Origin of the sequence: Rhabdaerophilum calidifontis (assembly GCF_008641065.1) — a bacterium.
Taxonomy (GTDB): Bacteria; Pseudomonadota; Alphaproteobacteria; order Rhizobiales; family Beijerinckiaceae; genus Rhabdaerophilum; species Rhabdaerophilum calidifontis.
Map to the genome: position 1 here is coordinate 56,304 of NZ_VTRS01000004.1, position 113,180 is coordinate 169,483.

Consider the following 113,180-nt stretch of genomic DNA (forward strand, 5'->3'; position numbering starts at 1 on the left):
TGCCGGAACAGCCATGACCTATTGCGTCGGAATTCTCACCGAGGCCGGGCTCGTGATGATCGCCGATACCCGTACCAATGCCGGGCTCGACAACATCGCGACCTTCCGCAAGCTCCACATCTTCCGCGAGCCGGGGCGCAAGCTGTTCGCGCTCGCCACCGCCGGCAATCTCGGCTTCACCCAATCGGTGATCTCGATCCTGCGCGAGGGGCTCGAGCGCGCGGACGGGCGCAAGGAGACGCTGCTTGACCAGGCATCGATGTTCGAAGCCGCGCAGTTCGTCGGCGAGGTGATCCGCCATGTCCACCGCGTCGATGGCGCGGCGATCGAACAATACGGGTCCTCCGTCGAGGTCTCGATGCTGCTCGGCGGCCAGATCGCCGGGCAGAGCCTGCGGCTCTTCATGCTCTATCGCGCCGGCAATTTCATCGAGGCGACGCCCGACACACCCTATCTCCAGATCGGCGAGCACAAATACGGCAAGCCGATCCTCGACCGGGCCGTGACGCATCGCAGCGAGCTTTATGACGTGCTCAAGCTCGGCCTGATCTCGATGGATTCGACCATGCGCTCCAATCTCGGCGTCGGGCTGCCGATCGATATCCTTGTCTTGCGCCGCGATGCGCTCGTCCCCGAAGTCGAGCACCGGATCGATGCCGGAGAGCCCTATTTCCACGATCTGCGCGAGCGCTGGTCGGCCGCCCTGCGCAAGGCCCACAACGATATCCCGCCTCCGCCCTACGGGCCGAACGCGAAGCCCTGAACCATGCCCTGCCTTCCCGATGCCCTCATGAGCGGAAGCCCGCGATGACCGAATTGTCCCGCGCCGCGCGCATGACGCGCGATCTCGTCGCCTGCCCCTCCGTCACGCCCGCGGAGGGCGGCGCGTTGGCGCTGATCGAAGGCTGGCTCGCCCCCTATGGCTTCGCGGTCCATCGTCCGGTCTTCTCCGGTTCGGACAGCTATCCGGTCGAGAACCTCTATGCCCGGATCGGCGCGGGCCCCTGCCTCGTCTTCGCCGGGCATACCGATGTCGTGCCGCCGGGCGATGCGGCGGGCTGGCTCCATCCGCCCTTCTCCGGCGCGGTGTTCGGCGGCGCGATCCATGGCCGCGGCGCGCAGGACATGAAGGCGGGCGTTGCCGCCGCGCTCGCCGCCGTTCTCGACCATCTCGACCGGCACGGGGCGCCGGAGCGGCATGCCATCGCCTTCCTGATCACCGGCGACGAGGAGGCCGATGCCGTCAACGGCACGGCGAAGCTGCTCGAATGGGCGAAGGCACGCGGTGAACGTTTCGATGCCTGCCTGCTCGGCGAGCCGACCAATCCCCGCGCCATGGGCGACATGATGAAGATCGGCCGGCGCGGCTCGCTGTCCGGCGATCTCACCGTGGAGGGGGTGCAGGGGCATGTCGCCTATCCGCAACTCGCCCGCAACCCGATCGACGGGCTGGTGCGGCTGATGACGGCGCTCAAGGCGATGCCGCTCGATGCCGGCACGCCGCATTTCCTGCCCTCCAACCTTGAATTCACCTCGGTCGACGTCGGCAACGCGGCGCGCAACGTGATCCCGGCCCGCGCGGTGGCGAAGTTCAACATCCGCTTCAACGATCGCTGGACCAGCGCGAGCCTCGCGGCCGAGCTGCGCCGCCGGCTCGATGCCGTGAACGACGCGCCCGATTTCACGCTCGTCTGTCACCCCACCAATGCCGAGGCCTTCCTCACCGCGCCCGGCCCCTTCGTCGAGCTGGTCGCGCGCGCGGTGGAAGCCGAGACCGGCCGCCGCCCGGAGCTTTCCACCACCGGCGGCACCTCCGATGCGCGCTTCATCCAGGCCCATTGCCCGGTGGTGGAATTCGGAACCGTCGGCGACACGATGCACAAGGTCAACGAGCGCGTGGCGATCGCCGATATCGACACGCTGACGGCCATCTATGGCCGGGTGATCCGCGCCTTCCTCAAGGGGAACTGAGCAGGCCGGACGGCCCTCAGCCTGCCGGACGGCGGAACGGCAGCGCCGTGGCCGCGCCGGCCTCCACGCCCTGCGGCGCAGCGATCGGGGCCGTTTCTTCCGCGCCGCCGAAATCGAGCTGCTCGATCCGGTCGCCGCGTCGCACGACCTTGTCGGCCGAAATCGTGATGCCCGCGACATCCTCCTGCGCCTGCCGGAAATGCTGTTCGAGCTTGCCCGCGCGCTCGGCAAGGCGACGGACATCCTCGACAAGCCGGCCGATCTCGCTCTGGATCAGCCGCGCCTGCTCGCGCACGGCGGCATCACGCACGATCGAGAGCGCGACCTGCACCGCCATCATCAGCAGCGAAGGCGAGACGATGATCACCCGCGCGCGATGCGCCTTCTGCACCACATCCTCGAAGCGCTCGCTGAGTTCGGCGTAGATGCCCTCGGAGGGCACGAACAGCAGCGCGATATCCTGCGTCTCGCCCGGCAGCAGGTATTTGTCGGCAATATCGCGGATATGAGCGCCGAGATCGGCGCGCACGCGCTTCTCCGCCGCCGCCCGCGCCTCATCCCCCGTCGCCGCGCGCAGGGCCGCGAAGCCCTCGAGCGGAAATTTGGCGTCGATCACCAGCGGCCGGTCATCCCCCGGCAGGTCGATCACGCAATCCGGCCGAGCCCGATTGGTGAGCGTCGCCTGGAAGCGATAGGCCTTGGCGGGCAGCGCGTCGCGGATGATCGCCTCCATCCGCCCCTGACCATAGGCGCCGCGCGCCTGCTTGTCGGCGAGCACGGCCTTGAAGCTCAGGACCTCGCTCGTCAGGCCTTTCAGGTCGGCCTGGGCGGCGTCGATGACCGCGAGGCGCTCGTTAAGCCTGCCGAGCGTTTCGGCATGGCGGTTCTGGAATTCGCCAAGCGATTGCGTCGTCGCCGCGCGCACGGAATCGAGCCTTTCGCTCAGCAGGCGCGCGAGATCCGCCTGCCGGGCGCCGAAGATCTCGGCCAGCGCCTGCATGCGTCCGGTCATCTCGGCCTGGATCTGGTTCATCGCAGCGACCTTGTCGTCCAGCTCGCGCTGGCGTTCGGCCGCGGCCGCGGCCTCCAGCGCCCGGCGGCGGGCGGCGCCGGCATTCTGCCAGAGGAGCGCGACGAGCAGGACGAGCGCCAGCGCCCCTGCGGCAACGAAGGCATGAAGCGCGGAAATAGGCGTGCCGCCGATGACAAGGAGAATTTGATCCATGCCGGAAACCCTATCCGATTCTCTTTAGAACATAATAAGAACATATTGACCCGCCCTCCGGCAATGCCTATGTCGGTCGGTCAGAAAGCGAAGCCATGGCCATCCGTCCCCTCGTCATCGTTCCCGATCCGCAATTGCGGCTGATCTCGAAACCCGTCGAGCGCATGGACGCGCCGATGCGCCGGCTCGTGGATGACATGTTCGAAACGATGTACGACGCGCCGGGAATCGGGCTCGCGGCGATCCAGATCGGCCAGCCGCTGCGGCTCGTGACGATGGATGTCTCCCGGCGCGACGATTCGAAAGAGCCGATGGTGCTCGTCAATCCCGAGATCGTCTGGGCCTCGGAGGAGATGCGGGAGATGGAGGAGGGCTGCCTCTCGATCCCCGAATATTACGAGACGGTCGCGCGGCCGGACCGGGTGCGGGTGGCCTTCCGCGACGTCGATTTCAACCCGCGCGAGATCGAGGCCGAGGGCGTGCTCGCCACCTGCATCCAGCACGAGATCGACCATCTCAACGGCGTGCTGTTCATCGATTACCTCTCGAAGCTGAAGCGCGAGCGGGTGATGCGCCGGTTCCAGAAGCTCGCGCGGCACAAGGACGACGTGGCGTGAGCCTGCGGATCGTCTTCATGGGGACGCCGGATTTCGCCGTCCCGACGCTGACGGCGATCCTCGGCCAGGGGCATGAGGTCGTCGCCTGCTATACCCGCGCCCCGGCACCGGGCGGGCGGCGGGGGCTCGAGACGGTCGAGAGTCCGGTTCATCGCATGGCTGCACGGTTCGGCATTCCGGTACGCACCCCCGTGAGCCTGCGCGGAGTTGCGGAACAGGCGGAATTCGCCGCCTTTGGCGCCGATGCCGCGGTGGTGGTCGCCTACGGGCTCATCCTGCCGAAGCCGGTGCTCGACGCGCCGGTGCTCGGCTGCCTCAATCTCCATGCCTCGCTGCTGCCGCGCTGGCGCGGCGCGGCGCCGATCCAGCGCGCGATCATGGCCGGCGATGCCGAGACCGGCGTGATGGTGATGCGGATGGAGGAAGGGCTCGATACCGGCCCGGTGGCGCTGGCGGAACGCGTGCCGATCGCACCGGATGCCGATTCCGGCCAGATCCACGACCGGCTGATGGTGATCGGCGCCGACCTCATGGTGCGGGCACTGGCCGCCCTCGAACGCGGATCGCTGACCTTCACGCCGCAGCCGGACGAGGGCGTGACCTATGCCGCCAAGATCGCCAAGGCGGAATGCCGCATCGATTTCACGCGACCGGCCCGCGCGGTGCACGACCAGATCCGCGGGCTCGCGCCGTTTCCCGGCGCCTTCCTTGAATATGAATGGCAGCATGCGCTCAAGCGGATCAAGGTTCTCGCGGCGAGGCCGGCCGAGGGGCGGGGCCCACCGGGCACCCTGCTCGGCCCTGACCTGACCATTGCCTGCGGCGAGGGCGCGATCCGGCTCCTGCGCGTGCAGCCGGCTGGCCGCGAGGCGATGTCCGCCGCGGACTTCCTCAACGGCCAGCCGCTGCCGCCGGGAGTGAGGTTCGGCTGAAATGGCCGAGACCTTCCGCTTCCGGCTCGATATCGAGTATTTCGGCGCGCCCTATCGCGGCTGGCAGAGCCAGGCCGGCGGCCGGACCGTGCAGGATGCGATCGAGGCGGCACTTGCCCGGCTCGGCGAGGGTGGGCGGCGGCTGCAATGCGCGGGCCGCACCGATGCCGGGGTGCATGCGCTCGGCCAGGTGGCGCATGTCGACCTCGCGAAGGCTTGGCCGGCCGACACGCTGCGCGACGCGCTCAACGCGCATCTCGCGCAGGCCGGCGAGAGCGTCACGATCCGCGATGCCGGGCGCGCGCCGCCGGGCTTCGATGCGCGGCTCTCCGCGATCCGGCGGCATTACCGCTACCGCATCCTCAACCGCCGCGCTCCCCCGGCACTGGACAGGGAGCGCGTCTGGCATGTCGCGCGGCCGCTCGACGCGGAGGCGATGGGCGCGGCAGCGCGGACGATTCTCGGCAGGCACGATTTCACCACCTTCCGCGCCGCCTCCTGCCAGGCGAAAAGCCCGATCCGCACGCTGGAGCGGCTCGAAGTGACGCGGAACGGCGCGGAGATCTGGGTGGAGGCGAGCGCCCGCTCGTTCCTGCACCACCAGGTGCGGTCGATGGTCGGCTCGCTCGCCAGGGTGGGGCACGGCGTCTGGCCGGTCGCGGCGATGCGCGCCGCGCTCGACGCGCGCGACCGCGCGCGCTGCGGCCCGGTCGCGCCGCCGGACGGGCTCTATTTCATGGCGGTGGACTATCCCGAAAGCCGCACCCTCACGCCGTGATCAGCGTGCCGGCGCCGTGCTCGGTCAGCAATTCGAGCAGCACCGCATGTGGCACCTTGCCGTCGAGGATCACCACGCCCTCGACGCCCTGCTCGATCGCGTAGATGCAGGTCTCGATCTTGGGGATCATGCCGCCGGTCACGGTACCGTCGGCGATCAGGCGCCGGCATTGCTCAACCGTGAGCTGCGGAATGAGCGTCTTGTCCTTGTCGAGCACGCCGGGCACGTCGGTCAGAAGGAGGAGCCGCTTGGCGCGCATTGCGCCGGCGATGGCGCCGGCGAAGGTATCGGCGTTGACATTGTAGGTCTGCCCATCCTCGCCGATGGCGACCGGCGCGAGGACCGGGATCAGCTCCGCCCTCAGCACCGCGTCGAGCACCGTGCGATCGACCTTGTGCGGATCGCCGACGAAGCCGAGATCGAGTTCGCGTTCGATGTTGGAATCGGGGTCGCGCACGGTGCGCAGCATCTTGCGTGCGGTGACCATGCCGCCATCCTTGCCGCAGAGCCCGATCGCCCGGCCGCCCTCGGCCGAGATCCAGCCGACGATCTGCTTGTTGATCGCGCCGGCGAGCACCATCTCGACGATTTCAACCGTCGCGGCATCGGTGACGCGCATGCCGCCCTGGAACTCGCTCTTGATGCCGAGCTTGTCGAGCATCCGCCCGATCTGCGGGCCGCCGCCATGCACGACGATCGGCTTCACGCCCTGCAATTCGAGCAGCACCACGTCCTCGGCGAAATCCTCGGCCGCGGCGCGATCGCCCATCGCGTGGCCGCCATATTTGATGACGACCACTTCCTGATCATAGCGCTGCATGAAGGGCAGCGCCTCGGCGATCACTTCTGCACGGATATGGACATCGGGGAGCTTCTTGTCGGACATGGCGGGATTCCTGCGGCGGGCGAGGTTTTCTAGCGGAGATCGCCCCGGATTCTCAATCGCCGGCGCGAGAATATTTGCCGCTCAGCCGCGATGCCGGATCGCCGAGACGATGATCCCGGCCCAGCCGAGCATCATCGTGCCGCCGCCGAGCGGCGCGGCGCCGGTGAACAGGCCATGGCCCAGCGTCGCGCGCAGCGCGAGATCGCCGCAGAACAGCGCAAGGCCCATGGCAAGCAGCGTCGTCACCGTCACCGATTGCGACAAGCAGCGCCCCTCCCGCCCCTGCAAGGCGGCCAGCGCGAGAAAGACGGGCGCGTGGAAGAGCAGGAAATTCGCGGCGGTCGCGAGTTGAGGCCCGGCCGGGCCATGCGAGGCATAGGCGGAGGCGGCAACGCCGAGGAGACCTGAAACGCCGCCGAGAAGGATGATCGGGTTCATGCGAGGCTCCAAGCCGGCAAATGGCCGCGATCATGCAGCAGGCGCGCGATCGCGGCCCGGAGTTCCGCGATGCCCTCGCCCTTGCGGCTCGACGTGAGCAGGATATCGGGATGAGCGGCGGCCCGCTTCCGGAGCGCCGCCGCGACCTCGGCCCGTCGCCGTTCTGCCTCGGCGGGCGAAAGCTCGTCCGCCTTGGTCAGCACCAGCTGGAACGAGACCGCCGCCTGCGAGAGCGTGTCGAGGATCGGCTCATCGGTCTTCTTGATGCCGTGCCGGGCATCGATCAGCAGAAAGACGCGCCCGAGTTCGACGCGGCCGCGCAGATAATCGTGGATCAGCCCGGTCCAGGCCGAGACCTTCTCCTTGCCGACCGCCGCATAGCCGTAGCCCGGCATGTCGACGATCGAGAGCACGCCGGCAACATCGAAGAAGTTCAGCTCCTGCGTCCGCCCCGGCGTGTGCGAGGTGCGGGCCAGGGCGTTGCGCCCGGTGAGCGCGTTGATGAGCGACGATTTCCCGACATTCGAGCGGCCCGCGAAGGCGACTTCCAGCCCGCGCGGCGGCGGCAGGTTGTCCTTGCGCGCCGCCGCCCAGTAGAATTCCGCCTCGCGCGCGAAAAGGCGCCGCCCGGCTTCGGTGAAATCGATTGTGGCGGCTTCGCTCATTCCGCGTTCTCCAGCGCGTCGATATCCGCCGCCCGCAGCAGCGCGGCATGGCGCATGATCTTCTCCACCGGCCAATCCCACCAGCGGATCGCGAGAAGCCGCGCGATCTCACCCGCCGAGAAGCGCAGACGCGTCACCCGCGCCGGATTGCCGACGACGATCGCATAGGGCGGAACAGCGCGGGAGACGACCGCATGCGCGCCGATGATGGCGCCGTCGCCGATCGTCACGCCGGGCAGGATCACCGCTTCGCGCCCGATCCAGACATCGTTGCCGATGACGGTATCCCCGCGCGGCGGATCTCCGTCGAGATCAGGGGCCTCGCCGGGCACGAATCCCATGGCGGCGAAGGGAAAGGTCGAGATCCCGCGCATCGGATGGTTGGCGCCGTTCATGAGGAACTGCGCCCCTTGCGCAATGGCGCAGAACTTGCCGATGATCAGCCGGTCCCCGACAAAGTCGAAATGATAGCGCACGCAGCGCGCGACGAAATGTTCCGGCCCGCGGCTGTCGTCGTAATAGCTGAAATCCCCGATCTCGATGCGTGGATCATCCACGATCGCCCTGAGATAGGCCGTGCCGCGCCAGCCGGGAATCGGCTGGCGGGAGAGGGGGTCGGGCAGCGGCATCGGGCGATCAGGCCCTCCTGAACATGGCCCGGATATTGTCCCAGAGTTCGACCTTGGTGCCCATGCGCTTCATGATCGCGTATTGCTGGAGCACCGAAAGCGTGTTGTTCCAGGCCCAATAGATCACGAGGCCGGCCGGGAAGGTCGCCAGCATGAAGGTGAAGACGAGCGGCATCCAGCCGAACACCGCCTTCTGCACCGCATCGGTCGGCTCCGGGTTCATCTTCATCTGCACCCACATCGTGATGCCCATGATGATCGGCCAGACGCCGAGATGCAGGAACGGCCCGAGGACGGGAACCTGCGTCGGATCGAAGGGCAGGAGACCGAACAGGTTGAAGATCGTCGTCGGATCAGGCGCGGCGAGATCGCGGATCCAGCCGAAGAACGGCGCGTGACGCATCTCGATCGTGACGAACAGAACCTTGTAGAGCGCGAAGAATACCGGGATCTGGATCAGGACCGGCAGGCAGCCGGCAAGCGGGTTGATCTTCTCCCGCTTGTAAAGCTCCATCATCGCCTGCTGCTGCTTCATCTTGTCGTCCGCATAGCGGTCCCGGATGGCGAGCATCTCCGGCTGCACGGCCTTCATCTTGGCCATGCTGGCATAGGACTTGTTGGCGAGCGGAAAGAAGGCGAGCTTGATCAGCACCGTTACGATCAGGATCACGATGCCGAAATTGCCGACGAGCTTGTAGACCCAGTCGATGAGGTAGAACATCGGCTTGGTGATGAAATAGAACCAGCCCCAATCGATCATCAGGTCGAAATTCTTGACGCCGAGGCTCTCGCCATACCCGTTGATGGCGCTCACCTCCTTGGCGCCGGCGAAGAGCCGCATCACGGCCTCGGCCGCGGCGCCGGGGGCCACGCTCACCGGCTCGGCGATCGCGGCAGCCTCGTAGACGGGCCGGTCGCCCGTCGCGGCGAAAGCGGCCGAGAACGGCTTCTGCTGCGGCGGCAGCAAGGCGGCCGCCCAGTATTTCTCGGTGATGCCAAGCCAGCCGCCGTCGCTTTTCGGGAAGGTCTGCGATTTCGCCTTGCGGAGCGAATCGAAGCTCGGCTCCTGGAGCTTGTCGGCGACATAGCCGACCGGCCCCTCGTGCAGGATGAAGAACCCGAGCGTGGTCGGCGTGCCGTGGCGCGACACCCGGCCGTAATTCGAGAGCGCAACCGGCATGGCGCCGGCATTGCGCACCGAATCGGTGATCGTGAACAGGAACCGGTCATCGACCTCGATCCTGCGGGTGAACATCAGCCCCTGGCCGTTGTCCCAGCTCAGCGTCACCGGATTGCCGGGCCTGAGCACCTCGCCGCTTGCCTGCCACGGGGTGTCCGGGCCCGGCACGACCAAATTCTGGCCGGCAGCCGGAACCCATCCGAAATCCGCAAAATAGGCATTGGGCGCCCCGATCGGGGCGAAAAGCACGATATTGGGGCTCGATGCCTCCACCGTCTCGCGATAGCGGACCAGCGCGAGATCGTCGATGCGGCCGCCGATCAGCGAGATCGAGCCGGTGACCGAGGGCGTCTCGATGCGGATGCGCGGGCTGCGCTGGAGCGCGACCTCGCGGCTGACGAAGGTGCCGCCGGGCAGCGCCCCGCCGATGCCGGGCTGCTGCGCGGGAGCACCGGGAATTCCGGGCGCGGCAGGCGCAACAGCACCGGGCACAACCGGCGCGCCGGGAACGGCTGGCGCGGCAGGTTGGGCGGGATTCGCCGCCGTCTGCTGCGTGGCCTGGCGCTGCTGCTGGAGCTGCGGGACGCCGTAGAAATAGTTCCAGCCCACCATGACGGCCACGGAGAGGGCAATCGCCAGCAGCAGGTTCCTGTTGTCCTCGGACTTCATGCCAAGCCTTTTCCAGTGGGAGGGGTGATGTCGCCGGACCGGCCCGCCACGCGCGGCAGGCGGCGCGCGCGCCCCGCGCATGCCCGTCTCGGCCGGAGCGGAACGGCGCGCGCCGAGCGGCCGTCGACCGGTCTTCCCTCGAAAACGGTCCGGCGCCTTCTATGCCGAGTTGGGGCGGCTTGCCAAGCTTTGCGTCAGCCTCGCGGCGATTTTCCGGGTTTTCCGGGGCGCAGCTGCGCGAGCGCCGCCGCCGCGCGGACCATATCCTCGACGAGGGCCGCGAAGGGACGGTCGATCGCCGGCCGCCGCGCGATCAGCACCAGTTGCATTGCCCCACCGCACAGGCGGGGCGCGGCGGCACGTACCGCCGCGCGCAGACGCCGACGGATGCGGTTGCGCTCCACCGCGTGGCCGATCTTCTTCGTAACCGTGAAGCCGAAGCGCAGCGGCGCGCCGTCCGGCGGCGGTTCCGGGCTGAGCAGCAGGGTGAAACCCGGCGTCGAGACGCGGCGGCCAGCCTGCGCCGCCCGGAAGGCGGCGCGCTTCTTGATGGTCTCGAGACGAAAAACGGGCAGGGAAGCTTCTGCCCTGCCCGCGCCTTCTCCGGTTGTGCCGCTGTCCGTGATGGCCCCCGTCATGGCCCGGCCCCGCCCGGCATGCCCGGCCGCAGCCGACGGCTCAGGCCGAGAGCTTCTTGCGCCCGCGGTTGCGCCGGGCCGCGATCACCTTCCGGCCACCCTTGGTGGCCATGCGGGCGCGAAAGCCATGGCGGCGCTTGCGGACGAGCTTGCTCGGCTGATAGGTGCGCTTCATCGGACTGCTCTTTCACGAGTGCCGGCGGCGGAACAAAAGAAATGCGCCCGAAGGCGCCCTTCATCCCGGCCGCACCGGCTCTTCAAAACCAGACGGCGCTTGAACATCAGCCGGGGACAAATGTCAATGCCGAAACGCGGAGACGCGGCGGAGATTGCCAAAGGTCCGCCATCGGCTAAGGTCCGCCGCCAGACGGGGGTTGCATGACGCGCTTGCTTCAGGCCGAAACCGAAATCCGTCCCGATCTCTGCGTGATCGGGCTCGACGCGGCCGGTTTCGAACTCGCCTTCGCCGCGCAGGCGCTCGGCGTGCCGGTGGCGCTGGCGACGGCGTGTGCCACCCCCTTCGCTCCGCCGCCCGGGCAGCCGGATCCGCTGCGCCGGCTCGCCGCGCTCGGCGCGCGAATCATCGAGGGCGCGGTCCGCTTCGCAGGGCCGGACCGGCTCGAAACACCGGACGGCTTGGTGCGGGCGCGGCGCTTCGTCATCGCCACCGGAGCGGAACCGGCCCTGCCGCCGGTGCCGGGACTCGAGGCGGTGCCCGCGCATGATCCGGCCGCGGCGGCCGGAACCCAGCTCGCGGTGTTCGGCGCCGGGGCGCATGGGGTCGCGACCGCGCAGGCGGCCCGGCGGGCGGGTGCGCGCGTGACGCTGCTCGCCACGGCCGGCTTCCTTCCCGGCTGGGATCCCGACGGCGCCGCCCTGGTGCGGACCCTGCTTGAACGCGAGGGCGTGGCGATCCGCGAGGGCGGCAGCCTGGAGGGCGCAAGCCTGGTCACCGGTGAGGACGGCGCGCGCCGCCTCGTCTTCCCGGACGGTGCCGGGCCGGTCACGCTGAGCCATGCCGCCTTCGATTGCGGCCTGGTTCCCCGCCTCGCCGCGCTCGCCCCCGACAGGGCGGGGATCGCGATGCGCGATGGCGCGCCGCTGCTCGATTCCCGGCTGCGGACCCGCAACCGCCGGATCCATGTCGCGGGCGCCGCGACCGGCCGTGCCGAGGCCGCCGAGCAGGCGCGGGCGGAAGCGGCGGCCCTGCTCGCATCGCTGGTGTTCCGCCGTCCGGGGCGTATCGATCCCGCCGCCCTGCCGCGCCGTGTCGCGACGCGGCCGGCACTGGTCGAATTCGGCGCCGGCGAAGCGGGGCTCGCGCCGGGCGCACGCGCCGGCCTGCGCTTCCTGCGCGTGCCGGTCGCAACCGCTTCGGGGCCGGGCTTCATCAAGGCGATCGCCACGCCGAAGGGCGCGATCCGCGGCGCAGCCATCCTCGCCGACGAGGCGGAGGCGCTCGCGGCGCCGCTCCTTCTCGCGGCACGGTCCGGCACGCCCCTGCCGGCCCTGGCCGAACTCGCCCTGCCCGCGCCCGGCGCCGCCGCGGCCTTGCAGGCGCTCGGCGCGCTGTTCATGCGGGAGCGATTGCAGCGCCCCGGCATGGCGCGCCTCATCCGGCTGCTGCGGTGGCTCGGATGACGGCGCAGCGGCTGGCGCCGGGGCTGTCGTCGAAGCTGCTCGCGCTCACGATCCTGTTCGTTCTGCTCGCGGCGGTGCTGATCTATGTTCCCTCGATCGCGAGCTATCGCAATGCCTGGCTGACGGAGCGGATCGCGCAGGCCCGGACCGCCGCGCTGATCCTCGAACGGACGCCGGCGGACACGCTGCCCCCGGCGCTCATGGAAGACATGCTCTCGGGCATGGGCACGAGCATGATCGCGCTGCGATCCGGCAATGCGCGACGCCTCCTCGCCATCTCGGCCATGCCGCCGATGGTCGATTTCGAGATCGATCTCCGTCTGCGCGACATGCCGCGCGCGATCGCCTCCACCTTCGACATCCTGTTCTTCGGCGCCGCGCGTGCCATCCGGGTGGTAGGGCCGGCGCCGGGGGGCGGTGAATTCGTCGAGATCGTCATTCCCGAACAGCCGCTGCGCAAGGCGCTGATCCGCTTCTCGCGCAACATCCTCGTCCTGGCACTGCTGCTGTCCGGAATGACGGCATTGCTGGTGTTCGCGGCGCTCGACGGGCTGATCGTCCGGCCGGTGAAGCGGCTCGCGCAGGCCGTCACCGCCTTCCGCGCCGACCCCGCGAATGCCCGGTCGCTGATCCGGCCAACGCCGCGCGGCGATGAGATCGGCACGCTCGAACGCGCGCTCTCGGAGATGCAGGCCGCGCTCCAGCAGGAATTGCGCCAACGCGAGCGGCTCGCCAATCTCGGGCTCGCGGTCGCGAAGATCAACCACGACCTGCGCAACATGCTGGCCACGGCGCAGCTTGTCGCCGACCGGATCGGCGCGGTGCGCGACCCCAATGTGCAGCGCTTCGTGCCGCGCCTGCTCGACGCCCTCGACCGCGCGATCGCCTTCTGCCAGTCGACACTCGGCTACGGCCGGGCCGAGGAACAGCCGCCCGAGATCCGGCCGGTCGATCTCGCGGGGCTGGTCGAGGAGACCGCCGCGCTGCTCATGCTCGCGGCGGAAGGCCGGCCCGCCTTACGCGCCGCGATTCCGCCAGGCGTCACGGTTGCGGCTGATCCCGGCCATCTCGGCCGGGTGCTGACCAATCTCCTGCGCAACGCCGTTACCGCGCTTCGGGACGGCGAGACAGCGCGCGAGGCCGTGATCACGATCACGGCGCGCGTGGCGGGAGACCTTGTCGTCCTCGAGATCCGCGATACCGGCCCCGGCATTCCCGAGCGCATCCGCGGGCGGCTGTTCCAGGCCTTCTCCGGCACCGCCCAGGCCGGCGGAACCGGCCTCGGCCTCGCGATCGCGGCGGAACTCGTGCGCGGCATGGGCGGGGACATCGCGCTCGCCGAGACCGGACCCGCCGGCACCGCCTTCCATGTGACGCTGCCGCGCGGCTGAGGCGCCTGGTCCAAACAGGCACGGCGCCGCGCTAGCCGCGCCGGGCCGGGCGCTGCGGCGGCAGCGGCGCCGCCACCGCGACGCCGAGCTGCGCGCCGACCCGCATCAGCCGCATCGGATCATTCGGAACATTGTTGAGCCGGGTCTCATAATGAAGGTGCGGCCCGGTCGAACGGCCAGTCGAGCCGGCCTTGCCGACCATCTGCCCCGCCGCAATCGGCTGGCCGGGCGAGACATGGATCTCCGAGAGATGCGCATAGCGCGTGACGAGGCCGTTGCCGTGGTCGATCTGCACGAGATTGCCGTAGCCGCCGGCCTCGCCGGCGCTCAGCACGACGCCCGCCCCGGTGGAAAAGATCGGCGTGCCGGTGGCGGCGGCGAAATCCTGGCCGGCATGGAAGCGGGTCGTGCCGAGGAACGGATCGCTGCGGGCGCCGAACCGGCTCGAGATCCGGTTCTCCGCCGTCACGGGCTGGCGGATGGGCAGCCCGTTGACCACCGGCGCGAGACGGCGGATCTCGGTGGCGCTGCGGCGCAGGTTCGAGAGCGCGATGCCGAACGGGCTCGCATCCTCCGCCGCCGGCCTGGCGACCTTCGACACCGCGCGCAGCGCCTGGATCCGCTTGGGATCGACGATGTCAGACAATTCGCGCCCCGCCGCCTCCGCCGCCTGGCGCAGCAACGCGAGGCGGAATTCTGCTGCCTCGCTCAGCGTCTTCATGCTCGTGATCTGGTTCGCTTCCAGCGTCTGGGCGCGGACGAGCAGCGACATCGCGATCTCGAGCGATTTCTCGGCCTCGAGGACCGGAACCCGCGCCGCGCGGCGCTCGCCGAGCGCATCGCTCCCGGCATCGCCGCGCCGTTCGGAGGCCGGGTCGCTGCGCAGTTCGGCATCCGGATCGAGTTCGAAATCCTCGGGATCGTCCGGCTCCATGCCGAGCGCCGAGCGGGTGCGTTCGAGCCCGGCGCCCTGGCGGCGCGGCGGCGCCGGCACCTTGGCCGCGACCCCCTGGAGCGCCGCGATCGGCGCGCCGCCGATCTGCTCGGCGACCCGCACCAGCGCCGATTGCCGGGATTCGATCTGCCCCTGGCGGCGGACCAGTTCGATGAGCCGCGCCTCGATCCCCGTCTGCTGGTTGGCGATCTTCTCCAGCCGGTCGAGATCGCGCTGGGCGCGCTCGTATTCGGCCTGGCTCGCGGCGAGCAGGCGGCGGAATTCCGCACCCTGCTGCTCGTAATAATCCTGCAGCTCGAACGCGCGGCCGATGGCCGAGGTCGCAAGGCGGTTGCCGGAGAGCAGGAGATAGGTCGCGCCGCCCGCCCAGATTCCGACCAGCACCAGCACGAAGCCGAGCACCAGGGTGAGGCCGCCGGGCGCCACGCGACGCGGCGCGGCAGCCGCGGCGGCGCGCGCGGCCGGTTTCAGGATCGTCCTGCGGGTCTCTGCGGCTTTCCGAACTGGCATGCTCGCCTCGTCGCCATTCCAAGGTCGTCCTGGTCTCGCTCCCATGGCGCCCGTCCCGAAGGATGAGCGTCACGGTGCTGACAAATATCGTGAAGCACGGCCGGGCTTTGTGCAGGGTCGCACAGAGCATCCCCCCGAAACACGGCAAAAGCAAATTGACACATCGACAGTCGAGCGTCACCCTGCGCCCGTCCTTCGACAAGGATACACGGCGCGCCGTGTGCCGCGCCACGCTTGCGTTGACGAGGACAGACATGCCCGAGCTTGCCCCCCTGATCGGCCGAATCCTGACGCGCGTGACGCGCCGCCTCCGGCTCGCCGTCCCGGCCCTCATGATCGTGGCGGCAATATCGCTGCCGGCCATGGCCGCCGAACCCCGTCAGAAGCGCGTCGCCCTGGTGATCGGCAATGCGCAATATGGCAGCCTGCCGAAGCTCAAGAACCCGGCCAACGACATGCGCGAGGTGGCGAACACCCTTCGGGCAGCACAATTCGAGGTGTTCGAGGGCCAGGATCTCACCCGGATCGATTTCGAGGAACTGCTGAAGAGCTTCCTGCGCTCGGTCGAGAACGCAGATGTCAGCCTCGTCTATTATTCGGGTCACGGGATCCAGATTGCGGGGAAGAACTATCTCGTTCCCGTCGATGCCCGGTTGGCGACGCCCTACGACGTCGAGATCGAATCCGTGAACGTCGACAACATCTACGGCTATCTGCGCGAGAATTCGAAGATGCAGCTCATCTTCCTCGACGCCTGCCGCGACAACCCGTTCCGGGCCGAGCAATACTGGATCGCCGACCGACTGGAGAAGGCGCCGAAGATCGCCGGGCTCGCCGCGCCGACCAATCTCGGAACCCCGTCGCGCCGGGGCATCGGCATGGGCAGCCTGTTCGCCTTCTCCACCGAGCCGGACAAGGTGGCCTATGACGGCACGGGCGAACTCAGCCATTACACCCAGGCCTTCGTGAAGCGCGCGCTGATCCCCAATACCGAAGTCCGCCAGATGCTGACCCAGGTCCGGCGCGACGTGATCACCTCGACCGACGGCCGGCAGGTGCCGTGGGAGAATTCCTCGCTGCTGACGGATTTCTTCATGGTCCGGCTGCCCTCGGCACCGGTCTCGCAGCCGATCCACCGCGCGACCGTCCTCGCCGGCACGCCCGGCCCGCTCGACGTGCCGGCTCCGGTGAGCCCCGCGGGCTCGCCGCTGACGATCACGTTCGACACCATGCCGCAGAAGGGGCGGCTGCTGCTCGCCGGGCAGCCGATCGGCCCGGCGCGGGCGCTGAAGGTCGCCGATCTGGCGCGGCTCGCCTATGATCCGGCCGAGGCTCCGCCGGGCCATGTCGAATTGCTGACCTACACGGTCACGGATGCCTGGAAGCAGGCCGCGCAGGGCGCGGTGGCGGTGGCGGTCGGCGATGGCGGGCTTGTCGCGCGCTCCTCGGGTGCTGCCGCGCCGGCGGCGCGGGCGCCGCGGCATCCGGAAGCGCATGCCTATCTCACCGGGCTCGCGCGGCTGACGCCGCGCCCGCCGGTCGGGGTCGGGGGCGCCTCGCTCGATCTGCCGGCAGCGCGGCTCGAACAGGCCGGCGCGCTCAGCGTCACCTTCACCGCCGTGCCGCCGACCGGCGCGCTCTATGCCCAGGGCAAGCGGATCGAGGCCGGCACCGCGCTGCCGCTCGCCGAACTGGCGGGCCTCAGCTACGAGCCGAAGATCGGCACCGAGGACAGCGCCTTCGTGGCGCGGCTGGCGCTCGACACCGGCGACCGCACGACCGAGGCGCGGCTCGCGATCAGCCCCGCGCTCCACCCATGCGACAGCGAGACGGCGGAACCGTTCGACCTCCAGGGCGTCGCGCGGAAGGGGCGGCTGCCGAACGAAATCAACGCGCCCGCCGCCCTGCGCGCCTGCACGCAGGCGGTGGAGCGGTTCCCGACCGTCGCCCGTTTCCGCTACCAGCTCGGCCGCGCCAAATTCGCCGCGCGCGATATCGAGGGCGGCTGGCGCGAGACCGAAACCGCGGCGGCGATGGGGCATACCCGCGCGCTCTACCAGCTCGGCTATCTCCACCGCCTCGGGATCGGCCGCCCCGCCGCGCCGGAGAAGGCGGTCGAGTATTTCCGCCAGGGTGCCGAGCGCGGCGATCCCTACGGCATCTACGATTACGGCAAGGCGCAGTTCTATGGCCGCGGCACCGCCAAGGACGTGTCGGGCGGGCTGCGGATGATGCTGCGCGCCGCCGATATGGGCCATACCTACGCGATGAACGAGCTCGGCTATATCTTCCTCGAGGGAATCGAGGTGCAGAAGGACACCGAACGCGGGCTGCGCTTCTACCGGGCCGGCGCCGCGCGGCAGGACATCTATTCGATGAACAATCTCGGGCTCGCCCATCTCGCCGGCAACGGCGTGCCGCGCGATCCCCGGATCGCGGCGGATTATTTCCGCAAGGCCGCCGAGGGCGGGCAGCCCTATGCGCCCACCAATCTCGGCCGCCTCTACCGCGACGGCGCCGGTGTCCCGCGCAATCTGGATCAGGCCGCGACGCTGTTCGCGCGCGGCGCCGAGCGCGGCGATTACTGGGGCGCGCTCGACCGGGCGCGGCTCGCGATGGACGGGCCGGGCAAGCTGCGCAGCCTCACCGATGCCGGCTATTTCCTCGCGCTCGCCGCGGCGATCAACCGGCCCGGCGCCGGCGATCCCGAGAACCGCGCCCGGCGGATGCTCGCGGACTTGCCGGCGGCCGAGAAGCAGAAGGTCGCCCAGCGCCTCGCGCGCGAACTCGGCCCGCAGGCGCTCGCCGGCGCCGATTCATCCGACGACAGGCTGATCGCGCTCGCGCGGGAGGCCTGGGAGAAGCGCAATCCGCGGATCGACCTCTTCTGAGGGGAGATCCTCACCCAGCCATGAACCTGAAACGGGGGCCAAGATGACACCGACCACCGGATGCCTGCTCAAATCTCTCGCGCTGGCCGCTCTGGCCGGAACCATGCTGGCCGGCTGCCAGGACCCCAATGCGAGCTATGTCTACAACCCCCGCACCGGCGCCTATCAGCGCATCGCGACCCCGTCGCGGGCGGCAGCGAACCCCAATTCCGATGCGGCAATCCGCTCCCGCGCGCCCTATCGCCTGGAGGAGTTCCAGCCCCAGCCCCGGCGCGCCGCGCCGCGGGCGGCGGGAACCGGCCAGGCGGCCGCGCCTCCCGCGCGGGCGACCGGAACCGCCGCCAATGATGGCGGCGGCGGGGATAGCGGCGGCGGTGGCGGCGGCTCCGGTGGTGGTGGCGGCTCCGGTGGTGGTGGCGGCTCCGGTGGTGGTGGTGGTGGTGGCGGCGGCTGGTCGGACATCCGCCTGAAGCACAACATCGAGCGCGTCGGCACGACGGCGCAGGGGCTCGGCCTCTATGCCTTCGATTATGTCTGGGGCGGGCCGCGTCAGGTCGGTGTGATGGCGCAGGAGGTGCTCGAGCACGATCCGGAGGCGGTGATCCTCACCGGAAGCGGCTATTACAAGGTCGATTACGCGCGGCTCGGGCTCGAGATGAAGAGCTTCGCCGACTGGAGCGCCTCGCGGGCCGCCGGGCACGCGGCCCATTGAGCGAACCATCCGGGCGGGTATGCGCACCCGTCCGGAGGCTATCCGCCCTCAGGAACCATCCCGATCAGCCCGCCGAGGCCCCGTCATGAGCCGTCCCGCCGCCCGCCTGACCGACATGCATACCTGCCCGATCATCGCGCCGGGCATGCTGCCGATCGCCATGATCGGCGCGCTCAACGTGCTGATGGGCGGGCTGCCGGCGGCACGCGTGACCGATGTCTGCGCCTGCGTACCGCCGCCCGTGCCGGACCCGATCGTGACCGGCGCCTGGAATGTGCTCGTCGCCGGGCTTCCGGCGGCGCGGATCGGCGATCTCACCGGCAAGGGCGGCGCCATCGTCACGGGATTGCCAACGGTGCTGATCGCGCCTTAAGCCGGCTCAGCTCATCGTGAACAGTGCGAAGCGGAGCGCCTCGGCCGGCTCCTTGGCCGGATCATAGCCGAAGCCGAGATAGCCGAGCCCGTGCAGCACGAGATCCTTGCGGCGCAATGCAATGGCGCTCTCGCCGGCGAAGACCACGAAGGTGCCGTTGGTCGAATGATCCGTCAGCACCCATTGGTCTCCGGAAAGCTGGATCGATGCATGGGCGCGCGATGCGCGCGGATCGGCGATCACGAAATCCGACCCGTCCTCGCGGCCGATCGTCGCCCGGGTCCGCGAATCGCCGGAGCTCCAGCGCATGGCGCCCTGGGCCAGTTCGAGCCGGCTGCGGCGCGGTGCCACCGTCTCCTTGGCGATGTCGTGCGGCAGCACCGTCATCGCGCCCTCGCGCAGCCAGAGCAGCTCGAGAACCGGGAAGTCACCACCGACCCCCTTGAGCACGATGGTGCCGAGCCGGCGAAGCATCGCCGAAAGCTCGCGCGGCAGCGTCTTGCCCATCGCCTCGCTGACGATGATCTCTCCACCATTGGCGGCGGAGGCGAGGCGCGAGGCGATGTTCACGGTATCGCCGAAGCAATCGTCATCGGTCTCGATCACGGGGCCGGCATGGATGCCGACGCGCAGCCGCAGCGCCGATTCGGAATCGGGATGCGGCAGCTTCGCCATCGCGAGCTGCGCCGCGATCGCGGCATGGCAGGCCGAACCCGGCTCGGGAAAGGTCGCCATGAGCCCGTCGCCGATCGATTTCACCACCGCGCCGCCGCGGCCGGTGATCACGGCCCGGATCGCGGCATGGCATTCCTCGATCATCCGGAGCGCGCGCTGATCGCCGACGCGGCGGAAGAGCTGCACGCTGCCCTCGATATCGGCGAAGAGAATGGCGCGCCGGGTTTCCATGCCGCGAACTCAGCGCTCCGCAGCCGCGATGCCGCCTGCGGCACGGAGAGCCCGGCGGGGCATGGCTGGCGGCATCCGGCTGATCCTGTTTATAGCCATAGCCGCGAGTTTACCCGGAACCGCCGCGCTTGCCACCCCGATCACAGGGTTCAAAGCGTGACGGCGCGCCGCCGGAACGTCGCCGGGACGAGCAGCGCCCGGAGCGCGATGGCGATCCTGTCGCACGGATGGGGGCATGGCATGAGGGGTCCGGCATCCTGTCGAAAACCATGGCGGCGGCGGCGGAATGCTGGTTTATTCTCGCCGACGCGGCAGCGGATGTGCGCCGGCATACATTGGCGGGTGGTTTGGGCATGTTCCATGGGCAGACGCGGCGGCCCGGCGGCCGGCGCGGCAGGTCTGGGCAGAATGGCGGGCGTGAACGATGTCGTGGTTCGGAAAAGTTGCCTGGTCGGAAGGTCTGTTCCTCCGGCCGCACCATCTCCAGCAGTCGGATCGGTACCATGAGCGGCTCGTCGAGACCCGGACGAGCCATGTCACGCCCTATCCCTGGGGTTTCGTGACGCTCGAGATCGACCGCGATCTCGCACAGCAATCCAAATTCGCGCTGCGCACCGCGCGCGGCATCATGCCGGACGGCACGCCCTTCGATCTGCCGGCCGACGGCCCGCTGCCGGCGCCGATCGACATTCCCGCCAACGCGGCGAAACACATGGTCTGGCTCACCCTGCCGGCGATTGCGCCCAATACCCGCGAGATCGACGATGCCCGCGCCGAGAGCGGCTCGCGCTTCGTCGCTGCCAGCGAGACGATCATCGATTCGAATTCGAATGTCCGCGTCGAGGAGGAAATCGATATCGCCTTCCCCCGGCTGGCCTTCGACCTGCGCAAGACGCCGCGGCCCGGCCATGTCAATCTGGGCATCGCCCGCATCCTCGAACTCAAGGACAAGGCGATCGTCTTCGACGACCGCTACGTGCCGCCGGTGCTCACCTGCCAGTCGCATCCCAATGTCGACGGCTGGATCGACCGCGTGACCGGGTGGATGACGAACAAGCTCGAAGAGCTTGCGCGCTACGCCGCCGACCCTTCTGCTGGCGGCGGGCTCCAGACGGTCGATTACCTGGTGCTGCAGGTGCTGAACCGGCATATCAACGGCCTCAAGCATATGCGCGCCTCGCGCTATACTCACCCGGAGCGGCTCTATGTCGAGCTGTTGCGGCTCGCGGGGGAACTCGCGACCTTCGCGACCGCCGGACGACTCGCCAAGGATTATCCCGCCTATGACCATGACGATCTCGAAGGCACCTTCCGGCCGCTGATCGACGATATCCAGGAATTCCTGTCGATCCGCTACGGGCGCCGCGCCATCCGGCTGGACATGATCGAGCGGGCGGAAAACGCCTTCATCTCGACGATCAAGGATCGCTCGCTGTTCCGCAACGCCAATTTCGTGCTCGAAGTCTCCGCCCGTCGGCCCCTGACCGAGATCCAGGCGCAGTTCCCGCAGCTCTTCAAGGTCGGCCCGAACACCAAGATGAACGACATCGTGCACGCGCATCTGCCGGGCGTGCCGCTGATCCACATGCCGACACCGCCGCCGCAGCTGCGGGTGATGGCCGACCATGTCTATTTCCTGCTCGACCGCACCTCGCCGCTTTGGCCGGAATTCTCCACCGCGAGCGCGGTCGGCTTCCATTTCTCCGGGCTCTGGCCCGATCTCGAACTCGAATTCTGGGCGATCCTCGGAGACCGGCCATGACGGACCGCAAGCCCCCGCCCGGCCCGCCCGAGCGCACGATCATCCAGCCCAATCCCGGCGGGCGTCGGGCGGCGCTCCCGCCGCAGCCGGGCGCATCGTCCCCCCAGCCGGCCGCCGGCCCGCCGGCCGGACGCGAGAGCGGCGCGGTGGATTGGGCGGGCTCCTTCGATTCCGCGCCGCGGCCGGCGCCCGCATCGCCGCCGCCGCTCCATCCCGCCCCCCGCCAGCCGGGGCAGGCGATGATCCTCAAACGCGACGTGCCGGTCGCGCCCAACGAGAACCTTCTCGTCGAGGCCGCGGGGCCGATCCTGCTGCTGCTCGGCCGGCTGCGTGCCTCGCTGATGCATGCCCGCTTCGCCGACCTGATGGACCAGGTCGCGAGCGCGATCGAGGCGTTCGAGAAGAGCGTGCGCGCCGAGGGCGTCGGCGCCGAGACCGCGCGAGATGCGACCTATGCGCTGGCGGCGACCGCCGATGACATCGTCCAGAACATCCCCTCCGAGGACCGGCAGATCTGGACGCAATATTCGATGCTCTCGCGCTTCTTCGGCGAACGCGTGGGCGGCGTGCGCTTCTTCGAACTGCTCGACCGCGCGAAGGCCGATCCGCATGCGAATGTTGACCTGCTCGAACTGATGTATGTCTGCCTCTCGATCGGGTTCCAGGGCATCCACCGCACGGCCGGCGGCGGCGCGGCGGCGCTGCAATCCATCCAGCGCAACCTCTACGAGACGCTGCGCCGCGTCCGGCCGCGCACGACGCTCGATCTTTCGCCGCATTGGCAGGGGCAGGACATTCCGCCGCCGGCCGCGCGGCTGCGCGTGCCGTTCTGGTCCGTCGCGGCGGTGGCGGGCGTCGTCCTCGCCGGCATCTACATCACCTTCCGGCTGCTGCTCGGCGGCGCCTCGGACAGCGTGGCCGGCGAGGTGCGCCGGCTGATCCCCACCGACCGCGTGGCCCTGGCGCGGCGCGAACCGGTGCCCCCGCCCCCGCCGCCGCCGCCCTCCTCGCAGATCAACTGCATCAAGACCGCGCTCGCGGCCGAGATCGAGGCCGGGCGCATCACCGCCGTCGAGACCCCCAGCTCGGTGATCCTGCGCGTCGGCGCCTTCGCCTCCTTCGCCTCCGGCCGGGCGGATGTGCTGGAGAGCTTCAGGCCGGTGGCGACGCGGATGGGGACGATCCTCGACAAGCACAAGGGGCCGCTGCGCATCATCGGCCATTCCGACAACACCCCGATCGCCTCGGCGCGCTTCCCCTCGAACTGGCACCTCTCGGTCGCCCGTGCGCAGGCCGTGGCGGCGCTGATCCGGCCCGCGCTTTCCGATCCCGCCCGGGTCTCGGTCGAGGGCAAGGGCGCCGACCAGCCGCTCGACGATGCCAACACCGCCGAGGCGCGGGCCCGCAACCGGCGCGTCGAGCTGATCATTCCGCGCGACGACGCGTTCCAGACCTGTCCGTGAGGCGGCGATGACCCCGAACCCCGCCCCCGCGATCTCAAAGCCGGGAGAAGCCCCGTGACCGCCCGCCTGCTGCTCATCGCGATTTCCTCGCTGATCGGTGCGCTCGCCCTCGCGCTCGTCATCTGGTTCGTCGGGCCGCTGGTCGCGATCGGCGAAAGCCATCCGTTCGACGCGGTCTGGCTACGGCTGCTGCTGATCGGGATCCTGTTCGCCGTGGTGCTGGCGGGGCTCGCTCTCGCCTGGCTCAGCCGCCGCAAGGCGCAGGTGCGGCTCGCCCGCAGCCTCGAAGGCGAGGCAGGCGGCGAGGAGGCCAATCCCGGCGATGCCGCGGTGCTCGCCGACAAGATGAAGGATGCGCTCGCCACCTTGCGCAAGTCGAGCGGCACGAAGGGCGATTACCTCTACGACCTGCCCTGGTATGTCATCATCGGGCCGCCCGGGGCCGGCAAGACCACCGCGCTCGTCAATGCCGGGCTGAAATTCCCGCTCGCGCGCGGGCTCTCGCCGGCGGCGATCGCCGGCGTCGGCGGCACGCGCTATTGCGATTGGTGGTTCACGGACGAGGCGGTGCTTCTCGATACCGCCGGCCGCTACACGACGCAGGATTCCGACGCGAAGGCCGACCAGAAAAGCTGGCGTGCCTTCCTCGAATTGCTGCGCGAGAACCGGCCGCGCCAGCCGATCAACGGCGTGCTGCTCTGCATCAGCCTCGAGGATCTGATCGCCGGCGGGCCGGAACTGGCCAATCTCCATGCCGAGGCCTGCCGCGCGCGGCTCATCGAGCTGCACGACGAGCTCAAGATCGATTTCCCGGTCTATGTCCTCTTCACCAAGGCCGACCTCGTCGCCGGGTTCAACGAATTCTTCGGTCACCTGAACGAGCAGGGCCGCCGGGCAGTGTGGGGGGCGACCTTCCAGACCGACGACAAGACCGAGAACCATGTCGACCGGGCCGGAACGGAATTCGACCTCCTGATCGAACGGCTCAATCTCGACCTGATCGATCACCTGCAGGACGAGCCGAACCCCGCCTCCAAGGTGCAGATCCTCGGCTTTCCGAGCCAGATGGCGGCGAGCAGGGCGGCGATCGTCGATTTCCTCGGCCGCGTCTTCGAGCCGACGCGCTACCATGCCAACGCGACCTTGCGCGGCTTCTACTTCACCTCCGGCACCCAGAAGGGCTCGCCGATCGACCGGCTGATCGGCGCGCTCTCGCGCTCCTTCGGCGCCGAGGAAGCGGCGGCGGCGAGCTATTCCGGCATCGGCAAGAGCTATTTCCTCACCGACCTGATCACGCGCGTCATCGTCGGCGAGGCCGGCTGGGTCTCGACCAACCGCGCCGCCGTGCGCCGCAACGCCGTCATGCGCCTCGCCGCCTATGGCGTGCTCGGAACCCTCACCCTCGGTGCGCTGGCCGCGTGGTGGATCAGCTACCGCAACAATTCCGGGCTGATCGAGCAGGCCTTCCAGGCCGCGACGCGCTACAAGCAGATCGGCGAGGATGTTTCGACCGAATCGATCATCGCCGACGGCGACCTCAGCCGGCCGCTGCGCCATCTCCACCATATCCGCACCCTGCCGGCCGGCCATGCCGAGCGCGAGATGCCGGTGCCGCTCGGCGAGACCTTCGGGCTCAGCCAGCGCGCGCGGCTCAATTCCGCCGCCGAGAGCGCCTATCAGGCGGCTCTGGAGCGCCATTTCCGGCCGCGGCTGCTCTACCGGATCGAGAGCGAGCTGCGCGCCCGCCAGGACGATGCCGGCTATGCCTTCCAGGCCCTGCCCGTCTATCTGATGCTCGGCGGCCGCGAGGCGATGGACAGGGAGAAGGTCACCGCCTTCCTGACCGAGGATTGGGAGCAGAACCAGTTCCGCGGCGCCGCGAACGCCGATGGGCGACGCGTGCTCGGCGAGCATCTCGCCGCCCTGCTCGCCTTCGACCCGCCGGAGGCCGAGCGCGCCATCGTGCTCGACGAGAACCTCATTCAGGAAACGCAGAAGGCGCTCGGCCAGCTCGGGGTTGTCGAGCGCGGCTTCGAGCTGATGCGCGGGTTCGGCGCCCGACAGGCGCATCGCGACTGGATCGCCAGAACCCGCGGCGGGCAGGATGTCGAACGGGTCTTCGAGGCGCAGGGCGGCGAGGGGCTCGAAGCCGTGCGCGTGCCCTTCCTATTCACCTATGACGGGTTTCACGAGATCTTCCTCGGGCGGATGACCGAGGTGCGGGGAATCGTCGAGAAGGATCGCCGGCTGATGGGCGCCGTGGCCGACCAGCTCGCGCTCCAGAAGCAGTTCGACGAATTCGAGCAAGGGCTGCTCCGCCGCTACAATCAGGAATTCGTCAAGGCCTGGGAGACCGGCCTGCGCCGGCTCAGGATCAAGGCGCTGACCGCCGACCGTCCGCGCTACGTGGCGCTCGACGCCGCCGCGCGCGCCACCTCGCCGCTGATCGCGCTCTTCGAATCGATCCGCGCCGAGACCCAGCTGACCCGTGAGCGGCCGAAGCCGGCGGGGCAGGCGCCCGCCGCCGCAGCGCAGCCGCCGAAGCTCAGCCTGCCGGCGGGAACCGTTCCCGGCGCCGAGATCGAGGCCGCCTTCCGGCCGATGCATGTCGTCGTCGAGGCGCAGGGCGGCAAGCGCATCATCGACGATGTGATCAAGAACCTGTCGGATATCCACCAGAGCCTGATGGCGATGCAGGATCCCGCCCAGGCCGCGGGCGCGCAGCAGATGTTCCGCGTCCATCTGCAATCGCTCAACGGCAATTCGACCCGCCTGCCGCCGCCCTTCGCGACCATGCTCCAGACGGCGGCGAACGCCTTCGACCAGGACGCGACCGGCTCGACCATCGCCCGGCTCCAGCGCGCGCTCGCCGAGCAGGTGACGGAGCCCTGCCGCGTCGCGACCCAGAACAAGTATCCGTTCACGCGCGGCGCCGGCGCCGAGATCTCCATCCCCGATTTCGAGCGGCTCTTCGCCACCAACGGCATCATCGACCGGTTCTTCCAGGTCAATCTCGCGAGCTTCGCCGACACGACCCGGCGCGAATGGGTCTGGAACCCGACAAGCCCGGTGGGGCGGCAATTGCCGCCGGCGCTCATCCGCGATTTCCAGCGCGCGGCGGCGATCCGCGAGACATATCTGCGCACCGGCGCGGCGGGCTTCGGCTTCGTTGCCCGCAACATGACGATGCCGCCGGGCGCGCAGCAGGCGCGGCTCGAGATCAACGGCGCCATCGCCACGACCGACGCGCCGGAGGTCACGGCGCCGCGCGGGCCGCTCGACGGGCTGTTCGGCGCGCCGCAGCCGGCCGCGCCCAAGGCGCCGGTCGCGCCGACGCAGATGCAATGGCCCGGCCCGGCCGGCCTCCAGCGCGCGGCGATCGTCCTCCAGGATGCCACCGGCCGCGTCGCGACCCAGCAGAAAGACGGTCCCTGGGGCCTGTTCCGTCTGCTCGACGGCGCCAATGTCCAGAAGGCTGGCGAAACGGTGATGGCGCGGTTCGGCGTCGGCGGGCAGGAGGTCGCCTACGCGATCAACGTTCCGGCCGGCGAGAACCCGCTGACCTCGCCGCTGCTGCGCAATTTCCGCTGCCCCGGCGCGCCGTGAGCACGGCCATGGGCCAGCCGGGAGGAGCCTGCGGGCTGTTCGGCAAGGTGCCGGCGCGGCGCGATTTCGTCGCCGCCGGTATCCCGCAAAGCGTGCTCGGCCCCTGGGAGAGCTGGCTCCAGCGCGAAATGGCGCAGAGCCGCGTGCTGATCGACAGGGCCTGGGTCGCGGCCTTCCTGAGAGCGCCGATCTGGCGTTTCTGGTGCGGCTCGCGCGTGCTGGGCCGCGCGGCACTCGGCGTGCTGATGCCGAGCGTCGACGGGGTCGGGCGCTATTTCCCGCTGACGCTTCTCGCCGTGGCGCCGGAGGGACACGGTTTCCCGCCGGTCGCGGCGCTGCTCGAGGCCCCCTTCCTAGTGGCGCTGGAGGATCTCGCGCTCGCCGCGCTCGCGCCCGAAGCCCGCTACGAGGATCTGCGCGCCGCGCTTGACGGGTTGGCACCGCCCCTGGAACCCGCGCCCGCTGCCGAGCGGCGCGGCGTCTATGTCTCCGCGGCGCTCGGCGAGGGCACGGATGCGCGTTTCGCCGATGCGGCGGAGGCACTGGCCGACTGGCGCGCGGCACGGAGCGGGGCGGGGCATTCCGTCTGGTGGACGCTCGGCGGCGGCGGCTTCGCCGCGCGGATGCTCGCCGTCGAAGGCTTGCCCGACGGCCCGCTCTTCGCCACCATGCTGAACGGCGCGTTCGAAGCGGGAGCGGAGGCATCATGATTTCACCCAGCCCCATCCCCGAGAGCCGGCTGCGGTTCGAGACCAGCGCCGGGACGCATGTCGGCCTCGCGCGCGAGGAGAACCAGGACGATCTGCTCGTGAAGCCGGAGGCCGGGCTCTGGGCGGTGGCGGACGGCGTCGGCGGCCTGCATGACGGGCGGCTTGCAAGCCGCACGCTCGTCGAGGCGCTGGCCGCGGTGCCGCCGGGGCGCGATCTCCGCGGGATCGTGGCCGCGGTGCGCGGTCAGGCCGGCATCGCGAACCGGAGCCTGCTCGACATCGCGCATCGGCGCTCCATCGCGCTCGGCACGACGCTGGTGGCACTCGCGGCCCGGGACGAGGGCTTCGCCTGCCTCTGGGCCGGCGACAGCCGCCTCTACCAGATCCGCGGCCGGCAGATCCGCCGCATCTCGGAGGACCACAGCGAGGCCGGCGAACTCGTCCGGCAGGGCGTGCTGACGCATGAGGAGGCGCGGGACTGGCCGCGCCGAAACGTCATCACCCGCGCGCTCGGCGTCGAGGAGCCGCTCGACCTGGAACTCGCGCAGGGGCGGATCGAGGATGGCGACATCTTCATCCTGTGCTCGGACGGATTGACGGCGCATCTCGACGATTCCGAGATCCTCGCGGTGGTGGCGGGGCGCCCGCTCGACGGCGCCGCGGACGCGCTGATCGAGGCGACCCTGCGGCGCGGCGCCAGCGACAATGTCACCGTCATCGTCGTCGGCGCGCGCCGGGAGAACCGGCACCGCGAGGTGGCGGGCATGCGCGAGAAGACCGTCTACATCATCCCGCGGGCGGTGCCGCGTGAGTGACGATGCCATCCCCGCCGGCCATGCTGCGGCGCCGGCCGGGAGCCTCCCGGCCGGTCTCCAGCTCAACGGCACCTACGAGATCGACCGGCTGATCGCCACCGGCGGCATGGGCGAGGTCTATCGCGGCCATCTGATCGAGACCGGCGACCCGGTGGCGATCAAGGTCATCCGCGCCGACATGGTGCGGAACGAAGCGGCGCTGGCGCTGTTCCGCAAGGAGGCTTCGGCGCTCCACCACCTGCATCACGAAGCGATCATCCGCTATTTCGTGGTGGCGATCGATCCCGGGCTCGGCAGGCCCTATCTCGCGATGGAATTCGTCGAGGGCGAGCCGCTGTCCGAGATCATCCGGCGCGGGGCCCTGCCGGAGGCGGATTGCTTCGCGCTGCTCGACCGGCTCGCCGCGGGGCTCGGCGCCGCGCATCAGATCGGCATCTTCCATCGCGATGTCTCGCCGGACAACATCATCCTGCCCGAGGGCGACGTGACGCGCGCGAAGATCATCGATTTCGGGATCGCGAAATCGACGCGCTTCGGTGCCACCACGGTGATCGGCGATGGATTTGCCGGCAAATATTCCTATGTCTCGCCCGAACAGCTGGGCCTCTATGGCGGCCAGGTCACCGAACGGTCGGACATCTACAGCCTCGGCCTCGTGATCGCGGAGGCTTCCGCCGGGCAGGCGATCGACATGGGCGCCAACCATGCCGAGACGATCGAGCGCCGCCGCGCGGTGCCGCCGCTCGACGGCGTGGCGGCGGGGTTGCGGCCGCTGCTGTCGCAGATGCTCCAGCCGCTGCCCGAGGACAGGCCGGGCAGCATGGCCGAGGTGCGCCGGCTCGCACTGCAGGCATGGCCGGGCGGGAGCGGGGCCGCGGGCGGTTTCGGAGGCGCGGATCCGACGCTGCTCGCGCCGCGCGCCCGCAGCCGGCTCCGCGCGATCGAGGCGGCACGGCAGGCGGAAACCGGGGGCGGCGGCGGGCGCAGGCGCATGGCCTGGCTGGCCCTGGCGGCGCTCCTCGCCGCAGCGGTGCCGGCCGCGCTCTATGTCTGGCCGGGCTTCCTCGCGAAGCCGGTCCAGACGGCGAATCTCGAGGACGGCCCCTATCTGCCGCTGCCGAGCGGCGGGCTGCCGCGCCCGGAAGGCCCGACGCCCGCGCTGCGGCCGGCGGGCGACCCCGCACGCCCGCAGGGAACCGCCTCGCCCGATCCCGAGCCGGACGAGAGCGCGGAACCGGCGGCGCGTCCGGGGCTTCAGCCCGCCGCGGCGCCCCCCTCCGAACCACCGCGTGCGGAGCCTCCCGTGACGCCCACGCAGCCATCCCAGCCTCCGCCGCTGCCGGCGATCGCCGCGCAGGAGGTCAAAGAGCCCGCCGTGCCGGCCCGGCCCGTGCCGGAGCCGCCCGGCCCGTCGCCCGATCCCGCGCCGGCACCATCGACCAGCCTCCCCGCCGCAATGACGGCGGAGGATTTCGTCGCGCGCTATCCGCCGGCGTCCTGCTTCCTGCTCACGCTGCGCAAGGCCGGGCCGCGCAAGGCCGATATCGAGGCGTTCGGCAGCGAGGTGAAGGATATCGAGGCGTTCGACCGGGCTTTCGCCCGTTCGCTCGGCTACGAGGCCGATATCCAGTTTCGCGCCGTGAGCGATGCGCAATGCCCGGCGATCGAATTCCTGGCGCGGTTCCAGCAGCCCGATGCCGAGGCGGGGCTGGTGCTCGACACCTTCAACCTCCGGCCCGGACAGGCGGTGACGGGGGTGATCCGCGGCGCAGGCTTCCGGGCGGTCACGGTCCTGATGGTGACGGATGACGGGATGGTGCGGCCGTTATCCGTCCGCCCCGATCCCGGCGGGCAGAACAGCCTCGTCACCATCGATGCCGAACCCGCCGCCGCCGGCCGCAAGCCGAAACTGGTGATCGCGATCCTCTCGCCGCGCCGGCCGAAAGCCGCGACCATCCCCGGCCGCGTGCCGGCGCGCCGCATCTTCGCCGATCTCGCGGCGGAGCTTGCCGCCGAGCGGGAGGGCGTGACGGTTCTGCGCCAATATCTGCGGATCGATGGATAACGCGGCCGGGGCCGCACTCAGCGCCCCGGCGGTGTCCGGTCGTATCGGGCGGTGAAGAGGTTCAGAAACACCCCGCGAATCCCGTCCGGATGGCTCGCGGCAAGCGCCTGCCAGCGGCTGCGGTAGAGATCCCAGAGCCGGGCGCGGCGGCTCGCGAACAGCGCGCCGACCTTGCCCTCCGGTTCGATCGTCGCCTCGATCTCGGCCGGGTCCAATTCCTTGATCAGCCCGTCGAGCGCCGCCTGCATGGCGACGAACGTGTCGAGCTGATGCGTCTTCAGCGCCTCGAAGGTCTTCCGCAGCGCGGCCTCGCCGGCGAGATAGGACTTGCCGCGCGGGCCGAGCATGATGCGCAGCGCATCCTCGGCGGTCGGCGCGAACGGAATCGGGTTGTTGTCGAGCGCCTGCACGGTGGTGTGGCTCGCGCTGCGCATCGCGCTCTTGGATTCGCTGCGCGCCTGCATCAGAGCCTTCAACTCGGCCGTCGCCGCCAGCATCATGCGCCCCAATTCCTCGGCCAGCGCGCCGGGTTCACGCTCCTTCAGCGCACCGGGCGGCAGGCCGGCGCCGATCTCGAACCGTCGGATGAATTCGGCGGCGTCCGCTGCCGGAGGCGACAACGATTCGACCGGCTCCGGCACGGGCAAAACCGGCAGGGCTGCGGATGTGAAATCCGGCACGGGAGCCGGCACAGGCTCCGCCACGGGGAGCGGCGCGGCTTCCGGCCGCGGCTCCTGGTGGCGCGGTCGCGGCCGCTCGAAGGCCGGCACCCCGGCGGCGCCGCTATCGCCCGCGCCCGACCAGGGATCGGCACCCCGCCAATCCGGCGCCGGCGCCGGAATATCGCTCGCGCGGTCGATGAAATCGTCGGCATGCACGGGGCGGTAGCTGCGCTCGCGCGGCACGGGGGCGGGAGGGGCGGCCTCCTCGCCCACCGACCAGAGATCGGCGGAAGCCGGTGCCGGCGGCGAGGCATCCCCTTCCACCGGAAGCGCGGCCTCCGCCGCCTCTCCCGTGACGGAAACGGCGATGATGTAATGGCCGATCTCCAGCCGATCCCCGGTGCGCAGGCGGCGCGGCGCGGCGAGCCGGTTGGCATCGCCGTTGAGATAGGTGCCGTTGGCCGAGACATCGTGCAGCCAATAGCCGCCATCGCGATAGCGGATCTCGCAATGCCGGCCGGAAATCACCCGCGACGGATCGGGCAGGACCCAATCGAGATGCGCGTCGCGGCCGATATCGATGCCGCGCCGGCCGGTCAGGACATAGCTCAGCGGCCCGCCATCCGGCAGGGCGCCGATATTCTCGATCTTGAGCAGCAGCGACATCACGGCCGGAAATCCTCGCTCCCGGACAATCTCACGGGGCGCCTTTCCTGGCGATGCGGGTGCAGGCGGCGAGCCATGCCTGGATCGTAGCACGAGATTTCGCGACGGGAACCCGGCCGAGCGCGATCGCAAGCCCGCCGGTCACGGCCTGCGCGGCGAGGTCCGCCGGCGCGGGCGCGCCGGGATAATCGCCGACGGAGAGATTGCCGCCCGACCAGGCGGCGGCGAAGGCCGCCCAGGTCGCAGGCGCCCGCGGGTCGAGCCGTTCCGCGAGCTTCAGCGCCGTGACGCGGCGCGTCTCGCCGGGCTCGCGCAGCCAGGCCTCGGCCGCCTCGATCGCGGCGTCTCCGGCCGCGAGATCGATCTCGGGCGTCGCGCGCAGGGCGGCGCAGAGCCATCCCACCGCCTCGCGGCGGGGGAGCATATGCGCGGCGAAGCGGATCGCGTCGAAGGGCTCCGGCCCCGCGCCCAGCCGTTCCATGAAGGCGAGCGGCGCCTCGGCGCCCGGCCGCGCGGCGATCGCCTCGCCGAGCTTCGGGAAAGCATCGAACACGGCTTCGGCGGTCTCGAAGCGGATGAGATCGGCGGAACGGGGGGGCGCGGCCATGGCGGACCTCAATTGATCTTCACGAGCGCGCCGCTCAGCGAGAGCAGGCCCGAACCGGTGATGCTCGTCATCGGCGCGCTGGCGGAGATCGTCGCCGTGCCGTTGAGCGTGATCATCGGGGAATCGATCGCGATGCTGGCCGGCGTCATGGTGATCTTGCTCTGCCCGCACTGGATCGTGATCATCATCCCGGCGGTGATGGTGATGCGTTCGGTGACATCGACGCTCTGGCTCGCGCCGATCCTGACCTTCTGATCGCCGGTCTCGACCGTCAGTTCGTCGTCGCCCTTCTTGACGACGCGCTTGTGCGAGGTCCTGCCGCGCGGCACCGCGAATTCGCTCGCGATTTCCCATTCCGCGGAATTCTTGATCTTGACCTCGAGATCCTTCTCGCCGTGCATGCGGATCTTTTCCTGGTCGGTCTTGTCCTCGAAGATCAGCTCGTTATAGCCGTTGTCGTTCTTCGAGGAGCGCGATTTCACGCCCGAGATGGTCTTGTTCTCCGGCAATGCGAAGGGCGGCGCATTGTTGCCGTTATAGACCGTGCCGGTGACGAGCGGATAATCCGGATCACCCTCGACGAACTCGACGACGACCTCCATCCCGATGCGGGGAATGACGATGCCGCCCCAGGCATTGCCGGCCCAGCTCTGCGCGACGCGGACGCGGCGCGAGGGCTTCTTGTCCCGGTCCCAGTGGAACTGGACGAGGATGCGGCCATGCTCGTCGACATCGATCTCCTCGCCCTCCTTGCCGACGACCTTCGCCGTCTGGAGCCCGGCGATAAGCGGCTTCACCGTGCGCGCCGGCGCGCGGTAGGGTCGATCCACCGGCTGGAACAGGTAGCGGCCCTCGTAGCCCGGCGTGGTCTCGAGGGTAGCGCGCGAGGAATAGGCATCGCCCTGCACGGCGTGCTGGCAGGAGACGATGAGATATTGCCCGTTCTCGCCGGAGGCATCGAGATCGGTCACATCGACAAGACCGCCGGGGGCGATCGAGGGGGCATCGCCCCAGCCCTCCCGGCGGAAATCGAAGCTCTGCATGGCCTCGACCTGGATCTTCGCGAATTTCTCGCCGAGACCGCGCTCGGTGTAATCGGCGTGATAATCGTAATGCTCCAGCGAGGCGCGCGAATAGCCGCCGGGCTTCGCGGCCTCGGCAAGCAGCTGGGCGTTGGGCTTGAGGTAATCGTAATCGTTGAGGCTGACCTTGCCGGTCTCGAAGCGGCGCGTGGGCTTCCAGCCGGCGAGATATTGCTCTTCCCGGAAGCTGCGCTCGTGCGAATGCCGCATCGGCACGCGCGGCAGCCCCGCCAGCGGCTGGTGGGAGGAGCGCCCGTCGGCAAGTACGAGGTCGTGCTTGTCCTGCTTGTGCTCGAAAAAGAAGTAGATCCCGTAACGCTCCATAAGCCGGCGAACGAAATGAAGGTTGGTCTCGCGATATTGCACGCAATACTCGATCGGATCGTAGCTCTCGCTGGTGCGGAAGACGTAATCCGAGAACCCGCCTTCCGAAAAGACCTGCTTGAGGATGTCGATGACATTCATCTCCTTGAAGAACCGGCAATTCTGCTGATAGTTCAGCAAAGCGAGCCAGGGTTCGAGATGAAGCCGGTAATGATGCAGCCCCTCGGTCTTGCCGAGCCATTCCGCACCGGTCAGCACGCCGTTGAAATGCCGCTCGACGCTCCCATGCGTGCGATAGGTGACGCAGCAATTGCGGCCGAGCGCGCGGTCGAAATCGAGCCCCGCCTCGCTGCTGACGGCCTCGATCGAGAAGTTGAACAGATCGCTCAGCCCCTCGCGCGCGTCGAGCCGCAGGAAGCTCAGAACATCCTTGCCGAAGGGTGTCTCGAGCCGGGCGGGCCGGTCGTCTTGCTTGGGGGCGCGGGCCATGGCGTTCCTCGGAAAATCCTGCCGCGCCGGGCCGGCCGCGACGGACCCGACTATTCCCCCAAACGGGCCGCGACGGAAGTGTGGTTTGTCACAGGCAGGACGCCGGTTTCGGTATTGGATGGCGCCGTGATCGTCTCGCGGCCGATCCGCCCGGCACCGTTCGCGGCGCATGGCGACAGCTCCCGCGGGGCGGCTGGATTTACGCGCATGGCCGGGCCGGCCCGATGCCCGGCCGCCTGCCGCGCGTTCGTGGATAGAAGGAGGATCGACGATGCCGACCGACCACGCCGCAAACGTGCCTTTCGTTGACGCACCAAGGGGATTGCGTCATCCTCGCCCGCAAAACAACAATCCCAGGAGCGCCCAGATGAACCGCGTGAGATGTTGTTTGATGGCGCTCGCGCTGATCGCCGTGCCGGCCGCCGCCCAGACCAGGGGCAAGCCGGCCTATTCCGCCGATGATATCGTCAAGACCTTCTCCGGCGAGGCCCTCGGCACGCCGCGCGGGCTCGGCGACCAGCGCGCGGTCTGCGTCGGCACCGAGGCCGATTGCCGCAAGAACGCGGCGGCGCCGAGCATCGCCGAGACCCACCGGCCGAGCTTCGACCTGATGATTCAGTTCGGACTCGATTCCGACCGGCTGACCGACGCCGCCCGGCGCAATCTCGACGAGTTCGCCGCCGCCCTGCGCGATCCGCGCCTGAAGAGCCGGACCTTCGCGGTCGAGGGCCACACCGATGCCCGCGGCTCCGACAGCCACAACATGGATCTGTCGCGGCGTCGGGCCGAGGCGGTGGTCCGCTATCTCGAATCGCGCGGCATCGAACGCGAGCGCGTGCTGCCGCAGGCCTTCGGCAGTACGCGGCCGCGCGCGGGCGACCCGCTCGACGCAACCAATCGCCGGGTCGAAACCCGTCTCGCGCAATAGCGCGCGCCGGTCGCGGAAGGGCTCGGAAGATGAGTACGATCAGGTTTTCCGAGCTCGCGACGGCGCTTCCCCGCCAGGAGGATTGCGGCCCGGATCTCGACGCCGCGGGGGATGACGACCATCTCGGCTTCCTCGCGCGTGTCGAGGGCGTGCTGCCCGCCTCCTTCGCGGAGTTCGACCGCAGCGCGGTCGATTTCGCGGCCGAATACGCGGCCGCCGGCGCGCTGCTGGATCGCGCGGCCGACCTGCGGGTGCTCGTTCTGCTCGCCAAGCTCCTGATCCTCGACCGCCGGCTCGAGGATTTCGCCGGGGTGATGGAGGCGATCGCGATGCTCCTCGCCCGTCATTGGGAGCGCGTGCATCCGGCGGGAGATATCGAGTTCCGACGCGGCGTGCTGATGGCGCTCGACGACAGGCCGCATACGGTGATGCCGCTGCAGGCCGTGCCGCTGTTCGAATCGCGCAATCTCGGCCGGGTCTCCTATCGCAGCCATCTCATCGCCACCGGCGCGGCGCAGCCGCGCGAGACCGAGAGCAGCTACACGGCCGGCACCGTCGCCGCCGCGCTCGAACGCGCCGAGGACGAGGAGATCGCCGGCGCCCATGCCGCCCTGACGCGGATCCACGCCGCGCTCGGCGGGATCGCCGGCGCCTTCGGCACGGCGCTCGGCGCGGGCAAGGAACTCCAGCTCCCCAATCTGCGCGCGCTGGTCGAGGGCCAGCTCGCCTGGCTCGGCAGCGAGCTGGTGCGCAGAACCCCCGCCGCGATTCCGGAACCCGCGGCAGGCGTAAGCGGGCAGGACGGGGCGATCGCCGAGCCTCCGCCCGCGATCGATAGCCACGCGGCCGCACGGGCGGCGCTCGACCGGATCGCCGGCTATTTCCGCCGCAAGGAACCGTCCTCGCCGGCCCTGCTGCTGATCCGCCAGAGCCGCCAGCTTGCCGATGTCTCCTTCATCGAGGCGCTGCGGACGCTGATGCCGGATTCCTTCCCGAGCGCGACGATCCGCATCGGGCGGGGCAGCGGCTTCGCGATCCCGATGGAACGGCTCGGCGAATTGCCCGACGAGGTCGAATCCCCGGCGGACGAGGCCGGGGAGGCGCCAGATTTCGCCGAAGCCGGGGATGCAGCCGAAGCGGCGATGAAGGCGCCCGGTCCTGTGCCGGAACGCACAGAGGGTCCGCGCCGGCTGCCGCAGGTTGCCACGCAGCGGGAGGCGGTCGAGTTGATCACCCAGGTCGCGGGGTTCTACCGCGCCCGTGAGCCCTCGAGCCCGCTTCCCCTGCTCCTCGACCGGGCCAGCGCGCTCGTGGGGCGCGATTTCCTCGCGGTGCTCGAGGAGATGCTGCCCCCGGCGCATCTGCGCCCGCCCGAAGACAATTGAACCGGGCTACCCGCGCGCCGGGCGCCTGAAAAACGACGGCCTGACACGAAGACAAGACAGAAGGAATGAAACCATGAGCGACAGCGGACAGAAATTCATCCGGCGCAACCGCAAGCCGCGCGTCCATATCACCTACGAGGATCCGTACAACGCCGAGAAGCTCGTCGAGCTGCCCTTCATCATGGGCGTTCTGGCGGATCTTTCCGGCAATGCCTCGAAGGTCGAGAAGCCCGAGATCGCGCAACGCAAGTTCCTCGATATCGACATGGACAATTTCGAGAAGCGGATGGCGGCGATCGCGCCGGCGCTGAATTTCCGCGTCGAGAACAAGCTCGGCGGCGAGGAGGGCAGCAAGCTCGGCGTCGAACTCGAATTCAAGTCGATGGACGATTTCAAGCCGACCGTCGTCGCGCGCCAGATCCCTGCGGTGGCGAAGCTCCTGGAGGCGCGCGAACAGCTCAAGAACCTCCAGCGCTACATGGACGGCAAGGTCAATGCCGAGAACAAGCTCAAGGAGCTGCTCGCCGATCCGCATCTGATGCAGGCGCTGCGCGACCGCGCCGCCAAAGCCGACGAGGGCGAGGGCGGCGCCGGCTGAGCTCCGCCCGACCCGCCCGCTGCCATTGCCGAAAGGGACGATCATGGCCACCGAAATGCAGAAAGACGCCGCCGGCGCCGCCGAGACACGGGATGTCGAGGAATTCGCCACCCTACTCAAGCAGAGCTTCAAGCCGCGCAACGACCGCGCCGCGACCGAGGTCGAGAACGCGGTCGCGACCCTCGTCACCCAGGCACTCGCCGACCAGTCGCTCGTCAAGGGCGACGTGCTCGAGACGCTCGACGAGATGATCGCACGGCTCGACGAGAAACTCTCCGCGCAGATGAACGCGATCATGCACGCGCCGGAATTCCAGCAGCTCGAATCCGCATGGCGCGGGCTGCATTACCTAGTCTTCAATTCCGAAACCGACGCGACATTGAAGATCAAGTTCATGAATGTCGGCAAGACCGAGCTCAACAACAACCTGCGCACCTATCCCGGCGCACGCTGGGACCAGAGCCCGCTCTTCAAGCAGGTCTACGAGCAGGAATTCGGCCAGCTCGGCGGCGAGCCGTTCGGCGCGCTCGTCTGCGACTATTACTTCTCGCACGAGCCGATGGACATCCAGCTCATGCGCAGCCTGACCAAGATCGCTGCCAGCGCGCATTGCCCGCTCTTCGCCGCCGCCAGCCCGACGCTGATGGGCATGGACAGCTGGACGCAACTCTCGGACCCGCGCGATCTCTCGGTGATCTTCGAGACGCCGGATTACGCGGCCTGGAAGAGCCTGCGCGACAGCGAGGATGCGCGCTATCTCGGCCTCTGCCTGCCGCGCGTGCTCGCCCGTCTGCCCTATGGCGCCAAGACCGACCCGGTCGAGGAATTCGGCTTCGAGGAGGAAACCGACGGCCATGACGGCACGAAATACGCCTGGATGAACGCAGCCTACGCGATGGCGGCGAACATCAACCGCGCCTACAAGGAATGGGGCTGGACGACGCGCATCCGCGGCGTCGAATCGGGCGGCGAGGTGATCAACCTGCCGGTCCATACCTTCCCCACCGATGACGGCGGCATCGATCTGAAATGCCCGACCGAGATCGCGATCACCGACCGTCGCGAGGCCGAACTGGCGAAATCCGGCCTCATTCCGCTCATCCATCGCAAGAATTCCGACAAGGCCGCCTTCATCGGCGCGCAATCGGTCTACCGGCCCAAGAAGCGGATGACGGACGAGGCGACCGCCTCGGACAATCTCTCCTCGCGGCTGCCCTACATGTTCGCGGTGTCGCGCTTCGCGCATTACCTCAAATGCATGGTGCGCGACAAAATCGGCTCCACCAAGAACAAGTCCGAACTCCAGCGCTGGCTCAACGACTGGATCCATCTCTATGTCGACGGCGATCCGCTGAACTCGACCGAAGAGACCAAGGCCCGCCGCCCGCTCGCTGCCGCTTCGGTGGAAATCATCGAGAACGAGGAAAATCCCGGCTATTACTACGCGAAATTCATGCTCAGGCCCCATTACCAGCTTGAAGGCATGGATATCGGCCTGAGCCTCGTCTCGCGCCTGCCGGCGAAGACCGGCTAATATAGCCGACAAAATATTATCCCTGTGCGTCCGCACACGGAAACGGGGATCGAAAACAGCGATAAGAATTACGGCTAACACAGGAGGTATCCATGGCCGTAGACATGTTCCTCGAGATCGATGGCATTCAGGGTGAATCCTCGATCAAGCAAAACGCGATCGACATCGAATCCTGGAGTTTCGGCATGGCGCAGACGGGCACGAGCCATGTCGCGACCGGCGCCGGCGCCGGCAAGGTCTCGGTGCAGGACATCCATATCCAGAAGCAGGCCGACAAGGTCTCGCCGACGCTGATGCTCAAGTGCTGCTTGGGCGAGCATATCAAGAAGGGCAAGATCACCTGCCGCAAGGCCGGCGGCAAGCCGCTCGATTATTACGTCGTCGAGATGGAGGATATCCTCATCTCCTCGGTGCAGGTCGTCGGTTCCAACGGCAGCGATCTCGTCAACGAAAGCATCTCGATCAATATCGGCTCCTTCAAGGTCGTCTATACGCCACAGAAGGCCGATGGCTCGGGCGGCGCGCCGGTCGAGGTGGCGTGGGACGTTGCCAAGAACAAGAAGAAATAAGTCGGCTTCACATAAGCCGCTTAGCGCCAGCGGCGGGGGGCATGCTCCCTGCCGCGCCGTTCAACGGAGCCGGCGCACGGCCGGTCCGGACATTGCCAGGCGGGGAGCGTCATGATCAGGAAGACCGCCAGGGAGCGTCTGTCGCCGCCGCTGATCTATGCCTTCCGCTCGGCCCATGCCGCGGGGCATTACCGCAAGGCCACGCCCTCGCCGGATTTCGAGCCGGGTGATGCGCCGAAGCCGGCGCCGGCGCGGAACGTGCTGCGCAGCCCGATCACCGAGCAGGCGCTCCGCGACGAGGTGGCGCGCGACCTCAACGCGCTCGTCAATACGATCAGCCTCGAATCCGCGGTCGACCTCGGTGAATTCAACGCCGTTCGGCGCTCGATCCTCAATTTCGGCATCCGCGACCTCAATTCGCGCTTCGCGGACCAGGCGAGCGACGGCCATCTCGTGCGCGACGTCGCCGAGGCGATCCGTCGTTATGAACCGCGGCTCATCGCCTCATCGATCCGGGTCAATCATGTCGTGCGCGTCGACGAACCGACGCTGACGGTGCGGCTCGAGATCGCCGCCGATCTGTTCTGCGAGCCGGTCAACGTGCCGGTGGTCTTCATCGCCGATATCGATGTCGACAATTGCGACGTCTCCGTCAGCCGGGCGGCCTGAGCGATGAACCGCGAATTTCTCGATCTCTATAATCGCGAATTGCTGCTGCTTTACGAGCAGGCAAAGGAATTCGCTGAGGAATACCCGGAAATCGCGCAACGGCTCGGCGGGCTTGTTGCCGAACGGACCGACCCGATGGTCGCCGGCCTCCTCGAGGGCACCGCCTTCCTCGCCGCGCGCGTGCAATTGAAGATGAAGCACGAATTCCCGGAATTCACGGGAAACCTGCTCGAACAGCTGATGCCGGGTGCGCTGGCACCGACGCCGTCGGCGGTCATGGTGCGCTTCACCCCGAAATTCGGCGATGCCGCGCTCAAGGAAGGCCGCGTCATTCCCCGGCTGAGCATCATCGAGGCCGTGCATGCACAGAAGGACAACCCGGTCGCCTGCCGGTTCCGGCTTTCGAGCAACGTCACGCTCTGGCCGTTCGAGATCAGCAACGCGCGCTATTTCGCGGCGGCGGCGCCGCTCCAGGCGCTGCGGGTGCCGCTGACGGCGGCCGCCACCGCCGGGCTTGTGCTCACGCTGCGCCACCGCAGCGTTGCGAACGCGGCGAACGAGCTGGCGGGCGGCGCAGCGCCTGAGGACGAGAGCGCGCTTGTCTCCACCTGCCGGACCCGCCGCCTGCCGATCCATTTCCTCGGGCCGGAGGCGGATGCGATCGCGCTCCTCGAGCAGATCTTCGCGCGCCGCGTGTCGCTGCATTTCCGCTATCTCGATTCCTTCGGCGACCCGGTGATCCTGCCCGGCGCGGGGGTGGCGATCCGTCCTGTCGGTTTCGGCGAGGACGAAGCCCTGCTGCCCGTCGATCACCGCCTGTTCCGCGGCTTTGACCTGCTGCGCGAATATTTCATCCTGCCGCGCAAGTTCCTCGGCATCGAACTTGCCGGGCTCGAGACCGTGCTGCCGCGGATCCGTGCCGCGCAATTCGAGATCGTGCTCGCCTTCTCCGAAGCCAATGCGCGGCTGCCGGCCTATGCGAAGCCGGAGAACATGGTGCTCTACGCCGCGCCCGCGGTCAACCTGTTCGAGAAGACGACGGATCGCCTGCCGGTGAAGCCGGGCCTGCACGAATACCATGTCGTGCCCGATCGCAGCCGGCCGCTCGATTACGAACCGCACCGCATCCTCGCCGTGCATGCCCACCGGCCAGGCGGCAAGGAGAAGCGCCCGGTGCCGCCGCTCTACGGCGCGGCGCTCGACAACGGCGATCCGGCCGAACTCGCCTACACCTTGCGGCGGCTGCCGCGGCGACGCACCGCCGACGAACGGCGCTATGGCACCGCCTCGGAATATACCGGCACCGAGATGTTCCTGTCGATCTCCACCCCGCTGACGCAGGGCGAGGACCGGGTGATGGAACTCTCGGTGCGCGCGCTGTGTTCGAACCGTCACCTGCCGGAATTGCTGCCGGTCGGTTCCGGAAAGGTGGATTTCCGGCTGCTCGACGACACCGAACTCGCCATTGCCTGCATCGCCGGCCCCACCCCGCCGCGCGAACCGATCGCCGGCCAGAAGCGCGGGCGCGCCGAAACATGGTCGACCGGCTCGACGCTGTGGCGGCTGCTCAACCTTGCGAGCCTCAACCATCTCGGCTTCGCCAGCCACAACGCTGCCGCCGATGCGCGGATGCTGAAGGAGACGCTGCGCCTCTTCGCCGATTCCGCCGACAGTGCCACCGAACGGCGGATCGCCGGGTTGCGCGCCATCACCAGCCAGCCGGTGGTCCGCCGGGTGCAGCGCCGCGAGGGGGCGGGCGTGGCGCGCGGGATCGAGATCGGCGTCACGATCGACGAAGCGGCCTTCGAAGGCTCGGGCATCTTCCTGCTCGGCGCTATCCTCGACGAATTCTTCGCCGAATACGCGCATCTCAACACCTTCACGCAGATGGTGCTGCGCTCCACGAGCCGCGGCGAGGTGATGCGCTTCGCGCCGCGCCTCGGCCGGAGAGCGGTGCTGTGAGCGCGGGCGCGCGCCACAACCGGCCGCCGCCGCTGCCGGCCCCGCTCGCCGCCGCGCTGGAAGCCGCGCCGGAGCAGTTCGATTTCTTCGCGGTGATGCGCGCGCTCGAGGCCGGCAACCCGCAGGCGCCGCGCATCGGCGACAGCGGCGCGCTGCGCGAGGAATATGTCACGCTCGGTCAGGATCCGTTCCTGGTCTTTCCCGCCTCGAACCTCTCGAAAGCCACGGCGGACCGCGCCGGCCGGTTGCGCGTGCTCGTCCGCTTCCTCGGTTTGCTCGGCCCGCAGGGCGCATTGCCGCTGACGACAACCGATGAAGCCCTGACCTATCTTTCGCGCGACGACGAGGCGCTGGCGCGCTTCCTCGATCTGTTCAACAATCGCTTTCTCCAACTCTTCTTCCGGGCCTGGGCCGATGCGCGGCCGATCGCGCAGGCGGACAGGCCGCGCGAGGACCGGTTCCGGGCCTATATCGGCGCCTCGATCGGCCTCGGCTCGCCGCTGGCGGCCGATCTCGATTCGGTGCCCGATGCGGTCAAGCTCCGCTTCGCGGGGCTGATGGGCGCGCAGGCCAAGAGCGCGACGCGGCTTGCCGCCCTGCTCACGGGCGTGTTCGGCACACGCTGCGAGATCGAGGAATTCGTCGGAAGCTGGCTGCTGCTGCCTTTCGGGGAACGGAGCCGGCTCGGCGGGGAGAATGCCGCGCTCGGCGGCGCGCTGATGCTCGGCGAGCGGATGTTCAGCGTCGCCGACAAGTTCCGCATCCGCATCCATGCCGCGACGCTCGCCGAATACGAAACCTACCTGCCGACAGGGCCGCGCGCCGAGCACCTGAGCGACCTCGTGACCTTCCATCTCGGCGAGGCGCTCGATTGGGATGTCGAGCTCGCTTTGCCCGCCCGCGAGGCAAAACCGATGGTGCTCGGCCGGACCGGCCGGCTGGGCTGGACGTCGTGGATGGCACCGGACTGGTCGATCAGCGGCGATACGATCCGGCGCGATGCACGTTTCCATGTTCACATGCGGGTCAGGCAGGCCCGCGCGGCGCGCGAGGCGCGCGAATCCGCCAGCGAGGGAGCCCGGGCATGACCGATATCAGCCTTGAGAATGTTGCCGGCAAATTGAATCGTGTCGGCTATGATGCCTTCCTTCAGGCCATGCGGCTCGCGAAATCGGCCGGGAACCGCCATGTCGAGCTGGCGCATTGGCTCTTTCCGCTGCTCCAGGCGGAGGGAACGGACATTCCGGTTATCGCCGACCATTTCAAGCTCGACCGCGCAAAGCTGCTCGCCGATTGCCAGAACGTCATCGCCGGCTTCCGTCGCAACGAGAGCGAGATGCCGGGCGTATCGAACACGATCGTCGACCTGCTCGATCGCGGCTGGCATTACGCGACGCTGTTCTTCGGCGAGGTGCAGATCCGCTCCGGGCATCTGCTGCTCGCGGCGTTGAAATCACCGGAATTGCGGCGGGCGTTGCTGGCCGTGTCACCGGAATTCCAGAAGATCAATACCGACACCTTCGCCGCCGAGCATCGGCGATTGCTCGCGCGCTCCGCCGAGGAGGCGATGCGGCCGATGGACGGCGCCGGGATCACCCCAGAGCCGGGCGCGGGGGCGAAGGGCACCACGGCGCTGGACCGCTTCAGCCAGGACCTGACGGCCAGGGCGCGGGCCGGCGGCATGGATCCGGTTCTCGGACGGGATGACGAGATCCGGCAGATCATCGACGTGCTGCTGCGCCGGCGCCAGAACAACCCGATCCTCACCGGCGAGGCCGGCGTCGGGAAGACCGCCGTGGTCGAGGGGCTCGCGCAGCGGATCGTGGCCGGGGACGTGCCTCCGGCCTTGCGCGACGTGCGGCTCTGCGCGCTCGATGTCGGGCTGATGCAGGCGGGCGCCTCGATGAAGGGCGAGTTCGAGCAGCGGCTGCGCTCGGTGATCGACGAGGTGCAGGCCTCGCCCATTCCGGTGATCCTCTTCATCGACGAGGCGCATACCTTGATCGGCGCGGGCGGCGCGGCCGGCACCGGCGATGCCGCCAACCTGCTCAAGCCGCCGCTGGCGCGCGGCACGCTGCGCACCATCGCCGCGACGACCTGGTCGGAATACCGGCAATATATCGAGAAGGACCCGGCGCTGACGCGGCGCTTCCAGCCGGTGCAGATCGACGAGCCGGATGCGCAGCGCTGCTGCGACATGCTGCGCGGCATCCTGAAGCCGATGGAGGCGCATCACGGCGTGCGCATCGCCGATGCCGCGATCACGGCCGCGGTGATGCTCTCGCAGCGCTATATCCCCGCCCGGCAATTGCCCGACAAGGCCGTGAGCCTGCTCGACACGGCCTGCGCGCGGGTCGCGATCAGCCAGAGCACGATCCCCGCCGGCATCGAGGAGCTGCGCGCCGCCCTCGCCGCCCGCGCCAAGGAGCGCGCTGCGCTCGTCAAGGATGCGGAACTCGGCGCCGACAATGCCCGGCGCATCGCCGAAATCGAGGCCGAGACCGAGAGGCTGGCCGCGGCCCTCGCGGCGCGCGAGGCGGACCATGCGCGGGAAAAGGCGCTGATCGACGAGATCCTGGCGCTGCGCGGCAGGCTCGGCGAGGCGATTTCCGATACCGAAGCCGCCCAGCGCGAGGCGGTGATGCAATCCCTGCGTGCCAAGGCGCGGGAACTCGATGCGCTGGCGCCCGAGAGCCGGATGATCTTCCCGCATGTCGACGCGGACACGGTCGCCGCCATCGTCTCGGACTGGACGGGGATCCCGGTCGGGCGGATGGTCAAGGACGAGATCGAGGCGGTGCTCACGCTGCCGGACATGCTCAACCGTCGCGTCGTCGGGCAGAACCACGGTCTTGCGATGATCGCGAAGCGGATCGAGACCAGCCGCGCCAAGCTCGACAACCCTTCCAAGCCGATCGGCGTCTTCATGCTCTGCGGGCCCTCCGGCGTCGGCAAGACCGAAACCGCACTCGCGCTGGCCGAGGCGCTCTACGGTGGCGAGCAGAATATCATCACCATCAACATGAGCGAGTTCCAGGAGGCGCATACCGTCTCCACGCTCAAGGGCGCCCCGCCCGGCTATGTCGGCTATGGCGAGGGCGGACGGCTGACGGAAGCCGTGCGCCGCAAGCCCTATTCCGTGGTGCTGCTCGACGAGGTGGAGAAGGCGCATCCGGACGTACACGAGATCTTCTTCCAGGTCTTCGACAAGGGCATGATGGAGGACGGGACCGGACGGCGGATCGATTTCCGCAACACGCTGATCATCCTCACCTCGAATGTCGGCACCGAGCGGCTGATGCATCTCGCGGCGAAGGAGGAATTCCGCTCCGACCCGGAGAAGCTCGCCGCCGCGCTCAAGCCGGATCTCCTGGAGGTATTCCCGCCGGCCCTGCTCGGGCGCATCGTGACGATTCCCTATTTCCCGCTCTCGCCGGAGATGCTTGGCGGCATCGTCCGGCTCCAGCTCGGCCGGATAGAGAAGCGGATCCGCGAGAACCACGGCGCGGCCTTCACCTATGACGCGGCGGTGGTCGAGAAGATCGTCGGGCTGTGCAACGATCCCGCCAGCGGCGGACGCATGGTCGACAACATTCTGACCAACGCCATCCTGCCGGAGATGTCGCGGCGCATCCTCGGACTTCAGGTCGAGCGGAAGGCGCTGGAGCGCATCCATGTCGGGGTGGAGGACGGCGTCTTCACCTTCCTCGCGACCGGAAGCGATGCCGGCTGAACAGGCCGCGCTCAGGCGCTGCCGATGAAGATGCCGGCGAGCAGGACCATCGTGCCGCCGACCACGACCTGGAACACCGAGCGCAGGAACGGCGTTTCCATATAATGCGTGCGGATCCAGGCGATCGCCACGAGTTCTGCCGCGACGATCAGCGCCGCCGTCAGTGTCGCGATGTGGAAGGCGTTTGGCCAGGAATCCGGCACGAGATAGGGCAGCGTGTGGCCGAGCCCACCGAGCATGGTCATCAGCCCGCAGACGAGGCCCCGCAGCCAGGGCGCGCCGCGCCCGGAAATGATGCCGTCATCGCTCATCGCCTCGGTGATGCCCATCGAGATCCCGGCCCCGACGGAGGCGGCGAGCCCGACAAGGAAGGTCTCCTTGTTCGATTGCGTCGCGAAGGCCGCCGCGAAGAGTGGTGCCAGCGTCGAAACCGAGCCGTCGATCAACCCCGCGAGCCCCGGCTGGACATAGGTGAGCACGATGCGGCGATGGCGCGCCGTGCTTTCTGCATCGCGCGCAGCCTCGGTGAGATGCTCCGCCTCCAGCCGTCCGGCCCGCTCCTCGTGGCCGCGCTCGGCCTCGGCGAGATGGTTGAACAGCGCGCGAAGCCGGGCATCGCGGGAGCGTGCCGCCGCCGCGGCATAGAAGGTCTCCGCGCGGCGCTCGCGGGCCGTGGCTTCGGACCGCATCCGCTCCGGCTGCGCCAGGACCGCGCCGGGAGGCGGCGCCGGCATGCGCGGCAGACCCCGGATCTCCTCGGTGCGGATCGGCGGCAGGATGTCGCCGAAACGCTCGCGATAGAGCGCGAGCAAGGAATCGCGATGCGCGCGCTCCTCCGCGGCCATGGCGGCGAAAAACCCGGCCGAGGCGGGATAGGAGCCGGCGCAGGCATCCGCAAAATCCTGGTAGCGGCGCGCATCGTCCTCCTCGCTGAAAACGGCCAGGGCAATCAGTTCCCGTTCGGTCAGATCGTCGATCGACCGGCGGCGGAACGGGAGAATCGCGGACATGGGCATGGCAGGACCGGCGCATGATTTAGAATAAATCTAAACTAGGCGCTCAAATCCCCCGCCGCAAGAGGCCGCGTCGCATGATTGCCGGCCGCGGCCATGCGTCGCGCTCAGGTCGCCGGGTCCGCCAGAGCCTTGAGGCGGTAGAGCGCGTCGAGTGCCTCGCGCGGGGTCATCTCGTCCGGCCGGATCGCGTCGAGCGCGGCGCGCAAAGCGTCCGGGGCGGGCGGTGGCTGGACGGCACGAAACAGCGGCAGGTCATCCACGAGCCGCGTCACGGGGGCGGCGCGATCCGCCTTCTCCAGTTCGGCGAGGATGGCGCCTGCGCGGCGGATGACGCCCGGCGGCAGCCCGGCCAGCTTCGCGACCTGGATGCCGTAGGAGCGGTCGGCAGCCCCGGGAACCACCTCGTGCAGGAAGACGACATCGCCCTTGTAGGTGGCGACCTTCATCGTCACCGGATGCAGGCGCCCGAGCTTCGCCGAAAGGGCGGTGAGTTCATGGAAATGCGTCGCGAACAGCGCCCGGCAGCGGTTGACATCATGCAGGTGCTCGATCGCCGCCCAGGCGATCGACAGTCCGTCATAGGTCGCGGTGCCGCGGCCGATCTCGTCGAGGATCACCAGCGCCCGCGGGCCGGCCTGATTGAGGATCGCCGCGGTCTCGACCATCTCGACCATGAAGGTCGAACGTCCGCGCGCGAGGTCGTCCGCCGCGCCGACGCGGCTGAACAGGCGATCGACGATGCCGATCCGCGCCCGCCGCGCCGGAACGAAGGCGCCCATCTGCGCGAGAATGGCGATCAGCGCATTCTGGCGGAGATAGGTCGATTTGCCGGCCATGTTGGCGCCCGTCACCAGCAGGATCCGCCCGGCGCCGCCCGGATCCTCGGGCGAAAGATCGCAGGGATTGGCGATGAAGGCGCTGCCGCCCCGCTGCATCGCGCGCTCGACGACCGGATGACGCCCCTCCTCGATCGCGAAGGTGGCATCCTCGGTGATTTCCGGACGCGTCCAGCCGCCGCGATCGGCGATCTCGGCGAGACCGGCGAGGACATCAAGCGTCGCGAGCGCCTCGGCGCCGGCGCGGATCGCAGCGTCGGCGGCCGCGATTTCGGCGGCGAAGGCGGCGAAATGGTCGAGTTCCCGCTGCAAGGCACGCCCCGAAGCCTCGCCGATCCGATGTTCGAGCGCGGAGAGTTCGGCGGTCGAGAAGCGCATCGCCCCGGCCATGGTCTGGCGGTGGACGAAGGTCGCGGCGAGCGGCGGGCGCAGCATCGCCTCGCCGACCGCCTGCGGCACCTCGACGAAATAGCCGAGCTGGTTGTTGTGCTTGATCCGCAGCCCGCGCGCGCCGGTCTCCTCGGCGTAGCGCGTCTGGAGCCCGGCAATCACCGCGCGGGAATTGTCGCGCAGCGCGTGCAACTCGTCGAGAACGGCATCGAAACCGGGGCGGATGAAGCCGCCATCCCGCTTCTGGAGCGGCACATCCTCCCGCAGCGCCGCGAGCAGGCCGGCTCCGAGCGCCGCCGGCGCCGCGAGCAGCGCATGGCCCAGCCGCGCGAGCATTTCCGGAAGATCGGGGCGTGCTGTGAGGCGGGCGGCGATCCCCTCGCACTCGACCAGCGCCTGACCGATCGCGATCAGGTCGCGGGGGCCGGCCCGATCGAGTGCGAGGCGTGCGAGCGACCGCGGCATGTCCGGGCAGCGCCGGAGCCGCTGCCGAAGATCGCGGCGGGCCTCGCCATCCGCGACCAGCGCCGAGACCGCGTCATGCCGGGCCCGGATCGCGCCGGGATCGGTCAGCGGGCCGGCCAGCCATTGCGCGAGCAGGCGTCCGCCGCCGGGGCTCACCGTCTCGTCGATGGTCGCGAGCAGGCTCCCCTCGCGCGCGCCGCCGAGCGTGCGCACCAGTTCGAGATTGGCGCGCGTCGCGGCGTCGATGGCCATGGTCGCCGAACGGGCGATGCGACGCGGCGGCATCAGCGGCGGACGGGCCTGAAGCTGGGTCCGTTCGAGATAGACGATGATCGCGGCGAGCGCGGCGATTTCGGGGCGGCTGAATGTGCCGAAGCCGGCCAGCGTCGCGACCCCGTAATAGGCAGCGACACGGCTCTCGCCGCTCGCCGGGTCGAAGCCCTCGCGCGGAAGCCGCGTGACGGCGGCGCGCGGATCGTTCAGCAGCCCGGAAAGCGCCGGATCTTCGCGGAGTGCATCCGGAACCAGCAATTCGCTCGGATCAAGCCGGTCGATCTCGCCGGCAAGGTCGGCGGCGTCCACCAAGGCGAGCCGGCATTCGCCTGTCGAGATGTCGACGGCAGCCAGGGCGTAATCATGGCTGCCGCCCTCGGCCTTCTGTCGCGCCAGCGCGACGAGCATGTTGGCGCGGCGCGCGTCAAGCAGCCCCTCCTCGGTGATGGTGCCGGGGGTGACGATGCGGACGACATCGCGCCTCACCACGGCCTTGGCGCCGCGCTTGCGCGCCTCGGCCGGGTCTTCGAGCTGCTCGCACACCGCCACGCGATGCCCGGCGGCGATGAGGCGCTGGAGATATTCGTCGGCGCGAACGACCGGCACCCCGCACATCGGGATATCCTGCCCGGCATGCCGGCCACGCTTCGTGAGCACGATGCCGAGGGTCCGCGCGGCGATCTCGGCATCGGCGAAGAACAATTCGTAGAAATCGCCCATCCGGTAGAACAGCAGGCAATCCGGGTTTGCGGCCTTGATCTCGATATATTGCGCCATCGAGGGCGTTGCCCGCGCCGCTTCGTTGTGCACGGGCGACGGCGCCTCGTAAGGCTCCTGCGGCGGATCAAAGGCGGGGTCGCGCATCAGGCGTTCGGCTTCCGGAATGATCCGGTCGAGTTACCACGCCGCCGGCGCGATTCCGAATCCGGCGCCGGATTTTGCCTCGGTCGCGGCTTGAGCATTGGGGACAACGCCAATACGGTGTTCAGCCCGCCCCCAGAAGGCGCCCTTCCGGAAACGCCCGAGTTGCTCCCGATGCCTGATTCGACCCAGCCCAAGAAGCGCCCCCGACCGACCTTCACCGATCAGGAGGCGCTCGATTTCCACGCGCGCGGCAAGCCGGGCAAGCTCGAGATCGTTCCTACCAAGCCCATGGCGACGCAGCGCGATCTTTCGCTTGCCTATTCGCCCGGCGTCGCGGTGCCCGTGCTGGCGATCGCCAAGAACCCCGCCACCGCCTTCGATTACACCGCACGCGGCAATCTCGTCGCGGTGATCTCGAACGGCACCGCGATCCTCGGGCTCGGCAATCTCGGCGCGCTCGCCTCCAAGCCGGTGATGGAAGGCAAGAGCGTGCTCTTCAAGCGCTTCGCCGATATCGATTCCATCGATCTCGAGATCGATACCGAGGATCCGGAGGCGTTCATCAACGCGGTGCGCCATCTCGGCCCCTCCTTCGGCGGCATCAATCTCGAGGACATCAAGGCGCCGGAATGCTTCATCATCGAGCAGCGTCTCAAGGAATTGATGGACATCCCCGTCTTCCATGACGATCAGCACGGCACCGCGATCATCGCCGCCGCGGGACTTCTGAACGCGCTGGAACTGACGGGCCGGGACATCCACTCGACGCGGCTCGTCGTCAACGGCGCCGGCGCGGCGGGGATCGCCTGCGTGGAACTGCTGAAGGCGATGGGGTTCAAGCCCGACAACGTGATGCTCTGCGACACCAAGGGGGTGATCTATCAGGGCCGCGAGGAGGGCATGAACCAGTGGAAGAGCGCGCATGCCGTGCGCTCCGACCGGCGCACGCTCGCCCAGGCGCTCGAAGGCGCGGATGCCTTCTTCGGCCTCTCGCAGAAGGGGGCGCTGACCAGGGCCATGGTCGCGGCGATGGCGCCGAACCCGATCATCTTCGCGATGGCCAATCCCGATCCGGAGATCACGCCGGAAGAGGTGGCCGAGATCCGCGACGATGCCATCATGGCGACCGGGCGCTCGGATTATCCGAACCAGGTCAACAACGTGCTCGGCTTCCCCTATCTGTTCCGCGGCGCGCTCGACGTGCAGGCGACCACGATCAACATGGAAATGAAGATCGCGGCGGCGAAGGCGCTGGCCACGCTGGCCCGCGAGGACGTGCCGGATGATGTCGCCGCCGCCTATGCCGGCGCGCGGCCGCGCTTCGGGCGCGACTACATCATTCCGGTGCCCTTCGATCCGCGCCTGATGGCCCGCGTCTCGGGCGCGGTGGCCCAGGCGGCGATGGAAACCGGCGTCGCGCGCAAGCCGCTGAAGAGCCTCGCCGAATACGGCCGCGCGCTCGCGCATCGGCGCGATCCGGTGGCGGGCGTGCTCGCGCGCGTGTTCGAGCAGGTGCGCCGCCGGCCGAAGCGCGTCGTGTTCGCGGAGGGCGAGGAGGAGGCGGTGATCCGCGCCGCCGTCAGCTTCGGCAACCAGGGGCTCGGCACCGCCGTGCTGGTCGGGCGCGAGGAGCGCGTGATGGCGGCGGCCGAGGCGGCCGGCATCGAGATCAAGGCCGGCATCGAGATCCATAACGCCCGGCTCTCGACGCGCAACGCCGCCTATGCACAGTTCCTTTACGAACGGCTCCAGCGGCAGGGCTATCTGTTCCGCGATTGCCAGCGGCTGATCAACAACGACCGCAACGCTTTCGCAGCGTCGATGGTCGCGCTCGGCGATGCCGATGCAATGGTGACCGGCGTCACGCGCAATTATTCCGCCGCGCTCGCCGATATCCGCCGCGTCATCAGCGAGAAGCCCGGCCACCGCGCGATCGGGGTCAGTCTCGTGCTGGCACGCGGGCGGACGGTGCTCGTGGCCGATACGGCGGTGCACGAAATGCCGACCGCCGAGGAACTCGCCGACATCGCGATCGAGGCCGCCGGCGCGGCGCGGCGGCTCGGCTACCAGCCGCGGGTGGCGCTGCTCGCCTTCTCGACCTTCGGCAACCCGGAGGCCGAGCGCTCGGCGCGCGTGCGCGAGGCGGTCGAGATCCTCGACCGCATCCGCGTTGATTTCGAATATGACGGCGAGATGGGCGCGGATGTCGCGCTCAACCCCGAGATCATGGCGGCCTACCCGTTCTGCCGGCTTTCCGGCCCGGCCAATGTGCTGGTGATGCCGGCCTTCCATTCCGCCGCCATCGCCACCAAGATGCTGCAGGAACTCGGGGGATCGACCGTGATCGGCCCGCTGCTCGTCGGGTTCGACCGGCCGGTGCAGATCGTGCCGATCGCGGCGAAGGACAACGATCTGGTCAACATGGCGACGCTTGCGGCCTTCGGGGTCGGGGGGTAACCGGGCGCAGCATTCCGCCCGCGAGGTTTCCGCTTGCCCGTCAGCCGCCCGGTCCTGCCGATCGATGCCGCCCTGCCCGATCTCCTCGCCGCGCTTGCCGGGCCGGGGCAGGCGATGCTGGTGGCGCCGCCCGGCGCCGGCAAGACGACGATCGTGCCGCTGGCGCTGCTCGAAGCGCCCTGGCGCGGTGACGGCGCCATCCTCGTCCTCGAACCGCGCCGCATCGCCGCGCGTGCCGCCGCCGCGCGCATGGCCGCCCTGCTCGACGAGCCGCTTGGCGGCATCATCGGTCTGCGCACGCGCTTCGAGACCCGCGAATCCGCAGCCACCCGCATCCTCGTCGTCACCGAGGGGGTGTTCGCGCGGATGATCGTCGACGATCCGGCGCTGGCCGGAATCGCGGCGGTGCTTTTCGACGAATTCCACGAGCGCTCGCTCGACGCCGATTTCGGGCTTGCTTTGGCGCTCGAGACGCGGGAGGCGCTGCGGCCCGATCTCCGGCTCCTCGTGATGAGCGCGACGCTCGACGATGCCCGTCTTGCAACCCTGCTCGGCGCGGCACCGCTGATCCGCTCCGAGGGCCGCAGCTTCCCGATCGAGACCCGCTATCGCGGTCGCGATCCCGGCCAGCCGATCGCGCCGCAGATGGCGACGGCGATCCGCGCCGCGCTGGCGGTCGAAACCGGCTCGATCCTCGCCTTCCTGCCCGGCCAGGGCGAGATCGAACGCGTGGCGCAGCTGCTTGCGGAAGGGGGGCTGCCGGCCGATGCCGAACTCTGCCCGCTCTACGGCGCGCTCGACCCGGCGCGGCAGGATGCGGCGATCCGCCCCGCGCCGCCGGGACAGCGCAAGATCGTGCTCGCGACCGCCATCGCCGAAACCTCGCTGACGATCGAGGGCGTGCGGATCGTCGTCGATTCCGGGCTCGCCCGCGTGCCGCGCTACGAGCCCGATCTCGGCATATCGCGGCTGGAAACCGTGCGGGTCAGCCGTGCTTCGGCGGATCAGCGCCGGGGGCGCGCCGGCCGGACGGAACCCGGAATCGCCATCCGATTATGGGATCAGGCGCAGGATCAGGGGCTCGTCGCCTTCAACCGCCCGGAGATCCTCGATGCCGATCTCGCGGGGTTTCGGCTCGATTGCGCGGCCTGGGGTGCCGCACCGGATGCGCTGCGGCTGCTCGATCCCGCGCCGCCGGCGGCGTTGGCGGAGGCGGAGCGGCTGCTCGCCGGGCTCGGGGCGCTCGATGATGCGGGGCGGATCACCGCGCGCGGCCGTGCCTTGCGGCGGCTGCCGCTCGCACCGCGGCTCGCGGCGCTGGTTCTGGAGGGAGCGCGGCGCGGTCAGGGCGAGACAGCGGCGCGGATGGCGGCATTGCTGTCCGAACGCGGTCCCGGTGGTAGCGCGACCGATCTTCTCGTCCGGCTCGACCGGCTCGCGGAGGAGCGCGGGCCTCGCGCGCAGGCCGTGCGCGGCATGGCCGCGCAATGGGCACGGCGCGCGGCGGAAGCGACGCGGGACGAGGTCCCTGCCGAGCCCCTGCCCCCCGGCGCGCTCGCCGCGCTCGCCTTTCCGGACCGGATCGGCAAGGCACGCGGTGACGGCGCCTTCAACCTGGCGAATGGTCGGATCGCGGCGCTCGACGCCGCCGATCCCCTGGCTGCTTCGGCCTATCTTGTGGCGCTCGATCTCGCCGGATCGGCGGGCCGGGCGCGGATCACGCTGGCGGCACCGCTCGAACGGCGCGAGATCGACCGGCTGTTTGAATCGCAGATCCGGGTGGAAGAGGCGACGATCTTCGATTCCGCCGCCGAGGCGCTGCGCCGGCGGCGGGTGGCGCGCCTGCTCGCGCTTGTGCTCGACCAGCAGACCCTGCCGGTTCCGCGCGACGAGGCCAGCGCCGGCATCCTCGCGGCGGCGGCGGCCCGGCACGGGATCGACCGCCTCGGCTGGTCGAAGGCGCAGATGCGGCTGCGCGACAGGGTCGGTTTCGTGCGCGCGGGCGATCCGGATTCGTGGCCCGATCTTTCCGAGACGGCGCTCGCCGCCACGGCGGCCACATGGCTGGCGCCGTTCCTGATCGGCCGGACCCGTCTGGCCGAGATCGATGCCGAGACGCTCGGCGCGGCGCTCGACGCGCTGCTGCCCTTCGCCCTGCGCCGACGGCTCGACGCGGAAGCGCCGACGGAATTCGTCGCGCCGACCGGCAATACCCACCCGATCCGCTACGAGGGCGAAGGCGCGCCGGCCGTCGCGATCCGCGTGCAGGAATTGTTCGGACTCAGAACCCATCCCGCAATCGCCGGCGGGCGCCTGCCGCTGACGCTCGAACTGCTCTCGCCGGCGCATCGGCCGATCCAGATCACGCGCGACCTGCCCGGCTTCTGGCGCGGCTCCTGGGCCGATGTCCGGGCCGATATGCGCGGGCGCTACCCGAAACATCCCTGGCCGGAGGATCCGGCCGCCGCGGCGCCGACCGCACGGGCCAAGCCGCGCGGCACCTGATCAGTTGCGCTCCCAGTTCTGCCGCCACAATTTCTCGCCGATCAGGCAATCGGCGCGTGCGCGGCGGCGCGGCGCCGCCGGCAGATCCGATTGGCCATTCTGCGCCACCTCGCGGAGGATCTTGGCGCGGATCGCATCGGCGAACTGGGCGCGATCCACGACGGCGATCATGAAGGCGCCGGGCCCCCCGATCACGCAATCCTCGAAATATTCGTCGAGCCCCTCGATGTCGAAGGACGAGCGATAGCCGCGGTCGAGCACCACAGGCAGGCCGTTGATGATCACTCCCGCCGCGAGCGCGCGGTCCCGCGCCCGGGTGACGGGCGCCCCCTCGTTGTTCGGCCCGTCTCCGGAAATATCGATCACGCGGCGGATGGCGCGGAGATTGGTCGCGTGCAGACGATCCATGCCGAAATCGATCGCGTTCGACACCGAGGTGCGCCGCGCCCGGCGGATCGGCGCGGCCTTCAGCTGATCGGCGAAGGCGCGCGCGGATCGCTCATCCTCGATGATCGTCCAGTCGACGACGATGTTGCGCGTCGCGACGCCGGCCCATTCGAGATAGGTGACGGCGATCCGCCCCACCATGCCCTTGCGGATCGCGTCGATCACGGCGGGCGAGGTCAGGGCGGCGACATAACCCTCGCGCTGAAGCGCCTGCTCCTCAAGATCCATCGAATAGGAAATATCGACCGCCAGCACCAGGGCGACATCGACCTCCGGCCCGGTCTCGATCCAGGGCGGGGCGGGCTGGGTTTGCGCGGCGGCAGGCGCGGCGAGAAGCGCGAAGGCGGCGAGCAGGAACGGGGCAAGACGGGCGGGCATCGATCCCTCCGGCGTTTCGCGCCAGTGTCGCAGCAAAATCCGTTCCGGGCAAAGGGGCGCCGGCGCTATCCCCCTCACGATTGCGGGAGGCGACGGGCGCTGCGCAGCGGCGCGCCATCCCGCGCGATCCGCGCGAGCGCCGGCGCGATCTCCTCGCTGATCACGGCCATGGCGAAGGCCGTGGCATGGATCATCCGACCGCCGCCCTGGCAGAACGCGACATGACCCGGCCAGAACAGCAGATCGCCGCGCCGGAACGCCGCGGGATCCGCCGGCAGCGGCATCGGCGCGCCGAGCGCCGCTTCCTGCATGTCGCTGTCGCGCGGGGCGGGGATGCCGGCCGCGAAACAGGCGCTCTGCACGAGGCCCGAGCAATCGAGTCCGAGGCTTGTCTTGCCGCCCCAGAGATAGGGCGTGCCGAGAAAGCGCTCCGCCTCGGCGACCGGATCCGCGACAACGACATCGAGCGGCACCGCCGCCTCGGCGAAGAACCAGCCCTCCGCGATGCGGGCGAAGCGCCCCTCCATCGCCGTGATCCGCACCTGCGCGCCATGCGGCAGGAAGCCGAGCGGCGCGGTCTTGATCGTCGGGCCGGGATAGAGGAAGGCGCGCAGCGCCGCGATCCGGTGCGTCGGCGGATCGGCCCCATCCTCCCGCGCGAAGGCAGCGCGGGGGGCATAGCCGACATAGCCGTCGCGCGCCGCCTGACCCCAGACCCAGCGCCCGCGTGTCTCGTAGATCGTGAATTCCTCCCCGAACAGCAATTCGGTCTCGAAGCCGAGCGACTCGTCGGGGTTCCGGCGAAGCGGCACACTCGACCGGATGACACGGAACACCCGGCCGGAGACGAAACGCGCGGCCTCGACCCGCCCGCGCAGGGCGCTGGCGGCGAGATCGGGACGGAACGGGTTGACCCGCGGATCGAGCGCGGTCGGAGACATGCTCATGCGGCAAACGAAGCCGATTCCGGTCGGTTGCGCAACGGCACGCGGCTTACGGCGCCAGTTCGGCCGCGCGCGCCGCGATGAGATCTCCCAACTCGTCGAGGAACAGCGCGCCGCGCACCGTGCGCTGGATGATGACATTGCGCCGGTCGGCGGGATCGCGCCGGCGCGAGACCAGATCCATGTCGCCCATCGCGTCGAGGGCGCGGGTGATGACCGGCTTCGTCACGCCGAGCTTCGCCGCCAGGCCGCGGACGGTGTGCGGCGGCGGCTCGAGATAGATGGTCAGCAAAACCGCGAGTTGCCGCGAGGTCAGGTCGACACCGTTGCCGCGCACCAGCGCGAGTCCGACTTCGTGCCAGAGCCTGAGCGCCTGAATGGGACGCAACCTCACGCTCATACCCGCAATGGCTCTCCCACCTGTCCCCTTTTGGGGGAAATCCCAATCGTTTCACCTCCGTATCATAAACGCGGCTCAAGTGTCAGGATGGCGCGTCTCAACCATTGGTGGAATTTTTGCCGTATCTCTCGATGATCGTCGCGGCGATCAGGCGTGCAGCCTGCGGTTCCCCCCCTTCCGGCCGCGCAGGCTTAGCGGTTGGGTTCCATCCGAAAATGTCCAGATGCAAGTAGGTCTTTGCGTTTTTAACAAAATTCGCCAGGAACAGGGCTGCCGTTATCGCGCCGGCGAAGCCGCCGGATCCGACATTGTTGAGATCGGCGAATTTGGAATCGAGCATCGCGCGATAGGGTTTCCATAGCGGCAGCCGCCAGACCGGGTCCGCGATCTGCGCGCCAATCCGCGCAAGGTCTGCGGCGAGGCTGTCGTCATTCGTGAAGAAGGGCGGCAGATCGGGGCCAAGCGCGACGCGGGCGGCGCCGGTCAGGGTCGCGAAATCGACGAGCAGCGCCGGCGTCTCCTCGTCGGCCAGAGCGAGCGCATCGGCGAGCACAAGCCGGCCCTCGGCATCGGTATTGCCGATCTCCACCGTGGTTCCGTTGCGGGCGCGATAGATGTCGCCGGGACGGAAGGCGTTACCGGAGACGGCATTCTCGACGATCGGCAGCAGGACGCGCAACCGGATGCGCGCGCCGAGCCCCATCAGGATCGCGGCGGCGGTGAGCGCCGCCGCAGCGCCGCCCATATCCTTGCGCATCAGCAGCATGGAATTGTCCGGCTTGAGGTTCAGCCCGCCGGTATCGAACACGACGCCCTTGCCGACCAGCGTCACCTTCGGTGCGGCCGGATCGCCCCAGACGAAATCGACGAGGCGCGGCGGCCCGCCCGCCGCGCGCCCGACGGCATGGATCAGCGGAAAATTCTCGCGCAGGAGGTCGTCGCCCGCGATCTCGGACAGGCTGGCGCCGTGCCGCGCCGCAAGCGCGCGGGCGGCCCCGGCGAGTTCGGCGGTGTTGAGCGCGTTGGCCGGGCTGTTGATGAGATCGCGGCCCTCCCGCACCGCGTCGGCGACCAGCGCCATGGCGGCGGCGTCGATGCCCGGCGGCGGAGCCAGCTCCACCGCCCGCGACTCGGCATTCTTGAAGCGATCGAACCGATATCCTCCCAGCAGGAAGCCGAGATAGGCGATCTCCGGCTGGGCGAGCGGACCCGCGATCGCGTAGCGGCCTGCGGGCAGATCGGTCGCGAGCTTGCCGAGCAGGAACGGCGTCTCGGCGAGTCCCTCGTCCTCACCGCAGCCCAGCAGCACGGCTTCGAGCATGCCGGACGCCCCCGGCAGCAGCGCGAGGCGCCCCGATTTCGGCTGGAAGGCGCTCGCCTCGGCGAAGGCGCGCGCGACGGAAGGCAGGGAAGCCCGCACATCCGGCCAGGTGGCCTCGCTCACGAGATGGACGGGGATGACGGGCCCGGCTGCGCCGGTGGCGGTCTCGGTCATGGGGGAATCGCGGGTCGGTTAACGGGTGGTTAGGGTTAACGAGTTATTCCTGTGCCGTGAAGCGACAAGACGGGAGCGCGGCGCATGGGCGGGATGCAGGCGGAGACGGGACGGCGGCGTACCGCGACCCTTCTTGTCGCGACCCTTTCGACGCTGGCGCTCGCAGGCTGCTCGGCCGGGCGCCTCGGTCAGTTCACCGGGTCGCTGCGGGATGCGGGACGGGAGCAGGCCATCCCGGCCGCGTCGGCGGATCTTGCCGAACTCGGGCGCCGTTATGACCGGAACCCCGGCGAGAAGCGCGCCTCGCTCGATTTCGCCCAGGCGCTCCGCCAGGCCGGGCAGCACGGCCAGGCGGTGGCGGTGCTCCAGCGCGCCTCGATCAGCAATGTCGGCGATGCCGAGATCGCCGCCGCCTATGGGCGCGCGCTCGCCGAGGTCGGCCGGTTCGAGGAGGCGCGCAGCGTGCTCGTCAACGCGCACAGCGCCGACCGGCCGGACTGGCGGGTGCTCTCGACGCAGGGCAGCGTCGCGGATCAGCTCGGCGACCATGTCCGCGCCCGCGCCTTCTATGCCCAGGCGCTGGCGATTGCGCCGAACCAGCCCGGAATCCTCAACAATCTCGGGCTGTCGCATCTGCTGACGCGCGATCTCGCCAAGGCCGAGGAATATCTTCGTCTGGCGGCGGCGCAACCGGGTGCCGACGCCCGGGTGCGCGCCAATCTCGCGCTGGCGCTGCGGCTCCAGGGCCGGAACGCCGAGGCCGACAGCCTCGATGGCGGCGCCGGCCGCACCGCAGACGTGGCACCGCCCCGCCCCGCAGCGGCCAGCCGCAACCCGGCGACGCCCCGGCGCGGCTGAGGAGCGGGCACCGCCTTCAGCGCCACTTGAAAATCTGGATCAGCGCCGGTGTCAGGATGACGATGAAGAGCGCCGGCATGAAGAACACGATCATCGGCACCGTGAGCTTCGGCGGCAGCGCGGCGGCCTTCTTCTCCGCCGCCGTCATGCGCTGGTCACGGCTCTCCTGCGCGAGGACGCGCAGCGCCTGCCCGAGCGGCGTGCCGTAGCGCTCGGCCTGGATCAGCACCGTCGAAACCGACTTGACCGAATCGAGATCGGTGCGCCGGGCAAGGTTCTCATAGGCCTGGCGGCGCTCCGGCAGATAGGAGAGTTCGGCGGTCGTGAGCGCCAGTTCCTCGGCGAGCGGCACTGAGGAGGAGCCGATCTCGGTCGCGACCTTGCGGAAGGCGTGCTCGATCGACATGCCGGATTCGACGCAGATCAGCAACAGGTCGAGCGCGTCGGGGAAGGCGCGCCGCATCGAGGCCTGCCGCTTGGCGGTGAGGTTGGCGAGATAGATCTCCGGCAGCTTGATGCCGAGATAGGCCGCGCCGATCATCAGTGCGGCCTTGCCGGCGAAGGGCAGCGCGAGCTTGCTGTTGGCGAGGAGATAGAGCCCGACGACCGCCATCAACCCAAGCGGCGCCGCGAGCCGGGCGACGAGGAACGCGGTCTCGGCCTTGGGGCCGCGCAGGCCGGCGCGCATCAGCTTCTCGGTCGCGGTATCGGAACTCAGCCATTGCCGGAGGTTGAACTGCTCGACGATCCGCCGCGCCATGGCGCCGGGCGTCGAACGCAGCACCGGCTTGGCGCCGGACTTGCCCTGCGCGCTGAGCCGCTCGCGTTCGCGGGCGCGGATGCGCTCGCGCTCCAGTGCCACCGCCTTCATCCGCTCGCGCATCTCGTTGCGTTCGAGCAGCGGCAGGCCGATCGTTACCACGGTGGCCGCCACCGCAACGGCCGTCATCGCGGAGGCGATGAAGCCGGGATTGGTGAGCGTGTCGATCAGGCTCATTGCGCGCCTCAGATGTCGAAATTGATCATGCCGCGCATCACCAGCGTGCCCATCAGCATCACGGTCGCGCAGATGCCGAGGCCCACCTGCCCGGATTTCGTCGTCCAGAGCAGCTTGATGTAATCGGGCGAGCCGAACCAGACGAGCACGCCGACGAGAAAGGGCAGCGCGCCGATGATGATCGCGGAGGATTTCGCCTCCATCGACATGGCGCCGACCTTGTCGCGCAGCTTCTTGCGGTCCCGGATCACCCGCGACAGATTGAGCAGGATCTCCGCGAGATTGCCGCCGGATTTCGCCTGAATCTGGATGACGATCGCGAAGAAATTGACCTCGGAGAGCGGGATCCGCTCGTAGATCCGCATGATCGCGTCCGCGGTCGTAAGCCCGACCGCCTGCGCCTCGACAACGGAGCGGAACTCGCTCCGGAGCGGCTCCTTCGCCTCCTGCGCGATCAGCCGCAGGCAATCATTGAGCGGCAGACCGGATTTGATGCCACGGACGATCGCCTCGATGGCGTTGGGGAATTCCTCCATGAACGCCTTCTGCCGCTTGCGGGCGAGATGGTTCAGCAACCAGCGCGGAAAACCGAACCCGCCGATCACCAGCCCCCCCAGGGCGAGAACCGGCTGGCGGGTGACAAGCAGGAACACGAGCGCGAAGCCCAGCGCCGCTCCGAGCGAGACGAGCAGGAAGGTCTTGCGCGTCCAGTCGAGCCCCGCCTGCTCGAAGCGCTGATCGAGCGTCAGGCGCCGGGCCCCCTGACGCTGCTCGATCTCCTTGAGGGATTCGGCGATCTGCTTGCGGCGGTTGCCAATCTCGGCAGCAGCCTGGCGGCGCGCCCTCGAATCGGTGAGCAGGGCCTGGCGCTTCTCGGCGCGCCGCTCGCCGCTCAGGATCGGCTCCAGAAAGACGATCCCCAGCCCGCCGACCGCGATGGTCGCAAGCCCGGCCACGAGAAGCTGCTGCATGTCCATCGTCAGGCCACCTTCTCGTCGCGGATCTCGGCCGCGTCGAGCGCGGCGGCGAGCCGGCGTTCCTCGCCGTAATAGCGCGCGCGCTCCCAGAAGCGCGGCCGGCCGATCCCGGTGGAGCGGTGGCGGCCGATGACGCGGCCATTCGCGTCCTCCCCCTGGATCTCGTAGACGAAGAGATCCTGAGTGGTGATGACATCGCCCTCCATGCCCATCACCTCGGTGATATGGGTGATGCGGCGCGAACCGTCGCGCAGGCGCTGCGCCTGGACGATGACATCGACCGAGGAGGTGATCATCTCGCGCACGGTCTTGGGCGGGAGCGAATAGCCGCCCATGGCGATCATCGCTTCCATGCGCGCGAGGCATTCGCGCGGGGAATTGGCGTGGATCGTGCCCATCGAGCCGTCATGGCCGGTATTCATCGCCTGAAGCAGATCGAAGACCTCCGGCCCGCGCACCTCGCCGACGATGATGCGCTCGGGGCGCATGCGCAGACAGTTCCTGACGAGATCGCGCATCGTCACCTGCCCCTGCCCTTCGAGATTGGGTGGGCGCGTCTCGAGGCGAACGACATGCGGCTGCTGGAGCTGAAGCTCGGCCGCATCCTCGCAGGTGATGATGCGCTCGTCCTCGTCGATATAGCGGGTCAGGCAGTTGAGCAACGTGGTCTTGCCGGAGCCGGTGCCGCCCGAGATCACCACATTGCAGCGCACGCGGCCGATGATCTTCAGCACCTCCGCGCCCTCCGCCGAGATGGAGCCGAATTTCTGAAGCTGCTCGAGGGTGAGCTTGTCCTTCTTGAACTTGCGGATCGTCAGCGCCGGGCCGTCGATGGCGAGCGGGGGGGCGATCACGTTGACGCGGGAGCCGTCGAGCAGGCGCGCGTCGCAGATCGGCGAACTCTCGTCGACGCGCCGGCCGACCTGGCTGACGATGCGCTGGCAGATGTTGAGGAGCTGGGCGTTGTCGCGGAAGCGGATATTGGTGAGCTGAATCTTGCCGCCGGTCTCGATGAAGCAGCGCTCGGCGCCATTGACCATGATATCGGCGATATCGTCGCGCGCCAGCAGCGGTTCGAGCGGGCCATAGCCCAGGACATCGTTGCAGATGTCCTCCAGCATGTCCTCCTGCTCGGCGATCGACATCGCCACGTTCTTGAGCGCGAGGATTTCTGTGATGACATCGCGCAATTCATCGCGCGCCGAGGCGAGATCGAGCTTGGCGAGCTGGCTGAGATCGATCGACTCGATCATCGCGCCGAAAACCATGCTCTTCGTCTGGTAATATTGGTCGGAGCGCTGCGGCGCCGCCTGGACCGGCTGCGCCGGCTTGCGGATGGCCGCCAGCGGCGGCGCGGGCGTTCGGCTCTCCTCGCGCGGGGGCGGCGCTTCCGTCCGCGCCGGCGAAGGGGCAGCGGGCGCCGAAGGCCGCAGGCTGGCCGCTCCCTGTCCGATCGTGGTCCGTTTCCCGAACATCTGCCGTTCCCCGTCCTTGAACCCGCCCCGGCGGGCGCCGTCCTGGCGCGATCACCCGCGCGTCAGGCGGCCCGCGCCTTTCCGGGGCGCTGGGTGAACTTCTCGCGAATCGTCGAAAACAGCGATTTCTTGGCCTGCCGGGCTTCCTGCCGCCCCATCAGAATCTTCGACATGTCAAGAAATGCTTCCCGCGCCTTCGATTTCGGCTGCAACTCGGCGATCATCTGGCCGTTATTGTTAGCGGTGCCGAAAAGGTTCGCATCGAATGCGATCGAGGCGAGCGGGGTGCAATCGAGCGCCCTGGCGAATTCCGACGTCGAGATCTCGGGGCGCTTCGGCAACCCGACCTGATTGAGCACGAGGCGCGGCCTGGGATCGTTGGGCCGGGCCAGCGCGAGCGTGTCGATCAGGTTCTTGGCATTGCGGAGATTGGCGAGTTCGGGGCTCGCAACCACGACCACCTCGTCCGCGCGCACCAGCATGGCGCGCGCCCAGCCCGTCCAGAGATGCGGCACGTCGAAGACGATCGCCGGCACGGTTGCGCGCAGGGCGTCGACCACCGGCTCGAACATCTCGGGCGCGAAATCATAGATCCGGTCGAGGCTCGACGGCGCCGCCATCAGGCTGAGGCGCTCGCCGCAGCGGGAAAGCAGCCGCTCGATCATGTTGGCATCGACGCGCGCGGGGTCGAATGCCGCCTCCATGATGCCCTGCGGCGGATCCTGATTGAAATCGAGCCCAGCGGTGCCGAACGGCAGATCGAGATCGACGATGACCGTCTCGACCTCCAGATCCTGGGCGATGGCATGGGCGAGGTTGTGCGCGATGACGGAGGCCCCAACCCCGCCCTTGGCGCCGGTGACGGCGATGGTGCGCCCGACCGGCTTCGCCGTCGGACCGGTGAAGATCTCCGACAACGCGCGGATGAAATCCAGCACGTCGAGGGGAGCCACGAGATATTCGCTGACGCCGCGGCGGATCAGTTCGCGGTAGAGCGGCACGTCGTTGACATGGCCGATCACCACAACGCGCGTGCCCTCGTCGCAGAACCCCGCCAGCTCGTCGAGATTTGCGAGCAGGGTGGCGCTGTCCGTCATCGATTCGATGACGATCACGTTCGGTGTCGGCGCGTCGCGATAGGCCTCCACCGCCGCCGCGACGCCGCCAGCCTGGATGCGCAGATGCGCCTTCGCCATGCGCCGGTCCTGCGTCGCCTCCTCGACCAGGGCGACGACCGGGGCGGTCTCGGAAAAGACCTGGATCGCCACATGCGGCAGCGGGGCGACCGTGCTCTCGCTCATCATCCGATCTCCATCCGCCCGGCGCTCATTGCCCCGCTTCCTTGATCTTCACGTCATCCCGCCGCCAATTGGTGGAGGGGTCCTGGTCCTTGCGCAGCGCCTCGATATCCTTGGTCCGCTTGAGCGGATCGATCGGGCTCTCCGCGCGCGGGCGGACCAGATCGAGCGGGTCGGCCACCTGCGCGGCGATCATCGATTGATAGGCGCAGCCGAGATTGTGGTAGGGCCGGTTGTGCCAGCTCTCCGCCTCCTCGGTCCCCGCGAGATCCGCCGGCCACAGGCCGCATTCGCTCGCGACCTGGGCCTGGAGCGTCATGAAGCTCAGCCGCACCGGCGCCGCGCCGAGGCGCGGATCGGCGGGATAGCCGGTCACATGCAGCGCGCCGGCGCCGCCCTCGCGCAGCGCCGCCCGGATCGCCGGCAGGAGCCGCGCGCCGGCGCCGCCCGAGGGCAGGGCGGCGAGCATCGGGCCGCGGCCGCGCGCCCGGTATTCCGCCGCGAATTCGGCGATGTCGCGGCGCTGGCGCCGGTCGAGCACGGCGCCGGTCGCGAAGACATCGAGATGCCTCGGCGCATCCGCGATCCGGATCGGGTGGCGCAGGTGATATTCGTCCGGCGCGAAGGCCTTCTGCGTCGGGCGCAGGCTGGAGCATCCGGCAAGGGCCAGGGCGAGGCCCGCGAGGCCGGCAACGCGGACAAGGCCGCGGACGGTGGCGCGGGGGGCGGTGTCACGCATGGCGAATCCCTCAATCATGGATGAAGCCGACCGGGCCGGGCTTGGCGAGCGCGGCCGGCGCCTTGGCGCCGCTGCCATAGGTGCGGTTGAGCCGGCCGACGAAGACGGTCGAGGGGTCGGTGGCGTCGGCATAGCCGTCATCGGGCTTGGCGATCTGGCCCGACGCGCTCGGCCGGGCGATGAAGGGCTGCACGAGGATCAGCAATTCGGTCTCGAAGCGCTGGTAATCGCGCGAGCGGAACAGGCTGCCGAGGATGGGGAGGTTCATGGCGCCGGGCAGGCCGTTGATCGCCTGGCGCGATTGCTGCTGGATCAGCCCGGCGGTCGCGAGCACGCCGCCGGAAGGCAGTTCGACCGTCGTCTCGGCCTTGCGGGTGCGGAAGCCCGGCACCACCGAGCTGGTGAAGCGGAAGGACGCGTCAGGATCGATCTCGGACACCTCGGTCGCGAGCCGGATCGAGATCCGGTTCTCGCTCAGCACCACGGGCGTGAAATTGAGGGTGACGCCGATGGGCTTGTAATCCACCGTCACCGTGCAGGCCGTGCCGCCGAACACCGAGCCGGTCGCGGAACAGGTCTCGCTGCGCGGCACCGCCACCTCGCCGCCGGCGAGGAATTTCGCCGTCTCGCCCGAAATCGCGGTCAGGTTCGGCTCGGCGAGCGTCCGCAGCACGCCCTGCCGCTCCAAGGCCCGGAGCGTGCCGGTCTTGCCGGCGAAATTGCCGGTCAGCGCGGTGTTGGAGAGCGGATTCTGGCGCTGGACCGAGAACGGATTGTCGGTCACCACGCCCAGCGCGGAGCCCGCAACCGACCATTCGCCGTTGATGTTGATGCCGAGCTGCTTCAGCACCGAGCGCTGGATCTCGGCAATCGTCACCTTGAGCATGATCTGGTCGCGCCCGCGCACCTGGAGCGCGTTCACGACCTTGCCCGAACTGCCGCCGATGCCGAGGAAACCGCTCGACTGGCCGACGAGATTGTTGGCGATATCAACCGCGCTCTGCACTTCGAGCGCGGAATCGACCGTGCCGGACAGGACGAAATTGTCGCCGACGCTCGCGACCTGGATCGCGGCCTTGGGCAGCGCCTTGCGCAGCACCTCGCGCAGGATGGAGAGTTCGCGCCCGAGCTCCTTCGAAACGCCGATATCGAGCGCCGCGAGCTGGGCGCCGTCCCGGTCCATCACGAAGACCGAGGTCGTGCCGGCGCCGGTGCCGATGATGAAGATCTTGCGCGGCGTCCGCACCACGGCGTTGGCGACCTTCGGCTCGGCGACGAATACCTCGCCCGCATCGCGCGGCAGGTCGATCACGATCGATTTGCCGATGGACAGGTCCACGCGGCGCGCAAGCGTCGAATCGGCCGCGCCCGGTGCCATGCGCGGGGTCGGGACCGTCTCATAGGGCACGCCGCCGAAATGCCGGCCGGGGGTCTGGGCCGAGGCCGGCGCGACCGGACCGGCGAGGAGCAGGGCCGCGAGGCCGAGCAGCGGGGCGGCGAAAGGCGCGGGCATCCGCGCCGGGGCCGGACGATTCGTTCTCATCGGTTGGGCACCTCCTGCGCGATGCCGAAGCGCACCACCGTCACGGTATGGGCGGGGCTGCGGGCGCGGGATTCGTCGGGCTTGTTGGCGTCGGCCATGGAACGCAGCGCCAGCGCCAGCGAGCCGGTGCGCTGGTAGAGCGTGACGAGTTCGGCCTGGGCAGGGTCGAGTTCGAGGGTCGCGGTCTCGCCCACCACGACGCGCTCGCCGTTCTTCTCCTGGATGTTCTGGCCGATCGCCAGAACGCGGACATTGGTGAGGACTGTCGAACTCTGGAAGACATCCACCCCGGCGCGCTGCGAGGCTTCGGGGTCGCGGCGGGTGGTGATGACATCGACGAAATCGTTCGGGAGGATGAAGCCGCCGGCGCTCGTCGCGCCGCGGCTGTCGATGGAGATCGCGATCGCGCGCTTGCCGGAGGGCAGGATCGCCGACAGGAACCCCGAGCCGGAGCCCTTGATCACCTTCTCCTCGCGGATCGGCTCGTTGGCGTAGAAGGATTGCCGCGTGATCGCGCCCTTGAACTCCTCCAGCGCGTTCGGCCGGGCCGCGCGCTGGATCATGGCGTTCTGCGCGAGTTCCGCCGGCCAGGGCATCCAGGCGAGTTCCTCGTCGCCGAGGGCGGTCCCCATCGGCAGGTCGCGTTTGGCGACCAGCACCTCGGCGCGCTTCACCTCCGGCGCCGGTTCCGGCACGGTGACGGTGATCGGGGCGGGCTGGCGCCCCGAAAGCAGCAGCGCGATGAGGCCTGCCACCCCGGCGACGCCGGCGATGATCAGACGGGCGGGTTTCATGACCGGGCATTCCCCACGAAACGGCGGGCGCGGAAGGCGCCTCGGGAACCGATTTCAGCAGCCAAAGATCAAGGTATGGTTAATCGCGGCTTGCGAATCGTCGTTGACCAATCGTGAAGGTCGCGCTCACGCGCCGGCAACCGCCTTCCAGACATCGGTATAGGGGTAGATGGCGAGCCCCGCCGCCGCGAGCGCAATACCATAGGGGATGCCGGTCTTGTGGTGGTGGAGCCGCGCGATCCAGTCGATCCGCATCAGCGCCGCGGGCATCAGATAGCGCCGCCAGGAGAGGATCAGCAGCGTCAGCACCCCGCCGAACAGCGAGGCGAAGACCAGGTATTCGAGCAGAACGCCGAAGCCGCACCACAGCGCTGTGGCGGCCGCGAGCTTGGCGTCGCCGCCGCCGATCCAGCCGAAGGCGAACATCGCGAACGCCACGACCAGCACCGCCGCCCCCGCCGCGACATGCAGCGCGAGGGTTTCGAGCGGCATGCCGGTCAGGATCGCCATGCCGAGGAAGCCGGCGATCAGCAGCAGCGAGACCCGATTGGGGATCGTCATGGTGAGGAGGTCGCTGGCGGCGGCGAACGCCATCAGCGCCGGGAAGAACATCAGCAGCACCGGCTCCATCACTCGCTCCGGATCACCCGCCACGATCATGCGTGACAATCGTGCCGTTCTAGCGCAAGGCTCCTCGCGATCCGGTTAATGCGGCGGGAGGCCGCGATGGAAAGCGGCCGCTTCATCCTCGAAGGGCTCGGCTGGCGGGTGCCGGCCGAGGCCGTGGAATTGCGATTCACCCGCGCCGGCGGACCCGGCGGGCAGAATGTCAACAAGGTCTCGACCGCGGTCGAACTGCGCTTCACGCTCGCCGCCGCGCCGCTCCATCCCAATCATGCCGCGCGGCTCGCAGCCAAGGCGGGCGACCGGCTGACCCGCGAGGGCGTGATCGTGCTCCGCGCCGAACGCTTCCGCTCCCAGGAGCGCAACCGCGAGGACGCGCTCCAGCGGCTCGCCGCACTGATCGAAGCCACCGCCCGCCCGCCGCGCGACCGCATCGCGACGCGACCGACGCGCGCGTCCAAGGAGCGGCGCCTCAAGGCCAAATCCGGCCGCGCGGAGATAAAGTCCGGCCGCGCCCGGGTGCAGCCGGACTGAGCCGGCCGGCGCGTTTCAGACGTCGAGATTGCTGACGCTGAGCGCATTCTCCTGGATGAAGGCGCGGCGCGGCTCGACGACATCGCCCATGAGGCGGACGAAAATATCCTCCGCCTCCGCGACATCCCTCAGCTTGACCTGGAGCAGCGAGCGGACATTGCGATCGAGCGTCGTCTCCCAGAGCTGCTCCGGGTTCATCTCGCCGAGCCCCTTGTAGCGCTGGAGCGTCAGCCCCTTGCGGGCAATGCCGGTCACCGCCTCGAACAGGCTGACCGGGCCGAAGACCGGGATCTCGTCGCCCCGGCGCAGGAAACGCGCCGGCTTGCCGTAAAGCTCCTGAAGTGTGGCCGCGCGCTCGTCGAGCTTGCGCGCCTCGGCCGAGGCCAGCAGGCCGGGATCGAGCGTCGCGGTTTCGGTCACGCCGCGCAGGGTGCGCCGGAAGACGAAACCACCTTTTTCCACCGCGCCGCTCCAGCCGCGCTCGAGATCGTCGGAGATCGCATCGAGCCGCCGCGCGACATAGGCCGCCGCCGCCTCGCTCCCCGCCTCGTCGGCGAAGAGCATCGGGTTCAGCGCCCCCGCAATCGCCGCCTGCTCGATGATCCGCCGATCGTAGCGCGAGTGCAGCGCCGCCATCACCTGCCGCACGAAGCGGGCTTCGTCGATCGCGCGGCGAAGATCCTCGCCGGCGATCTCCGCGCCGGAGCCGAGCCGGAGCACCGCGCCATCGAGAGCGACGCCGACCAGGTAATCCTCGAGCGCGCGTTCGTCCTTGAGGTAGGTCTCGCTCTTGCCGCGCGCCGCCTTGTAGAGCGGCGGCTGGGCGATGAAGACATGGCCGCGCTCGATCAGCTCCGGCATCTGCCGGAAGAAGAAGGTCAGCAGCAGGGTGCGGATATGGGAGCCGTCCACATCCGCGTCGGTCATGATGATGATCTTGTGGTAGCGCAGCTTGTCGGGGTTGAATTCCTCACGCCCGATCCCGGTTCCGAGCGCGGTGATCAGCGTGCCGATCTCCTGGCTCGAGAGCATCTTGTCGAAGCGTGCGCGCTCGACATTGAGGATCTTGCCGCGCAGCGGCAGCACCGCCTGGAAACGGCGGTCGCGGCCGTTCTTCGCCGAGCCTCCGGCCGAATCGCCCTCGACGAGCAGCAATTCGCTCTTCGAGGGGTCACGCTCCTGGCAATCCGCCAGCTTGCCGGGTAGGGAGGCGATGTCGAGCGCACCCTTGCGCCGGGTCAGCTCGCGCGCCTTGCGCGCCGCCTCGCGCGCCGCCGCGGCCTCGACCACCTTGCCGACGACCGCTTTCGCCTCGCCCGGATTCTCCTCGAGCCATTGGCCGAGCGCGTCGTTCATCACGCTTTCGACCACCGGCCGCACCTCGGAGGAGACGAGCTTGTCCTTGGTCTGGGAGGAGAATTTCGGGTCCGGCACCTTGACCGAGAGCACCGCCGTCAGCCCCTCGCGGCAATCGTCACCGGTGAGGGAGACCTTCTCCTTCTTCGAGATGCCGCTCGCATCGGCATAGGCCGTGATCTGGCGCGTCAGCGCGGCGCGGAAACCGGCGAGATGCGTGCCGCCGTCGCGCTGCGGGATGTTGTTGGTGAAGCACAAAACGGTTTCGTGGTAGCTGTCGTTCCACCACAGCGCGACCTCGACCGTGATCCCGTCCTGCTCCTTGCGGATGAGGAGCGGCCGGCCGATCAGCGCCTGCTTGGCGCGGTCGAGATAGCGGACGAAGGCCTCGAGCCCGCCCTCATAGACCAGTTCGACCCGCTTCTGCTCGGCATGGCGGCTGTCGGTGAGGATGATGCGGACACCGGAATTGAGGAAGGCGAGTTCGCGCAGCCGGTGTTCGAGCGTGCCGAAATCGAACTCGACCATGGTAAAGGTCTCGGGGGACGGCAGGAAGGTGACTTCCGTGCCGCGCCGCCCGCCGCCCTCTCCCACCACCGCGAGCGGCGCCACCGCGTCGCCATGGCGGAATTCCATCGCGTGCTCCTTGCCGTTGCGCCAGATGCGCAGGCGCAGCCAGGTCGAAAGCGCGTTGACCACCGAAACGCCGACACCGTGCAGGCCGCCGGAGACCTTGTAGGAATTCTGGTCGAATTTGCCCCCGGCATGGAGCTGGGTCATGATGACCTCGGCCGCCGAGACCCCCTCCTCGGGGTGGATGTCGGTCGGAATGCCGCGCCCGTTATCGGTCACGGTGCAGGACCCGTCGGCATTGAGCGTGACCGTTACCTCGGTCGCGTGGCCGGCAAGCGCCTCGTCGATCGCGTTGTCGACGACCTCGTAGACCATGTGGTGCAGGCCGGATCCGTCATCGGTGTCGCCGATATACATGCCCGGCCGCTTGCGGACGGCGTCTAGTCCCTTGAGGACTTTGATCGAATCGGCGCCGTAAGCGGCGGCGCTGTCGGGATTGGGCTCGTCCATCAGGACCCCTGTTCGAGAACGTCGAATCAACATTCTCCTATAGACCGCTCCGCGCGCACGCGCACGCGCGAAAGCGGAATATCACCCGATCCGGCCGGGAACAGGGTGGAGAACGGCGCCGGGCGGCGCGGCCGACGTCACCGGCTCGCGACGACGAGGGCGGTGCCCGCCATCACCCCGGCCGTGCCCCGGTTGATGCGCCGGAGCGCCCGCTCCGAACGGAACAGCCTGCGGGCGCGATCCGCGAGCAGGACATAGCCGAGAAAGATCGTCGAGAGCACGAGCGCGATGACCAGCGCGAGCTCCAGCGCCGCCGTCATGGTCACCGCCGCCGGATCGACGACGAGCGGCATGATCGAGAGGAAGAAGACCATGGTCTTCGGATTGCCCAAGGTCAGCAGATAGGCGCCGACGAAGACGCCGAAACCGCCGCCGCCACGCGTCTGCGCGGCTTCAGCCGGGGGCGCGGGCGGGGCCCGCCAGATCTGCCAGGCCATGTAGAGCAGATAGGCCGCGCCGGCATATTTCATCGCCTGGAAGAGCGGCGCATAGGTCTGCGCGACCAGGGTCAACCCGAGCACCGCCGTCGCGAACCAGGTGAGATCCCCCGCGACAAGCCCCGCGATGAAGGCCCCCGAACCCCGCCGGCCGCGCCCCAGCGTGCGGGCGACGATCGCCGCGACCGCCGGCCCCGGCGAGGCGACGGCCAGCGCATAGACCGGAACGAAGACGAGCAGGGTGGAGAGCATCATCGGCACCTTCCGAAAGGATGCCGCCATGATGCAGGCAGGAGCCGGTGAGGCAAGGGGTTAACGGCAGGTCTCACAGCCGCCCGACACGGCCTTCGGCCACCGCCAGCAGCGCCGCATCCGCCCCGAGGCCGGCAAAGAGCTGCGGGTCCGTTCCGGTCATGAACACCTGGCCGCCGAGCCTCTCCAGTCCCCGGAACAGCGCCGCGCGCCGCTCCGGGTCGAGATGCGCGGCCAGTTCGTCGAGCAGCAGGAGCGGGGCCGCGCCGCGCATCTGGCGGATCAGCCCGGCCTGCGCGAGCAGCAGCCCGATCAGCAGCGCCTTCTGCTCGCCCGTCGAGCATTGCGCGGCGGGCTGGTTCTTGGGGCCGTGGACCACCAGGAGATCCGCGACCTGCGGCCCGACCAGCGCCCGCCCGGCGGCACGGTCGCGCGAACGATGCGCGGCGAGCGCGGCGCGGAACCAATCCTCCACCGCGCCGGCCGGCTCCGCCAAGAGCCGCGTCTCGATCTCCCCCGTCAGCGCAACCTGGGCATGGGGAAAGGCCGGGTCCGCCGCCGGCGCGCCGGCAAGCGCGGCGAGGCGGCGCACGGTCTCGACACGCGCCGCCGCCAGCGCGGTGCCGAGCTCGGCGATCTCCTGCTCGATCGCATCGAGCCAGCGCGCGCCGCCACCCTCCTCCAGAAGGCGGTTGCGATGACGCAAGGCCTGCTCGTAGCGCCCGGCCCGCGTGCCATGCGCAGCATCGACCGCGAGCACCAGGCGATCGAGGAAGCGGCGCCGGTCCCCCGGCGGGCCGCGGAACAGCCCGTCCTGATCCGGCGTCAGCCAGAGCAGCGCGAGATGATCGAGGAAGCGGTTCGCGGAAGGCACCGGCGCGCGGTCGATCCGGCATTGACGCTGCACCTCGCCCGGCTGGAGCGCGGTTGCAAGCGCGAGCGGACCGGTGACGGTCGCGAATTCCGCGAAAACCGAAAACCCGCCGCTCCCGCCCTGGCGCGGGATGGCGTCGAGCGCAGCGCGCCGCAATCCGCGGCCGGGGCTCAGCAGCGCGATCGCTTCGAGGATATTGGTCTTGCCGGCGCCGTTCGGCCCCACGAAGGCCGTCAGCATCGCGCCGCAGGCGAGATCGAGCGCGGGATAATTGCGGAAATCGGCCAGGCGCAGCCGGAGGAGCCGCGGGCCGGCGGAAGCCGCCATGCTCAGACGCGCATCGGCATCAGCACATAGAGGCTCGATGCGCCCTCCCGATCCTGGATCAGCGTGGGGGAGCCGGAATCCGCGAGCTTCATCAGCGCCGTGTCGCCCTCGAGCTGACCGACGATATCGAGCAGGTAGCGGGCATTGAAGCCGATCTCGAGCGGGGCCGCCTCGTAATCGACCGCGAGTTCCTCGATCGCCTGCCCGGCATCGGGATTGTGCACGGACAGGGTGAGCTTGCCATCCCCCAGCGAGAACTTGACCGCGCGGCCGCGTTCGGAGGAAATCGTCGAGACCCGATCGACGGAGCGCGCGAAATCGTCGCGCTCCACGGTGAGGAACTTGTCGTTGCGCTGCGGGATGACGCGGGCGTAATCGGGGAAGGTGCCGTCGATCAGCTTCGATGTCAGCACGATGGGCCCCACGGTCGCGCGGATCTTGACGCCGGACAGCTCGATCGCGATCGATTGATCGCCATCGTCCAGCAGCTTCTGGAGTTCCGCGACCGTCTTGCGCGGAACGATCACGCCCGGCATGCCGGCAGCGCCCTGCGGCGCCGGCACATCGGCGAGCGCGAGGCGATGGCCGTCGGTCGCCACCGCACGCAGCCGCGCCGCGCCGTCGATCTCCACTGCGTGGAGATAGATGCCGTTGAGGTAATAGCGCGTCTCTTCGGTCGAGATCGCGAACTGGGTCTTTTCGATCAGCGTGCTCAGATCGCGGGCCGGAATCGCGAAGCGATGGCTCATCTCGCCGGCGGTGAGATCGGGAAAATCGCTCTCCGGCAGCGTCTGGAGCGAAAAGCGCGAGCGCCCCGAGCGCAGCGCCACCTGGCCGGACTGGCCGTCCTGCTCCAGCGAGACCTGCGCGCCATCGGCCAGCTTGCGGACGATGTCGTAGAGCACATGCGCCGGCACCGTCGTCGTGCCGGCGCGCTCGATTGCGGCCGGCATTTCCTCGACGATGTCGATATCGAGATCGGTCGCCTTCAGCGCGAGCACGCCGCCCTCGGCCCGGATCAGCACATTGGCGAGGATCGGGATGGTGTTGCGCCGCTCGACGACGCGATGCACATGCCCCAGGGCCTTGAGCAGCGCGGCCTGTTCCACCGTCACCTTCATCGCCTACACCCGTTCCGCACTTCCCCGCCCCTGCCCGGCGAACCTTCCCGGGGCATTCCCGCCGGGTCGGGCACGATGGCGCGGCGCACAAGAAAGCGCAAGGCCTCTGGCGAAGCGGGGCGGGCATGCGCATGGATTTGCACATGGATTTGCCACATGGACGCGGGCGGACGCCGCGCAGGCGCCGTCTTGCGGCTATTCCTGCAGCATGCGCTTGAGATGATCGATCTCGCCGGCCAGTTCCTGATCGGTCGAGAGCATGCCCTCGATCTTGCGCACCGCATGCAGGACCGTGGTGTGGTCGCGGCCGCCGAAGCGCCGGCCGATCTCCGGCAGCGAACGCAGGGTCAGCGATTTCGCGAGGAACATCGCGATCTGCCGCGGGCGCACCACGGTCGCCGTGCGGCGCGAGGAGAGGATGTCCGCGCGCGTCACGTTGTAATGGTTGGCGACGAGCCGCTGGATGTCCTCGATCTTGACCCGGCGCGGCTCGCGATGCCGGACAAGATCGCGGATCGCCTCCTCGGCGGCGGCAATGTCGAGCGCGCCGCCGGTCAGCGTCGCATGGGCGAGCAGGCGGTTGACCGCGCCTTCGAGATCCCGGCCATTGGTGGTTATCATCCGCGCGACATGCGCCACCACATCCGGGGGCACCTCGAAACCGGGGAGATGCGCCTTGGCGACCTGGATGCGGCTTTCGAGGATCTTGATCCGCAAGGCCTCGTCGAGCGCGCCGATCTCGACGACGAGCCCGCCCGCGAGCCGCGATTGCACGCGCTCCTCCAGCCCCTCGAGATCGGAGGGCGCACGATCGGCGGCGACGATCACCTGCTTGCCGGCATCGATCAGCGCGTTGAGCGTGTGGCAGAATTCCTGCTGCACCTTCGGCCCGGCGAGGAACTGGGCATCGTCGATGACGAGCACGTCAATGCCGCGCAGCGTCTCCTTGAAAGCGATCGCCGTCTGGGCCTTCAGCGAGGCGACGAAGCCGTACATGAAACGCTCGGCCGTCAGATAGAGCACCCGTCGGCCGGTGGCCTCGACGGCCTGCGCCGCGCCCTGGAGCAGATGCGTCTTGCCGAGCCCCACGGCCGCGTGGATGAAGAGCGGGTTGAAGACAGGCAATTCGTTGGCGCGGGCCTGCACCACCTGCATCGCGGCGGCATGCGCCATGATGTTGGAGCGGCCGACCTGGAAGGAGGTAAGCGCGAGGCGTTTGTCGAGCGGCGAGCCCATCTGCCCGTCGGATTCGGGAGCATGCATCTCGGCGCGGGGTGCCGTTTCACTGGCGCGCGCCGGCTGCGCCGCAGGCTCCGCGGCCGGCCGCAGGGCTTCCGCAGGCCGCTCGCCGCGCGGCGGCGCCGGCCGAAGCCCGGCAACCCGGACAACCACCGCGATGCGGGCGATGGCTTCGTTCTCGCGCGCGAAATGTGCCAGGATCTTCTCGAGATAATGCTGCTGGATCCAGTTGCGGAGAAACTTGGTCGGCACCGACAGCGTCACGACTGGCGGCGCGAAGCCGGCAAGCTCCAGGCAGCGGAACCAGCTCGCATAAACATCCTCGCCGAGTTCGGCGCGCAGGCGTCGCTGCACCCGCTCCCAGACGGGCGCTGCGGCGGCACCATCCATCGGGAGCGGCGCCTCGATGCGCGCCTCGCGGTCGATGTGATCCGGACCTTTCAGCATGTGGGAATCTCTGCAGGTTCGAGGCCCGTTAGAGCGGGCACGAAGTAAAAGGAAGATCAGCCACCGTTTCCGGCGGTCAAATCAGGTTCGATTGTCGATAGAACTCAGGGAAGCGCGCGACGGCGCTACAATTCCGGCCAGGGAGCCGAAACGGAAGCTGCAGTTCCATTCTTTCGGGATGCGTATCGTGACGCAATGACTGGCAGCTTGATCACATCGCCCCCCTGCTCTGTGATTCATGACTTCAAAGGCTGTCGACGGGTCGACGCGTTCGTTAAAAATCTCTTAAACAGCCCGAACGGGCGGCGCAACAGGCGATTTTTCCGTTCTCGCCGGGGGTGCGAAACCGGATTTCAAGCCTCCATACCGGCCCGTTTCGAGGCAAATTTTAAGTGCTTGATTCGGGGTTCCGAATCGATTTGCCGACTGTCCGGAGCCGGAGCCATTTCGGATACGGAATAGTTTTCAGGACGCATCCCTCCCCCACCATGTCGGCAAAGGAATTCGAGCCTGTATCAACTGGCTTTCCATATAACATGATGAAATTTATTGGACTTCTTTGTGCGCGCCAAAATCTGTCTTAGACTGGGACGGTGTCGCGACTGTCAAGCGCTTTTCCGGACTCGCCCTGAAAATTCGCGTCGCACCCGTTTTGCGTGCATTCGTGGCGCGCCGGAGCGGCGCAACAAAAAACGCGCCGGAATCCGGCGCGTTTTCTGACATGTCCAGCTTGAGGCCGGTCGAGCGTTACTGCGCGAGCGTGCGGATCCGCCGCACAAGCCGCGAAACCTTGCGCGCGGCGGTATTCTTGTGCGTGACGCCCTTCTGCGCGGCGCGACGCAGCAGCGGCTCGGCGGCCTTCATGGCCGCGAGCGCGGCGGCCTGGTCGCCGGCGGCGATCGCCTCCTCGACCTTGCGAACCGAGGTGCGCATGCTCGACCGGCGAGCCTTGTTGATTTCCGTACGGCGGATCGCCTGACGCGCCGCCTTCTTGGCTGATTTGGTATTCGCCATCGACCCAGGGACTCCGATCCGCTTCCCCCGCAGGCCCGCGGGCCCGCCGGAGATCTTGACCCCGCGCCCGGCCCCGCGGCCGGGCTGATCCCGACCTTCGGCACGCTGGGCGCACGAGAAAAACCAAGCGCGCCAGAAGCGGCGCGCAAGCGGGCTCTTTGCCATCTTCTCGCGGCGCGGTCAACGGGAATCGTCGGGCACTCAGCCCGCATTCCGCAGCCAGGCACCGAGCGGATGGGTCGGGTCCAGCATCAGCCGCACCGCCATGGCGATCGAGACGATCACCACCAGCGGCCGCACGAGCCGGCCGCCATGCCGGAGCGTCGTGCGCGCCCCGAGATGGGCGCCGGCGGCCGCGCTCGCCCCCATCAGCAGGCCAAGCGCCACCAGCACATGCCCGGCCGCGAGGAAGAAGGCCAAAGCGCCGATATTCGAGGCAAAATTCATCAGCTTGGTATGTGCGATGGCGCGCATCATCCCGTGCCCGGCGGCGAGGATCAGTGCCAGAAGATAGAAGGTGCCGGCGCCGGGGCCGAAAATGCCGTCATAAAGCCCGATCCCGATCCCGAAGGAGAGCGCGAACGGCAGCACCGCGAGCCGCGGCGCCGCATCCGCGTCGCCGAGCTTCGGCGCCCACAGCACGTAGAGCGCGATCGCGACCAGGATGACGGGGATCACCAGCCGCAGGAAGGCGGCCGGCGCGAGATGCGCGAGCCCGGCCCCGAGAACGCCGCCGGCCAGCGCCGCCAGGAAAAGCGGTCGCGCAAGCGCCGGCTCGATCCGCCCGGCGCGCCAGAAGGTCAGTGTCGCGGCGGCGACGCCGAACGTGCCCTGGAGCTTGTTGGTGGCGATGGCGGCCACCGGCGGCAACCCCGCAAGCAGCAGAGCCGGCACCGTGATGAGCCCGCCGCCGCCGGTGATCGCATCCACGAAGCCGGCGAGGAAGGCCGCCCCGGCAAGGATCGCCACCAGCTCCGCCGGCAGGCCGAAATCGATCACCATGCCGGCCCCCGTGCCGGGGCGCGGGACTCAGCCATGGAAATCGGGCTTCCGCTTCGCGATGAAGGCCGCCATGCCCTCCTTCTGGGCGCGGGTCGCGAACAGCGACTGGAAGACGCGGCGTTCGAAGCGGCACCCCTCGGCGAGCGTGGTCTCGAAGGCGCGGTTCACCGCCTCCTTGTTGAACAGCACGCTCTCCGGCGCGAATTCGGCGATCACGGCCGCAGCGGCGAGCGCCTCCTCGATGAGCTTCTCGACCGGCACGATGCGCGAGACGAGGCCCGCGCGTTCGGCCTCGGCGGCATCCATCATCCGCCCCGTCAGGCACATATCCATGGCCTTGGCCTTGCCGACGGCGCGGGCGAGGCGCTGCGAGCCGCCCCAGCCGGGCATGACGCCGAGCCTGATCTCCGGCTGGCCGAATTTCGCGTTCTCGGCCGCGATGATGAAATCGCACATCATCGCGATCTCGCAGCCGCCGCCGAGCGCGAAGCCGGCGACCGCGGCGATCACGGGCTTGCGGACGCGGGCGACCCGGTCCGGTCCGGAGCCGAAATCCTGGAGATAGCTCTCGGGATAGGTGAGATCGGCCATCGCCTTGATATCGGCGCCGGCCGCGAAGGCCTTCTCGGAGCCGGTCAGCACGATGGCGCCGATGCCCCTGTCCGCCTCGAAGGCCGAAAGCGCGCGGTCGAGTTCGTCGATCAGCTGCGCGTTGACGGCGTTGAGCGCCTGCGGCCGGTTGAGCCGGATCAGGCCGACCCGACCCTGGGTCTCGACAAGGATGGTCTCGTAGCTCTGCGGATCCGCCATGACATGTCCTCCCTCTTCCCCGCATAGCGCGGCTTCGATGCGTCGAACAAGCCACGCGGCGCCGCCGCCGTCTGTCAAGCGCGCGACAGGCGCCGGGCAGGGGCCGGAACGGCAAAGCGGACCACCGGCTAGACCTGGCAGGCGGGGCAATGGAAGGTCGAGCGCCCGGCCTGCACGAACCGCGCCACCCGCCCGCTGCAGCCGGGGGTGGGGCAGGCTTCGCCCTCCCGGTCGTAGACGTGGAAATCGTGCTGGAAATAGCCGAGCGAGCCGTCCTCGTGGCGGTAATCGCGCAGTGTCGAGCCGCCGGCCCGGATCGCCGCGTCGAGCACGTCGCGGATCGCCGCCGCGAGCCGGTCGATCTCGGGCGCGGCGATCGCGTGGGCCGGGCGCGCCGGCGCGATGCGCGCGCGGTGCAGCGCCTCGCAGACATAGATATTGCCGAGCCCGGCCACGATGCGCTGGTCGAGCAGCGCCGCCTTGACCAGCATGCGCCGCCCGGCAAAGCGCGCGGCGAGCAGGCCGGCGCTGAACCCGTTGCCGAGCGGCTCGACGCCAAGCCCGGCAAGGGCGGGATGCGCGTCGAGATCCTGCGTCGGCGCGAGCAGCATGAAGCCGAAGCGGCGCGGATCGTTGAAGACGAGCCGATATCCGTCCGCGAGGGCGAGGATGACATGATCATGCTGCGGCAGCCGGCCGGGATCGTGATGGAAGCGCCCCGGCGCCTCGGCAAGGCCCGGCCGGAGCAGGAGCAGGCGGCCGCTCATGCCGAGATGGATGACGAGCGTCTCGCCGGTCGAGAGGGGGACGAGCAGGTATTTCGCCCGCCGGCCGAGCGGCGCGATCGCCGCGCCGGTCACCCGTGCCGCGAAGCGCTCGGGCAGGGGAAAGCGCAGATCCGGCCGGTTGAGCGTGACATCGACGATCCGACGCCCTTCGAGATGCGGCGCGAGCCCGCGGCGGATGGTCTCGATTTCGGGCAGCTCGGGCACGGGGGCTCTCGACGGATCGATCCTTGTCGGAAGCCGGCATAGCGCGGCGCGCAAAGCTTCGCTATGGGTTTGCCGCGTGAAGGGGCGGCGGTTCGGAGGCGCGCATGGCGGAGACGACGCATTTCGGCTTCGAGGATATCCCGCTCGGCGAGAAGCAGGGCCGGGTCGACGATGTGTTCCACAAGGTCGCCGGCCGTTACGACCTGATGAACGACCTGATGAGCGCCGGCCTGCACCGCCTTTGGAAGGATGTGCTGGTCACGATGCTGCGCGTGCCGCGGAACCGCGCCTGGCGGCATCTCGACGTGGCGGGCGGAACGGGCGACGTGGCGTTCCGCATCCTCAAGGCCGGCGGCAGCCTCACGAAGGTCGACGTCCTCGACATCAACGCCTCGATGCTGGGCGTCGGCGCGGAGCGCGCGGCGGCGCGCGGATTCGGCGACCGCATCGCCTTCATCGAGGCCAATGCCGAATCGCTGCCGCTGCCGGCCGGGCATTACGATGGCTACACGATCGCGTTCGGCATCCGGAACGTGCCGCGCATCCCGCTCGCGCTGCAGGAGGCGCATCGGGTGCTCCGGCGCGGCGGCCGCTTCCTCTGCCTCGAATTCGCACCGGTGGAGACGCCGCTGCTCGACCGGATCTACGATGCCTATTCCTTCCATGTCATCCCGCCACTCGGCCGGCTGATCACGGGCGACGGCGAGCCCTATCGCTATCTCGTCGAATCGATCCGCAAGTTTCCGCGCCCCGGTGCCTTCGCCGAGATGATCGGCGCGGCCGGCTTCGCCAATGTCACGGTGCGGCCGATGAGCGGCGGGATCGTGAACATCCATTCGGGCTGGAAGCTCTGAGGCCAATCCGTGTTCGCGGCGCTCGGCCATTCCCTCCATCTCGCGCATGTCGGCTTCGTGCTCACGCGCGAGGGTGTGTTCGCGCTGGTGCCGCGCGACAGGGCGCCGGCGCCGCTGCGGCCGCTGCTCTGGCTGCTCGCCCGGCTCGCGCGGCGCGATGCCGGCCGGCGCGGCACGCGCATCGTCGCGGCGCTGACGCGGCTCGGCCCCTCCTATGTGAAGCTCGGGCAGTTCCTCGCGACGCGGCCGGATCTCGTCGGCATGGCGCTGGCGCGCGACCTCGAAGCGTTGCAGGACCGGATGCCGCCCTTCCCGCAGGCCGTCGCCGAGGCGCGGGTCGCCGCCGCGCTCGGCCGGCCGGTCGCGACGCTGTTCACGCAGTTCGGCCCCCCGGTCGCGGCCGCGTCGATCGCCCAGGTGCACCGCGCCGAGATCCTGGTGGCGGGCGAACGCCGACCGATCGCCGTCAAGATCACCCGGCCGGGGATCGAGCGCGTCTTCACCCGCGACATCGCGGCGCAGAAATTCATGGCCGGGCTCGTCGCCCGTCTCGTTCCCGCGATGCGGCGGCTCAAGCCGGTGGAGGTGGTGGAAACGCTCGAACGCACCGTGCGGCTCGAGATGGATCTGCGCTTCGAGGCGGCGGCGCTCTCCGAAATGGGCGACAATACGCGCGATGACCCCGATTTCCGGGTTCCAGCGGTGGAATGGGGGCTCACCGCGCGCGATTGCGTGACCCTCGAATGGATCGACGGGATCAAGCTCAACGATTTCGCCGGGCTCGATGCCGCCAGCATCGATCGCCGGGCGCTGGCGCGGGTGGCGATGCAGAGCTTCCTGCGCCATGCCCTGCGCGACGGCTTCTTCCACGCCGACATGCATCCCGGCAACCTGTTCGCCACGCATGATGGCACGCTTGTCGCGGTCGATCTGGGCATCATGGGGCGGCTCGGGCGCAACGAGCGCCGCTTCCTGGCCGAGATCCTGTTCGGGTTCATCACCCGCGATTACCGGCGCATCGCCGAGGTGCATTTCGAGGCGGGCTATGTGCCGCCGGTCCACGCCGTCGAGGATTTCGCGCAGGCGCTGCGCGCGGTGGGCGAACGGATCCACGGCCGCAGCGCCGCCGAGATCTCGATGGCGGAACTGCTGGGGCTGCTGTTCGAGATCACCGCGATCTTCGACATGGCGACGCGGACCGAACTCGTGCTGCTGCAGAAGACCATGGTCGTCGTCGAGGGCGTTTCGCGCGGGCTCGACCCGGAATTCGACATGTGGAAGGTGTCGGAGCCGATCATCCGTGCCTGGATCGAGCGCAATCTCGGCCCGGTCGGCCGGGTCGAGACGGCGGGGCGGGAGGTTGTTGCCCTGCTCGACGCGGCGCGCGAAGTGCCCGCGCTCGTCGCGCGCGCCAAGACGGCGCTTGCGGCGATCGAGGCGCGGCCGGCCCCCGCGCCCGCCCCCTCCGGCCTGCTGCGGATCCTGACGATCGGGGTTTGGCTTATCGCGTTCACGCTCGTTATGATCATGCTTGGAATCGGCGCCCCCTGACCGCCGGGAGAACAGGATGCTCCGCAATCGCTCCATCCTTCTGATCGTCGGCGGCGGCATCGCCGCTTACAAAACGGCCGAACTCATCCGCCTCATCCGCAAGGCCGGCGGCGGCGTGCGGGTGATCCTCACCGCGGCGGGGCGCGAATTCGTGACGCCGCTCACCCTGGCCGGGCTCTCCGGGGGGAAGGTCCACGAGGATCTGTTCTCGCTGACCGACGAGACCGAGATGGGGCATATCGAACTCTCCCGCTCGGCGGATCTCGTCGTCGTCGCGCCGGCGACCGCCGATCTGATGGCGAAGGCGGCGAACGGGCTCGCGAACGACCTCGCCTCGACCGCCTTGCTCGCCACCGACAAGCGGGTGCTGATGGCGCCGGCGATGAATGTGCGGATGTGGCTCCACCCCGCCACGCAGCGCAACCTCGCGACCCTGCGCGGCGATGGCGTGCTGATCGTCGGCCCCGGCGAGGGCGAGATGGCCTGCGGCGAATTCGGGCCCGGCCGCATGGCCGAGCCGAGCGAGATCCTCGCCGCGATCGAGGCGGCGCTGGCGACCGGCATTCCCATGCCCGCGCCGGCGCCCATCCCCGAGATCGCCGGCCCAGGCTACGGACCAAGCCACGGATCGCTCGCGGGCCGGCACGTGCTGATCACCGCCGGGCCGACGCATGAGCCGATCGACCCCGTCCGCTACATCGCCAATCGCTCCTCCGGCAAGCAGGGCTACGCGCTCGCCGCGGCGGCGCGCGAGGCCGGAGCGCGGGTGACGCTCGTCTCCGGCCCGGTGACGCTCGCGCCGCCGGCCGGCGTGACGCTCGTCGCGGTCGAGACCGCCCGCGAGATGGACGCGGCGGTGGAGGCGGCGCTGCCGGCGGATCTCGCGATCTTCGCCGCGGCCGTCGCCGATTGGCGGACCCGGGATGCCGCCGGCGAGAAGATCAAGAAGGACGGCGCCGCGCCGGCCCCGCTCGCGCTCGTCGAGAATCCGGACATCCTCGCGCGGGTCGCGCGGCATCCGGGCCGGCGGCCGGCGCTGGTGATCGGTTTCGCGGCCGAGACGGAGAAGGTGATCGAGCATGCCCGCGCCAAGCTCGCCCGCAAGGGCTGCGACGCCATCATCGCCAACGATGTCTCGCCCGGAACCGGCGTGATGGGCGGGGACCGCAACCGCGTCCATATCGTCACGCCCGAGGGAATCGAGGATTTGCCGGACATGCCGAAGGATGCCGTCGCGCGGGCGCTGATCCGGCGGTTCGCGGCAATGCTCGGCGCGGGCGGAGCCCCCGCCGCCGCCCCGGAACGCCACCCCTGAACCCCATCCGATCCCCGCGAGTTCGTGCCCATGCCACCTGCTCCCCTGACGCTGCTTGCCCTCAAACGCCTGCCGCATGGCGAGGGTTTGCCGCTGCCGGCGCCCCATTCCGCCGATGCCGCCGGGTTCGATCTCGCCGCGGCGCTGCCGGAGGCACGGCCGCTGGTGCTGCCGCCCGGCGCGCGGGGTCTGGTGCCCACCGGCTTCGTGTTCATGCTCGCGCCGGGTTTCGAGGCGCAGGTCCGGCCCCGGTCCGGGCTGGCGCTGAAGCACGGTGTCACGGTTCTCAACGCGCCCGGCACGATCGACGCCGATTATCGCGGCGAGGTCCAGGTCCTGCTGATCAACCATGGCAGCGCGGATTTCACCATCACGCGCGGCATGCGGATCGCGCAATGCGTGGTGGCGGCGGTGGCGCCGCTCGCGATCCGGGAGGTCGCGGAAACGGACATGACGGCACGCGGCGCGGGCGGTTTCGGCTCGACTGGATTCTAGATCCGCTTTCAGGTCGCCTTTCAGAAATTTTTCCTGTCCGATGGCCTGCAATCGCAAGTCTGAAGAACTTGTTTCCCGCTTTCCGCACGCCTAGCTTCCCGGCACAGGAATTGCCGATGGAGCATGCCATGTCCGCCAGGATCGCCCCGCAGACGAAGCCCGGCCGCGGCCGGATTTTCGGCTCGATCACCGAGACCATCGGCGATACCCCGATCGTGCGTCTCGACCGGCTCGCGAAGGCCGAGGGGGTGAAGGCCAATCTCCTCGCCAAGCTCGAATTCTTCAACCCGATCGCCTCGGTCAAGGACAGGATCGGCGTCGCGATGATCGAGGCGGCGGAAGCCGCCGGAGAGATTTCGCCGGACAAGACCGTTCTCGTCGAGCCGACCTCGGGCAATACGGGCATCGCGCTCGCCTTCGTCGCGGCGGCGAAAGGCTACCGGCTCATCCTCACCATGCCCGAGACCATGTCGATCGAGCGGCGCAAGATGCTGAGCTTCCTCGGCGCGGAGCTTGTGCTCACCGAGGGGCCCAAGGGCATGAAGGGCGCCATCGCCAAGGCCGAGGAGATCATCGCCGCCACGCCCGGCGCGGTGATGCCGCAGCAATTCCGCAACCCGGCCAACCCGGAGATCCATCGCCGCACCACAGCGGAGGAAATCTGGAACGATACCGGCGGCGAGATCGATGCCTTCGTCGCCGGCGTGGGCACCGGCGGCACCGTCACCGGCGTCGGCCAGGTGCTGAAGCCGCGCCGGCCGGGGCTCAAGGTGTTCGCGGTCGAGCCGGTGGAAAGCCCGGTGCTGTCCGGGGGCGCGCCGGGTCCGCACAAGATCCAGGGCATCGGCGCCGGCTTCGTGCCGGATATCCTCGACCGCGGGGTGATCGACGAGGTGCTCAAGGTCGACAGCGCCACCGCGATCGCGACCTCCCGCCGCCTCGCGCGGCTCGAAGGCGTGCCCGGCGGCATCTCCTCGGGCGCGGCGGTCGCCGCGGCGCTGGAGGTCGCGAAGCGGCCGGAGATGGCGGGCAAGACCATCGTCCTCATCATCCCGTCCTTCGCCGAACGCTATATTTCCAGCCTGCTGTTCGAGGGGCTGTGAGTGCCGGCCGGTGCCGGGGCCGCAAACGGACGGCACCGGATGTCGCGCCGAAGCGGTTGCGGGCGCGGGCATGTTCGGCTACAGGCAGAGATCGTGGCACCCGTAGCTCAGCTGGATAGAGTGTTGGATTCCGAATCCAAAGGTCGCAGGTTCGAATCCTGCCGGGTGCGCCAGCCTTTCCCAAGGCTCGACAAGCGCTGAAATCGCCTCAGCTCAGAGCCCCGGATGTGTCGCGCGCCGCGCATCCGGTCGCCGCGGCTGAACGGAAAGCCGTTCACGCACCGCCCTTGCAGCGCTGAAGCGCCAGATTGCCGCCCCCGCCTTTTGGATCGCTCCAGCCCACACGCCCGTTGGGCAGGGCCCGCGCCACCCCGCCATAGGCCACCGAACATTCACAGGAGCGGCGCGAGACCGGGTTGGCGATGCGCCGGCATTCTGAGCCGAACCGGGGCGCATAGACCACGGGGCGGCCGTAGGTTGAGGCCGGACCTCGCCGATAGGCCCAACGGGGGCGCATGCTGCCCGAAGCCCTGACCGCGCGATGGCGGAAGATCTCGCGTCCCTGCCGGTCATAGGCGATCACGGTTCGCGAGACGGGGTCGTAGCGGATGTCGTATTGCGCCGCCCCCGGCGGAGCGTGGCGCGGATAAAGCTGCGCCCTGACCGGCCTGGCCATCGCCAAGGCCGCTGCGAACAACACGACATTCAAGGAACGCATCATCGCCAATCCCTCGAGAAGGTGGCTGCACTCCATCCGCAGCAGCGATTGGAGGAAAGCTCGCAAGGTGTCCGGAACAGGCCCTGCCCCGAATTGCCCGGGCCGCTCGAACGCCGCCTCCCTTGTCTTCGAAGCTGAAACGGGAAGGCCGCGCCGCCCTCCGACCGCTAACAGAGCAGAGGCGGGGCTCAGCGGGCGCGGCGCACGCGCGGGCCGCCGGCGCGGCCAGCTTCGGCCGCGAGCCGAGGCGCGAGCACGATCGTCCGATAGCGCGGCCGCATCTGCATCACATGCGCGGCAAGAATGGTCTCCGCCTGCATCAGCTGACCACCGGCCACCGCACGGATGATCTCGCGATGCTCTTCCACCGATCGGGACTGGTTGTCGGGCGGACCGAGCAGCCGCGTTCGCACCGCGCTGATCCGCCCCGAGATCAGTTGATAGGCCTGGACGAGAAACTGGTTGCCGCAATTGGTGAGGAACGCCTCGTGCAGCGCCGCATCCGCCGCCGCCCAGCCGATCCGATCTCCGGCGGCAATCGCCGCGTCCATCCGGGCCTGCGCGGCCTCGAGCTCCTCGACAAGCCGGATGCGATCGCGCGCATGGGAGAGCCACATCGCCCGGGTTTCGACGACCAGGCGGAACTCGCACAATTCCGCCATTTCTTCCTCCGTCGGATCGAAGACGAAACTGCCGCGCTGCGGCTGGGTGGTGATCAGCCCCTGCATTTGCAGCGCCGTCAGCGCTTCGCGCACCGGGGTGCGGCTGATGCCGAGCGCACTCGCCAGCCGATCCTCTGACAAGGCCTCGCCGAGCGCCAGTTCACCGGTGATGATCGCGTCGCGGATCCGTGCAGCCGCGAGCGCCGCAAGGGAAGGACCGCGCAGGGGCGTGAGGGGGTGCATCGACTCCGATCATCCTGTGACGCCCGAATTCTAGGCTGGGCACAGGCGCTGTTCAAGCCTGTTGATGTCACTTGTCCAGATAAACTATATCGTATACAATTATTACTATATGTTTTTGTACATACAGGTGCTTTGCGCTCATGATTGATGCTATATTCTCATGAATCCGAATGTTGACAGATTGTCTGCATGTCTGATTGAATACGGTATGGCAGATGGTCTCGCATCAGCCATGATCGCGGCTCACGTCCGGCGGCACGAGCGTTTGTGCCCCCCGCCCCCGGCAGCTATGATGCCGCTGCGCCATAAACGACCGGAACGGTCGAAGAAGAAACGGCCCGGAGAGAGACGCTTCCAGGCGATACGAGGAGGAATCCATGACCATGATGACCAATCGCCGCGCCGTGCTGGCGGGCCTCGCCGGGGCTTCGGCGATGCTGTCGCTCGGCATGTCCGCGCGCGCCCAGCAGAAGATCGTGCTGCGCCTGTCCTCGCCGGCGACGCCGACGGATCAGCGCGCGCTGGGCCTCATCAATCATTTCGGGCCGGCGGTCAGCGCGTTCGCGGACTTCCAGCCGCACTGGAATGCCATCCTGTTCAAGCAGGGCACCGAACTCGAGGCGATCTCGCGCGGCAATCTCGAGATGTCGATCGCCTCTGCGCAGGAGCTCTCCACGATCTTCCCACAATGGTCGATCTTCACCGCCGGCTATCTGCTTCGCTCGGCCGAACACCAGAAGAACGTCTTCGCCTCGGACGTGATGACGCCGATGAAGCAGATGGTCGAGGACAAGCTCGGCGTGAAGCTGATCTCGGTGATGTATCTCGGCAAACGCCACGTGAACCTGCGCTCGGACAAGGAGATCAAGACGCCGGCCGATCTCGCGGGCGTGAAGCTGCGCATGCCGCCGTCCGAGTCCTGGCAGTTCCTCGGCAAGGCGCTCGGCGCCAACCCGCTGCCGATGGCCTTCCCCGAGCTCTACACCGCACTTCAGGTCGGCGCGATCGACGGCCAGGACAACCCGCTGCCGACGGTTCGCGATTCCAAGTTCTACGAGGTCACGAAGCAGATCGTGCTGACCGCGCATCTCGTCGACTGGAACTTCCTGACACTCGGCAAGAAGGTCTGGGATAAGTTCACGCCCGACCAGCAGAAAATCGTCCAGAAGGCGGCTGACGATGCCTGCGAGGCCGCGCGGCAGGCGCAGCTCAAGCTCGAAAGCGAACTGGAAGCCTTCATGAAGGAGAAGGGGCTGAAGGTCTACGCGCCGGATCTCAACGCCTTCCGCACGACGGTTCAGAAGGCCTATCTCGAATCGAAATTCGCGAAGGACTGGCCGGCCGGCATGGTCGATAAGATCAACGCGATCCCCGGCTGATCCCGCCGGGCGGGCGTGCCTTGCGCCCGCCCGCCTCATCCGCCGCGCCCGCGCGCTCCCCGCTCCCGGAGCCCTGTCATGAAAGCGATCGGCCGTTTCCTGCAGCGTCGGGCCGAGGATGTCCTCGTCCTGCTTGCAGCCGCGATGTTCTTCGCATTCCTGATCCAGATCGGTACGCGCTACCTGCTCAACGATCCCGCCGCCTGGCCGCATGAGGTGATCGTCATCAGCTGGCTGTGGCTGATCTTCTGGGGCGCGGCCTTCTTCCTGCGCGATCGCGATCAGGTGAAGTTCGACGTGCTCTATACCATGGCGCCGGCGCGGGCGCGGCGGGCGATGTCGCTCGCCGTTGCGCTGGCCTTCGTGATCCTGTTCGCGCTCTCGGCGCCGGCGACCTGGGATTTCATCGCCTTCAAGGGCATTCGCGGCACCGATCATTTCGGCATCCCGCTGAGCTATGTCTTCTCGGTCTACCTGCTGTTTCTCGCCGGAGCGATCCTCCATTACGCGCACCGTGCGGTGCGGCTGATCCGCGGCGACGATCTCGGCGCCATCGATGCGGGGGAATCGTCGTGAGCCCCGAATTCTTCTGGTGCATCATTGCCCTGTTCGCGCTGGCCGGGCTCGGCGCACCGATCGCGCTGGCAATGATCGCCGCCTCGATCCTTTATCTCCTGGCAAAGGGACAGGATCCGGGCCTCGCGGCCGAGCAGATGATCCAGGGCATCTATGACGGGTTCCTGCTGCTCGCCATCCCGCTCTTCATCATCGCCGCCAACGTGATGAATGCGGGGACGATCTCCGAGCGGCTGCTGCATTTCTGCCTCGCGCTGGTTGGCCGGTTCCGGGGCGGGCTCGGCCATGTCAATGTCGTCGCCAACATGATCTTCGCCGGCATGTCCGGCTCGGCGGTGGCGGATGCCGTCGGCCTCGGCAAGATCATCATCGGCATGATGACCAGGGAGGGGCGCTATTCGCCCGGCTACGCCGCCGCCATCACCGCCGCCGCCTCGACGATCGGGCCGATCATCCCGCCCTCGATCCCGATGGTGATGTATGCCCTCGTCTCGGATACCTCGATCGGCTATCTCTTCCTCGGTGGCTTCGTCCCCGGCGTGATGATGGGGCTCGCGCTGATGGTGCTCAACGCCCGGCAGGCGCGGCGCGAGAACGTGCCGCTCGAAGTGCCGGTGCCGCGCGCGGAACTGCCGCGGCTGACGATCCGCGCCTTTCCGGCGCTGATGATGCCGGTGATCCTGCTGTTCGGCATCTATGGCGGTGCGACGACCCCGACAGAGGCGGCGGCGATCGCGGCCTTCTACGCGCTCCTCGTCGCGACCTTCCTCTATCGCGCGGTGTCGTTTCCGACGCTCTACACCGTATTCTCCGAGAGCGCGCGGGCCACGGCCTCGGTCGGGCTGGTGATCGGCGCCTCGCTGATCTTCAATTATATCGTCGCCGCCGAGAATATCCCCGCCGCCGTCTCGAACCTGATGCAGGGGCTCAATGTCTCGCCGCTCGCCTTCCTGATCGGGATCAATATCCTGTTCCTGATCCTCGGCTGCCTGCTCGATGCGACGACGATCATCCTCGTCATCATCCCGCTCTTCATCCCGACTTGCCGGGCGCTGGGGATCGATCTCGTGCATTTCGGCGTCACGGCGGTGGTCAATTGCATGATCGGGCTGATCACGCCGCCCTATGGCGTGCTCCTCTTCGTCATCAACGCCATCACCGGCATTCCGCTGCGCACCATCATCCAGGCGATCTGGCCCTATATCGGCGTGCTGGTCGCGGCGCTGCTGGTGATGTTGCTGGTGCCGGACACCGTGCTCTATCTTCCGAAACTGTTCGGCTACGTGCCGCGCTCCTGAGGACCGCCATGGCCGAAAGACCCCGGACCGCCATTGCCTTGGCGTGGAACGCGCCCTGGTTCCCTGATCTCGCGACGCCGATGGCGCAGCATCTCGAGCACGGCCGCGTGGCGCTCGCGATGCAGCACTCGGCGCGGACGGGCGAAGCGGTGAGGCTCGCGCCATGATGCTCGACGGCCACACGCGGCTTTACGCGCATATCGGCTACCCGACGTCGAGCTTCAAGGCGCCGCTGATCTACAATCCGTATTTCGCGGCGCACGGCATCAACGCCGCCGTGGTGCCGATAGGCGTTCCCGCCGCGGATTTCGACGCCGCCTTCCCGGCGATCATGCGGTTTTCGAACATTGCGGGCGCGCTGATCACGATGCCGCACAAGGTCACCGTGCTGCGCCATCTCGCGCGCGTCTCTCCGGCAATCGCGGTCACCGGCGCCTGCAACGCCGTCCGCCGCGAGGAGGACGGCACGCTGAGCGGCGACATGTTCGACGGCGAGGGCTTCGTCCGCGGGCTCGCGCGCAAAGGGCAGGCGATTGCCGGCCGCCGGGTTCTGATCGTGGGGGTGGGCGGCGCGGGGGCCGCGATCGCCGCGGCTCTGGCCGCGCGCGGCCCGGCGCTGATCCGGCTCGCGGACCTGCGCGCGGAGATCGCGGGCGAAGTCGCGGCGCGGCTCGCGGCGCATTTCCCCGGCCTCGCCGCGGAGGTCGGAACAAACGATCCTGCTGGGTTCGATATCGTCGTCAACGCAACCCCGCTCGGCATGAGACCGGAGGATCCCCTGCCTCTCGATCCGGCACGGCTCGCGCCCGGCGCCTTCGTCGGCGAGGTCGTGCTCAGCCGGGAGCGGACGCCGCTGCTCGAAGCCGCCGCCGCGCGCGGCTGCACCATCCAGATCGGGCTCGACATGCTGTTCGAGATGATCCCCGCCTATCTCGAATTCTTCGGCTTCCCGCCGACGACGGCGGATGAACTGCACGCGCTCGCCACGATTTCCGGCCCGGAGCCCGCATGAGAACCGCGATCGCCACCGTCTGCGTCTCCGGCAATCTCGCGGAGAAGCTTGAGGCGATCGCCGTCGCAGGGTTCCGGGCCGTGGAGATCTTCGAGAACGATCTCATCGCCTTCCCCGGCACGCCGGCGGATGTGCGGCGGATGGCGGCCGATCTCGGCCTCGCGATCGTGACCTGCCAGCCCTTCCGCGATTTCGAGGGCATGACCGGCGCGCGCCGTATCCGGGTATTCGACCGCGCGGAGCGGAAATTCGATCTCCTTGCGGAACTCGGCAGCGATCTGCTGTTCGTCTGCTCCAGCCTCTCGCCGGAAGCGCTCGGCGGGATCGACCGGCTCGCGGAGGATTTCGCCGAACTCGGCACCCGCGCCGCCCGGCGCGGGCTGCGCGTCGGCTACGAGGCGCTGGCCTGGGGCCGGCATATCCATGATTATCGCGATGCCTGGGAGATTGTCCGCCGCGCCGGGCAGCCCAATGTCGGGCTGGTGCTCGACAGTTTCCATGTGCTCGCGCGCAAGCTGGATCTGGCGGCGATCCGCAGCATTCCCGGCGACCGGATCTTTCTCGTCCAGATCGCGGATGCACCCCGGCTCGAGATGGATTACCTCTCCTGGAGCCGCCATTGGCGCTGCCTGCCCGGCCAGGGCGATCTCGATCTCGCCGGCTTCATGGATGCGCTCGAGACGACCGGCTATGATGGCGTGCTCAGCCTCGAAATCTTCAACGACCGGTTCCGTGCCGGCTCGGCCCGCTCGGTCGCGCTCGACGGGCGGCGCTCGCTGATCTGGCTGCTCGATTCCACCGCCCGCCGCCTCGGGCGCCCCATCGCCGGCGCTGCGCCGATGCCGGCCCCGGCGCCGGTCGAAGGCGTCGAATTCATCGAATTCGCGGTGCACGAGGCCGAACGGGAAGGGTTCGAGCGGCTGATCGCGGCACTCGGCTTCGCGCGCGCCGGGCGGCACCGCTCCAAGGACGTCTCGCTCTGGCGGCAGGGCGAGATCCGCATCGTCGTCAACAGCGAGCCCGACGGTTTCGCCCATTCCTACCAGATCACGCATGGCAGCTCGGTCTGCGCCATGGCGCTGCGCACACCGGACGCGCAGGCGACGATCACGCGCGCGCGGGCGCTGCTCGACGAGCCGCATGCCGGCGCCGTAGGGCCGGGCGAGCTCGACATTCCGGCCGTGCGCGGGCTCGGCGGCTCGCTGCTCTATTTCATCGATTCGCGCTCGAGCCTCGGGCGCTGGGCCGAGATTGATTTCCTGCCGACCGGCGCGACCGCGCCCGATGCCGGGCTACGGGCGATCGACCATGTCTCGCAGACGATGCAATACGAGGAAATGCTGACCTGGCTGCTGTTCTACACCTCGCTGTTCGAGGCGCGGAAAACGCCGAGCCAGGCGGTGATCGACCCCGGCGGGGTGGTGCAGAGCCAGGTGATCGAGAGCGGTGTCGGCGGCGGCGGCGCCGGGCTGCGGCTGGTGCTCAACGGCTCGCAGAGCACCCGCACCCTCTCGGCGCGGTTCGTGACGGATTTCTTCGGCTCCGGCGTGCAGCATATCGCGCTCGCGACCGACGATATCGAGGCGAGCGTGGCGCGGCTCGTCGCCAACGGCGTCGCGATGCTGCCCATACCCGAGAATTACTACGACGATCTCGAAACCCGCGCCGATCTTTCCCCGGCGGCGATCATGCGGATGCGCGCGCTCAACATCCTCTACGACAGCGATGCCGGCGGCGGGTTCCGCCACGCCTATACGGTGGCGTTCGACGGCGGGTTCTTCTTCGAGATCGTGCAGCGCGACCCCGGCTATGGCGGCTACGGCGCACCGAATGCCGGCATCCGGCTGGCGGCGCAGGCGCGGATCGCCCGGCCGGCCCTTCCGGTCTAGATCCCGCGCCGCGCGGTCACTCGACGGGCGGAGGCAGAGCCGGTAGCCTCCCTTCGGGTCTGGCGGCGGAACGGTTCGGGGGCGACAACAGGGATGGTCGCGCGCGTGGCAACGGTGGCCTTCGAGGGGATCGAGGCGCGGCCGGTCGATGTGCAGGTGCAGGTTGCGGCGGGTTCGGTCGCCTTCGTGCTTGTCGGCCTGCCGGACAAGGCGGTGGCCGAAAGCCGCGAGCGCGTCCGGGCGGCGCTGACCGCCTCCGGCCTCGCGCTGCCGGCGAAACGGATCATCGTCAACCTCGCTCCGGCGGATCTGCCCAAGGAAGGCAGCCATTACGACCTGCCGATCGCGCTCGGGATCATGGCCGCGATCGGCGCAATCCCGCAGGATGCGCTCGACGGCTTCACGGTGCTCGGCGAACTCGCGCTCGACGGCACGATCTCGCCGGTCGCCGGCGTGCTGCCGGCGGCGATCGCGGCGCATGCGCGCGGGCACGGGCTGATCTGCCCCGCCGCCACCGGGCCGGAGGCGGCCTGGGCGGGCGAGGCGATCGAGATCGTCGCGCCGCGCTCGCTGATCCAGATCGCCAACCATTTCAAGGGCGCGCAGGTGCTCGCGCGGCCGGAACCGGCCATCCGCCGCGCCGAAGGCGCCCTGCCCGATCTCCGCGACATCAAGGGCCAGGAAAGCGCCAAGCGCGTGCTGGAGATCGCCGCCGCCGGCGGGCATCACCTGCTAATGAGCGGCCCGCCCGGCGCCGGCAAATCCATGCTTGCGGCGCGCCTGCCCTCGATCCTGCCGCCGCTGGCCCCGCGCGAATTGCTCGAAGTCTCGATGATCCATTCGATTGCCGGGTTGCTCGCCGAGGGCGCGCTGACCGACCGGCGCCCCTTCCGCAGCCCGCATCATTCCGCCTCGATGGCGGCGCTCACAGGCGGCGGGCTTCATGCCCGGCCCGGCGAGGTGAGCCTCGCGCATCACGGTGTGCTGTTCCTCGACGAGTTGCCGGAATTCGCGCCGCAGGCGCTCGATTCGCTGCGCCAGCCGATCGAGACCGGCGAGGTCGCGGTCAGCCGCGCCAATCACCGCGCGGTCTACCCGGCGCGGTTCCAGCTGGTCGCCGCGATGAATCCCTGCCGCTGTGGCCACGCGATGGAGGCGGGCTTCACCTGCAAGCGCGCGCCCAACGAGAAATGCATGGCGCAATACCAGGCGCGGCTTTCCGGCCCGCTTCTCGACCGATTCGATCTCGCGATCGAGGTGCCGGCGGTCGATCTCGCCGATCTCCTGCTGCCGGCGCCGGCGGAGGGCTCGGCCGAGGTGCTCGCGCGCGTGCTCGCGGCCCGCGCACGCCAGGCGGACCGATTCGAGAGGCTCGGATTGCCCGGGATCCGCACCAATGCCGCCGCGCCCGCCGCCTTGCTCGACGCGATCGCGCGGCCCGATCCCGACGGCGCGGCGCTGCTGCGCCAGGCGGGGGAGCGGCTGAAGCTCACCGCGCGCGCCTTCCACCGCCTCATCAAGGTGGCGCGCACGCTCGCCGATCTCGATCAGGCCGAGCATGTCGGTCGCGCCCATCTCGCCGAAGCCATCGGGCTCCGGGGGCGGATCACCGGCGGCTCGCCATGACGAACGCTACCTTCCCTTAACGACGCCCGGATTTTGCCGCAAAGCGTCAAGGGCATGGCAACCAGCGCCGGAGATGCTGCCCCCATAAGCAGGAAAACTGCAGGTGGGCGTCATGTGGATCGAGACGGCGGGAATTGCCGCCGCCCTTCTGTTCGCCGTGAGCGGCGTCGCGGTCGTGCTCGCGCTGGTCGCGGCCGGGCTCGTCGGCGATGTGCGCCGGCTGCGTGCCGCCCATGCCCGGCTGGCCGCGGAGCGCGCGGAACTGGCCGAGAAGCTCGACCTGATCGAGCGGATGAGCGCGCGCGCGGAAGCCGCGAGCGAGGCGAAATCGCGCTTTCTCGCCACCGTCAGCCACGAGATCCGCACGCCGCTCAACGGCGTGCTCGGCATGGCCGACCTGATGCTCGACACGCCGCTGACGCCGGAGCAATCGAATTATGCCCGCGCGATCAAGACCTCGGGCGAAGCGCTGCTGAGCCTGATCGAGGAAATCCTCGATTTCTCGCGCATCGAAGCCGGGAAGATCGAGATCCATGCGCACGAGACCGAACTCGCGCCGCTGATCGAGGGCGTGGTCGAACTGCTTGCGCCGCGCGCGCAGGGCAAGTCGCTCGAGATCGCAAGCTTCATCGCCCCCGATCTGCCGGCCTCGATCCGCACCGATGCCGCGCGGCTGCGTCAGATCATCATGAACCTCGCCGGCAATGCGGTGAAATTCACCGAACGCGGCGGGGTCGGCATCCGGGTCGGCCGCGCCGGGCCGGACAGCCTGACGATCGCCATCGAGGATACGGGGCCGGGCATTCCGCCCGAGCGGATCGAGGCGATCTTCCAGGAATTCGAGCAGGGCGGGGCGCCGGGCACCGCGAGCCAGCCGGGAACCGGGCTCGGCCTCGCCATCTCCCGCCGTCTCGCGCGGCTTATGGGCGGGGAGATCCAGGTCGTCAGCGAGATCGGCCAGGGCTCGACCTTCACGCTGACGCTGCCGCTCCCCGCCGCGGCGCCACGCCCGGCGCCGATGCCGCCGCTGCCGGCGCAGGATGTGCTGATCCTGGCCGCCGGCCCGTTCGAGGGCCGCTATCTCGCGGCCTATTTCCGCGCCGCCGGCGGGCGGGCGCGGCTTGTCCAGCGCGAAGCGGCTGCACTCGCCGCCATCCGGCGCTCGGCGCCCGACCTGATCATCATGGACGCCGCCTTCGGGGCCGAGGCCGCGCAACGCATCGTCGCGGCCGGTACGGAAGCCGGGTGCCGCCGTCATCTCGTGCTGCTCTCGCCCTTCGAGCGACGCAGTTTCGGCCCGCCGACGGCGGCCGGGTTCGACCGCTACCTCGTAAAGCCTGTCAGGCGGCGCTCGCTTGGCGCGCAGATCCGCGACTGGCCCGAAACCGGCGCCGCCCCGTCACCTCCGGAAGAGCACCTTGCGCCCGAGCCGCTCGCCGGCCTGCGCGTGCTGATTGCCGAGGACAACGACATCAACGCCCTGCTCGCCGGACGGCTGATCGAGCGCCTCGGGGGCCGCAGCGTCCGGGCCTCGAACGGGTTCGAGGCGCTCGATCTCCTCACCGCCGCGCTCCAGCCCGGCGCGCCGGCTTTCGATTGCCTCCTCTTCGATGTCCGCATGCCCGAACTCGACGGGCTCGCCGCGCTGCGGCGCTGGCGCGAGACCGAGCGGCAGGCGCGGCGGCCGCGGATCCCGGCCCTGGCGCTGACCGCGAACGCCTTCGACGAGGATCGCCAGGCATGCTTCGAGGCGGGGTTCGACGGCTTCCTCCCCAAGCCGCTCGAACGCGAGGCGTTCCTGAAATCGCTCGGCGCCCTGCTGCCGCCGCCGCGCCGGGTGGCCTGAGCGCGCATCGGCCGCAGGGGAAACGCGCCATTTGCGTCTTTCGGCTTGCCTCCACGTCATCATCTTGTCACAACGGTAGCGCACATGCGCAAAAGACGTCATCCATGACGCGTTTTCGGGGAGAGAGCCGGTCATGCTGCGACCGCGAACCAATGCGCAGGGTCCTTCATTCGCGCAGGGTCTTTCGTTCCGAGGCCGTTTGCCGGCTGTCTTCATGAACCCGAAGGCGCTGGTCGGGCGCTTCAACCCCGTCTCGCGGATCGTGCGCGAGACCGGCGGCCTGCCGGACACGCTCGGTCGCCTCGGCTCGCTCGAAGTGCGGCTCGCCCGGACGACGAAGGATATCCGCCGCGCGCAGCGGCTGCGCTTCAAGGTCTTCTTCGACGAGATGAGCGCGACGCCCAACACGCGCGCCCGCGTCTATCGCCGCGATATCGACCCGTTCGACCGCATCTGCGACCATATCCTCGTCATCGACCATGAGGCGCCGCGCGGCCCGTTCCGCAAGCCGAAGCCGAAGGTGATCGGCACCTATCGCGTGCTGCGCTCGGATGTCGCACAGGCGCATGGCGTGGATTTCTACACCGCCGGAGAATACGACCTCCGGGCGCTGATTGCGGCCAATGCCGGCCTGCGGATGATGGAGCTGGGGCGCTCCTGCGTGCTCAAACCCTATCGCAACAAGCGGACGGTCGAGCTGCTCTGGCACGGCGTGTGGCGCTACATCGTCCATCACAAGATCGACCTGATGTTCGGCTGCGCGAGCCTCGAGGGCACCGATCCGGCGGCGCTCGCGGTGCCGCTCGCGTTCCTCCACCATTTCGCCAAGGCGCCCGACACGCTTTCCGCGCGGGCGCTACCCTGGCGCTATACCGACATGAACCTCCTGCCCAGGGAGGCGATCGACGCCAAGGTTGCAATGAAGTCGCTGCCACCCTTGATCAAGGGTTATCTCCGGCTCGGCGCCGTGTTCGGCGACGGCGCGGTGGTGGACCGGCAATTCGGCACCGTCGATGTGTTCGTGGCGCTCAAGGTCAAGGATATCGACCCGCGCTATGTCGCCTATTACGGCGCCGATGCGAGCCGCCACGCCGCCTGATCAGGCCGGCTCCGCCGCGAGGCACGCGGCGAGCCCCTCGCGATAGGTGGGGTAGCGGAAGCGATAGCCGAGCGCGGCCTTGATCCGCGCATTCGAGACGCGCTTGTTCTCGCCATAGAAGCTGCGCCCCATCGGCGAGAGATCGGCAGCCTCGAAGGCAATTTCCGGAGGCGGCGCCACGCCGAGCAGGGCCGCGGCATGCGCGACGACATCCTGCGGCGGCGCCGGGAGATCGTCGGTCAGGTTGAAGATGCCGAGCGGCCCCGCATGCCGGAAGGCCTGGGCCATTGCGGCGCCGATATCCTCAACATGGATACGGTTGAAGACCTGCCCCGGCTTGACGATCCGCCGCGCGGTTCCGGCGCGCAGGTTGTCGATGGCCGAACGCCCGGGGCCATAAATGCCGGAGAGCCGGAAAATGCCGAGATCGATGCTTCTTTCGCTGGCAAAGTTAATCCAGCCCTCCTCGGCTGCGACGCGCTGGCGCGAACGCGGTGAGACGGGGCGGAGCGGCGTGCTCTCATCCACCCAGCCGCCGCCATGGTCGCCGTAGACGCCCACGGTGGACAGATAGATGACCCGCCAGAGCCGCGGCAGCGGCAGATCGCCGAAACCGGGCGCCTGCAGCAACGGATCGCCCTCTTCTCCGGGCGGCGCCGAGACGAGCAGAAGATCCGCCGCCTCGAGCGCCCGCAGGAGCGGATCCGTCAGCGCATGACCATCGAAGGCGCTGGCCGTGCTGACCGGCGCGGTGAGGCGCGCCGCCCGTTCGGGGCTCCGCACCGTGGCGTGGAGCGCGGCGAGGCCGGGCACCATCGCGCGCGCGATGGCCGCCGAAGAATAGCCGTAGCCGATGATGACCAGGTTCGTCACGCACTGTGCCGGAGGATCGCGCCCTCCGCCTCCCATTCGCTCCGGACATCCGGATCGGTTTCGGCTGCAGCCTGCCTCCGGGCCAGGGCCGCGAAATCCGGCGCGGCAAGCAGCCGCGCCAAAGCCCAGACGGCCATGGCCCGCACGAGCGGTGCGGCGTCATCGAGGCGCTCCATCGCCACCGGCACAAGGGCGGCATCTCCAGAATTGCCGATCGCGATCAAAACGTTGCGCAGGAAACGGTCTCGGCCCGTGCGCTTGATCGGCGTGCCGGCGAACAGCGCGCGGAAGGCCGCGTCGTCGAGCCGCGCGAGATCGGCGAGCCTGAGCCCATCGAGATCCTCGCGCAATGCGAGCCGCGCGTCGCGGGATGCCACCGCGAACTTGTTCCAGGGGCAGACGGCGAGACAATCATCGCAGCCGAACACCCGGTTGCCGAATCGCGCGCGCAGATCGCGCGGGATCGGCCCCTTGTGCTCGATCGTGAGATAGGAGATGCAGCGCCGCGGATCGAGCCGATAGGGTGCCGGGAAGGCATCGGTCGGGCAGATGGAGAGGCAGCGCCGGCAGGAACCGCAATGGTCGGGCTCCGGCGCATCGGGCGCAATCGCGAGTGTCGTGAACACCGCGCCGAGGAACAGCCAATTGCCGAATTCGCGGCTGACGAGCACCGTGTGCTTGCCCTGCCAGCCGAGCCCGGCCTCGACCGCGAGCGGCTTCTCCATGACCGGCGCGGTATCGACGAAGACCTTGACGTCTCCGCCCGCCTGCGCGACCAGAGCCCGCGCGAATTCCTTGAGCCGGCTTTTTATCACGTCGTGATAATCGCGCCGCATCGCGTAGACCGCCAGCGTCGCGCGATCACGCCGCGCGAGCCGCGCCATCGGATCGCCCGCCATGGCGTAATTGACGCCGAGCATGATGACGCTGCGCGCCTCGGGCCAGAGCGCATCCGGCGCCGCGCGCTTTTCCGGATCGCGGGTCATCCAGCCCATCTCGCCCTGCATGCCGGCAGCGAGCCAGGCGGTGAGATCCGCCAGCCGTTGCGGCGCGGCCGTTGCGGCGGCAACGCCCGCGACATCGAAGCCATGGGCACGCGCAAGCGCGGTGATCAGATCCCGTCCTGCCGCGCCGGCGCTCAAAAATCGAGATCCGCGTAGGCGGCGGCCGGCGCCACGCCGCGCAGCCGGTCGGCCAGAAGCGGGCGGAAGGAGGGCCGGGATTTCACGGTCGCATACCAGTGCCGCACGGCCTCCTCCTCGTTCCACGGCACATCGCCGAGGTAATCCACCGCCGAGAGTTCCGCCGCCGCGGCGAGATCGGCATAGGTCAGCCGATCCCCCGCAAGCCAGTTTCGCTGACGCAGGAGATGGGCGATGTATTTCAGATGGTAGCGGATATTGGCGCGCGCCGCACGCATGGCGCCGGGATCGGGCGCGCCGCCACCATGTTCAGCGGGCAGAAGCCGTTTGATAATCTTCTCGTGAACGAGCGGCTCCGAGACCTCGGCGCGGAATTTGTGCCCGAACCAGCTGATCAGCCGCCGGACCTCGACACGCGCCGCCGGCGCCTCGGGCAGCAGCCGCCGGTCCCCGAGCACCAGGCCGCGCGTTTCGTCGAGATATTCGGCGATCGTTACCGCGCCCGGCACGACCTGGCCGTCATGCTCGACCAGGACCGGCAGCTCGCCCGCGGGATTGAGCAGCAGGAATTCACGCCGGCGCTCATGCGTCCGCTCCTCGATGAATTCCGCCTCCATCTGCAACTCGCCCATGATGAGGCGGATGAAGCGCGAGGCCGGATCGAGCGGAAAATGGTAGAGAACGGGCATCGGGGACGGGAGACCTTCCGGAATGCGGCCGCCGCCCGGCCCGGGCCGCAGGCTGGCATTCGCGCGCGGCCCGCTATAATGGAGCGACCATCGCCCCTCAACCCCCGGTGATTCGGGCCGCGCGCGGAACGAACCCCTCTTGGTTAGCTGTTCATGAATCTCGCGCTCGCGCTCAAGGCCGCCCTGCTCGGCTTCATCGAGGGGCTGACGGAGTTCCTGCCGGTCTCGTCGACCGGGCATCTCATTCTGTTCGGGCATTATCTCGGTTTCTCCTCGCCCGGCCATTCCTTCGAGGTGCTGATCCAGCTCGGGGCGATCCTCGCCATCCTGTCGGTCTATTTCGGCAAATTGCTGGCGCTGGCGAAGGGCATGGTTTCCGACCGGCGGGCGCAGATGTTCATCCTCGCCATCCTGGTCGCCTTCCTGCCCGCCATGCTGATCGGCGCGCTCGCGCGCGATTTCATCAAGACCGTGCTGTTCAACCCGTTCGTCGTGTGCATCACCCTGATCTCGGGCGGGCTCGTGCTGCTCGTCGTCGACGAGATGGCGTTTGCGAACAAGACACGGGACGTGATGGACATCACGCCGCGCACGGCACTCGGGATCGGGCTCTTCCAGTGCCTCGCGATGGTGCCGGGGGTGTCGCGTTCGGGCGCGACGATCGTCGGCGCGATGCTGATGGGAGCGGAGAAGCGCGTGGCGGCGGAATTCTCGTTCTTCCTCGCCATGCCGACCATGGCCGGCGCCTTCGCCTATGATCTCTACAAGAGCTATCGCAGCCTCGCCTTCGATGACGTGGCGGCGGTGGCGATCGGCTTCGTCGTGGCCTTCCTCGCCGCCCTGGTGGTGGTGCGCGGGTTTCTCGGCTTCGTCTCGCGCCACGGTTTCACGCCCTTCGCCTGGTGGCGGATCATCGTCGGCTGCTTCGGGCTCGCGGCCTATTTCGTTTATGGCTGAGACCGGGGCGCGGATTTCGGCGGCGCGGATTTCGGCTCGTGCCGGCAGAGATCGGTGAGCGGGCAGCGCCAGCATTCGGGCCGGCGGGCCTTGCACAGATAGCGCCCGTGCAGGATCAGCCAGTGATGGGCATGCAGGCGATAGGGCTCGGGCACCAGCCTTTCGAGCCCGGCTTCGACCTGTTCCGGCGTGCGGCCGGGGGCGATCGGCAGCAGGTTCGAGATGCGGAAGACATGGGTGTCGACCGCGAAGGTCGCCTGGCCGAACGCCATGTTGAGCACGACATTGGCCGTCTTGCGCCCGACGCCGGGCAGGGTGACGAGATCGTCGCGATTGTCCGGCACGACGCCGCCGAAGCGCTCGATCAAGGCCTGGCTGAGCAGGATCACGTTGCGGGCCTTGTTGCGGAAGAGCCCGATCGTCTTGATCTGCTCGCGCACCGCATCTTCGCCGAGCGCCAGCATCTTCGCGGGCGTGTCGGCGCGGGCGAAAAGGCCGCGCGTCGCCCTGTTCACCCCGGCATCGGTCGCCTGCGCGGACAGAACCACCGCGACAAGCAGCGTGAAAGGATTGGTGTGCTCCAGTTCGCCCTTCGGCTCCGGCTCGATCGCGTAGAGGCGGCGGAAGATCTCGGCGATCTCCCGTGGATCGCGCTCCCGCGCCGCTGCGCTCTTCGGTCTCACCGCGGCCATTCCGCCCCCCGTTTGCCCTGCCGGCTTCGCGCGCTAGCTTAGCCGAGTACCCGTTCTCCGCTTCTGAAGGCAAGCGTGCCCGAACTCGACCCGAAATCGCCAGAGGCGCCGATTTTTACCGCCACGATCACGCCGCACCGATCGCTGTCGCGGCGTGGGCTCGCGCTGCTGATGGGGTTCGTCGGCGCTGTGGGGCTCGTTGTCTCGATCCCGTTCTATCTGCTCGGCGCCTGGCCGATCGCCGGGTTCATGGGGCTCGATATCGTGCTGATCTATCTCGCCTTCCGCTATCACAACGCGACCGCGCGCGCCTATGAGGAGATCGTTCTGACGCGGCTCCAGCTCCTGTTCCGCGCGGTGAACTGGCGCGGTGCGGCGCGGGAATACCGTTTCAACCCGCGCTGGACGCGGCTCGAACGCGAGGATCATCCGGAATTCGGGACCGAGCGGCTGACCCTGGTGCAGGGCCGCGCGCGAGTCGAGATCGCGGCCTGCCTCGGCCGGGAGGAACGCACCGATTTCGCCGAACATCTGCAGCGGGCCCTGCACGAATCGCGGCGCTGAGGCCAGAGCCAACGAAATCGGGTGGCGGAGCGATGGCGCTGCGCCTAGCCTTTCTGCATGGAGGTCCTTGCCATGCTCGACCGCGCATCCCCCGCGCCGACCACCCGTCCCGATGCGGATTACGCCCGCGTGCGCGACGCGCTGCGCTTCATCACCGAACAGGCCCGTTTCCAGCCCGACAGCGCGGCGATCGCCGCCGCGCTGGGGATCGGCCCGGCAGATCTCACGGCGCTGTTCCGACGCTGGTGCGGGCTGACGCCCAAGGCCTTTCTCCAGGCGGTGACGCTCGATCACGCCAAGCGGCTGCTCGACGAGGGGCTGCCGCTGCTCGATTGCGCGCTCGAAGTCGGGATGTCCGGGCCCTCGCGGCTTCACGACCTGTTCGTAACCCATGAGGCGATCTCGCCCGGCGAATACAAGAACGGCGGCGCCGGGCTTGAAATTGCGTATGATTTCGTACCTTCGCCCTTTGGTCTCGCGCTGCCGATGGTCAATGAGCGCGGCTTGTGCGGCCTAGCTTTCGCCGACGAGGGCGGCGAGGGGGCCGCCTTCGAGGACATGCAGCAACGCTGGCCGAATGCGCGCTATCGCCGCGACCCCGTCCATGTGGCACCGATCGCGCGGCGGATCTTCGACAGCACGACCTGGCGTCCCGACCAGCCGCTGCGGGTGTTCCTGATCGGCACCGATTTCGAGATCCGGGTCTGGGAGACGCTGCTCGCAATCCCGTTCGGGCGCGCGACGACCTATTCCTCGATCGCCTCGCGCCTCGAACGACCGAAGGCGGCGCGGGCCGTGGGGGCGGCGGTGGGCCGAAACCCGATCTCCTTCGTGGTGCCCTGCCACCGCGTGCTCGGCAAGGCCGGCGGCCTGACCGGCTACCATTGGGGATTGACCCGCAAGCGGGCGATGCTCGGCTGGGAGGCGGGGCGGGTCGCCGCCGGTTGAGTGCGGCTGTGCGGCGCCGAACAGCGCCGCGCTGCCCGTGCGCGCATGGTTGCTTCCGGGGCGGAGGACGCCTCGGAAGAGGAGCACCCGGCGATGACGATCACGGTGACACGATCGAAAACCACGCTGACGGCCAGCGATTATACCGCTGTCCCGACCCTGATCGACCCGCGCGACGGCAGCGCGGTCGACGCCCTGACGAATTTCGACTTCAACCTGCCCGACCTGCCGCCGCAGACGATCGACGGCCGGCTGGCGCTGGCGCATCCGCTGACGATGACGTTGCGCCCGAATTGCCGCCGCCGCACCGGCGTGACCATGACGGCGGGGCTGCTGGCCCACGAGCAGTTCCACTGGGATTGCGCCTTCGTCGTCGCGCGGCGCTTTGCGCGCGAGGCGGGCGCGCTGCGTGCCGCGACGCAGGCCGAGCTTGCCGCCCAGTTCCAGGCCTTGTTCCGCCTGCACATGCGCACGCGCAACAACCTGATCCAGGGCCGTTACGACATCGATTCCCGCCACGGCACCAACGCGCATTACCAGGGCATCTGGAAGCGGCGGATGACGGCCTGTCTCGGCGACGCCAACGCGACCCAGATCGGCGGCTTCTACCTCTGAAGCCCGCATGCGGCGCGCAGGCCTCACCGGTCCGGATTGGGCCGGCGCGCGAAATATGCCATGAAGGCGGATGATCTCGGATGTCATCGCCGCCATCGGCTGGCTCGGCCTCGTCGCCTTCGCGGTGTCGGGCGCGCTCGTCGCGTCCCGGAAGCAGCTCGACATCGTCGCCTTCATCTTCTTCGGCACCGTGACGGGCATCGGCGGCGGCACCTTCCGCGATCTCGTGCTCGGGCAGGCGCCGGTCTTCTGGGTGCGTGATCCGACGCCGCTCCTCGTCTGCGCCGCGGTTTCGGCCGCGACCTTCTTCCTCGCGCATGTGCCGGAATCGCGGCTGCGGCTGCTGCTCTGGCTCGACGCGGCGGGCATGGCGGTGTTCTGCGTGCTCGGGGCCGAGGCCGCGCGCGAATTCGGCTTCGCGGTTGCGATCTCCTGCGGCGTGATCACGGCCGTGGTCGGCGGCTTCATCCGCGACATGATGGGCGCCGAGATGCCGGTGATCATGCGCGGCGAGATCTACGCCACCGCCGCCTTCGCCGGCGCGGCGGCCTTCCTCATCGCCGGATGGTGGCTTCCGCGCGATCTCGCCGCGCTGATCGGGATCGGCGCGGCCTTCGGGCTGCGTGCCGCCGCGCTGGTGTTCCGCTGGCGCCTGCCGGTCTATCGCCGCAAGCCGGGCCGGAGCCCGGAGGAGCTGGGCTTGTGACGATCTCCCGCGATCCTTCACCATTTTCGTGCAAGATGCCTTGTGGCGGGAAAACGGCGCTCCTATATCGCCGACGAGGCTGAACGCGCCGCAATCCTGGCGCGTCCTGCCATGAAATCCAACCGGTTCAAGGGGTCGCGCTTCGCTTCGGGATGATCGCGATCCGTTGCTCGCTTGAGAGGGGCACATCATGGGTAAAGTCATCGGCATCGATCTCGGCACCACGAATTCCTGCGTCGCCGTGATGGAAGGCACCAATCCGAAGGTGATCGAGAACGCCGAGGGCGCGCGCACCACGCCGTCGATCGTCGCGTTCACGCAGGATGGCGAGCGGCTCGTCGGCCAGCCGGCGAAGCGCCAGGCCGTGACCAACCCGGAGCGCACCTTCTTCGCCATCAAGCGCCTCATCGGCCGCACCTATGCCGATCCGCTGACCCAGAAGGACAAGGGCCTGGTGCCCTATTCGATCGTCAAGGCCGATAACGGCGACGCCTGGGTCGAGGCCGACGGCAAGAAATACTCCCCCTCGCAGATCTCCGCCTTCACGCTGATGAAGATGAAGGAGACGGCGGAGGCCTATCTCGGCCAGAAGGTCGATCAGGCCGTCATCACCGTTCCCGCCTATTTCAACGATGCCCAGCGCCAGGCAACCAAGGATGCCGGCAAGATCGCCGGGCTCGAGGTGCTGCGCATCATCAACGAGCCGACCGCCGCCGCGCTCGCCTACGGCCTCGACAAGAAGGCTTCCGGCACCATCGCGGTCTATGATCTCGGCGGCGGCACCTTCGACATCTCCATCCTCGAGATCGGCGACGGCGTGTTCGAGGTGAAATCGACCAATGGCGACACCTTCCTCGGCGGCGAAGATTTCGACATGCGGCTCGTCGAATATCTCGCGGACGAGTTCCGGAAGGAGCAGGGAATCGACCTGAAGAAAGACAAGCTCGCCCTCCAGCGCCTGAAGGAAGCGGCGGAGAAGGCCAAGATCGAGCTGTCCTCCACCGCGCAGACCGAGATCAACCTGCCTTACATCACCGCCGACGCCACCGGGCCGAAGCATCTCGCGCTGAAGCTCAGCCGCGCCAAGTTCGAGAGCCTCGTCGATGATCTCGTGCAGCGGACGATCGAACCGTGCAAGAAGGCGCTCAAGGATGCCGGCATCCAGGCGGGCCAGGTCGACGAGGTGGTGCTCGTCGGCGGCATGACGCGCATGCCGAAGATCCAGGAAGTGGTGAAGAGCTTCTTCGGCAAGGAGCCGCACAAGGGCGTGAACCCGGACGAAGTGGTCGCGATCGGCGCGGCCGTGCAGGCCGGCGTGCTCCAGGGCGACGTCAAGGACGTGCTGCTGCTCGACGTGACGCCGCTCTCGCTCGGCATCGAGACGCTCGGCGGCGTGTTCACGCGCCTCATCGACCGCAACACCACGATCCCCACCAAGAAGAGCCAGATCTTCTCGACCGCCGAGGACAATCAGAACGCGGTGACGATCCGCGTCTTCCAGGGCGAGCGCGAGATGGCGGCGGACAACAAGCTGCTCGGCCAGTTCGATCTCGTCGGCATCCCGCCGGCGCCGCGCGGCATGCCGCAGATCGAGGTGACCTTCGACATCGACGCGAACGGCATCGTCTCCGTCACCGCGAAGGACAAGGCCACCAACAAGGAGCATCAGATCCGCATCCAGGCCTCCGGCGGGCTCTCGGAGGCCGATATCCAGAAGATGGTCAAGGAAGCCGAGGCGCATGCCGAGGAAGACAAGAAGCGGCGCGCGCTGGTCGAGGCGAAGAACCATGCCGAGGCGCAGATCCATTCGGTCGAGAAATCGCTGAAGGAGCACGAGGCCAAGCTCGCAAGCGAGGACAAGATCGCCGCCGAGACCGCGATCGTCAGCCTGCGCGAAGCGCTCGCGGGCGAGGATCCCGCGCTCATTACCGAGCGCACCACCGCGCTGATGCAGGCGGCGATGAAGATCGGCGAGACGATCTACAAGGCCGAGCAGGAGGCCGCCGCCAAGGCCGACGCCGAGAAGGATGGCGCGAAGACCGATGACGTCATCGATGCCGAGTTCAAGGATGTCTCCGGCGACGACAAGAAGAAGTCGGCGTGACGAGCAGCCGGTGCAACCTGCGCCTGATCCGAGAACGCGATGGCGGGTCTTATCCGGCCGGGATCATGCCGGTCCGGCCGGACCGGCCCCGCGCAGCATCCTCGCCGGGAGCCGCATGAATGGCCAAGCGTGATTATTACGAGGTGCTCGGGGTCACGAAGGGCGCCGACGACGCGGCGCTGAAATCGGCCTTCCGCAAGCTCGCGATGCAGTGCCATCCGGACCGAAATCCTGGCGATGCCGAGGCGGAGCGGCGGTTCAAGGAGCTGAACGAGGCCTATCAGGTCCTTTCCGACCCGCAGAAGCGGGCGGCCTACGACCGATTCGGCCATCAGGCCTTCGAAGGCGGGGCGGGCGGCGGACCGGGTGGGTTCGGGCCGGATTTCGCCTCCTCGATGAGCGACATCTTCGAGGATATCTTCGGTGATGTGTTCGGCGGCGGCCGGCGCGGCGGCGCGCGCGGCGCGCAACGCGGCGCCGACCTGCGCTACGATCTCGAGATCACGCTCGAGGAAGCGTTCCGGGGCAAGACCGCGACGGTCAAGGTGCCGACCGCCATCCAGTGCGAGGCCTGCAACGGCACCGGCGCCAAGCCCGGCTCCAAGCCGAAGACCTGCGCGACCTGCGGCGGCCAGGGCCGCGTGCGCGCCACGCAGGGTTTCTTCGCCATCGAGCGCACCTGCCCCACCTGCGGCGGGCGCGGCGAGGTGATCGAGGATCCCTGCCGCGTCTGTTCCGGTTCGGGACGGGTGATGAAGGAGCGCACGCTCTCCGTCAACGTGCCCGCCGGCGTGGAGGACGGAACCCGGATTCGTCTTGCGGGCGAGGGCGAAGCCGGCATGCGCGGCGCGCCGGCCGGAGACCTTTACATCTTCCTCGGCATCCGCCCGCACGGCTTCTACAGCCGCGACGGCGCCGACCTGTTCTGCCGCGTGCCGATCTCGATGGTTGCAGCAGCGCTCGGCACCGACATCGCGGTTCCGACGCTCGATGGCGGCGAAGCCAGGATCAGGATCCCCGAAGGCACGCAATCGGGCAAGCAGTTCCGGATCCGGGGCCGCGGCATGCCGGTGCTGCGCTCCAAGGAGACCGGCGACCTCTATGTGCAGGCGATCGTCGAGACGCCTCAGAACCTCACGCGGCGCCAGCGGGAGCTGCTCGCCGAATTCGAAAAGGATTCCTCGCAGGAGACCAGCCCGGAATCGGCCGGCTTCTTCGCCCGCGTCAAGGATTTCTTCGGCGGCGCGGGCTGACCCCCAGCTCGGATGCCGGCGAAACAAGTCTTGAATCCGTCACGATCTTTGGCATAACTCAGCCTCGCAACGGCGCAATCGAAAGCGGAACGTCATCTTGACCGGACAGAACCGTCCCCTCCCGCCGCTTGAGGAGATGCGCCGCAGCAGCCATCGCCTCTTCCAGAAGATCGCGAGCGAAGCCCGGATCGAAGACGAGGCGCGTTTCCTCAAATCCTGGTTTGACAGGCCGCTCGTGACGGGAGCGGTCTATCCGTCCGGCAAGGCGCTGGCGTCGATGATGGCCCGCTATGTCGATCCGGCGGAAGCCGGGCCGGTGATCGAGATCGGCCCCGGCACCGGGCCGGTGACCGAGGCGCTGCTTCGCCGCGGCATCGCCGAGGAGCGGCTGATCCTGATCGAGTTCAACGGCGATTTCTGCCGCCTTCTGCGCCGCCGCTTCCCGAAAGCGCGGGTGATCGAGGGCGATGCCTACGCGCTGGCAACGACGCTCGATTTCCTGGACGAGCCGGCGGCGGCGGTCGTATCGTCGCTGCCGCTCTTCACGCGGCCGGAGGAGCAGCGCCTCACGCTGCTGCGCGAGGCGTTCGCGCTGATGCGCCCCGGCTCGCCTTTCATCCAGTTCACCTACGCCACCGTGTCGCCGATGCCGCTCAAGGGCCGCGATTTCGACGCCCGCGTCTCGCCGCGCGTCTGGCTCAACCTGCCGCCGGCGCGGGTCTGGGTCTATCGGCGGACGGAGGCCTGAGGCGCGTCAGCCTGCCACCAGCGGCGCTCTGATCGCGCTCGTCGCCTCGAGCCAGTGCGGAACGGGCAGGTTCTTCTCGCGCAGGAAGGCGGGGTTGAACAGCCGTGAGGCATAGCGGGTGCCGTAATCGCACAGCACCGTGACGATCGTGTGCCCCGGCCCCATCTCCCGCGCCATGCGGATCGCGCCGGCGACATTGATGCCGGAGGAGGAGCCGAGCACCAGCCCCTCGTGCTCGATCAGATCGAAGACGACGCGCAGGGCCTCGTCATCCGGGATCCGATAGGCGAAATCGGGCCTGAACCCTTCAAGATTGGCGGTAATGCGCGCCTGCCCGATCCCTTCCGAGATCGAACTGCCCTCGGCCTTCAATTCGCCGGTCATGTAATAGCTGTGGAGCGCAGCGCCGAACGGATCGGCAAGGCCGATCTTCACGCCCGGGTTCCGTTCGCGCAGCGCCATGGCCGTGCCGGCCAAGGTGCCACCGGAGCCGACCGCGCAGATGAAGCCGTCGAGCCGGCCGCCGGTATCGCGCCAGATCTCGGGGCCGGTCGTCTCGATATGCGCCTGGCGGTTGGCGACATTGTCGAACTGGTTGGCCCAAACGGCGCCATTGGGCTCGGTGCGGGCCAGTTCCTCGGCGAGGCGACCGGATACGCGCACGAAATTGTTCGGGTTCGAATAGGGTGCAGGCTTCACCTCGATCAGCGTCGCGCCGGCGGCACGCAGGGCGAGCTTCTTCTCCTCGCTCTGGCTGTCGGGGATGACGATCACGGTTCTGAGCCCCAGTGTGTTGCCGACGAGCGTCAGCCCGATGCCGGTATTGCCCGCAGTGCCCTCGACGATCACCCCACCCGGCTTGAGCAGGCCCTTCGCCATCGCGTCGCGGATGATGAACAGCGCCGCGCGATCCTTCACCGACTGGCCGGGATTGAGGAATTCCGCCTTGCCGAGAATGGTGCAGCCGGTGGCTTCGGACGCGCGCTTGAGCGTGATCAGCGGCGTGTTGCCGATCGCGGGGACCATTCCGTCGAAGATCATCGATGCATGCCGGTTCTTGTTTCCTGTGCGTCTTCCTCTAGATGCCTCCTCGGTCGGCGACAAGCGGCCGCAAAGCAGGGGGCGGGCATGGTGACCGGGGCGGTGCGGATTCTGGTTCTTTCGGGTTCGACGCGGCCCGCCTCGTTCAACCGGCGGCTGGCCGGGATGGCGGCGCGGGCGTTGCGGGCGCTGGGCGCGGAAGCAACCGAGATCAGCCTCGCCGATTTCCCGCTGCCCTTCGTCGACGAGGATGGCCGCGCGGCGCCCCCTGAGCCTGCGCAGCGGCTCAATGCGCTGATCCTCGCGCATCAGGGCCTGTTCATCGCCTGTCCGGAATACAATGCGGGCTACACCCCGCTCCTGAAGAACGCGCTCGATTGGGCGAGCATGTGCCGCACCGACGGCCCCGGCCTCGCCGGCAAGATCGTCGCCCTCGGCGGCGCCTCCACCGGCCCGCGCGGCGGCTATCGCGCGCTGACGCAATTCCGCGCCGTGCTCGAACTCGGCTTCGGCGCGCTGGTCATCCCCGAGATGGCCTCGGTACCCCTCGCACACCAGATCTTGACGGAAGAGGGGGAAATCGCCGACCAGCAGGCGGACCGTTTCTTCAAGGCGACCATCGCCCGTCTCCACCGGGAGGCCGCGCGCGCCGCATCCTGAGCCGGAGCCCCCCGATGGAACCCGAAGCCCGCGTGATCGTCGCCCTGGACCTGCCGGACATCGCCGCCGCGCGGGCGCTGGTGGCAACGCTCGGCGCGGCGGGCCGGTTCTACAAGATCGGGTATGAACTCGCTTTCGCCGGCGGCCTCGATCTCGCGCGCGAGCTGGTTGCGGCGGGCAAGCAGGTCTTCCTCGATCTCAAGCTGCACGACATCCCCAACACGATCGAAAAGGGCGTCGGGCAGATCGCCCGGCTCGGCGCGACATTCCTGACCGTCCATGCCTATCCGCAGACGCTTGAGGCGGCCGCGCGGGGCGCGGCGGGCAGCGGGCTCGGCATTCTCGGCGTCTCGGTCATGACCTCGATGGATGATGCCGACCTCGCCCGCGCCGGCTATGGGCTCGGCGTCGCCGATCTCGTCGCGCGCCGGGCACGACAGACCTATGAGGCCGGCTGCGCAGGGCTCATCTGCTCGGCGGCGGATATCGCCGGCGTGCGGGCGGCCGTCGGCCAGGGCCTTACACTGGTGACGCCGGGCATCCGCCCGGCCGGCAGCGCCGTGGGCGACCAGAAGCGCGTGATGACGCCCGGCGCGGCGATCCGCGCCGGCGCAGATCATCTCGTGATCGGCCGCCCGATCAGCGCCGCGCCGGACCCGGCCGCGGCGCTCGCCGCGATCCTTGCCGAGATCGCTTCAACCTGACCCGGAAAGGGATGCGCATGCCCAAGGGCTATTATATCGGGCGGGTCTCCGTCCACGATGCCGAGGCCTACAAGGCCTATGCGGCCAAGGCGACGGCGGCGATCGCGCAATATGGCGGTCGCGTCCTGGCGCGGGGCGGCGCGTTCGAGATCCTCGAAGGCGAGGCGCGCGCCCGCAATGTCGTGATCGAGTTCGAGAGTGTGGAGGCGGCGCGCCGCTTCTATTTCTCGCCCGAATATACCGAGGCACGCCGGCTGCGCATGCCGATCAGCGTCGGGGATTTCGTGATCGTCGAGGGCGTGTGACGCACCCCCTCTTGACGACGGCGGCGCGCGCCGCGCAACCTCGCGGGAGCAGGAGACGCTCATGGCATCACCCGAACCTAGGGGCTATTGGATCGCGCGTGTCGATATCGCGAACCAGGAGGCCTATCAGCGCTACCGGGCGCTCAATGCGATCGCCTTCGCGAAATACGGCGCGAAATTCCTGGTGCGCGGTCCGGCCGGCAAGGTCGCGAAGGGCACCCCCCGCCAGCACAATGTGGTGCTGGAATTCGCCGATTACGCCACCGCCTTGGCCTGCTACGAGAGCCCGGAATACCAGGCGGCGAAAGTGTTCCTCGATCAGGTCGGCGAGATCGATCTCGTCATCGTTCCCGGCCATGCCGGTTGAGAGGTCGGATGCCTGACGCACCCATGCGCCTCGTCGTCACCGGTGCCGGCGGCCGCATGGGCCGCGCGCTGGTCAGAGCCGTCAGCGAGAACCCTGCGACGCTGCTCCACGCCGCGATCGAGCGTGCCGAATCGCCGCTGATCGGGCAGGATTCCGGCATTCTCGCCGGGCTTCCGGCCAATGGTGTGCCGGTGACCGCCGACGCGCTCGCCGCTTTCGTGAAGGCCGAGGGCGTGCTCGATTTCACCGCACCGGCAGCGACGATTGCCTTCTCGGAACTCGCGGCGCAGGCGCGGCTTGTCCATGTCGTCGGCACGACGGGGCTCGGCGAGGCGGATTTCCAGGCTCTCAAACGCGCCGCGCGCCATGCGGCGATCATCCAGTCCGGCAATTTCTCGCTCGGCGTCAACATGCTCGCGGCGCTGGTGCGACGCGCGGCGGCGGCACTCGGCGCCGATTGGGATATCGAGATCGTCGAGATGCATCACCGGATGAAGGTGGACGCGCCCTCCGGCACGGCGCTGCTGCTCGGCGAGGCCGCCGCCGCGGGACGGGGTGTCGCACTCGCGGATGCGGCCGTGCGGGCGCGGGACGGGCATACCGGCGCGCGGGTGCCGGGCACGATCGGCTTCCAGGCCCTGCGGGGCGGCACCGTGATCGGCGATCACAACGTCATCTTCGCCGGCGCCGGCGAGCGGCTCGAGCTACGCCATGTCGCGGAGGATCGCGGGCTCTTCGCGACAGGCGCCGTGCAGGCCGCGCTCTGGGCGCGGGGGCGCAAGCCGGGCTTCTTCACCATGCGCGACGTGCTCGGCATCGAGGGTTGATCGGTCGGCGTTTTCACGCCAAGACGGGCGCGCGAACCCGTCCGACCACCCCGCGCGAGAGAACCCGATGTCCGACCGCCTGCTCGTGCTCTGCCGCCACGGCCAGAGCGAATGGAACCTCCAGAACCTGTTCACCGGCTGGAAGGACCCGGATCTCACCGCGCAGGGCATCGAGGAGGCGAAACAGGCCGCCGCGCGGCTCAAGGCCCGCGGCATCGCCTTCGACATCGCCTTCACCTCCGATCTCGTGCGCGCGCAGCATACCTGCCGGCTGGTGCTGGAGGGGCTCGGCCAGCCGGGGCTCGAAACCATCCGCGACCAGGCGCTGAACGAGCGCGATTACGGCGAGCTATCCGGCCTCAACAAGGACGATGCCCGCGCCCGATGGGGCGAGGAGCAGGTGCATGTCTGGCGCCGCTCCTATGACGTGCCGCCGCCCGGCGGCGAGAGCCTGAAGGACACCGCCGCACGCGTGCTGCCCTATTACATCCACCGCATCCTGCCGCAGGTGCTTGGCGGCCGGCGCGTGCTCGTCGCGGCGCATGGCAATTCGCTCCGCGCGCTGATCATGGCGATGGAGGGGATGAGTGGCGAGGCGATCGTGAAGCGGGAACTCGCGACCGGTGTGCCGATCGTCTACCGGCTCAACGCGGATTCGACCATCCTGTCGAAGGAAGAGCTGGCCTGAGGCCAGCTCCCCTCAGGCGCGCTTGTCGAAGCGCGGCTTCGCATCCGCGCCCGGCTTTTCCGGGGCTGCCGGCCGGCTCGCAGCCTCGCCGGCGGGAGGTTCGGGCTGCGGCTCCGGCGCGCGGGCCGGGCCGCCCTTCGAGACGCCGACCATGGCAGGGCGCAGCACCCGCTCCCCGATCATGTAGCCTGCCTGCACCACCTCGACCACGGTGCCGCTCGGCTGGGTCTCGTCGGGGATCTCGAACATCGCCTGGTCGCGATGCGGATCGAAGCGCTCGCCCTTCGGGATGCGCTTGCGCACCCCGTGCTTCTCGAGCGCCTTGAGCAATTCGCGCTCGGTCAGTTCCATGCCGTCGATCAGCGCCTTGAGGCCGGGATCGGGCGCGGGCTCCGCCGCCTCCTCGACCGGCTTGGGCAGGGCCTCCAGCGCGCGCCGGAGATTGTCCGCCGTGCCGATCATGTCGGCGGCGAATTTCGTGATGGCATAGGCCCGCTGGTCCTGCAATTCGCGCTCGGTGCGCCGGCGCAGGTTCTCCATTTCGGCGAGCGCGCGCAGAAGCCGGTCCTTGAGGTCGGCGTTCTCGCGTTCGAGGGTCTGGATCCGCTCGGCCTCGGCGGAGGCGGGCGCCTCGGCGGGGCCGGTCTCGGGCTTCTTCTCGGCTTCGGAACT

General features: G+C 68.9%; 101 protein-coding genes and 1 tRNA gene (1 of these 102 only partly in view). 58 read left to right on the top strand and 44 right to left on the bottom strand.

Annotated elements, in window-relative coordinates; all coding sequences use genetic code 11:
• Positions 1-13: 13 nt before the first annotated feature.
• Both FWJ24_RS08445 and dapE read left to right on the top strand, forming a co-directional pair.
• The gene (locus FWJ24_RS08445) at positions 14-763 is read left to right on the top strand and encodes a proteasome-type protease (protein WP_150287379.1); all 750 of its coding nucleotides are present in this window, start codon (positions 14-16) and stop codon (positions 761-763) included.
• A gap of 44 nt (positions 764-807) precedes the next feature.
• Positions 808-1,971, top strand: coding sequence for a succinyl-diaminopimelate desuccinylase (dapE, locus tag FWJ24_RS08450; RefSeq protein ID WP_150287380.1), 1,164 nt, complete (start codon positions 808-810; stop codon positions 1,969-1,971).
• Positions 1,972-1,987: 16 nt separating this feature from the next.
• Here the strand turns inward: dapE and FWJ24_RS08455 are convergent, their stop codons facing one another.
• Entirely contained in the window at positions 1,988-3,196 is a 1,209-nt protein-coding gene (locus FWJ24_RS08455; RefSeq protein WP_150287381.1) for a DNA recombination protein RmuC, read from the bottom strand.
• 95 nt (positions 3,197-3,291) lie between these two features.
• Here FWJ24_RS08455 and def point away from each other — a divergent pair, with 95 nt between their 5' ends.
• The 3 genes from def to truA are packed head-to-tail and all read left to right on the top strand — an operon-like array spanning position 3,292 to position 5,523.
• The gene (gene def, locus FWJ24_RS08460) at positions 3,292-3,813 is read left to right on the top strand and encodes a peptide deformylase (protein ID WP_150287382.1); all 522 of its coding nucleotides are present in this window, start codon (positions 3,292-3,294) and stop codon (positions 3,811-3,813) included.
• Positions 3,810-4,745, top strand: a complete 936-nt coding sequence (gene fmt / locus FWJ24_RS08465) for a methionyl-tRNA formyltransferase (RefSeq protein WP_206110817.1) — start codon at positions 3,810-3,812, stop codon at positions 4,743-4,745. Before def ends, fmt begins: the two co-directional genes overlap by 4 nt.
• Before the next feature lies 1 nt (position 4,746).
• Positions 4,747-5,523: a tRNA pseudouridine(38-40) synthase TruA gene (gene truA, locus FWJ24_RS08470; RefSeq protein ID WP_150287383.1), complete on the top strand. Its 777-nt coding sequence runs from the start codon at positions 4,747-4,749 to the stop codon at positions 5,521-5,523.
• Here truA and argB read toward each other — a convergent pair.
• The 7 genes from argB to rpmH all read right to left on the bottom strand — a co-directional run bounded on the left by argB (position 5,513) and on the right by rpmH (position 10,803).
• Positions 5,513-6,409 carry an acetylglutamate kinase gene (gene argB / locus FWJ24_RS08475; protein ID WP_150287384.1) on the bottom strand — a complete coding sequence of 299 codons (897 nt, stop codon included), beginning with the start codon at positions 6,407-6,409 and terminating at the stop codon, positions 5,513-5,515. The two genes, truA and argB, sit on opposite strands and share 11 nt — an antisense overlap.
• Before the next feature lie 81 nt (positions 6,410-6,490).
• Positions 6,491-6,847 carry a DUF423 domain-containing protein gene (locus tag FWJ24_RS08480; protein ID WP_150287385.1) on the bottom strand — a complete coding sequence of 119 codons (357 nt, stop codon included), beginning with the start codon at positions 6,845-6,847 and terminating at the stop codon, positions 6,491-6,493.
• On the bottom strand, positions 6,844-7,512 hold the full coding sequence (gene yihA, locus FWJ24_RS08485; protein WP_150287386.1) for a ribosome biogenesis GTP-binding protein YihA/YsxC: 669 nt from the start codon (positions 7,510-7,512) through the stop codon (positions 6,844-6,846). Before yihA ends, FWJ24_RS08480 begins: the two co-directional genes overlap by 4 nt.
• Complete coding sequence (locus tag FWJ24_RS08490; protein WP_150287387.1) at positions 7,509-8,141, bottom strand: CatB-related O-acetyltransferase; 633 nt, start codon at positions 8,139-8,141, stop codon at positions 7,509-7,511. The genes yihA and FWJ24_RS08490 overlap by 4 nt, the downstream gene beginning before the upstream one ends.
• 7 nt (positions 8,142-8,148) lie before the next feature.
• The gene (gene yidC / locus FWJ24_RS08495; RefSeq protein ID WP_150287388.1) at positions 8,149-9,990 is read right to left on the bottom strand and encodes a membrane protein insertase YidC; all 1,842 of its coding nucleotides are present in this window, start codon (positions 9,988-9,990) and stop codon (positions 8,149-8,151) included.
• Between the two features lie 194 nt (positions 9,991-10,184).
• Positions 10,185-10,628, bottom strand: a complete 444-nt coding sequence (rnpA, locus tag FWJ24_RS08500) for a ribonuclease P protein component (RefSeq protein ID WP_150287389.1) — start codon at positions 10,626-10,628, stop codon at positions 10,185-10,187.
• Between the two features lie 40 nt (positions 10,629-10,668).
• Positions 10,669-10,803 carry a 50S ribosomal protein L34 gene (rpmH, locus tag FWJ24_RS08505; RefSeq protein WP_150287390.1) on the bottom strand — a complete coding sequence of 45 codons (135 nt, stop codon included), beginning with the start codon at positions 10,801-10,803 and terminating at the stop codon, positions 10,669-10,671.
• A gap of 203 nt (positions 10,804-11,006) precedes the next feature.
• Here rpmH and FWJ24_RS08510 point away from each other — a divergent pair, with 203 nt between their 5' ends.
• Both FWJ24_RS08510 and FWJ24_RS08515 read left to right on the top strand, forming a co-directional pair.
• Positions 11,007-12,269, top strand: coding sequence for an FAD-dependent oxidoreductase (locus FWJ24_RS08510; RefSeq protein WP_150287391.1), 1,263 nt, complete (start codon positions 11,007-11,009; stop codon positions 12,267-12,269).
• Positions 12,266-13,660, top strand: a complete 1,395-nt coding sequence (locus FWJ24_RS08515; protein WP_150287392.1) for a sensor histidine kinase — start codon at positions 12,266-12,268, stop codon at positions 13,658-13,660. The genes FWJ24_RS08510 and FWJ24_RS08515 overlap by 4 nt, the downstream gene beginning before the upstream one ends.
• Before the next feature lie 31 nt (positions 13,661-13,691).
• Here the strand turns inward: FWJ24_RS08515 and FWJ24_RS08520 are convergent, their stop codons facing one another.
• A complete protein-coding gene (locus FWJ24_RS08520) occupies positions 13,692-15,125 on the bottom strand; it encodes a M23 family metallopeptidase (RefSeq protein ID WP_150287393.1) in 1,434 nt (477 codons plus the stop codon).
• A 254-nt stretch (positions 15,126-15,379) separates the two neighbouring features.
• Here FWJ24_RS08520 and FWJ24_RS08525 point away from each other — a divergent pair, with 254 nt between their 5' ends.
• The 3 genes from FWJ24_RS08525 to FWJ24_RS08535 all read left to right on the top strand — a co-directional run bounded on the left by FWJ24_RS08525 (position 15,380) and on the right by FWJ24_RS08535 (position 19,101).
• Positions 15,380-18,016, top strand: a complete 2,637-nt coding sequence (locus FWJ24_RS08525) for a caspase family protein (protein WP_166443638.1) — start codon at positions 15,380-15,382, stop codon at positions 18,014-18,016.
• Between the two features lie 43 nt (positions 18,017-18,059).
• The gene (locus tag FWJ24_RS08530; protein WP_166443639.1) at positions 18,060-18,728 is read left to right on the top strand and encodes a tail fiber domain-containing protein; all 669 of its coding nucleotides are present in this window, start codon (positions 18,060-18,062) and stop codon (positions 18,726-18,728) included.
• A gap of 85 nt (positions 18,729-18,813) precedes the next feature.
• Entirely contained in the window at positions 18,814-19,101 is a 288-nt protein-coding gene (locus tag FWJ24_RS08535; RefSeq protein ID WP_150287395.1) for a PAAR domain-containing protein, read from the top strand.
• Between the two features lie 6 nt (positions 19,102-19,107).
• Here FWJ24_RS08535 and FWJ24_RS08540 read toward each other — a convergent pair whose 3' ends face one another.
• Positions 19,108-20,007 carry an adenylate/guanylate cyclase domain-containing protein gene (locus tag FWJ24_RS08540; protein WP_150287396.1) on the bottom strand — a complete coding sequence of 300 codons (900 nt, stop codon included), beginning with the start codon at positions 20,005-20,007 and terminating at the stop codon, positions 19,108-19,110.
• Between the two features lie 424 nt (positions 20,008-20,431).
• Between FWJ24_RS08540 and tssK the strand changes: the two genes are divergently transcribed.
• From tssK to FWJ24_RS08570, 6 genes are read left to right on the top strand one after another with little or no spacing between them, the layout of a single operon-like run.
• On the top strand, positions 20,432-21,769 hold the full coding sequence (tssK, locus tag FWJ24_RS08545; protein ID WP_150287397.1) for a type VI secretion system baseplate subunit TssK: 1,338 nt from the start codon (positions 20,432-20,434) through the stop codon (positions 21,767-21,769).
• Complete coding sequence (gene icmH, locus FWJ24_RS08550) at positions 21,766-23,232, top strand: type IVB secretion system protein IcmH/DotU (RefSeq protein ID WP_150287398.1); 1,467 nt, start codon at positions 21,766-21,768, stop codon at positions 23,230-23,232. The genes tssK and icmH overlap by 4 nt, the downstream gene beginning before the upstream one ends.
• 54 nt (positions 23,233-23,286) lie before the next feature.
• Positions 23,287-26,838 (top strand): type VI secretion system membrane subunit TssM, encoded by a 3,552-nt coding sequence (tssM, locus tag FWJ24_RS08555; protein WP_246155619.1) that lies wholly within the window; start codon positions 23,287-23,289, stop codon positions 26,836-26,838.
• Entirely contained in the window at positions 26,835-27,548 is a 714-nt protein-coding gene (tagF, locus tag FWJ24_RS08560; protein ID WP_150287399.1) for a type VI secretion system-associated protein TagF, read from the top strand. Before tssM ends, tagF begins: the two co-directional genes overlap by 4 nt.
• Positions 27,545-28,363 (top strand): PP2C family protein-serine/threonine phosphatase, encoded by an 819-nt coding sequence (locus tag FWJ24_RS08565; RefSeq protein ID WP_150287400.1) that lies wholly within the window; start codon positions 27,545-27,547, stop codon positions 28,361-28,363. The genes tagF and FWJ24_RS08565 overlap by 4 nt, the downstream gene beginning before the upstream one ends.
• A complete protein-coding gene (locus tag FWJ24_RS08570; protein ID WP_246155620.1) occupies positions 28,356-30,428 on the top strand; it encodes a serine/threonine-protein kinase in 2,073 nt (690 codons plus the stop codon). Before FWJ24_RS08565 ends, FWJ24_RS08570 begins: the two co-directional genes overlap by 8 nt.
• Positions 30,429-30,445: 17 nt before the next feature.
• On the opposite strand, the gene tagH is transcribed toward FWJ24_RS08570, so the two are convergent.
• The 3 genes from tagH to FWJ24_RS08585 are packed head-to-tail and all read right to left on the bottom strand — an operon-like array spanning position 30,446 to position 34,258.
• Entirely contained in the window at positions 30,446-31,756 is a 1,311-nt protein-coding gene (gene tagH / locus FWJ24_RS08575; protein WP_150287402.1) for a type VI secretion system-associated FHA domain protein TagH, read from the bottom strand.
• Positions 31,757-31,787: 31 nt separating this feature from the next.
• Complete coding sequence (locus FWJ24_RS08580) at positions 31,788-32,363, bottom strand: DUF6931 family protein (protein ID WP_150287403.1); 576 nt, start codon at positions 32,361-32,363, stop codon at positions 31,788-31,790.
• A gap of 8 nt (positions 32,364-32,371) precedes the next feature.
• Entirely contained in the window at positions 32,372-34,258 is a 1,887-nt protein-coding gene (locus FWJ24_RS08585) for a type VI secretion system Vgr family protein (RefSeq protein WP_150287404.1), read from the bottom strand.
• 367 nt (positions 34,259-34,625) lie between these two features.
• Here FWJ24_RS08585 and FWJ24_RS08590 point away from each other — a divergent pair, with 367 nt between their 5' ends.
• The 9 genes from FWJ24_RS08590 (at position 34,626) to tssH (ending at position 45,636) form a co-directional block, all read left to right on the top strand.
• A complete protein-coding gene (locus FWJ24_RS08590; protein ID WP_150287405.1) occupies positions 34,626-35,186 on the top strand; it encodes an OmpA family protein in 561 nt (186 codons plus the stop codon).
• A gap of 29 nt (positions 35,187-35,215) precedes the next feature.
• The gene (locus FWJ24_RS08595) at positions 35,216-36,571 is read left to right on the top strand and encodes a type VI secretion system ImpA family N-terminal domain-containing protein (protein WP_150287406.1); all 1,356 of its coding nucleotides are present in this window, start codon (positions 35,216-35,218) and stop codon (positions 36,569-36,571) included.
• 73 nt (positions 36,572-36,644) lie between these two features.
• A complete protein-coding gene (tssB, locus tag FWJ24_RS08600; RefSeq protein ID WP_150287407.1) occupies positions 36,645-37,169 on the top strand; it encodes a type VI secretion system contractile sheath small subunit in 525 nt (174 codons plus the stop codon).
• Positions 37,170-37,212: 43 nt separating this feature from the next.
• Entirely contained in the window at positions 37,213-38,703 is a 1,491-nt protein-coding gene (tssC, locus tag FWJ24_RS08605) for a type VI secretion system contractile sheath large subunit (RefSeq protein ID WP_150287408.1), read from the top strand.
• A 92-nt stretch (positions 38,704-38,795) separates the two neighbouring features.
• Positions 38,796-39,272: an Hcp family type VI secretion system effector gene (locus tag FWJ24_RS08610; protein WP_150287409.1), complete on the top strand. Its 477-nt coding sequence runs from the start codon at positions 38,796-38,798 to the stop codon at positions 39,270-39,272.
• A gap of 111 nt (positions 39,273-39,383) precedes the next feature.
• On the top strand, positions 39,384-39,941 hold the full coding sequence (gene tssE / locus FWJ24_RS08615; protein WP_150287410.1) for a type VI secretion system baseplate subunit TssE: 558 nt from the start codon (positions 39,384-39,386) through the stop codon (positions 39,939-39,941).
• Positions 39,942-39,944: 3 nt separating this feature from the next.
• Complete coding sequence (gene tssF, locus FWJ24_RS08620; RefSeq protein ID WP_150287411.1) at positions 39,945-41,903, top strand: type VI secretion system baseplate subunit TssF; 1,959 nt, start codon at positions 39,945-39,947, stop codon at positions 41,901-41,903.
• Positions 41,900-42,991: a type VI secretion system baseplate subunit TssG gene (tssG, locus tag FWJ24_RS08625; protein ID WP_246155621.1), complete on the top strand. Its 1,092-nt coding sequence runs from the start codon at positions 41,900-41,902 to the stop codon at positions 42,989-42,991. Before tssF ends, tssG begins: the two co-directional genes overlap by 4 nt.
• Positions 42,988-45,636, top strand: a complete 2,649-nt coding sequence (tssH, locus tag FWJ24_RS08630) for a type VI secretion system ATPase TssH (RefSeq protein WP_150287412.1) — start codon at positions 42,988-42,990, stop codon at positions 45,634-45,636. Before tssG ends, tssH begins: the two co-directional genes overlap by 4 nt.
• An 11-nt stretch (positions 45,637-45,647) precedes the next feature.
• Here the strand turns inward: tssH and FWJ24_RS08635 are convergent, their stop codons facing one another.
• The gene (locus tag FWJ24_RS08635) at positions 45,648-46,646 is read right to left on the bottom strand and encodes a ferritin family protein (protein WP_150287413.1); all 999 of its coding nucleotides are present in this window, start codon (positions 46,644-46,646) and stop codon (positions 45,648-45,650) included.
• A gap of 110 nt (positions 46,647-46,756) precedes the next feature.
• Positions 46,757-49,480, bottom strand: a complete 2,724-nt coding sequence (gene mutS, locus FWJ24_RS08640; RefSeq protein WP_150287414.1) for a DNA mismatch repair protein MutS — start codon at positions 49,478-49,480, stop codon at positions 46,757-46,759.
• A gap of 171 nt (positions 49,481-49,651) precedes the next feature.
• Here mutS and FWJ24_RS08645 point away from each other — a divergent pair, with 171 nt between their 5' ends.
• Positions 49,652-51,937 carry an NADP-dependent malic enzyme gene (locus tag FWJ24_RS08645; RefSeq protein ID WP_150287415.1) on the top strand — a complete coding sequence of 762 codons (2,286 nt, stop codon included), beginning with the start codon at positions 49,652-49,654 and terminating at the stop codon, positions 51,935-51,937.
• Positions 51,938-51,970: 33 nt separating this feature from the next.
• The gene (hrpB, locus tag FWJ24_RS08650; RefSeq protein WP_150287416.1) at positions 51,971-54,442 is read left to right on the top strand and encodes an ATP-dependent helicase HrpB; all 2,472 of its coding nucleotides are present in this window, start codon (positions 51,971-51,973) and stop codon (positions 54,440-54,442) included.
• Here the strand turns inward: hrpB and FWJ24_RS08655 are convergent, their stop codons facing one another.
• The 4 genes from FWJ24_RS08655 to FWJ24_RS08670 form a co-directional block, all read right to left on the bottom strand.
• A complete protein-coding gene (locus tag FWJ24_RS08655) occupies positions 54,443-55,267 on the bottom strand; it encodes a DUF1194 domain-containing protein (protein WP_150287417.1) in 825 nt (274 codons plus the stop codon).
• 74 nt (positions 55,268-55,341) lie between these two features.
• Entirely contained in the window at positions 55,342-56,214 is an 873-nt protein-coding gene (locus tag FWJ24_RS08660; protein WP_342788604.1) for a C40 family peptidase, read from the bottom strand.
• 46 nt (positions 56,215-56,260) lie between these two features.
• A complete protein-coding gene (locus FWJ24_RS08665; RefSeq protein ID WP_150287418.1) occupies positions 56,261-56,611 on the bottom strand; it encodes a MarR family transcriptional regulator in 351 nt (116 codons plus the stop codon).
• Between the two features lie 97 nt (positions 56,612-56,708).
• On the bottom strand, positions 56,709-58,106 hold the full coding sequence (locus FWJ24_RS08670; RefSeq protein ID WP_150287419.1) for a leucyl aminopeptidase family protein: 1,398 nt from the start codon (positions 58,104-58,106) through the stop codon (positions 56,709-56,711).
• Between the two features lie 84 nt (positions 58,107-58,190).
• Here FWJ24_RS08670 and FWJ24_RS08675 point away from each other — a divergent pair, with 84 nt between their 5' ends.
• A complete protein-coding gene (locus FWJ24_RS08675; protein ID WP_150287420.1) occupies positions 58,191-58,964 on the top strand; it encodes a tetratricopeptide repeat protein in 774 nt (257 codons plus the stop codon).
• A gap of 16 nt (positions 58,965-58,980) precedes the next feature.
• On the opposite strand, the gene FWJ24_RS08680 is transcribed toward FWJ24_RS08675, so the two are convergent.
• The 8 genes from FWJ24_RS08680 to FWJ24_RS08715 form a co-directional block, all read right to left on the bottom strand.
• Complete coding sequence (locus tag FWJ24_RS08680; RefSeq protein WP_425468920.1) at positions 58,981-59,955, bottom strand: type II secretion system F family protein; 975 nt, start codon at positions 59,953-59,955, stop codon at positions 58,981-58,983.
• 14 nt (positions 59,956-59,969) lie between these two features.
• Positions 59,970-60,932: a type II secretion system F family protein gene (locus FWJ24_RS08685; RefSeq protein WP_246155622.1), complete on the bottom strand. Its 963-nt coding sequence runs from the start codon at positions 60,930-60,932 to the stop codon at positions 59,970-59,972.
• Positions 60,933-60,940: 8 nt separating this feature from the next.
• Positions 60,941-62,413 (bottom strand): TadA family conjugal transfer-associated ATPase, encoded by a 1,473-nt coding sequence (locus tag FWJ24_RS08690; RefSeq protein WP_150287423.1) that lies wholly within the window; start codon positions 62,411-62,413, stop codon positions 60,941-60,943.
• Between the two features lie 62 nt (positions 62,414-62,475).
• A complete protein-coding gene (locus FWJ24_RS08695) occupies positions 62,476-63,714 on the bottom strand; it encodes a CpaE/TadZ family protein (protein ID WP_246155623.1) in 1,239 nt (412 codons plus the stop codon).
• A gap of 25 nt (positions 63,715-63,739) precedes the next feature.
• Positions 63,740-64,450: a CpaD family pilus assembly protein gene (locus FWJ24_RS08700; protein WP_166443640.1), complete on the bottom strand. Its 711-nt coding sequence runs from the start codon at positions 64,448-64,450 to the stop codon at positions 63,740-63,742.
• Positions 64,451-64,460: 10 nt separating this feature from the next.
• Complete coding sequence (locus FWJ24_RS08705) at positions 64,461-65,993, bottom strand: type II and III secretion system protein family protein (protein ID WP_246155624.1); 1,533 nt, start codon at positions 65,991-65,993, stop codon at positions 64,461-64,463.
• Positions 65,990-66,787, bottom strand: coding sequence for a Flp pilus assembly protein CpaB (cpaB, locus tag FWJ24_RS08710; RefSeq protein ID WP_150287426.1), 798 nt, complete (start codon positions 66,785-66,787; stop codon positions 65,990-65,992). Before cpaB ends, FWJ24_RS08705 begins: the two co-directional genes overlap by 4 nt.
• A gap of 126 nt (positions 66,788-66,913) precedes the next feature.
• Complete coding sequence (locus FWJ24_RS08715) at positions 66,914-67,447, bottom strand: A24 family peptidase (protein WP_246155625.1); 534 nt, start codon at positions 67,445-67,447, stop codon at positions 66,914-66,916.
• 66 nt (positions 67,448-67,513) lie between these two features.
• Here FWJ24_RS08715 and arfB point away from each other — a divergent pair, with 66 nt between their 5' ends.
• Entirely contained in the window at positions 67,514-67,945 is a 432-nt protein-coding gene (gene arfB, locus FWJ24_RS08720) for an alternative ribosome rescue aminoacyl-tRNA hydrolase ArfB (RefSeq protein WP_150287427.1), read from the top strand.
• Positions 67,946-67,960: 15 nt separating this feature from the next.
• Here arfB and gyrB read toward each other — a convergent pair whose 3' ends face one another.
• The 9 genes from gyrB to mutM form a co-directional block, all read right to left on the bottom strand.
• Positions 67,961-70,384 carry a DNA topoisomerase (ATP-hydrolyzing) subunit B gene (gene gyrB / locus FWJ24_RS08725; RefSeq protein ID WP_150287428.1) on the bottom strand — a complete coding sequence of 808 codons (2,424 nt, stop codon included), beginning with the start codon at positions 70,382-70,384 and terminating at the stop codon, positions 67,961-67,963.
• A gap of 137 nt (positions 70,385-70,521) precedes the next feature.
• A complete protein-coding gene (locus tag FWJ24_RS08730; protein WP_150287429.1) occupies positions 70,522-71,136 on the bottom strand; it encodes a LysE family translocator in 615 nt (204 codons plus the stop codon).
• 70 nt (positions 71,137-71,206) lie between these two features.
• Positions 71,207-72,334 (bottom strand): DNA replication/repair protein RecF, encoded by a 1,128-nt coding sequence (gene recF, locus FWJ24_RS08735; protein WP_150287430.1) that lies wholly within the window; start codon positions 72,332-72,334, stop codon positions 71,207-71,209.
• 2 nt (positions 72,335-72,336) lie between these two features.
• Positions 72,337-73,455, bottom strand: a complete 1,119-nt coding sequence (gene dnaN, locus FWJ24_RS08740) for a DNA polymerase III subunit beta (protein WP_150287431.1) — start codon at positions 73,453-73,455, stop codon at positions 72,337-72,339.
• A gap of 195 nt (positions 73,456-73,650) precedes the next feature.
• The gene (gene dnaA / locus FWJ24_RS08745) at positions 73,651-75,084 is read right to left on the bottom strand and encodes a chromosomal replication initiator protein DnaA (RefSeq protein ID WP_246155638.1); all 1,434 of its coding nucleotides are present in this window, start codon (positions 75,082-75,084) and stop codon (positions 73,651-73,653) included.
• A gap of 804 nt (positions 75,085-75,888) precedes the next feature.
• On the bottom strand, positions 75,889-76,155 hold the full coding sequence (rpsT, locus tag FWJ24_RS08750; RefSeq protein WP_150287433.1) for a 30S ribosomal protein S20: 267 nt from the start codon (positions 76,153-76,155) through the stop codon (positions 75,889-75,891).
• Between the two features lie 201 nt (positions 76,156-76,356).
• Positions 76,357-77,157 (bottom strand): TSUP family transporter, encoded by an 801-nt coding sequence (locus FWJ24_RS08755; protein ID WP_150287434.1) that lies wholly within the window; start codon positions 77,155-77,157, stop codon positions 76,357-76,359.
• 27 nt (positions 77,158-77,184) lie between these two features.
• On the bottom strand, positions 77,185-77,967 hold the full coding sequence (locus FWJ24_RS08760) for an enoyl-CoA hydratase (protein ID WP_150287435.1): 783 nt from the start codon (positions 77,965-77,967) through the stop codon (positions 77,185-77,187).
• A 128-nt stretch (positions 77,968-78,095) separates the two neighbouring features.
• Complete coding sequence (gene mutM / locus FWJ24_RS08765; RefSeq protein WP_150287436.1) at positions 78,096-78,959, bottom strand: bifunctional DNA-formamidopyrimidine glycosylase/DNA-(apurinic or apyrimidinic site) lyase; 864 nt, start codon at positions 78,957-78,959, stop codon at positions 78,096-78,098.
• 104 nt (positions 78,960-79,063) lie between these two features.
• Between mutM and ubiE the strand changes: the two genes are divergently transcribed.
• The 6 genes from ubiE (at position 79,064) to FWJ24_RS08795 (ending at position 84,450) form a co-directional block, all read left to right on the top strand.
• Positions 79,064-79,813, top strand: a complete 750-nt coding sequence (gene ubiE, locus FWJ24_RS08770; RefSeq protein ID WP_150287437.1) for a bifunctional demethylmenaquinone methyltransferase/2-methoxy-6-polyprenyl-1,4-benzoquinol methylase UbiE — start codon at positions 79,064-79,066, stop codon at positions 79,811-79,813.
• 9 nt (positions 79,814-79,822) lie between these two features.
• Complete coding sequence (gene ubiB, locus FWJ24_RS08775) at positions 79,823-81,364, top strand: 2-polyprenylphenol 6-hydroxylase (RefSeq protein ID WP_150287438.1); 1,542 nt, start codon at positions 79,823-79,825, stop codon at positions 81,362-81,364.
• Between the two features lie 16 nt (positions 81,365-81,380).
• A complete protein-coding gene (locus tag FWJ24_RS08780; RefSeq protein WP_150287439.1) occupies positions 81,381-82,679 on the top strand; it encodes a bifunctional phosphopantothenoylcysteine decarboxylase/phosphopantothenate synthase in 1,299 nt (432 codons plus the stop codon).
• A gap of 30 nt (positions 82,680-82,709) precedes the next feature.
• Entirely contained in the window at positions 82,710-83,174 is a 465-nt protein-coding gene (gene dut / locus FWJ24_RS08785; RefSeq protein ID WP_150287440.1) for a dUTP diphosphatase, read from the top strand.
• 128 nt (positions 83,175-83,302) lie between these two features.
• Positions 83,303-84,277, top strand: coding sequence for a cysteine synthase A (gene cysK, locus FWJ24_RS08790; protein WP_166443641.1), 975 nt, complete (start codon positions 83,303-83,305; stop codon positions 84,275-84,277).
• Positions 84,278-84,373: 96 nt separating this feature from the next.
• Positions 84,374-84,450 (top strand) — tRNA-Arg (locus FWJ24_RS08795).
• 101 nt (positions 84,451-84,551) lie between these two features.
• Here FWJ24_RS08795 and FWJ24_RS08800 read toward each other — a convergent pair.
• Positions 84,552-84,998 (bottom strand): hypothetical protein, encoded by a 447-nt coding sequence (locus FWJ24_RS08800; protein ID WP_150287442.1) that lies wholly within the window; start codon positions 84,996-84,998, stop codon positions 84,552-84,554.
• Positions 84,999-85,183: 185 nt separating this feature from the next.
• Positions 85,184-85,900 (bottom strand): GntR family transcriptional regulator, encoded by a 717-nt coding sequence (locus FWJ24_RS08805; RefSeq protein ID WP_150287443.1) that lies wholly within the window; start codon positions 85,898-85,900, stop codon positions 85,184-85,186.
• Between the two features lie 377 nt (positions 85,901-86,277).
• On the opposite strand from FWJ24_RS08805, the gene dctP reads away from it, so the two are divergent.
• From dctP to olsB, 9 genes are all read left to right on the top strand, one after another.
• Positions 86,278-87,279, top strand: coding sequence for a TRAP transporter substrate-binding protein DctP (gene dctP, locus FWJ24_RS08810; RefSeq protein ID WP_150287444.1), 1,002 nt, complete (start codon positions 86,278-86,280; stop codon positions 87,277-87,279).
• Positions 87,280-87,357: 78 nt separating this feature from the next.
• Positions 87,358-87,855: a TRAP transporter small permease gene (locus tag FWJ24_RS08815; RefSeq protein ID WP_150287445.1), complete on the top strand. Its 498-nt coding sequence runs from the start codon at positions 87,358-87,360 to the stop codon at positions 87,853-87,855.
• Positions 87,852-89,153: a TRAP transporter large permease gene (locus tag FWJ24_RS08820; protein ID WP_150287446.1), complete on the top strand. Its 1,302-nt coding sequence runs from the start codon at positions 87,852-87,854 to the stop codon at positions 89,151-89,153. The genes FWJ24_RS08815 and FWJ24_RS08820 overlap by 4 nt, the downstream gene beginning before the upstream one ends.
• 8 nt (positions 89,154-89,161) lie before the next feature.
• The gene (locus tag FWJ24_RS14610) at positions 89,162-89,320 is read left to right on the top strand and encodes a hypothetical protein (protein ID WP_166443642.1); all 159 of its coding nucleotides are present in this window, start codon (positions 89,162-89,164) and stop codon (positions 89,318-89,320) included.
• Positions 89,320-90,165 carry a shikimate dehydrogenase family protein gene (locus tag FWJ24_RS08825; protein WP_150287543.1) on the top strand — a complete coding sequence of 282 codons (846 nt, stop codon included), beginning with the start codon at positions 89,320-89,322 and terminating at the stop codon, positions 90,163-90,165. Before FWJ24_RS14610 ends, FWJ24_RS08825 begins: the two co-directional genes overlap by 1 nt.
• Entirely contained in the window at positions 90,162-92,054 is a 1,893-nt protein-coding gene (locus FWJ24_RS08830; RefSeq protein ID WP_150287447.1) for a bifunctional sugar phosphate isomerase/epimerase/4-hydroxyphenylpyruvate dioxygenase family protein, read from the top strand. The genes FWJ24_RS08825 and FWJ24_RS08830 overlap by 4 nt, the downstream gene beginning before the upstream one ends.
• 93 nt (positions 92,055-92,147) lie before the next feature.
• Positions 92,148-93,680, top strand: a complete 1,533-nt coding sequence (locus FWJ24_RS08835) for a YifB family Mg chelatase-like AAA ATPase (RefSeq protein WP_150287448.1) — start codon at positions 92,148-92,150, stop codon at positions 93,678-93,680.
• Positions 93,681-93,792: 112 nt separating this feature from the next.
• Entirely contained in the window at positions 93,793-95,526 is a 1,734-nt protein-coding gene (locus tag FWJ24_RS08840; protein WP_246155639.1) for an ATP-binding protein, read from the top strand.
• A gap of 214 nt (positions 95,527-95,740) precedes the next feature.
• Positions 95,741-96,625 (top strand): l-ornithine N(alpha)-acyltransferase, encoded by an 885-nt coding sequence (gene olsB, locus FWJ24_RS08845; RefSeq protein ID WP_246155626.1) that lies wholly within the window; start codon positions 95,741-95,743, stop codon positions 96,623-96,625.
• Here olsB and FWJ24_RS08850 read toward each other — a convergent pair whose 3' ends face one another.
• From FWJ24_RS08850 to FWJ24_RS08860, 3 genes are read right to left on the bottom strand one after another with little or no spacing between them, the layout of a single operon-like run.
• Positions 96,626-97,534 carry an SDR family oxidoreductase gene (locus tag FWJ24_RS08850; protein WP_150287451.1) on the bottom strand — a complete coding sequence of 303 codons (909 nt, stop codon included), beginning with the start codon at positions 97,532-97,534 and terminating at the stop codon, positions 96,626-96,628.
• Positions 97,495-98,640, bottom strand: coding sequence for a tRNA epoxyqueuosine(34) reductase QueG (gene queG, locus FWJ24_RS08855; RefSeq protein WP_150287452.1), 1,146 nt, complete (start codon positions 98,638-98,640; stop codon positions 97,495-97,497). Before queG ends, FWJ24_RS08850 begins: the two co-directional genes overlap by 40 nt.
• The gene (locus FWJ24_RS08860; RefSeq protein WP_150287453.1) at positions 98,637-99,329 is read right to left on the bottom strand and encodes a glutathione S-transferase family protein; all 693 of its coding nucleotides are present in this window, start codon (positions 99,327-99,329) and stop codon (positions 98,637-98,639) included. Before FWJ24_RS08860 ends, queG begins: the two co-directional genes overlap by 4 nt.
• A gap of 153 nt (positions 99,330-99,482) precedes the next feature.
• Here FWJ24_RS08860 and FWJ24_RS08865 point away from each other — a divergent pair, with 153 nt between their 5' ends.
• A complete protein-coding gene (locus FWJ24_RS08865; RefSeq protein ID WP_150287454.1) occupies positions 99,483-100,286 on the top strand; it encodes an undecaprenyl-diphosphate phosphatase in 804 nt (267 codons plus the stop codon).
• Here the strand turns inward: FWJ24_RS08865 and nth are convergent.
• Positions 100,277-100,978: an endonuclease III gene (gene nth, locus FWJ24_RS08870; RefSeq protein ID WP_150287455.1), complete on the bottom strand. Its 702-nt coding sequence runs from the start codon at positions 100,976-100,978 to the stop codon at positions 100,277-100,279. The genes FWJ24_RS08865 and nth overlap by 10 nt on opposite strands.
• 75 nt (positions 100,979-101,053) lie before the next feature.
• Here nth and FWJ24_RS08875 point away from each other — a divergent pair, with 75 nt between their 5' ends.
• The 7 genes from FWJ24_RS08875 (at position 101,054) to FWJ24_RS08905 (ending at position 107,916) form a co-directional block, all read left to right on the top strand.
• The gene (locus FWJ24_RS08875) at positions 101,054-101,542 is read left to right on the top strand and encodes a DUF2244 domain-containing protein (RefSeq protein WP_150287456.1); all 489 of its coding nucleotides are present in this window, start codon (positions 101,054-101,056) and stop codon (positions 101,540-101,542) included.
• Positions 101,543-101,614: 72 nt separating this feature from the next.
• A complete protein-coding gene (locus FWJ24_RS08880) occupies positions 101,615-102,490 on the top strand; it encodes a methylated-DNA--[protein]-cysteine S-methyltransferase (RefSeq protein ID WP_150287457.1) in 876 nt (291 codons plus the stop codon).
• Between the two features lie 93 nt (positions 102,491-102,583).
• Positions 102,584-103,105: a hypothetical protein gene (locus FWJ24_RS08885; RefSeq protein WP_150287458.1), complete on the top strand. Its 522-nt coding sequence runs from the start codon at positions 102,584-102,586 to the stop codon at positions 103,103-103,105.
• Positions 103,106-103,175: 70 nt separating this feature from the next.
• Positions 103,176-103,811: a trimeric intracellular cation channel family protein gene (locus FWJ24_RS08890; protein ID WP_150287459.1), complete on the top strand. Its 636-nt coding sequence runs from the start codon at positions 103,176-103,178 to the stop codon at positions 103,809-103,811.
• A gap of 190 nt (positions 103,812-104,001) precedes the next feature.
• A complete protein-coding gene (gene dnaK, locus FWJ24_RS08895) occupies positions 104,002-105,915 on the top strand; it encodes a molecular chaperone DnaK (RefSeq protein WP_150287460.1) in 1,914 nt (637 codons plus the stop codon).
• Positions 105,916-106,034: 119 nt separating this feature from the next.
• Positions 106,035-107,168 carry a molecular chaperone DnaJ gene (dnaJ, locus tag FWJ24_RS08900; RefSeq protein ID WP_150287461.1) on the top strand — a complete coding sequence of 378 codons (1,134 nt, stop codon included), beginning with the start codon at positions 106,035-106,037 and terminating at the stop codon, positions 107,166-107,168.
• Positions 107,169-107,304: 136 nt separating this feature from the next.
• Entirely contained in the window at positions 107,305-107,916 is a 612-nt protein-coding gene (locus FWJ24_RS08905) for a class I SAM-dependent methyltransferase (protein WP_150287544.1), read from the top strand.
• A gap of 6 nt (positions 107,917-107,922) precedes the next feature.
• On the opposite strand, the gene FWJ24_RS08910 is transcribed toward FWJ24_RS08905, so the two are convergent.
• Positions 107,923-108,957 carry a cysteine synthase A gene (locus FWJ24_RS08910; RefSeq protein ID WP_150287462.1) on the bottom strand — a complete coding sequence of 345 codons (1,035 nt, stop codon included), beginning with the start codon at positions 108,955-108,957 and terminating at the stop codon, positions 107,923-107,925.
• Positions 108,958-109,044: 87 nt separating this feature from the next.
• Here FWJ24_RS08910 and FWJ24_RS08915 point away from each other — a divergent pair, with 87 nt between their 5' ends.
• The 6 genes from FWJ24_RS08915 to FWJ24_RS08940 all read left to right on the top strand — a co-directional run bounded on the left by FWJ24_RS08915 (position 109,045) and on the right by FWJ24_RS08940 (position 112,508).
• Positions 109,045-109,617, top strand: a complete 573-nt coding sequence (locus tag FWJ24_RS08915) for an NADPH-dependent FMN reductase (RefSeq protein WP_150287463.1) — start codon at positions 109,045-109,047, stop codon at positions 109,615-109,617.
• Between the two features lie 14 nt (positions 109,618-109,631).
• A complete protein-coding gene (pyrF, locus tag FWJ24_RS08920) occupies positions 109,632-110,321 on the top strand; it encodes an orotidine-5'-phosphate decarboxylase (RefSeq protein WP_150287464.1) in 690 nt (229 codons plus the stop codon).
• A 17-nt stretch (positions 110,322-110,338) separates the two neighbouring features.
• Positions 110,339-110,626: a DUF1330 domain-containing protein gene (locus tag FWJ24_RS08925; RefSeq protein WP_150287465.1), complete on the top strand. Its 288-nt coding sequence runs from the start codon at positions 110,339-110,341 to the stop codon at positions 110,624-110,626.
• A gap of 61 nt (positions 110,627-110,687) precedes the next feature.
• A complete protein-coding gene (locus FWJ24_RS08930; protein ID WP_150287466.1) occupies positions 110,688-110,993 on the top strand; it encodes a DUF1330 domain-containing protein in 306 nt (101 codons plus the stop codon).
• Between the two features lie 23 nt (positions 110,994-111,016).
• Positions 111,017-111,820 (top strand): 4-hydroxy-tetrahydrodipicolinate reductase, encoded by an 804-nt coding sequence (dapB, locus tag FWJ24_RS08935; protein ID WP_150287545.1) that lies wholly within the window; start codon positions 111,017-111,019, stop codon positions 111,818-111,820.
• 67 nt (positions 111,821-111,887) lie between these two features.
• Positions 111,888-112,508, top strand: coding sequence for a 2,3-bisphosphoglycerate-dependent phosphoglycerate mutase (locus tag FWJ24_RS08940; RefSeq protein ID WP_150287467.1), 621 nt, complete (start codon positions 111,888-111,890; stop codon positions 112,506-112,508).
• Positions 112,509-112,520: 12 nt separating this feature from the next.
• Here FWJ24_RS08940 and grpE read toward each other — a convergent pair whose 3' ends face one another.
• Positions 112,521-113,180: the 3' portion of a nucleotide exchange factor GrpE gene (grpE, locus tag FWJ24_RS08945; protein ID WP_150287468.1), read on the bottom strand. The gene runs 3 nt beyond the window's last position; only the last 660 of its 663 coding nucleotides appear in the window; the start codon falls outside the window, past its right edge; its stop codon occupies positions 112,521-112,523.

Excerpts from the sequence above, each read along its gene's own strand:
- FWJ24_RS08445 (WP_150287379.1), top strand. The coding sequence starts at position 14 with ATGACCTATTGCGTCGGAATTCTCACCGAGGCCGGGCTCGTGATGATC.
- dapE (WP_150287380.1), top strand. The coding sequence starts at position 808 with ATGACCGAATTGTCCCGCGCCGCGCGCATGACGCGCGATCTCGTCGCC.
- FWJ24_RS08455 (WP_150287381.1), bottom strand. The coding sequence starts at position 3,196 with ATGGATCAAATTCTCCTTGTCATCGGCGGCACGCCTATTTCCGCGCTT.
- def (WP_150287382.1), top strand. The coding sequence starts at position 3,292 with ATGGCCATCCGTCCCCTCGTCATCGTTCCCGATCCGCAATTGCGGCTG.
- truA (WP_150287383.1), top strand. The coding sequence starts at position 4,747 with ATGGCCGAGACCTTCCGCTTCCGGCTCGATATCGAGTATTTCGGCGCG.
- argB (WP_150287384.1), bottom strand. The coding sequence starts at position 6,409 with ATGTCCGACAAGAAGCTCCCCGATGTCCATATCCGTGCAGAAGTGATC.
- FWJ24_RS08480 (WP_150287385.1), bottom strand. The coding sequence starts at position 6,847 with ATGAACCCGATCATCCTTCTCGGCGGCGTTTCAGGTCTCCTCGGCGTT.
- yihA (WP_150287386.1), bottom strand. The coding sequence starts at position 7,512 with ATGAGCGAAGCCGCCACAATCGATTTCACCGAAGCCGGGCGGCGCCTT.
- FWJ24_RS08490 (WP_150287387.1), bottom strand. The coding sequence starts at position 8,141 with ATGCCGCTGCCCGACCCCCTCTCCCGCCAGCCGATTCCCGGCTGGCGC.
- yidC (WP_150287388.1), bottom strand. The coding sequence starts at position 9,990 with ATGAAGTCCGAGGACAACAGGAACCTGCTGCTGGCGATTGCCCTCTCC.
- rnpA (WP_150287389.1), bottom strand. The coding sequence starts at position 10,628 with ATGACGGGGGCCATCACGGACAGCGGCACAACCGGAGAAGGCGCGGGC.
- rpmH (WP_150287390.1), bottom strand. The coding sequence starts at position 10,803 with ATGAAGCGCACCTATCAGCCGAGCAAGCTCGTCCGCAAGCGCCGCCAT.
- FWJ24_RS08510 (WP_150287391.1), top strand. The coding sequence starts at position 11,007 with ATGACGCGCTTGCTTCAGGCCGAAACCGAAATCCGTCCCGATCTCTGC.
- FWJ24_RS08515 (WP_150287392.1), top strand. The coding sequence starts at position 12,266 with ATGACGGCGCAGCGGCTGGCGCCGGGGCTGTCGTCGAAGCTGCTCGCG.
- FWJ24_RS08520 (WP_150287393.1), bottom strand. The coding sequence starts at position 15,125 with ATGCCAGTTCGGAAAGCCGCAGAGACCCGCAGGACGATCCTGAAACCG.
- FWJ24_RS08525 (WP_166443638.1), top strand. The coding sequence starts at position 15,380 with ATGCCCGAGCTTGCCCCCCTGATCGGCCGAATCCTGACGCGCGTGACG.
- FWJ24_RS08530 (WP_166443639.1), top strand. The coding sequence starts at position 18,060 with ATGACACCGACCACCGGATGCCTGCTCAAATCTCTCGCGCTGGCCGCT.
- FWJ24_RS08535 (WP_150287395.1), top strand. The coding sequence starts at position 18,814 with ATGAGCCGTCCCGCCGCCCGCCTGACCGACATGCATACCTGCCCGATC.
- FWJ24_RS08540 (WP_150287396.1), bottom strand. The coding sequence starts at position 20,007 with ATGGAAACCCGGCGCGCCATTCTCTTCGCCGATATCGAGGGCAGCGTG.
- tssK (WP_150287397.1), top strand. The coding sequence starts at position 20,432 with ATGTCGTGGTTCGGAAAAGTTGCCTGGTCGGAAGGTCTGTTCCTCCGG.
- icmH (WP_150287398.1), top strand. The coding sequence starts at position 21,766 with ATGACGGACCGCAAGCCCCCGCCCGGCCCGCCCGAGCGCACGATCATC.
- FWJ24_RS08565 (WP_150287400.1), top strand. The coding sequence starts at position 27,545 with ATGATTTCACCCAGCCCCATCCCCGAGAGCCGGCTGCGGTTCGAGACC.
- tagH (WP_150287402.1), bottom strand. The coding sequence starts at position 31,756 with ATGTCGCTGCTGCTCAAGATCGAGAATATCGGCGCCCTGCCGGATGGC.
- FWJ24_RS08580 (WP_150287403.1), bottom strand. The coding sequence starts at position 32,363 with ATGGCCGCGCCCCCCCGTTCCGCCGATCTCATCCGCTTCGAGACCGCC.
- FWJ24_RS08585 (WP_150287404.1), bottom strand. The coding sequence starts at position 34,258 with ATGGCCCGCGCCCCCAAGCAAGACGACCGGCCCGCCCGGCTCGAGACA.
- FWJ24_RS08590 (WP_150287405.1), top strand. The coding sequence starts at position 34,626 with ATGAACCGCGTGAGATGTTGTTTGATGGCGCTCGCGCTGATCGCCGTG.
- FWJ24_RS08595 (WP_150287406.1), top strand. The coding sequence starts at position 35,216 with ATGAGTACGATCAGGTTTTCCGAGCTCGCGACGGCGCTTCCCCGCCAG.
- tssB (WP_150287407.1), top strand. The coding sequence starts at position 36,645 with ATGAGCGACAGCGGACAGAAATTCATCCGGCGCAACCGCAAGCCGCGC.
- tssC (WP_150287408.1), top strand. The coding sequence starts at position 37,213 with ATGGCCACCGAAATGCAGAAAGACGCCGCCGGCGCCGCCGAGACACGG.
- FWJ24_RS08610 (WP_150287409.1), top strand. The coding sequence starts at position 38,796 with ATGGCCGTAGACATGTTCCTCGAGATCGATGGCATTCAGGGTGAATCC.
- tssE (WP_150287410.1), top strand. The coding sequence starts at position 39,384 with ATGATCAGGAAGACCGCCAGGGAGCGTCTGTCGCCGCCGCTGATCTAT.
- tssF (WP_150287411.1), top strand. The coding sequence starts at position 39,945 with ATGAACCGCGAATTTCTCGATCTCTATAATCGCGAATTGCTGCTGCTT.
- tssH (WP_150287412.1), top strand. The coding sequence starts at position 42,988 with ATGACCGATATCAGCCTTGAGAATGTTGCCGGCAAATTGAATCGTGTC.
- FWJ24_RS08635 (WP_150287413.1), bottom strand. The coding sequence starts at position 46,646 with ATGTCCGCGATTCTCCCGTTCCGCCGCCGGTCGATCGACGATCTGACC.
- mutS (WP_150287414.1), bottom strand. The coding sequence starts at position 49,480 with ATGCGCGACCCCGCCTTTGATCCGCCGCAGGAGCCTTACGAGGCGCCG.
- FWJ24_RS08645 (WP_150287415.1), top strand. The coding sequence starts at position 49,652 with ATGCCTGATTCGACCCAGCCCAAGAAGCGCCCCCGACCGACCTTCACC.
- FWJ24_RS08655 (WP_150287417.1), bottom strand. The coding sequence starts at position 55,267 with ATGCCCGCCCGTCTTGCCCCGTTCCTGCTCGCCGCCTTCGCGCTTCTC.
- FWJ24_RS08660 (WP_342788604.1), bottom strand. The coding sequence starts at position 56,214 with ATGAGCATGTCTCCGACCGCGCTCGATCCGCGGGTCAACCCGTTCCGT.
- FWJ24_RS08665 (WP_150287418.1), bottom strand. The coding sequence starts at position 56,611 with ATGAGCGTGAGGTTGCGTCCCATTCAGGCGCTCAGGCTCTGGCACGAA.
- FWJ24_RS08670 (WP_150287419.1), bottom strand. The coding sequence starts at position 58,106 with ATGACCGAGACCGCCACCGGCGCAGCCGGGCCCGTCATCCCCGTCCAT.
- FWJ24_RS08675 (WP_150287420.1), top strand. The coding sequence starts at position 58,191 with ATGGGCGGGATGCAGGCGGAGACGGGACGGCGGCGTACCGCGACCCTT.
- FWJ24_RS08685 (WP_246155622.1), bottom strand. The coding sequence starts at position 60,932 with ATGCAGCAGCTTCTCGTGGCCGGGCTTGCGACCATCGCGGTCGGCGGG.
- FWJ24_RS08690 (WP_150287423.1), bottom strand. The coding sequence starts at position 62,413 with ATGTTCGGGAAACGGACCACGATCGGACAGGGAGCGGCCAGCCTGCGG.
- FWJ24_RS08695 (WP_246155623.1), bottom strand. The coding sequence starts at position 63,714 with ATGAGCGAGAGCACGGTCGCCCCGCTGCCGCATGTGGCGATCCAGGTC.
- FWJ24_RS08700 (WP_166443640.1), bottom strand. The coding sequence starts at position 64,450 with ATGCGTGACACCGCCCCCCGCGCCACCGTCCGCGGCCTTGTCCGCGTT.
- FWJ24_RS08705 (WP_246155624.1), bottom strand. The coding sequence starts at position 65,993 with ATGAGAACGAATCGTCCGGCCCCGGCGCGGATGCCCGCGCCTTTCGCC.
- cpaB (WP_150287426.1), bottom strand. The coding sequence starts at position 66,787 with ATGAAACCCGCCCGTCTGATCATCGCCGGCGTCGCCGGGGTGGCAGGC.
- FWJ24_RS08715 (WP_246155625.1), bottom strand. The coding sequence starts at position 67,447 with ATGATCGTGGCGGGTGATCCGGAGCGAGTGATGGAGCCGGTGCTGCTG.
- arfB (WP_150287427.1), top strand. The coding sequence starts at position 67,514 with ATGGAAAGCGGCCGCTTCATCCTCGAAGGGCTCGGCTGGCGGGTGCCG.
- gyrB (WP_150287428.1), bottom strand. The coding sequence starts at position 70,384 with ATGGACGAGCCCAATCCCGACAGCGCCGCCGCTTACGGCGCCGATTCG.
- FWJ24_RS08730 (WP_150287429.1), bottom strand. The coding sequence starts at position 71,136 with ATGATGCTCTCCACCCTGCTCGTCTTCGTTCCGGTCTATGCGCTGGCC.
- recF (WP_150287430.1), bottom strand. The coding sequence starts at position 72,334 with ATGGCGGCTTCCGCCGGCCCGCGGCTCCTCCGGCTGCGCCTGGCCGAT.
- dnaN (WP_150287431.1), bottom strand. The coding sequence starts at position 73,455 with ATGAAGGTGACGGTGGAACAGGCCGCGCTGCTCAAGGCCCTGGGGCAT.
- dnaA (WP_246155638.1), bottom strand. The coding sequence starts at position 75,084 with ATGGATGGTGCCGCCGCAGCGCCCGTCTGGGAGCGGGTGCAGCGACGC.
- rpsT (WP_150287433.1), bottom strand. The coding sequence starts at position 76,155 with ATGGCGAATACCAAATCAGCCAAGAAGGCGGCGCGTCAGGCGATCCGC.
- FWJ24_RS08755 (WP_150287434.1), bottom strand. The coding sequence starts at position 77,157 with ATGGTGATCGATTTCGGCCTGCCGGCGGAGCTGGTGGCGATCCTTGCC.
- FWJ24_RS08760 (WP_150287435.1), bottom strand. The coding sequence starts at position 77,967 with ATGGCGGATCCGCAGAGCTACGAGACCATCCTTGTCGAGACCCAGGGT.
- ubiE (WP_150287437.1), top strand. The coding sequence starts at position 79,064 with ATGGCGGAGACGACGCATTTCGGCTTCGAGGATATCCCGCTCGGCGAG.
- FWJ24_RS08780 (WP_150287439.1), top strand. The coding sequence starts at position 81,381 with ATGCTCCGCAATCGCTCCATCCTTCTGATCGTCGGCGGCGGCATCGCC.
- dut (WP_150287440.1), top strand. The coding sequence starts at position 82,710 with ATGCCACCTGCTCCCCTGACGCTGCTTGCCCTCAAACGCCTGCCGCAT.
- cysK (WP_166443641.1), top strand. The coding sequence starts at position 83,303 with ATGTCCGCCAGGATCGCCCCGCAGACGAAGCCCGGCCGCGGCCGGATT.
- FWJ24_RS08800 (WP_150287442.1), bottom strand. The coding sequence starts at position 84,998 with ATGATGCGTTCCTTGAATGTCGTGTTGTTCGCAGCGGCCTTGGCGATG.
- FWJ24_RS08805 (WP_150287443.1), bottom strand. The coding sequence starts at position 85,900 with ATGCACCCCCTCACGCCCCTGCGCGGTCCTTCCCTTGCGGCGCTCGCG.
- dctP (WP_150287444.1), top strand. The coding sequence starts at position 86,278 with ATGACCATGATGACCAATCGCCGCGCCGTGCTGGCGGGCCTCGCCGGG.
- FWJ24_RS08815 (WP_150287445.1), top strand. The coding sequence starts at position 87,358 with ATGAAAGCGATCGGCCGTTTCCTGCAGCGTCGGGCCGAGGATGTCCTC.
- FWJ24_RS14610 (WP_166443642.1), top strand. The coding sequence starts at position 89,162 with ATGGCCGAAAGACCCCGGACCGCCATTGCCTTGGCGTGGAACGCGCCC.
- FWJ24_RS08825 (WP_150287543.1), top strand. The coding sequence starts at position 89,320 with ATGCTCGACGGCCACACGCGGCTTTACGCGCATATCGGCTACCCGACG.
- FWJ24_RS08830 (WP_150287447.1), top strand. The coding sequence starts at position 90,162 with ATGAGAACCGCGATCGCCACCGTCTGCGTCTCCGGCAATCTCGCGGAG.
- FWJ24_RS08835 (WP_150287448.1), top strand. The coding sequence starts at position 92,148 with ATGGTCGCGCGCGTGGCAACGGTGGCCTTCGAGGGGATCGAGGCGCGG.
- FWJ24_RS08840 (WP_246155639.1), top strand. The coding sequence starts at position 93,793 with ATGTGGATCGAGACGGCGGGAATTGCCGCCGCCCTTCTGTTCGCCGTG.
- olsB (WP_246155626.1), top strand. The coding sequence starts at position 95,741 with ATGAACCCGAAGGCGCTGGTCGGGCGCTTCAACCCCGTCTCGCGGATC.
- FWJ24_RS08850 (WP_150287451.1), bottom strand. The coding sequence starts at position 97,534 with ATGGGAGGCGGAGGGCGCGATCCTCCGGCACAGTGCGTGACGAACCTG.
- FWJ24_RS08860 (WP_150287453.1), bottom strand. The coding sequence starts at position 99,329 with ATGCCCGTTCTCTACCATTTTCCGCTCGATCCGGCCTCGCGCTTCATC.
- FWJ24_RS08865 (WP_150287454.1), top strand. The coding sequence starts at position 99,483 with ATGAATCTCGCGCTCGCGCTCAAGGCCGCCCTGCTCGGCTTCATCGAG.
- nth (WP_150287455.1), bottom strand. The coding sequence starts at position 100,978 with ATGGCCGCGGTGAGACCGAAGAGCGCAGCGGCGCGGGAGCGCGATCCA.
- FWJ24_RS08880 (WP_150287457.1), top strand. The coding sequence starts at position 101,615 with ATGCTCGACCGCGCATCCCCCGCGCCGACCACCCGTCCCGATGCGGAT.
- FWJ24_RS08885 (WP_150287458.1), top strand. The coding sequence starts at position 102,584 with ATGACGATCACGGTGACACGATCGAAAACCACGCTGACGGCCAGCGAT.
- FWJ24_RS08890 (WP_150287459.1), top strand. The coding sequence starts at position 103,176 with ATGATCTCGGATGTCATCGCCGCCATCGGCTGGCTCGGCCTCGTCGCC.
- dnaK (WP_150287460.1), top strand. The coding sequence starts at position 104,002 with ATGGGTAAAGTCATCGGCATCGATCTCGGCACCACGAATTCCTGCGTC.
- dnaJ (WP_150287461.1), top strand. The coding sequence starts at position 106,035 with ATGGCCAAGCGTGATTATTACGAGGTGCTCGGGGTCACGAAGGGCGCC.
- FWJ24_RS08905 (WP_150287544.1), top strand. The coding sequence starts at position 107,305 with ATGCGCCGCAGCAGCCATCGCCTCTTCCAGAAGATCGCGAGCGAAGCC.
- FWJ24_RS08910 (WP_150287462.1), bottom strand. The coding sequence starts at position 108,957 with ATGATCTTCGACGGAATGGTCCCCGCGATCGGCAACACGCCGCTGATC.
- FWJ24_RS08915 (WP_150287463.1), top strand. The coding sequence starts at position 109,045 with ATGGTGACCGGGGCGGTGCGGATTCTGGTTCTTTCGGGTTCGACGCGG.
- pyrF (WP_150287464.1), top strand. The coding sequence starts at position 109,632 with ATGGAACCCGAAGCCCGCGTGATCGTCGCCCTGGACCTGCCGGACATC.
- FWJ24_RS08925 (WP_150287465.1), top strand. The coding sequence starts at position 110,339 with ATGCCCAAGGGCTATTATATCGGGCGGGTCTCCGTCCACGATGCCGAG.
- FWJ24_RS08930 (WP_150287466.1), top strand. The coding sequence starts at position 110,688 with ATGGCATCACCCGAACCTAGGGGCTATTGGATCGCGCGTGTCGATATC.
- dapB (WP_150287545.1), top strand. The coding sequence starts at position 111,017 with ATGCGCCTCGTCGTCACCGGTGCCGGCGGCCGCATGGGCCGCGCGCTG.
- FWJ24_RS08940 (WP_150287467.1), top strand. The coding sequence starts at position 111,888 with ATGTCCGACCGCCTGCTCGTGCTCTGCCGCCACGGCCAGAGCGAATGG.